This window comes from Hymenobacter sp. UYP22 (assembly GCF_040547285.1).
Taxonomy (GTDB): Bacteria; Bacteroidota; Bacteroidia; order Cytophagales; family Hymenobacteraceae; genus Hymenobacter.
In genome coordinates this window covers 1-105555 of record NZ_JBEPPK010000020.1, presented here as the reverse complement: position 1 = coordinate 105555, position 105555 = coordinate 1, and the positions used below count along the sequence as shown (strand labels likewise).

Below are 105555 nucleotides of genomic sequence, written 5' to 3'. Positions count from 1 at the left end.
CGAAAAAACGCCCGTTTTCTGAGACACCCCGCCTGCCCAAAATCCGACCCGGCGGCCCTAACGGGAATTTCTGTTCTTACTCTTGCGCTACCCCTGGTAGCCGGTCTTGCGCCGCTCCCGCCCGAAGCGGAGCGGTACGCCCTGCGCGGTGATGAAAGCAGCCGTGTAGGTGCGTGCGGGGTCCAGCGGCTGGCCCTGCACGTACACGGTCTGCAGGCGGCTGCCTGGCGGGTTCTCGATCTTAAAGTAGGCTTTCAGGCCCAGAGCCCGCTTCACGTAGCCCCCCATCTGGTGCAGGGGCTGCCCGCTGTAAGTGCTTTCCAGATTGGCTTCCAGCAGTTGCCGGACTTCGGCCCCGGTCAGCTGCACGGTTTCAACCTCGGGGTCCATGGGCACCATGTTGTAGAGGTCTTCCAGGCGCACCGGACCGGGCGGCACGGGGGCCCCGTAGCGCCAGCCGTTGGAAAAGTACAGGTCGGCCGGCACCCGGGCCCGCAGGCTTTCCAGCAGGAAATCATCCATGGGGCATTCCACTGCGGTACCCCGGTGCAGGCCCGTAGTCGTGACGCCCACCGTTTCCCGCAGGTAGGCATAGGGCAGCAGCGCCGCGTCAATGCGGGCCTGCAGGCCCGGGTCAGGCACCAGGTCGGCCGTGACTTCGCGCAGTTCGTGCTCGTGGGCCGTGACGCGGCCCCCTTCTAGGGTCAGCGTGAGGCGGCCTACAAAGGAGCCGTGGGCGCCGGACTGGATAACCAGGCAGTCGCCGGCACGGAAGGGCTCATAGAGGCGGTTGTGGGTGTGGCTGCTCAGGCATACGTCCACGCCGGGGTGCGCCTGCAGCAAGGCTACATCCTGCGGAAAGCCGCAGTGGGAAAGCAGTACTACCAAGTCCACGCGTTCAGCCTGGCGTAGCTGGGCCACGTGGCGCGGCAGTTCCAGCGTACCATCGGTGAAGCGCAAGCCCTCGCCGAAATGGGCAGGCATCGTTTTGTCGACGATAGGACACGCAAGCCCGATAACCCCGACGCGCAGCCCGGCCGCCTCGTAGACCTGGTACGGAGCGTATACCAAGTCCCCCGAGGTCTGGTCATACACGTTGGCCGCCAGCAACGGGTAGTTCAACTGGTCAACCAGCTGGCGTAGCTGGGCGGGGCCGTAGGCAAAATCCCAGTGGGCCGTCATGCCTGCCACCCCCAGCTCGTTGAGGATGGGCACTAGGATTTCGCCCTGGGTGTCTACCACCGGCCGGGTACCGTGGAAGGTGTCGCCCCCATCGAATAGCAGACTCTCCGGGTACTGCTGGCGCCACTGCTGCAACAGCGTGGCAATGCGGGCGTAGCCCCCACAGGGCCGGTACGTGGGGCCGGCGGGGCCGTAAAACAGCTCCTGGTGCAGGTTCAGGTAGCCATGCACGTCGTTAAGCTGGAACAGGGAGAGGGTGGTGGGCATAGGGGCAAGGAAAACCAGGTTCATGAGCCGGGCCGTAGCCCGCGTGACTTCTTGCTAACGTACTACGACTGCGCGTCCGGAGTTTTACGGGCAAAGGTTGCCGTGAGGAATGGAATCCTGTGCCGTGGTTATCCCACGCCGCTCGGCAAGGGCGGGGAATACTAGTGGCTAAGGCAACGATATAGCAGCGTGCTGTTAACCCGGGAGGTGGAGGAGGAGCGGATGCAAATAACCCCGGGCGTATCCAGCCCATCCGGCACGGGCAGGCAGTACATGCGCCGCCGGATGACCAGAGCGGAAAGCACCGTCAGGCCCCCGATGGCAGCCAGCGCAACCGGCAGCCCGAAGGCATCGGCCAGCAGACCCGTCAGCAGGGCCCCGATGGCGTAGCCCGCATCGCGCCAGAAGCGGAAGATACCCACGCTGTGTGCCCGTTGCGGGAGGGGCGAGTACTCGGCCACGGCGGCCAGAAACGTGGGATACACCAGCGCCGTGCCCGCCCCCAGCAGCGCCGCCAACAGCAGAAACACGGGGTAGGTATCGGTGAAGAGCATAGCCAGCAGCACCGCGCCTTGCAAGAGCATGCCCCAGAACAGCAGGTCTTTCTTACACAGCCGGTCAGCCAGCGGGCCAGTGATGAGCTGGCCCAAGCCCCACACGGCCGGGTATACAGCCGCCACGGTGCCAATCTGCGTCAGGGTGAAGCCCTTACTGGCCAGCAGCAGCGGCAACAGGCCCCACACCATGCCGTCGTTGAGGTTATTTACCAGGCCGGCCTGCGTCACCGAACCCAGGTTGGGGTGCCGCCAGCTCACGTCCCAGAACGAAAGCGGCGGGCCGGCGGGGGTGGCCGGGGCCTGCGCGGCTTCCAGGGCCACGTGGTGGCGGGTGTCGCGCACCAGCAGCGAGCCCAGCAAACCCAGCACCGCCAGCCCGATGCCGAGGTAGAACGGATAGGGTCGCAGGCCGTACTCGGTGGCCAGCCAGCCCGAGGCGAAGGCCGTGGCCGCCACGGCCAGGTAGCCGGCCGACTCGTTCAGGCCCATAGCCAGGCCGCGCTGCTTCGGCCCCACCAGGTCAATCTTCATCACCACGGTGCTCGACCACGCCAGGCCCTGGTTCAGCCCCAGCAGCACATTAGCCGCGATGACCCAGCCCCACGAGGGCGCCCAGAGTAACAGCAGCGGCACCGGCAGCCCAAACAGCCAGCCGATGAGCAGCAGGTTCTTGCGCCCAATCTTATTGGCCCAGACCCCGGCATAGTAGTTGGCTACGGCCTTGGTGAGGCCAAAGACAACGATAAAGGAAAGAATAGCCGAGCGGGCCACCAGGTGGAACTCCTGCTCAGCCAGGCGGGGCAGGATGCTGCGTTCCAGCCCCACCATCCCGCCCACGAAGGCGTTGATGAGCACCAGCAGCGCAAACTGGTGCCAGTTTTCACGCAGACCGAGTTGGGGCGTTGCCATTGAGTTGATAGGGCAAGGAAGCAGGAAGTTAGGGATGCACCAACGCCCAGCCCTGCTGCTGCCGGATAATTAATTCGCCGTTGCCGGTGGGCACGTAGGAAATGAAGGCAAACAGCTCGTCCGGGCTGATCTGTCGTTCCTTCATCGTGTTCTGGCATTGGGCCAGCAGTACGCCCTGCTGCTGCAAGGCCCGCAGCTCGGCCTCGTAGGGCTGGCTTTTGCGAAACACGTCGGTGCCGCCCCCGAACACGACCAGCTCCAGTTGCAGCTTGCCCAGCAGGCGCGGGTCAGCCAGCGCGTTTTTCATATTGCGCAGCGTCTGCCTGATAAGCTTCGGGTCGTCGCTATCGAGCTGGTACACGGCCCGGTACCGGGCTTTTTTTGCCACCGCTCCCACGAAGGCCGGCTTGTCCGGCACGGCCGGGGTTTGGGCGAAAACCGTCAGGCTAAGGCTGGTCAGGAATAGCAATGCCAGCAATGAACGCAGAGAAAGCATAGGGCAAAGGGAAATAAGCAGTGGTTAGAACGCGTAATCCAGCGCCACGGTCAGGTGGTGCAAATCAACTTTGTTGATGGCCCGGGCAGGCAGGTAGGAAGCCCGGTTGGCCCCCCACTTGGCCGCGTACAGCGTGCGCAGCCGCAAACCGTCGGCCGCGCCCGCAAAGGCGTGCGTGGCGGTGAGGTTGAGCTGGTGAAAGTCCGGCAGGCTGTACTTGTTGAGCCGTGCTTCCCGCGACAGGCGGAAGTAGCCGTAGCCCGCTTCCAGCCGGGGCGCGTGCGGCCGCTGCCAGGCCACGGTGGCTCCCAGCGCGTGCACGTCACCGGCTCCTTCGATACGCTCGCGGGGCAAGGTGGTGTAGAACGGCTCCCGGCCCCACTCGCGCGGAAACAAAAACCGCCCGTGCGCCGTGAGCCGGGTATACTGCGCCGCGTACTGCCAGGCCCGGTGCTGATAGGCCAGGCGCCCGCTCAGGGCGCGGGCCTGCTCGCCGGGCTCGTTATACCGTTGATTGGTTGGCCCACCGGCTTGGCCGGTCAGGCTGCGCTGCCACAGCAGTTGGCCGCTGGCCGTCCAGCGGCCGGCGGGGCGCGCAAACGTGCGCGTGCCTTCCAGCCAGCTGGCGGCCAGCAGCCGGGGGGCGAAATACTGCCAGGCCTGCACGGTGGCGTGCGGCCCGAGCGTGCGCCGCACGCCCAGCACGGCCAGCCCGGGCGTGGGCACGCGGCCCAGGTAGGCGGCGCGGCTGCTGTCGGGGGCTACGCCCATCGAGTAGCGGCCCACAGCCTCCCCGAGAGTATACCACCGGTCCAGCGAGCGGGGGGCCACGTGGGTAAGCCAGCCGCCCTGCACCGTGGTGGTAGGGCCGGCTTTGGCCACCGCCCATAGGCCCTGCACGAAGTTGGGACTCAGGCGCGAGTCCTGGGAGTTGAGTAAAGGTGTGTCCAGGTGCTGGCGGCCGTAGGTGAGCTGCAGACCCGCCCGGGGCTGCCAGCTAACCCAGAGCTCCTCCACCTGGTGCAGAATCTCGCGGTGGTGGGGATGCTCCTGGTCGAAAAGGCCCAACTCGTAGCGGCTTTCCGGGCGGCCGGGCTCGGCGGCCAGGGCACTGGAAAACAGGTTTTTGAGAAAAAAGCCTTCCACGCCCACCCGCAGGCCGTGCCAGGCGTGGCTTTCGTAGCGCAGGCCGGCGCCCACGCCCTGGGCGTAATAGTCGGGGGCCGCGCCCCGGTTGCGGGTGGCCATGAAAACGGTGCGGGCGTGGGCGTGGAACTCGCCCCGGCGCAGGGCCTCGCCCAGCGAGCGGGCCGCCACCGAATCGGCTTCTTCAGCTGCTTGCATTTCAGCCATTTGTGCTTGGGCTACTGCCGGAGCGGCCGGAGCCGGGTGAGCCAGCAGCGTATCGGGGGCCAGGGACTGGGCCACACTGAGCCGGGCGCTGGCCAGCAGCACGGCTCCCAGCAGAAACCAACGAGTCATCAGAAACGGGATAAGGAGAGCCGGCGGCGAGGCCGCGGTAACTACATGGGCAGCCGCTCGCGCAGGGCGCTGTAGGTCCAGGTGCCGGCCAGCGCGGCCAGAATCAGCACGGCGGCTGAGGCCACGCCGCTGCCCAGCTGGGCAAACAGGGGGCCGGGGCAGGCGCCGGTCAGGGCCCAGCCCAGCCCGAAGATGGTGCCCCCGATCCAGGTGCCGTGGTTATACTTCTTGTCAGCCAGCTTGATTTCCTCGCCGTTGATGGTCTTGAGGTGGTTGCGCTTGATGAGCTGAATGGACAGCATGCCCACTACAATGGCCGAGCCAATAACGCCGTACATGTGGAAGGCCTGGAAGCGGAACATCTCCTGGATGCGCCACCAGCTGATGACTTCGCTCTTGGTGAGAATAATGCCGAACAACACGCCCAGCACCAGGTATTTAAGATTTTTCATGTCAAGTAACAGAAGAAGAAGTTAAGAGCGTACCGCCAGCAGGCGCACGACAGTGGCCGGACCCGAGTGGAAGCTGCCTTCGTGCAGGACGACGCCCAGCTCGTGGTTTTCCCGCACCGTCAGGTCGGCAAAGTCCGCGGCCAGGGTGTCAGGGGCGTAGAGCAGCTCGGCCGCCGTGGGACCACCGGAGGGCAAGCCCAGCTGCCGGGTACTAAAGGCTTCCAGAATCAGGTGCCCCCCGGGTGCCAGGCTGCGGGCGGCGGCGGCGTGCACGGCCCAGCGGGCCACGGGCGGCAGGTGGGCGTATATCAGGCCGATGGCATCATAGGCGCCGGGCTGCTGCCAGCCCAGGCTGGTGATATCGGCCACCTGGTAGTCCAGGTGTACGCCCTGGGCTACGGCCAGGCGCTGGGCTTTGGCGCGGGCCTCGTCGCTGAAGTCCATGGCCGTTACCTGCCAGCCGCGCCGGGCGGCGTACACCGCGTTGCGGCCCTCGCCCTCGGCCAGCAGCAGCAGGCGGCCGGGCGGCAGCTTATCCAGCTGCTGACGGAAGTAGGTGTTGGGCTCGGTGCCGTAGGCGTAGGCCTCGCTTTCGTAGCGGGCATCCCAGAACTCGGCGGCAGCAGGCAGGCTAGTAGGCATGGGGCGGTGGGGAAGGATTAGAACAGCATCGGGTAAAACACCCAGGTCATGAGCAGGCCGCCGACAAAGAAGGCGATAACGGCCACCAGCGACACCCACTGCAGGTTGGAGAGGCCCGAAATGGCGTGGCCCGAGGTGCAGCCGCCGGCGTAGCGCGTGCCGAAGCCGACGAGAAAGCCGCCCAGTACCAAGAACACCCAGCCTTTCCAGTTGGAGAGGTTTTCCAGGGCAAACAGCTCCTTGGGCAGCAGGCCCGAGAAATCGGTCAACCCCATCTGCGCTTTCAAGTCGCGCACGGTTTCGGCCGAAATGGCGATGGTGTCGGGGTGGCCCAGCAGCTGGTAGCCCACGTAGCCGCCCAGGCCGATGCCGAGCACAAACCACAGGTTCCAGATTTCAGCGCGCCAGTTGTAGGTCAGAAACGGGATGCCGGCCGGCACGCAGGCGGCGCACACGTGGCGCAGCGAGGAGCTGATGCCCAGCGCTTTGTTGCCGATGAGCAGCAGGGCCGGCACGGTCAGGCCAATGAGGGGGCCGGCGATATACCAGGGCCAGGGCTGGCGAAGTAATTCAAGCATGAAGTCAGAAAGTCAAAGGGAATAGAGCTCCGGCCCGCCTGCAGCAGCGGCCGGCCGGAGTCCTTGATAAATCAGGAGGGGAAAAGGAAGCGGTCTAGCGGACCAGCTTTTCGGGCCAGTCCAGCACGCCCCCCAGCAGGTTGGCCACGGTAGTGAAGCCGGCCCCGGTGAGCTGGGCTGCGGCCGTTGCCGAGCGGGCCCCGCTACGGCAGTACACGTAGGTGGGCCGGGTTTTATCCAGGGCCGCTACGCGCCGGGCGAAGTCGGGCGCGGTGACGTCGAGGTTGACCGCGCCGGGCAGGTGGCCGCCGGCAAACTCGTCGGGCCGGCGCACGTCCAGCAGCACGATACCGGGCTGACGCACGGCGGCAGAAAAGTCAGCGGGCTTCAAGTCCTGATAGGCTTTGGAAGCGGAATTAAAAAGACCAAACATGGCGGGAACAGAATTAGAGAGTGAAGGCAGGAGCGTAGCTGCCACCCGGCCAGGGCTGGGCGGCGGCACCCTCCGGCGGAATTAGTGTGCGGCCGCAGCCGACTGGAAGGATTTCACGGCTTCGCTCAAATCCAGCACTTTGGTGCCGGGCAGCGCGTCGGCCACGATGCTGGAGCCGGCCGCCGAGCGGTAGCCGCCGGCGCAATGCACCACCACGGGCTTATCGGTCGGAATCTCACCAGCCCGCTCGCGCAGCTCGGGCAGCGCAATGTTGAGGGAGCCAGCAAAAATGGGCTCGTCACGGTGCTCGGTGGCGTTACGAATGTCCACGATGGTGTACTGCTCGGGATGCTGGCGGAACTGCGCCACGTCCAGCACGGGCATGGTGGCCTCGGTAGCGGGCGTGCCCACCAGCGCGCCCTTAATCAGCGGCTCGTACCCGATTTTGGCCGTTTTCTGAATCAGGTCTTCGAGCGTGGCCTCGTCGGCCGCAAGGAGATAGAACGGCTCCTCGGGGCCGACAATCGAGCCCAGCCAGGTTTCAAATTTGCCGCCCTGCTGAATGTTGATAGCGCCTTCAGCGTGCCCTTTTTTAAACTCGGCCTCGGGACGTGAATCGATGATGACCGCACCGGTTTCCAGCTTTGCGCCGGCGGTCAGGCGCGGCACCTGCTGCACGCTCGGCGCGTAGTCGGGCGCGCCGGCTTTGTTGAGGGCCACGTCGTAGCCGAAGTATTTGGGGATGAAGGGCTGGTCGGCCAGCAGCTCTTTCACGAACTCCGCCTCGCTCAGCTCCCGCAGCATGGGGTTACCAAATTTCTCATCGGCAATCGTGCTGCTGTTGGCGCCGCTCAGGGCCTTGCCGCAGAGGCTACCCGCGCCGTGGGCGGGGTATACGAGCACCGTGCCGGCCAGCGGCATGAGCTTGTCGCGCAGCGAGTGGTACATCTGCCGGGCCAGCTCCTCGCGCTTGGCAGTCATGTTGCCGGCACTTTCGCGCAGGTCGGGGCGGCCCACGTCGCCGATAAAGAGCGTGTCGCCGGTGAAGACGGCTTCGTCCTTTCCTTCTCGGCTGAGCACGATACTGATCGAGTCGGGGGAATGGCCGGGCGTGTTCAGGGCCCGGAACGTGAGCTTACCGACGGTGAACTCCTGCCCTTCGTCGAAGGCTTCGTGGGCGTAATCGGCTCCCAGCAGCTTACTCACGCGGATGACGGCGCCGGTGGCCTGGGCAATTTCGAGGTGCGACGACACGAAGTCAGCGTGGGGGTGGGTTTCGATGATGCTGACGATTTTGGCGTTGTTGGCCTTCGCGTAGTCGTAGTAGGGCTGCGGGTTGCGGGCCGGGTCGATGAGCACGATTTCGCGGGCCGACTCGCTGAGGATAGCATAGGAGAAATGGGCCAGGCCCTTGTCTTCAAACTGTTCGATTTTCATGACGTAAAGCGGTTGGGAGGTGAGTGGAAGCGAGAAGAAAGCAACGCAGGAAAAGGAGTAAAACGAGAACTGCCGGGGGGAGGGTCAGCGGCTTAGGAGGTGAAGACCAGCTCGCGCAGCAGAATAAACGTACCCATGGCCAGTGTGAACCAGCCGAAGGCCGGCTTGAGCTTAGCGCCGGGAATGAAGCGGGCCAGGTAAGTACCGAGGACGATGCCCCCGAGGGCGAAGGCCAGGAAGCCCGCCAGAAACGACCAGGCAATGGGCGTGCCCGCGCTGAGGTCGCCGGTGAAACCGATGAGCGAGTTCAGGGCAATGATGGCCAGCGAGGTGCCCACCGCCAGCTTCATAGGCAGGCGCGCGCCCAGCACCAGGGCTGGAATAATTAGAAAGCCGCCGCCGGCGCCCACGAAGCCCGTGAGCGTGCCCACCACCAGGCCGATGCCCAGCACCAGCGGGTAATTGAACGCGTGCTTCTGGTGCAACTCCTCGTCGAGCACGACCTCGGCCTGCTTACTGCGAATCATCGACGTGGCGGCTACGACCATCAGCACGGCAAAGGCCACCAACACCAGCAAATCTTTGGTGAACACGATGCTGCCCACGGTGAACAGTTCGTGCGGGATGGCGGGCATCAGCAGCTTGCGCACCGCAAACACGGCCAGCAGCGAGGGCAGCAGAAAGACCACGGCCGTTTTCAGCGACACCAGCCCCTTGCGGAAGTAGCCCCAGGCGCCTACTACGGAGGTAGAGCCCACCACGAACAGCGAGTAAGCCGTGCTCAGCACCGGGCTCACGCCCATCAGGTACACCAGCACCGGCACCGTGAGAATGGAGCCCCCGCCGCCCATGATGCCGAGCGAAAGGCCGATGAAAATAGCCGCGAAGTAGCCGAGGTAATGTAACATGCGTGAACGGGTGAACGTATGTAGTTATGAAAGGTTGTTCATGTATTTTAGCAAAAAAAGCCGGCTTCCCTACAGGAACGTGCAGCCGGCCAGGCACTGAATCACGTCCACCACTTCGCGCATCTTCAGGGCGTAGAAGATATTCTTGCCGTCGCGGTGGCTGCTCAGGATGCCCTTAAGCTTCATGCCGGTCAAGTGGTGGGACACTAAGCTCTGCTCGATATTCAATTCTTCGCTGAGTTCGGTCACGGACAGGCGCTCCTGGTTGGCGAGCAGCTGCACAATGGCGATGCGCGTCGGATGGGCCGTGGTCTTGAGAATGAACGCCACCTTCTCCATCTTCTCAGTGGTCAGATTCAAGTCGGCAGGAGCGGTGGCAGTGGTCGTTTTCATAAGGTGCTACAAATGTATGTTCATTTGTTCATGTATACAAGCTTGCCTTCCTCTTTGGTTCCAAAAAAATTCTTTTCACATGTCAGTTTTCTCGCATAACCGGCCTGGCGCCTCTTTCTCGCGGTTTTTAGGCGCGTGGCGCGGAGTGGCGCTGGGCAGTCTGGTACTAGCGACGGCCTGGGGCATGAGCAGTTGCCAGGGCTCCACTTCCCGGCCGCCTGTTCAGTCAGCCAGTGGCTCATTCACTATTCTGCACACCAACGATATCCACGGCCGGCACCGACCCTTCGCCGTGAGCCCCGGCAATGCTACCGCGCAGACCGGCGACGCGGGCCGCAGCCCGTCCTCGTTTGAGCGCGCCGGCCAGGTGGGCGGCTTTGCCCACCTGGCCACGGCCGTGCAGCGGGTCCGGCAGGAGCGGGGTGCCGGCAACGTGCTGCTGCTGGATGGGGGCGACACGTTCAGCGACGACCTGCTGGCCAACCTGACCAAGGGCGCGGCCAACATCCGGCTGATGAACGCGCTGGGCTACCAGTTCATGGCCCTGGGCAACCACGACTTCGACTACGGCACGGCCCGCACCCGCGAACTGCAAGAGTTGGCCCGCTTTCCCATGCGCGGGGCCAACGTCACGGAAAAAGCGACGGGCCAGACGTTTCTGGGCGAACCGGCCCAGGTGTTTACCGTGGGCGGCCTGCGCGTGGGCGTGCTGGCGCTGGCCTACCACAACACGGCCCAGACCGGCAACCCCGATAACACCCAGGAGCTGACCTTCGGCAGCGGCCTGGAGGCGGCCCGGCGCTACGTGCCCGGCCTGCGCGCCCGCGCCGATGTGGTGGTGATTCTCTCCCACCAGGGCACCAAGGTGGATGAGTTGCTGGCGCGGGAGGTGCCGGGCATCGACCTGATCGTAGGGGCGCACTCCCACGACCGGATTGCCCCGCCCCGCCACATTGGGAATGTGTGGGTAGTGCAGGCGCTGTCGGACGCGGCCGTGCTGGGCCAGCTTACCGTGCAGGTGCAGGAAGGCAAGGTGACCAGCGTGGAGGGCATCGCGCCCACGCTCTGGACCACGGAATACCCCGCCGAGTCGAAGATAGCGCAGCTGGTGGACTCGCTGCGGGCCCCGCACAAAGCGCAGCTGGAAGCGGTGCTGGCCACGGCTACCGGCCGCATCGGGCGGCAGTACAAGTCGGCCAGCCCGTTCGACCAACTGGCCGGCGAGCTGCTGCGCGAAGCCACCGGCGCCGAGCTGGCTTTCCTGCCGGGTGTAGGCTACGGCGTGTCGCTGGAACCCGGCCCCATCACCCGCGAAATGCTCTATACCCTGCTGCCCCACCCCTCCAAAGTGGTGACGCTGGAGCTGACCGGCGCGCAGGTGCTGGAGCTGCTGGAGCAGACGGCCACCAACCAGAACCCCGGCAACGACCTGGCCCGCGTGGGCGGCCTGCTGCAGTCCAGCGGGCTGGACTGGACGGGCGACCTGAACCAACCCACCGGCCAGCGCGTGCGCGGGGTGCAGGTAAACGGGCAGCCGCTCAACCCGCAGCGCCGCTACCGGGTGGTCACCCACAACGGCATGCTCAGCGGCATCCACCGCTACACCACCTTCGCGAAGGGCCAGAATATCCAGAAGCTGGACAAGGGTGTGACGGAGGTAGTGGAGGCGGGGATGCGTAGACGCGGCACCGTGGCGCCGCCCACGCTGGCACGGGTGCAGGTGATGGCGGCGAAGTGAGCGGCTGGTTCCTACAAAATCAGCGTTAGACGATTCGGCCGGAGGGTCATGATGTCCTTCATTCGTGCTCGTTCGTACAGAAGGCCTCACCCCGTTTCCCTTTCCCTATGAGACACCTGGAGCAGCATCGCACGCATCGGATTGGTTGGTTACGGGCTGCCGTGCTCGGGGCCAACGACGGCATTATCTCCACGGCCAGCCTGGTGGTGGGCGTGGCTGCCGCCAGCGCCACGCGGGAGAGTGTGCTGGTAGCCGGCGTGGCCGGGCTGGTGGCCGGGGCCATGTCCATGGCGACGGGCGAATACGTCTCCGTCAGCTCGCAGGCCGATACGGAAGCGGCGGACCTGGCCCGGGAGCAGGCCGAGTTAATCAACGATGCCGACGCGGAGCACCAGGAACTCACCGCCATCTACGTGGAGCGCGGGGTGGAACCGGACCTGGCCGCGCAGGTGGCCGAGCAACTGATGGCCCGGGACGCGCTGGGTACCCACGCCCGGGAGGAGCTGGGCATTTCCGAAACCATGAGCGCCAACCCCATTCAGGCGGCGCTGGCGTCGGCGGCTACGTTTACCGTGGGCGCGGCGCTGCCGCTGCTGGTCATTCTGGTGGCCCCGGCGACTTATCTGAGCTGGACGGTTTCCATTACCTCCCTGTTGTTTCTGGCTGCGCTGGGCGGGCTGGCCGCCTACGTAGGTGGGTCCAGCGTGCTGAAAGCGGCCGCCCGGGTAACCTTCTGGGGGGTGCTGGCTATGGCATTGTCGGCCGTGGTGGGCAATTTTTTCAACGTAACGCCCCAGGGCTAACGGGGACTGTCGGCAGGGTACAGTACCCAACAGTTTAGGTGGCCGGTAGCAGCCGACCGGACCGCTATTGACGAGGGCAGATAGTATGAAACCGGGGGCATATCCGGGGGCGGGCTGCAACCCTTCAGCGGGTCGCTGTGCCTTTGCCCCGGTTGCGTTCCGGCAAAAGTGTGCACCTTTGCACCTGGTCCCGTTGGTCTATGTCTCGTCTGCTGACTCATCTGCTGTTGCTGCTCTATGCGGGTATTTACCTGCATTGCCAGCCACTGCCTGCCCGGGTCCTGGCACCGCCTACGGACTATAGCAGCCAGCAGGCACCACCTCAGACCGGCCTCTGCAAGAAGAAGCTGCAGACCGTACAGGCGGACCCGCAGGCCGACCACGCGCCGGTAGCGAAAGCCAAGCTGCTGCCGCTCGACCTCGCGCTGGGCGATGACTTTCCGGCCCTGTATTTCGGCTTCCTGATTCCGGCCGACGAGCCCACGCTCAACCCTGCCCGCGGCCCGAATGCCGGCCCCGAGCAGTCGTTTGCCAACCACCCCAACAAGGCTCCGCCCGTTCGCTTTTCTTAGGAAAATGCGCAGTGGAGCCGGGTTTGTACCCGGTTAATTGCCCCTGCCAGTAGGGGCGATGACCGGTTTTTTTATGCCCTGACCGGCCTGCCACCTTGTGTGGCACCTTTCTGCTGCCCCGGCCACCGGCCACCGAACAGCCCCGCTTTTTCCTGAGAGCCCCAGCAAATCTGCCTGTCAACTGGCCGGCTACGCCTCTGCGCGCCCGGCCCGGATTTCTGTCCTGACTTCTCTCAGCCATGTTTTCTTTTTGTCATTTATCCCAGGGGCTGGTGCCGCCGGGCCGCTGGCTGCTGGCCGCCACGCTGCTGCTGGCGACAACGGCCAGCCACGCCCAGGTACCGGGCCGGCCGTTATCCTTAAAAGAAGCCCTGGAGCTGGCCCGCACCCAGGCCCCGCACCTGCAAGCCAAAGCCTACCAGGTGCAAGCCGCCGAGGCCGACCTCACCCAAACCAAAACCCAGCGCCTGCCCTCCGTACGGCTCAGCGGGCAGGTGAGCTACGGCTCCACGAACGCCGTGGCGGGCACCATGCTGCCCATCGGCACCATCATCCCCAGCAGCGGCTCGCTGAGCGGGGTCAACTCCTACAACGCCGTGTTCGGCAGTATGGGCACGGCCCTCGTGGAGTGGAGCCCGGTCACCTTCGGGCAGTACCCGGCCCAGCGGGCCCGCGCCGAAGCGGCCCGCGGCTACGCCCAGGCTGATGCCGACAACGAGCTGTTCACCCAGCAGCTGCGGGTGGCCCAGACCTACCTCGACCTGCTGGCTACCCAGAGTTTGCGCCAAGTGCGTGAGCAGGACGTGCGCCGGGTAGCCGTACTCAAAAAGACCATCACCCGGCTGGCCCTGAACGGCCTGCGCCCGGGCGTAGACAGCACGCAAGCCCGTGCCACTGAGGCCCAGTCGAAGCTGGCATTGCTCAGCGCCCAGGAGCAGGAAGCCGACCGCCAGGCCCGCCTCTCTACCCTGCTGGGCCAGCCCGGCACCACCTGGCAGCCGGACACGCTCTACAACCACACGCTACCGCCCGCGCTGGTGCCGCCGGTCGCCCCCCACCCCACGCTCGGGCTGCAGCAGCGGGCCGTGGACCTGGGGCAGGCCCGCGAGACGGTAATCCGCCGCCAGTACCGGCCCCGGCTTTCCCTGCTGGGTGCTACCTGGGGCCGGGGCTCCGGCCTGGGCTACGATGGCCAGACCGACTACGGGCTGGGCGGGGCCGCACCCACGCGCTTCAACTACGCCGTGGGCGTGGGCGTGGTATTCGACCTGCTCGACTGGCCCCGCGTGCAGGCCCAGGCCAAGGCCGAAAACCTGCGCACCCAGGGCCTGCAGGCCGAGCACCGCCAGCAGCAGCTGGAGCTCAGCAACCAGGCCACGCTGGCAGAGGAGCGCCGGCAGCTGGCCGCCGAGCGCGCCCGCCAGGCCCCGCTGCAGCTCGCGGCCGCCCGCCAGGCTTACCACCAGAAGCTGGCCCTTTACAACTCGGGCCTCGCCACCGTGGTCGACCTGACGCAGGCCCTGTACGGGCTGCAGCAGGCCGAGCAGGACCAGGTGCTCACGGCCAACGCCGCCTGGCAGGCCGTGCTGTTGCAAAGCGCGGCCGCCGGCGACTTCTCCTTCTTTTTCACCCACGTAACCCCCTAGCCGCATGTACGAACTTATCCGGTCGGCCCTGCAGCGGCCCCTTACCGTGGTGGTGGCCATGCTGGCCATCCTCTTTTTCGCCTTCGCCGCCGTGCGCGACATTGCCGTGGACATTTTCCCGAGCATGGACGTGCCGGCCATCTACGTGGCCGAGCCCTACGGCGGGCTCTCCCCCGAGCAGCTCGATGGCTTCATGGCCAACCAGTTCCAGAACAACTTCCTCTTCGTATCCGGGGTCAAGAAGATTGAAACCAAGAGCATCCAGGGCCTGACGCTGATCAAGCTCTCCTTTTATCCCGGCACTGACATGGCCCAGGCCGCGGCCGAGGTGGCTACCCAGGTGTCGCGGGCCACGGCGTTTATGCCGCTCGGTACCTTGCCCCCGCAGGTGGTGCGATTCGACGCCAGCTCCCTGCCCGTGGGCCAGTTGGTGCTGGAAAGCGAGAAAAGCTCCCTGACCCAGCTGCAGGATTTGGCCGCCAGCCGCATCCGGCCCATGTTCACCACCATTCCGGGCGTCACGTCCACGGCCCCGTTCGGCGGTAACATTCGCACCATCGTGGTCAAGGCCGACCCGGCCAAGCTGCGGGGCTACCAGCTCACGCCCGACGACGTGGTCAAGGCCATCGTCAGCAGCAACCAGCCCTCGGCGGCTGGCAACGTGAAGATGGGCGACGTGGCCTACATGGCCCCGGTGAACTCGCTGATTGAAAACCCGGCCGATTTTCTGGACGCGCCCCTGCGCACGGGTTCTGGGCCGGGTGTGTATTTGCGCGACGTGGCCACGGTGGAAGATGCCGCCGACGTCACGACGGGCTACGCCGTCATCAACGGCAAGCGGGCTATTTACATGCCCGTCATCAAAAAGGCCGACGCCTCCACTCTCAAAGTAGTGCAGCAGGTCAAGGATAAGCTGCCCACCCTGCGGGCCCTGCTGCCCGAGGACGTGAAGCTCAGCTACGCCTTCGACCAGTCTACTTACGTGGCCAACTCACTCAAGAGCCTGGTTACGGAGGGCATCCTGGGCGCGGTGCTCACCGGGCTGATGGTGCTCTTGTTTTTGCGCGACTGGCGCAGCGTGCTCATCGTCATTACCACCATTCCGCTCTCGGTGCTCTCGGCCGTGATTCTGCTCAAGCTCTTCGGGCAGACTCTCAACATCATGACCCTGTCGGGGCTGGCGCTGGCCATCGGCGTGCTCGTGGACGAGGCCACGGTGACCATCGAGAACATTCACCAGCACCTGGAGCGGGGCAAACCCAAGGCCCACGCCATCTGGGACGCGGCCCGGGAAATTGCCCTGCCCAAGCTGCTGATTCTGCTCTGCATCCTGGCCGTATTCGCGCCCGCCCTGATTATGGAAGGCGTGCCGCGGGCGATGTTTCTGCCCCTGTCGCTGGCCGTGGGCTTTGCCATGGTGGCCTCGTTTCTGCTCTCGCAGACGCTGGTGCCGGTCATGGCCAACTGGCTGATGAAAGACCACGCACCGGCCGCCGGCCACGGGGCGCACAGCCATGAAGAGCCGGAGGGAAAACCCGGCTTTTTCGCTCGCTTCCAGGCCGGCTACCAGCGCCTGCTCGCCCGAGCCCAAGGCCGACAGCGCGGCGTGGTGCTGGGCTACCTGGCCTTGTCGGTAGTGGTAGTGGGAGCGGGGTTTGCCGTCATCGGCACCGACATCTTCCCCCAGGCCAACAGCGGGCAGTTTCAGCTGCGGCTGCGCGAGAAGGTGGGCACCCGCCTGGAGAAAACCGAGCAGACGGTGGCGGCCGTGCAGGCCATCATCAACCAGGAGGTTGGCCCCGACAACGTGGAAATCTCCTCCACCTTCGTGGGCACTCAGCCGGCCAGCTTCGCGGTTAACTCCGTGTTCGTCTTCACGGCCGGCCCCCATGAAGCCCTAATGCAGGTGGCCTTGAAAGAGGGCGTGCACGTGAACCTGGGCCAGCTCAAGGAGCGCCTGCGGAAGCGCATCCAAGAGGCCCGGCCCGGCCTGCAACTAAGCTTTGAGCCCATCGAGCTGGTGGAAAAAGTGATGAGCGACGGGGCGCCCACGCCCATCCAGGTGAACGTGGGGGGCAAAAACCTGAAGGAAGCCGCCGGCCACGCCCGCAAGGTGCTGGCCGAGCTAAAGCGAATTCCCTACCTGCGCGATGTGCAGATTGCCCAGCCCCTGCAGTACCCGGCTTTGCGCATCGACGTGGACCGGGAGCGGGCCGCCCAGTTCGGGCTCACCAGCCAGGAAATCACCCAGTCGGTGGTGGCGGCCACCTCTTCCTCGCGGTTCACCAGCAAAAACCTCTGGCTCGACCCCAAGTCCGGCCTGGGCTACCAGGTGCAGGTGCAGCTGCCCGAAGACCAGCTCACCCAGCTCCAGGATTTGGAGGCGCTGCCCGTCAAGGCCGGGCAGGCCCGCCCTACCATTGGGGAGGTGGCCACCGTCTCGGCCCGCATGATGCCCGGCCAGATTGACCGCCAGGGACCTTACCGGCTGGTGAGCATCACGGCCAACGTGCAGGACCGGGACCTGGGCACCGCCGCAAAGGCCGTGCGTAAGGCCCTGCAACAAGCCGGCGAGCCCCCCCGCGGGGTAGTGGCCAACCTGGTGGGCCAGCCCCAGCTGCTCGAGGACACCATGAGCAGCCTGCAGACCGGGCTGGGCATGGCCATCGTGGTCATTTTCCTGCTGCTGGCCGCCAACTTCCAGTCGTTCCGCCTCTCCTTGGTGGTGCTCTCGGTGGTGCCAGCCGTGGTGGCCGGCTCCCTGCTGCTGCTGCTGGCCACCGGGGCCACGCTCAACCTGCAGTCCTACATGGGCATGATTATGTCGGTGGGCGTGTCCGTGGCCAATGCCATTCTGCTCATCACCAGCGCCGAGCACCTGCGCCACGAGCACCGCGACGTGGGGCTGGCCGCCCGCCTGGCCGCCGACACCCGCATCCGGCCCATTTTGATGACCAGCATCGCCATGATTGCCGGCATGCTGCCCATGGCCTCGGGCCTGGGCGAGGGCGGCGACCAGATTGCCCCGCTGGGCCAGGCCGTCATCGGCGGGCTCATCGCCTCCACGCTGGCCTCGCTGCTGGTCCTGCCCCACGTGTTTGGCTGGGCCATGCGCCGGGTGGGCTACGAGTCCCTATCCATGCTGCCCGCCCGCACCCGGCAGGCTGCTTAACCTTCTCTTTTTCCAGACTGACTACTTATGAATGCCTTCCTGAAATTGATTGCCCAATCGCCCCGCTACACGTTCCTGCTAGCGGCGGGCCTGCTGCTGAGCGGCGCGCTCAGTAGCTGCTCGTCTGGTGCTTCGGAACCTGCGGCCGAGAAGCCCACGCCGGCCGCGCCGGCCGCCGTCACCACCTTCCGGCTGAGCGCCGCCCCGGCCGTGCGCCGGCTGCGGTTGCCTGCCGAGCTCAAGCCCTACGAGCAAGTGGACCTGTTTCCCCGCGTGGGCGCTTTTGTGAAGCAGGTGCTGGTGGACCGCGGCTCGCGCGTGAGCAAAGGCCAGACCCTAGCCGTGCTCGAAGCCCCCGAGCTGGCCGCCCAGCTGGCCCGCGCCCGCTCGCGCTGGCAGGCCGCACAGGCCAAGCTCTCCGGCACCCGGGCCAGCTACGAACGGCTATTGCGCACCAGCCAGGAGCCGGGCACCATCTCGCCCAATGACCTGGAGCGGGCCCGCGCCGAAATGCAGGCCGACCAGGCCAACGTGCAGGCCGCCTATTCCGAGCTGCAGGCCAGCCGGGAGCTGAGCAATTACCTGGTAGTACGGGCTCCGTTCAGCGGCACCATTACGGCCCGCAACGTGTCGGCCGGGGCCCTGGTGGGGCCGGGCGGGGGCCAGCCGGGCGCGCCCCTTTTCTCGCTGGAAAACAGCCGCACCCTGCGCCTGGAGGTGGCCGTGCCCGAAGCTGCGGCCGGCCAGTGGCTGCAGCCCGGCGCTTCGGTGCCGTTCACCGTGCCGGCCTTTCCCGGCCAGACCTTCACCGGCGTGTTCCGCCGCAATGCCAGCCGCCTGAGCCAATCGGTGCGCTCGGAGTTGGTGGAGATGGATGTGCCTAATGCCGACGGCCGCCTGAAAGCGGGCATGTACGCCCAGGTGCTGGTGGCCCTGCCCACCGAAGCAAAAGCCGTCGCCGTGCCCACCTCGGCCGTGTTTGCCACCCCAGACGCGCCCAAGCAGGCTCAGGTAGTGCGCGTGCAGCAGGGGCGGGCCCAGTGGGTGCCCGTGCGCAAAGGTCAGCTGCTCAGCCGCGACACCGTGGTGGTGTTTGGGCCGCTGCAGCCCGGCGATGAGCTAGTCCGGGAAGCCGGTGAGCAGGTGCCCGACGGCCAGCCCCTCACGGTCGCGAAGGGCAAGCCCGCTGGGGTTTGATATATGAACGTTTTGTCATTTGTTTAGTGTTGCGCTCTTAAATCCTTTGACCATGAATCGTAAGAATCTTCTCCAGTGGCTGCCGCTGGCTTTGTTTGCCCTCGTTTTGTTCACCCCGCTGCGCACTCCGGTTCTGGGTGGTATTCAGCGCGGCCTGCTGGCCACCGGCCTGTGGAAGGCCGAAGTGCCGGTAGCCACGGGGGCTTCGGCAGCCGCGCCCATCACGCCGACGGGCGGGACGGCCACCTATCCGCATAGCCTGCCGTTGACCACGCTAGATGGAAAATCCGTCAACCTGAGTGACCTCAAAGGCAAGGTGGTGTTCGTCAACCTGTGGGCTAGCTGGTGCCCGCCCTGCGTGGCCGAGATGCCCGGCATTCACGCATTGTACAAGAAAATGGACCCGAAAAAGGTAGCCTTCGTGATGCTCTCGCTGGATGAGAACCCCGCCAAGGCCCAGGCGATGCTCAAGCGCCAGGGCTATACCTTCCCGGTATATTTCCCCGCCGGCCCCCTGGCCCCGCCATTCGACTCCAACTCCATTCCTTCTACGGTCATTCTGGGCCCGGATGGGCAAGTGGCCGCCCGCCACGACGGTATGGCCGAGTACGACACGCCCGAATTTAAGGCGGCCCTTGATGACCTGGCCAAGCAAGTGAAAAACTAGCTCACTCAGGTATATTATGTAATTCGACCGGGCAGCTTCCGATGGGAGGTTGCCCGGTTTGCGTTACCTGCCGCACTATCCCCTGCGAATTCCGCGGGCTTTTTGACCTTCTTATGCCGTTGGGTAGTACCATCACGCTAATCTGACTCGGCATCCTGCTGTTGCAGGAAAGCCCAATCCTCTGCCGAAAGCTGCTGCTGCATAAAGGCCGTGTACCCAAGGTCGCGGCGTTCCAGCACGTGTCGTCGAAAAGCCCAACTGCTATTTGCCGCCGCGAAACCGGCGACAGTCATCGCCTGATGCATCCGGGGCGGCAGCCCGGCCAGCCAGTGCTGAAAGTCGGCCTCCGTGAGGTGGCCATCTGCTAGCTGGTGGTAGCGGTACGCCGCATTGCCCACGCGCAGCAGCTGCGCCTGCTCGGCGCGTTCTGTTTCCGGCAGTTGCTGCAACGCCTGCACCTGCTGTTCGTGCAGACGCGGGAGAGGGTGCCGGGGAACTAGCAGGTCGTCAAGGCTCATCGCAGCACAAGATGTTACTCGGCCTTGTTGAGTGGCGTTTTACGAGCGTTGGGGTCGGCTGCACACTCCTGATACACTAGCTTGGCAATATCTAAGTACGGCACTTTCAGGGCTGCAGCAAGCTTGTGTAGCTCATCCTGGGTCATGCCGCCCGGCTGGTCGTGGCGCTTATCGTAAGTGCGCGGATTGATGTTCCACAGGGCGACAATATCCTTTTTCAGCATCCGGGTTCCGTCCAGCAGTTCCGCCAGCGTCGAGGCTTTGATGGTCAGGTCGGTATTGTCTAACGTGACCTTAAAGGAAATGGGCGCGGGCGCGGAAGTGGATGCCATAAGGAGGATGAAGGGTAATACCAGCCGGAAAGTTACCTCTTTGCTTGATGCGCTGGTAAATTCGTCATTGGGGAGTACGGCAAAATATGGCCCGTTGGCGCAGTTGCCCTAACAAATTATCTCACTCGTTGCTATCGGACCTCAACTGCTGTCTGTTTCCGGCCGGCACTGTATAAATAAGTAATCGCCCCACCATTCCTTGGCGAACAAAATAGGGGCAGTGGGGAAGAAAAAACTGGCCCAACTCCCAGTGTGCGGGGGATGGGCCAGTTTGGCTAGACTGTCGGCGGGGAATGGGGCGTGAACCGGAAATCATACCAGCTGCGCACCTCTGCTAGTGTATGCGCTACGAGATAGGGAAAGGCGTGGCCCTCAATGGGCGCTATTTCGACGTAGTACCGCTGCGCCCCGTCTGGCTGCTGCCACAGGGTCACGGTGCCGTAGCCCTGGCCCTGCTCCGGGGTGGCCCGCTTGCCGGAATGGTAGGCGTATGAATCGTGCGGGTAGGTGCCCAAGTTCAACTCTACCGGCTCCCACGGGCATTCCCCGCTGCCGCCCATCTCTTCCTCAAACGCAAACCACCGGAGTAGCCCGCCCTGCGCCACGATGCGCCCCCGGTATTGCGCGGGCTGGGGCTTTATTTCAGCAGCCAGGTCGCTCAGCGTCGCGTACTCGTCGGCCTGGTCAGTGGCCGTGAAGGGCACCCGCCCCGGAATGCGAAACGGGCCGGGGTGCTGGGCGGTCACGTCCTGCACCTGGTCAACGGTGCCGGCGACGAGTTCAAGAATCCGCGGTGCCCCTTCGGCGGGCACTTCCAAGTACAAGAAGTCAGTAAGGTCTTTCCAGTTGCCAGCATCGGCCCGCTGCGCGGCATCCTGTTGGTCGGTGCCGGCAAACTCTTCTATATCATAGAAGCCATAGAAATCGGACAACTCGCCCCGGACTACAATAAGGCTACCGTTCTCGCGGTGCTGAAAATGGTAAACTGGCTGGTTGGAAGCGGGCATTTCTGGGCTGGTCTTTTTCATCGGAGTAAGGACTTGGGTAGGGACTAATAGAGGTAGTTGGGGTGAGCGGCTGGGCCTAACTCACGGGCTTCTTTCTCAAGCTGAGCGTCTTCCCATTTCTCGCTCTCGGCAATGGCCCGGGCCTTCCACTTCATCAGTTGGGCCGCGTCAGTGGATTTGCTAATCAGGTCCTCGGCCTTCTGGCGGCGCTCCGGCGTGAAAGCCGGGTGGTTCAGCACGCGCCGTAGGTTGCTGCGGGCTGACTGTACCATCAGCATCAGGCCAGCATTGGAAAGCGTGGCAACGGGGGCGGGAGTGGGGGCGGTCAGCATAGAAAGAGGGCTAAAGGGTGAGCAGCTTTGCTATACTTGTTAAACGTAAATTATACCTAAATATATGCACTTCGTACATTTATTTATGCGTTTTTTATCAGTGAGTTTCTGCGGAACGGGCACGAAAAAGCCGCCCGGTCGGGGGCGGCTTTCTTACCGGGAGCAACTAGCGCAGCTGCTCGGATTTCATTAGAACAACGGTGCCGACTACTACATCAATCGGGCTGTACTGCTCGGGCGGGTAGGTATCAAACCAAGCGGCCGTAGCCAACAAATTGAGCGCGGCCCCGCTGTATTTGCCGTTGTCGTCGATTACCAGAATATAGCCGGCAAGCGGGCCGTGCTGGAAATAGTGAATGTCCAGCGTATCAGCGCCGATAAGGGGCCGTAGCTGGTCGAATTTGAAGGTTTTGCCTTTGCTCGGGCGTATCTCGGTCAGGCTCCCATCCAGCCCCAGCACCGTGGCGGTGTCCTCAGTCGGCACCATTGCGGTACGCTGGGCCAACAGGTACTCGCCTAGCTCCCGGACGGTAGAGAATACGCGTTCGGTGCCCTCGATGCGGAACGGGCCTAAGTAGTATGCCGGCGTCGTCACCACCTGGCCGCGGGCGGTTACGCCGACCGTCGTTGCCAACAAGGCATCGCCGCGCTGGGTGACTTGCAGAAACACGGTAGCGGGGAGCTTCTTCCACCATGCGGCCACGGTCAGGTCGGCACCGGCACCGCCGTAGAACATCTGCACATTGGACAGATTGAAAAGGTGCGGGCCAACCAGAACGATAGGGTGCGCGGCGAGCTGGGGAACGGAGGTAATTTCCATATCAGAAAGGGGTTTAGGTGCGTTTCCTACTTACTTATTAAACGCAAATCACACCAAAATAGATGCATTTTATACATTTTTAATTGCGTATTTTATACCTCATTTCCCCCACTGCCCCGCTGGAATGGGCAAAAAAAGAGCGCAACAACCGGGAAGGCTGCTGCGCTCGGCAGTTTGCTGCAAGCAACTACTTACACACTATGGCCCTTTCCTTCCTAACAGACTTAGGTGTAGAGCTATTAAACAATCTATATCGGACTAGAAGCCAAACCTATCGCCATCGCCGCTATCAAAAGAGCGCATGATTTTGTCTTCATCATCCTCATCATCGTCATAATCCTTCTTTTTAGCCCGTGGTAAGTCTTCAAAGGCTTGTCTTCTATTTTTTTCATGCTTAGGCTTCATTTTAAAGAATCCTCCTGGCATGAATAGACTACCGCCTGTGTAAACCATGATTTCGCCTGTCAAAAGCCCTGAGCCCTTTAGAAGCACCCACTCGCCAGATATTATGTCCTTATATGGTATCGGAAACAATTTGGAGCCATCACTAAATTTAATCTTCCAATCACCGCCATTCGGTAGTTCAATCTCACTCTCTGCATCCACTAACTTCCACCCTCCATTGGGGTGAGGGATTAACTCGTCACCGCTTGCAAAAACATACTTGTATTTTTTAGAATCCAAGAGAACCAGTTTTCCTTGCGAATCACCTTCAATCTCAATTATCCGTCTTCCCTTTTCATCCTTGACGATGCTGTTTGCGTTTCTCATAAATGCTATTATTCTTGGATGAATTGTGGTTAAAGAGAAAAGTCGCTTTTTCTCAACAACAAATGCCTGTAATGTTTATGTGACAATCTAGTGCTAAAGCTGGAACATAAGCTACCGTCAGCACACTCTATGCTCATCGCGTAGGGATGCTGGTAGTGATTGGAACACCGGCAACGGGCAAGCCCTGCTCGGTGCGGATGCTGCGGCGGGGGCCGCTGGGCACCCTGGGCTCGAACCAATCCCGGTAGGCCGTAGTCAGCCGGTCAGCGACAACGGCCAGCCGTTCCGGGCCGCGCTGCCCGGCGTCGGCAGGGGTACGCTTAATCCAGATGTGGCAACTGCCGCACCCTACCTGGTAAGCGTCACCCATCAGTTCCCGGATTGCGCCGGCCAGGTCGCGCAAATCATTCTGGTGGCTGTGGGCCTGCACATAGCGGCGCGCCTGCTCCAGCAGCTGCTTTTCGGCCTTATTGCGGGGTTGCTGCTCAATGGCTAAATATGCCTGCTGCGCAGCGTAGGTAAGGGCGATGGGGGCGAATTTCTCGGCTTGGCTCATCGGGGTACTGGTTAGGGATGAAGAAGCGGCCGGGCTAGTCAGGCCCGGCCGGCGGCCTAGCGCTGCGGGGCGATGGCCAACGTGCGCGAGAGGTGCAGGACGTGGGCGTTGTGGAAGGCCTCGGCAAACACGCCGCGCCGGAAGTCGCCGGCCAGTTGGCCGACGTCAGCAAATTCGTAGCGCAGACCCGTATCACCCAGCGGCACCAGGTACTGGTCAGCCTCCTCGGCATTGAAGCCGCCCACGTTGCGCCCGTCGCTCAGCAGCAGCGAAACGCCGGGCCGGTGGTCGGGTCCGTCAACGAACGTATAGGTTTCATAAATCAGCCCTACCGCCTTCTCAAAGGGGTAATACACGGCCTCGCCGACGGCTAAATCCTTATATTCTGGCATGGGTAGGTAGCATAAGATGGACAGGAGAAGGGAATCATACGAGAAGCAAGGCGTATTGGCCTCCCTGCTCCTCGCGGGTCATGCGCAGGCCCTCGCGGGCTATGTCTCGGGTCGCCCGAACCAGCTTTAGCAGAGTCTCATACGCCTCGGGCGTGTCTATTTCCATCATCAGGCGCTCGGCTACCTCCTCGGTCAGCACCTCGCTGTTAATGCCTTTACCAAGCTGCTGCATCATCACCTCCACGTCGGCGATGGCGGCTATTATCCGGTTGCGGTACTGGTTCCAGCTGGGGTGCTGAATGGTGGGGGCTTCGCTGGCTTTCATCAGGAAAGAGACTAGAATTAGAGCTAGGGCTAGAATTATGGCTAGGGCTAGGAGCTTTGGGGTAGCAGCGGCTTTGCTGCTACCCCGGCCCTGAGAGCTAAGCGGCGGCCAGCCAGCTCAACTCTGCGGCAGCGTACTCGCGGCCGATGGCGTCAAGCTCGGGTGCTGCCTCGCTCGTGGCGGCCACCATCACCGCGCCGCGCTCCGGCTGCTGCAGCTGCTCGGCGGGCTGCTCCTGAGCCTGCGGCTCGTCCGGCTCGGTGGTGTGACCCAGAATCAGCTCGGCGGCTTTCTGGGCCTTGCTGGCGGCTTTGATGACTAGCTGCTTATCATTTCTCAGCCGCTCCAACCAGCTTTGGATATAGGCCACGGCGTTTTCCTCGGTCTGCTCGGTCGCAATGCCGGCGGCGGCACTCAGGAACGAAGCGCCCATTTCGGCGGTCAGCTCCTCGCGGGCATAGCTCAGGCTCTGCTTGCCTTCGCCGGCGGTCAGGTCGGCGCGGTCAAGGCGGGCCTTGTGGCCGGTGCTGTGGGTCAGTTCGTGGAAAAGGGTTTGGTAGTAGCCTTCCGACGCGGTGAACGTCTCCGGCTTGGGCATATTCACAAAGTCCAGCGAAGGGGAGTAGTAGGCGCGCTGGTGCAGGTGCTGAATAGCGGGCTTACCGTCCCACGCCTCCACAATACCTTCGGCTACCTCGCTGGGGGTGAATTCGCGCTTCTCCACTTTGGGCAAATCAAACGCAATGCCTTCGATATCCTCCACCGAAAACACAGTGTAATACTTCAGAAAGGGCATTTTCTCCTCTTTGCCGGTTTGCTTGTTCTCGCGGGTGGAAACGTTGTAGTACACCACCTGATGGCCTTTGGCACCCTTACGGACATTACCGCCCATTTCGAGGGCCTGCTTGAACGTCATGAAAAACGGCAGGGCACCGCTGAAATGCAGCAAAAACAGGTTGACACCACTGTAAACGCGGCCGGTGGCGTAGTTACGGGGCAAGCCGTAAACCGCGTTCCACGGCTTGCGCCACGGAATGATGCCGCCTTCGAGGGCCGAAATGATGCGGTCGGTTACAATCTGGTACACGTCGGGGCGGGCGGTGGTGGCCTTGCTGGTGGCTTTCTTGGCGGCGGCTTTCGTGGTCTTTTTCATGATAATCGGTTGCTGCTGTGTGTGTTGTTATATACTTATTAAACGCAAATCATGCCTTTACTGTTGCATTATATACATTTATTAACGCGCTTTTTACATAGATTTATGCCGCCTTTTTCCCCCACTGCCCCAATCGTTTCCCGATTTCGTTTGGCAGCATTGGGGCACTAATTCTGGTATTTGGGCGGGAGGGAAAAAGCGGGCCTGCAGTCGTAATGACTAACGGGAGTGAAGACAGCAGACTTGCTTTCCGGCGTGGCCCGTTGCGTGAGGGATAGGAAGGGTTTAGTCCGAAGGACCGAAGGCGTAGCCGCAGCCCTGGATAGCCCGGCCCGAAGGGACACGCCCAACTGCTGAATCCTTGGCTTATAAAAGCTATTAGTTAGCTGCTTCTAGCACCGCTGCTACTATTGAAAAACTACTCTCACGTCTCAGAAACGGGAAATTAGTGGCAACAATAAAAAATAAACCCTCCCTACAGCCGACACAAAAAAGCCGCCCTGAGAACCAGGACGGCTTTTCTTAACCGGCATTAAAACGGCGAACTCGGCGCGGTAGCCGGGCGCTTCGCGCCCGGCTACCGCGTGATTTCCTGGGTACGCTGCGGCTGGGCCATTTCGTAGCCCTTGCTGATTTCCCGGCGCTCAGCCCGGTCGCTGCTGTGCTCAATCACGCTGCTGCCTTTCTGGCTGGCCACTGCATCGAGCGTTTGGCTGACGCGGGCAATTTCAGGCTGGTCTGTTCGGTACGAAACCGTCATCTCAGAGTGGCGGATGCCCTGCGCATCAGTGGTGCTCTGAATGTCGCCGGTCTTCGCTCCGCTGCCGGCCACGGCTTCTTTCACGGCTTCAGCCTGGCCGCGGGCACCCGGCGCGGGCGCAACCTCGTCCACTTTAATAACTACCTGCTTCTCGTCGCCCTGCGGCGCGGGTACTGCTTCGGCGGCCCGGGGCTCCGGCGACCCCTCGGCTGCCGGCGTGGCCGATGCCTGGTCCATGCTCCGGTCGCGGTTGTGGGGCTGAATGGCGGCGGCCTCGGCGACTACCTGGCGCGCTGCACGGTCGGCCTCGCTCTCGCTGACGCTAACGCCGGCATATACTTCCTGGCCGGCCTCGGCCCGGGCGTTGGTGTTCGTAATGATGGCGTGGATGATGGCAATATCGGGCTGGTCGTTACGATAGGTCATATCGAACTCCGCGCGGCGGATGCCCTGCTCGTCAATCGTACTGCGGATTTCGCTCGTCTTGTAGCTGTACGAGCTGTTATCCAGCACCTCCTTCCAAGCCTCGGCGCGGCCGGTGGTGTTGGGGGCAACTTCGTCAATCTTCCACGTCGCGGTTTTCTCCTCAGCTGCCGGCACGGTGGCCAGCGCCGGGGCTGGGTTTCGTTCGGCGTAGCGCGCCCGGTCACGGTTCTCCTGCTGCTCGGTTTCATCCACCTTGCGGCCGGTGGGGGCGGGGTTATCGTTGATGTACTCTTTCAGCAAAACCAACCCCGCATCTCGGGCGTGCACAAACTGCGCGGTGTGCGCGGCGGCTTCCTGCTCGGACTGGTAGGAGCGGAACGGGCGCGGGTCCGGCGCTGTGTCGGCACTGGCGACGGCCGCACCCAGCACGACCTGATTGAATCGGCGGTCGTCCGCCTCGCGCTGCTCTTGCGCTTCCGGGGTGTTCTCGCGGCGCTGCTGCTCCTGCTGGCGCGCCAACTGGCGCTGCTCCTGCTCCTGGCGGTGCTGCTCGGCGAGGCGCTGCTGCCGCTCCGCTTCGCGCTGCTGCTCGTCGCGCTGGGCCTGGGAGCGGATTTGCTCGGCATTCAGGCCCTGCCGGGTTAACTCCAGGTCGCGGTTCCAGTCCTTTGCCACCGGGTAATCTACCCGCAGAAATGTCTCCTGCTGGCGCTCCGGCTCCGGGCGTAGCTGTTCGCGCTGCCGGTATAGCTCGTGGGTCAGCACCTCCAACTGCGCGGTGTCGGCTTTGGCCACCGACAACCGTAGCACCGTCTCACGGTCGGAACTGCGCTGCACCTCCAGGGCAATGGTGGGGCCGGCTTCCTGGGTGCCGTTCATCTGGCCTACCCGGTCGCTGAGTTGCTGCACCTGCTGCGCGCCGGCTTCAGCCGAGTCGTGGTGATAGGTCACTTTCAAGCCCGTGTGGTACTTGTCGCTGGTGGCGTGCCACTGCACCGGCCGCGTCGGCTCTTTGTAGGCTTCCTGCTCGGCCACGGGCACCAGCGGCCGGGCCGGGTGCAGCTCGTTCAGGTAGTTCATGTTGAACTGCCGCCCCCCGGCGTCGCGGTCGTTGGCCAATACGACCTCCCGGGGCTCCTGCTTGTCAATCACCCGCTGAATCAGGGCTACCTGGGCCTCGGTCGGTGTGCCGCTGGTGGCAATGTAGATGGTGTTTTTCTGGTCCTGGCCGCTTTTCAGCTGGTGGTGGGACAACGAATCAATGGCCGACTCGCTGACGATGATGCGCTCTACCTGAGTGCCTTTCCCCTCGGTGGGGTGGGATACCCAAATACCGTTTTTAGGCAATGGAAGCAGGTTTTTGTAGTGCTCGTTCTTCTGCTCGACGCTGACCAGCCCTTCGGCGTTGTATAAGGGAAAGGCCGTGTTCTTATGCTCGTTCTGCTGCGCGGTGAAGATGCGGCCCTGAAAAGCCGGGCTGTCGATAGTCTGGTCCTCGATGCCCCGGCCGTGCAGGTACGTGCGGTCGGTCAGTTCCCGCTTCACGCCCAGCACCTCGGAAATCAGCCGCGTCCGGCGGTCTTCCTCGGCCTGGCGCTCGTGGTCAGGGTTGCCAACGGGCAACGCGTTCAGCCGGGTCACGTCGGCGGCCGGGGCGTAGGCACGAGTTGGGGCAGGCCCGTCATTCAGATACTCGCGTAGCTGCTGGCGGACCTGCCCCAAATTAAGCCCGTGGCCATCACCGCCCCGGGTTTTCGCAAAATCAATGACGCTGCCCTTGTCCCGGTCGTCGCCGGTATTGAGGTACACCTGATGGTCGTCTTTGCGCGTGACGATGAGCACCTCCCCGTCTTTTTCGAGCTGGTGCCAGTCGCCGCGCTTGCCTTCCTTTTTTATCTGGTAGCCCTGCCGCTCGGCGTAGTCTACGAGGTCAATATCACGCTTGAACCGGTCAAGCTCGTTGGGGTCGTTCTCACGGTGTGCATTCATCGCGGGTAGCTTACTGGTGGTCTTAAATGACCAGTAGCTCCGGGCGGGGAAAGAAAAGCGGTGAGAAGTACCGCTCGGCTACCAGGAAGGCTATCCGGTCGTGGTTACGGGGTAGGGGATTCCGCGCCGCCCGTGGGGGCTTCGGATTCGGGAAGGGGAGGGTTGCCACTGTCAAAGCATTTGAGCTGCTGCTGAAAAGTGGTCAGGGCTTCTACCGTAGGAAACAGGAAGCGGGGACTCTGGCTGTTGGGGGGGATGCGGATTACCTCCGTATCGACGGCCAGGCTGCGGAGCAGGCGCTGTAGTAAGCGCGGCTCTTCGCGTTTGAGGGAGTTGTTTTTCAGGCCAACAATGCTGGTGTAAGGAAGCTCGTGCTGTTCGCAGAACGACTTCAACTCCCCCTTAGCCAGCATCAACAGGCGGAATTGGGCGTAGCGGATGGCGTCGGCATAGGGGACGGAAAGCTTTAGGTCGGGGAAGCCCAGCGGGGCCGAAATGTGTGGAGATGGTACCATGTAAACAGTTGGTGTTATAGTGCAAAAGGTGTGAGTGGACAGATGCTTACGCAAAGAATCCACAAAGACACAAATTGCAGCTAAACGCTGCAAACAGGTAACTCAAAAAGCCAAAATAGTACGATTAGCCGCCGGTCAGCTTGATGGGTGCTGAGGCTGCGGAAACGAACTAGTGCGGCTAACGCAGAAACTTTTAAGAAGTTTAAAAGAATTACTTTAGAAATCTTTCAGAACTTTATCAGAACACAGGGCGTAAAGCATCGCCAGTATGCAAGCTGCCCTGTTCTTCCTGCTGGTACTTCTACCCCTCGCGGCCCTGTTGGGGCTGGTGTGGTGGCGCTTCACCGGCAGCGGGAAGGGCAAGCCGGAGGTGCTGGTAGCCACCAGCAATCACCGGTCGGTGCGCTCCTTTCACTATGGGCCAAAGCCAACGCCCACGCCGGCCGAAGCCGCGCCGCCCGTGTCAGCCGACAACCCCATCTCGCGCTTGATGCCCGAAGAGGATTTCCGGGCCAAGGAGGAGCAGGAGCTACAGGCGGAAGCGGACCGCATGGAAGCCGACCAAATCACGGCGCGGGAACTGGCGACTACGGAATCTGCGGCGGATGCTGCAGCTGAGAATGAGGCCGCTATGACGACAGCAGAGGTGCCGGCCACTGAGGAGGCAGAGGCCACGCCGACCGATGGTGCGCCACCGGTAGTCTCTTCGGTTCACGCGCTAGGTACGGCGGCAGTGTCGGTTTTTGATAGGCTTGGTATCGACGAGCCGGAAAGCCCGACCACTACGGGCATGGAAGAAGCGGCAGTTCCAACTATTGAAACGGCCTCTACGGCTGACACTGCGCATTCAGCCCCGGTAGCTGCGGCAGATGATGCCGTGCCGGAATCCCTCTATGACAACCCGATTACGACGGCTGCCCCGACCAAAAATGACCAAGCCAATCAGCTGAAGCAGGTAGAGCTACGCCAGCGCAAGCGGGCAGCCCTCGCGGCCAAGAATGCCAGCCAGAAAGCGGCGCTGACGGGGCTGTATCCCGGAAAGTAAGCCGGCCCGGCGGCCGGCACCCGGCCTACTTACGAGCAACTACTCATTCTCATTTCTACCCTCCCGCTATGCTACCTCACTCATCCCCGCTACCCGCCGCTCCGGCCTTCCCACTTCTTCCAGTGCCCGCCCCATCCGCCCCCAACTGCTTTTAAGCACCGGGCCAGACCTGTCTGGCCCGGGCGATGCCGCGTGCCAGCCCTACGCCAGCCAGCCAACTGCTGCGCTGCGCCTAATCCGTTTTCCACCGCTTCCGGGGAGATAAGCGCCCTCACACTCCATTTCCAACACCCTTTCTCCCATGTTCACCAAACCCCTTTCCCTGGCCAAGAAATTGGCTGTTGCCGGACACGCCTACCAACCATCCAATGCAGAAAAACGCGCCTACGCCGTGCTGACGGCCCTGGCGTTGTCCAACCGGGCGGCTTTTGCCCAAAGCGGTAGTGCCCAAGGTGCCCTCGAAGGAGTGCAGGAAACCGTCGTGGGCATTGTGCAGGTCATCTTCGCCATCGTGCTGGTTATCGGCCTGATTCGCGTGGTCATGAAGTTCGTGCAGGGTGCCCCGGATGCACTCGGCTCTTTGGGCTGGCTCGTCGGCGGGGTAATCCTGTGGTTCGGTTTCCAGCTGTTCAAGGACGATTTGGTAGGGGCCGTAGGCGGCGGCGAAGGTGGCGTACGCTAAGCCCTGATTTTCCGCTCTCATGCGCTCCTACAAGTCTATTGAGCGACCAGCCCAGGTCCTGGGCATGAATATTCAGGACCTGGGCATCATGGTTGGCCTGTTCATCGGTTCCGTGCTGCTGCTCGGATTTCTGGGGATGGCGGTCAAAATCCCCCGCATTATCTACCTGCTCGTCATCATCGTGGAACTGGGCCTCATTATGGGCCTGCGCTACCTGAGCCGCAAGCAAGCGCCCGGCTTTTTGATGGGGTGGCTCTCCTTCACCTTCATTCAGCCCCGCCGCCTGGCCGTGGGGCCTTTACCAACTCCCGCTCATGACAAAAAAGCCAAAAACCACCGCGTTTAGCGCGGTGATGCCGGTGCATAGCTTCGAGGGCGACAAGGTCGTGTTCAAGGATGGGCGCGTCGGCGTGGGCTTCCTGGTCGAGCCGGCCGAAATGGAAAGCTGGACCATTGAAGACTATGAGGCCTTCCAAGCCGCCCTCGTCGGGGTGCTGCGGGCACTGCCGGTGGGCAGCATCGTGCAGAAAACGGACATCTATTACGACCGGCCTTATCGGGAAGACAAAACCCAGCAGACCTACTTTGAAAACAAAATGAACAAGCACTTTTTCGAGCGGCTGGTGCTGTTCCAGAAGTCTTACCTGTTCATCTCGTTTGCGCCGGCGGCGGTAAAGTCGCCCAAAACCAATGCGGTGAATGCCCTGGTGGCCCGCGCCGGCGAGGCCGTGCTCAAGAATCCGTTTGCGCAGCTGGTGCAAACCCTGGAGGTGGCCGAAAGCGGTGCGGTCGAATTCATTCAGGGCATCAAGAACCTGGGCGGCGTCACCTTCGAGCGGCTCAGCAGCCAGGAAATCCACCAGCTGTACCTGCAGTACTTCAACCTCAATTTCGACGGCCAGCCCACCCGGCAGGAGCGCGAGATGGGCAACGATATGGGCACGTTCAGCGTGGGCGAGCAGAAGGTCAATGTCCTGTCGATGGTGGGGCAGGGCTCGGACGCTTACCCGGCCGTGAAAAACAGCTACGGCGTCACCGCGCCGATGCTCTACCCGCTCACGCATATTCTCCAGTGCCCGCACGTCCTCACGCAGGCCCTGATGATTCAGGATACCCGCGCTGAGCTGAGCAGCCTGGATACCGACCGCAAGCTAAATGCCTCGCTCTCCTTCCTGGCCACTCAGGATAACCACCTGCGGGCGGCGGAAGTCGAGGAGTTTACCGCCGAAGTCCGGGCCGAAAACAAGCAGATTGTGGGCCTGCATCTCTCGGTTATGCTGTGGGATACCAACGATACCAGCCGGCGGGAAAACGTCGAGCGGGCCACGGCCGCCTTCCGCTATATGTTCGGCACGGAAAGCGTCGTGGAAAGCTACCTGGCCCTGCCGGTATTCTTCGGCCTGCTGCCGGGCAACGCTAACCAGGTACCCGACCGCTGGCTGACCACCACCGCCGACCGGGGGGCCTGCTACATGCACTGGACCGCTACCTACAAAACCGACCCGGTAGGAGAATACCTCACAGACCGCTTCCGCAATCTGGTGCAGGTGAACCTGTTCAACACGGCGCTGGACAATCAGAATGCCATGGTTATCGGGCCTTCCGGCTCGGGCAAGTCCTACACTTTCGGCAACCTGATTGTGCAGCGCTACGAGAAGGGGGCGCGGCAGATTATCATGGACGTGGGCGGCACCTACCGCAACGTGCTGCAGTCCCTGAACGGGGAGGATTTCGACAACACCTACTTCGAGTACGACCCGCAGCGCCCGATTGAGTTCAACCCCTTCATCGTGCCCCGCGACAAAGCCAACGGCAACAAGTGGCTCTACAACGATGAGAAAACCAACTTCCACCTGGCCCTGATTGCCGCCCTCTGGAAAGGGGGCAAGGACACGGGCCTGGATAAGTCGGAACGCACCATCCTCAGCCGGTTTCTGATTGAATACTACGGGTATCTCAACGAGCACGACAAGCTGGGGCAGAAGGATGAGGAGTTTCCCGGCATGGAGAGCTTCTACCGCTTCGTGGAGCGCTACGACGCCGATATGCAAAAGCCGGTATCGGTGCCCGGCGAAGGACAGGAAGCGGACCCGCTGGACGGGGCGCGCCGGCAGTACCAGAAAAACATGAAGTACATCGACATGCACCAGTTTTTCCTGGTGCTGGGTCAGTACATCAGTGGCGGGCGCTACGAGCGGGTGCTCAACGCCAAGCGCGACGTGGATTTGAGCGAGTACCGGCTCATCTGCTTCGACCTGGCCAAAGTGCAGGCCGACCCCGACCTATACCCCGTGGTGGCCATGCTCATCACCGAGCTGAGCCTGGATTTGTTTCGCAAGTTCCCGGATGACGTGAAGTACATCGCCCTGGATGAAGCCTGGACGATGCTCAGCGGGGTACTCTCAGAGTTCATCGAATCCATGTACCGCACGATTCGAAAAACCAACGGCTCGGTGACCATCATCACCCAGGGCATCACCGAGATTACCAGCAGCAAGATTGGGCCGGCCATTATCAACAACTCGGCTACCAAAATCATCCTGCGGCACATCAACCCGGACTCGCTGGCCCAGCTGCAGGCCCCACTCGGCCTCACCGGCCACGAGATGGATTTGATTAAGTCGGTGCGCTCGACTGATGCCCTGCGCGAGTTCTTCATCAAGCAGGGAGCCAAAGGGAAGGTATTTGCCCTGGAGGCCTCACCCCAGCTCGATGCCATCCTGACGTCCAAGCCGGTGGAGCGCAACCACCTCAACAAGCTGGTAAAGTTCTACCAGCAGACCAACCGCCGCCCCAAAGTGGACAAGGCCGGCCAGCTCGTGGTCGGCACCGATGGGGAGATACAGTACGAGGACGTGAAAGTGCAGCGCCTCGACTACGCCGTGGACCAGTTTGTCGAAGATAAGCAGAGCCGCAAGCTCGGGGGGAAATGATGAGCAACTTTCTAATGGTGGCCTACGGCATCGACCCGGGGTTTCTGCGCGCCTGTGACCAGACCTTAGCCATTGTACTCACGGCCTGCCGGTTTCTGACGCCCTCGCTGATGGGCATCGCCCTGCTCTACACCATCGGGCGCGGCTTTATCAGCGGTAGCGGCCTGGCAATGGACTGGGGGCCAATTATCAAGGCTACCTGGATATTCTTCCTGCTCTTTTTCTACCAGAGCCTGATTGATACCCTGGGTACCGGCATTGCGGCCTTTACGGCCCTGTTCTCCACCGACCAGTCCGCGGCCGAAGCCCTCAGCGCCCTGACTACGCCGCCGGCGGTGGCGGCAGCGGCCAGCAATGACAATATCGGGATGGGCGACATTGTATCGGGGGCGGCCGCCATGATTAGCAGCATCTCCGACACGCTCAGCTCCTTCACCTTCTCGGGCATTATGACGCGACTTTTCACGGCTACCACCGTGCTTATCGTCCGGGAAATAATGACGTTCCTGCAACAGTTCATCCTCGGCTTCCTCTACGTTTCCGGGCCTATCGCCATGACGCTTTCCGTCATTCCGGCCTTCGGTCAGCTGGCCATGAAGTGGCTGCAGAACTTCATCGCCGTGCAGATGTGGGGGCTCACGTTCGTGCTCCTGGATACCATGTACGGCTTTTTTGCCGATACCCAGCGGGTCGCGGGCGGCATACTGGCCAGCGGCGGGCCGGCCCAATCGGTGGATGACACCAAGTTCATGCTCATGTCGGTGGCCTTCGTGATGCTCTACATCATCGTGCCCTACCTCACGTCCCTGTTCATCGGCTCCTCGGCCGTGCAGGGATTCGCCGGCCAGATGGCCGGGATGGCAATGGGCGCGGCGACGACGGTGGCCGGAGTGGCGGCTCCCGGTGGGGGCGGTCTGGCCTCGGCCGTGGGTCGGGCAATGGGCAATGCTGGCGGCGGCGGTAGCAGTAGCGGCAGTGCTGGCAGCGGCGGCGGCACAGGTAGCCCTAGTGGCGGCGGCAGCGGAGGTGGCGGCGAAGCAAGTAGCTCCGCCTCCTCGGGACTGCCCTCCATCACCATGTCGGATGCCCTGAATCCTTCCTACCGGCAGCGGGCCTCGGGCCTCTGGACTACCTAAATCCCCTCTTCTGAAAGGGTCTTTTCTGCTGCTCACATGATGGAGCGGTAGGGAAGAAAATGCCCAAACGACCTGATTTCACCCTTCCAGCCTGACCTTCTAACCAGTTATAAGATGGATTCCGCCAAAGATTTGAGTACCTCCTTCTCCACCATGCGCAACCTGGCGCTGGGGAGTGTTTTAGCCCTGCTGCTGGTCGCCCTGGCCTCGGGCTTCCTGGTGTACCGGGCCTACGAGAACAGCGGTAAGCGCGTGTACGTCGTCTCGCAAACCGGCTCGGTAGCGGCCCTTTCGGCCGGAACGGATGCCCACACCGCCTACGAGGCTCGCAACCTGGTGCGCCAGTTCATGCAAACCATGTTCGGCCACGACCAATACACTTACAAGGCCAACCTGGATGCGGCCCTGCCGCTGATTGAGGGCCGTGGGGGCCGACGGATTTACGAGGGCTTCACGCGGGGCCAGGTGCTGCAGAACTACGAGCGGTACGCGGCCCGCAACGTCGTGACGGTGGATAGTGTGCTCGTGGACATGAGCAAGCGCCCCTGGGCCGGTCAAGTCTACATCAAGCAGCGCATTTTCATCGGCGGCCAACAGAAAGAGCCGCTGCCGCTGGCTGCCAAGTTCAACCTGGAAGAAACCAACCGCTCGGATGCCAACCCCTACGGGCTGCTGATTACCAACTTCGACTACATCCCCTACACGCCCACGCTGACGCGGGAAGAAACGGAGTTGCTGCAGTCGCAGGAAGCCGACCGCCAACGTCGCCTGCAGGAAGCGCAAAGTGGCCTGGCCCCGGCCCCCGATGAGGCCCCGGCTCCGGCGGCTACCACTCCCGCGCCGGCTGGCCCGGCTCCTCGCTAACCCCTAAACCTGATGTCAATCATGCCTACCTATATCCTGCCGGCCCTGCTGGGCCTGCTTTTTTCCGCTGCCGGGGCCTCGGCCCAAACCGCCCGCACCCAGCGCCCGCCCTCCTCGGTGGTGGTGGCCAATGAAACTCTGCTGGACGTGGCCGTTTCGGACAGCTCCACTACCTACCTCGTGTTCGGTGGCCCGGTGTCGCTCGTCGATGTGGGCATGGCCAATAACTACCTGGTCAAAATCGAAGCAAATGCCGTGTTCGTGCGTGCCAAACGCAAGAATGCGCCCCCTACGCCCATGCTCATTCGCTACGGCTCGAAGTATTGGATGGGGCGTCTCGTGTTTGTCAACCGGCCGGTTCTGCAGCTCTACGACTTTCAGAAGGACGGGGCCCTGGGCATGAGCGGCACCGGCACGGCGGCCGGCTCGGCCCCGGAAAACGAGCTGGCGCTGGACAAGGAGCTGGCGAAGAAAAACGAGGTCGAGGGCAAGCTCAGCAAGCTGCGCAAAGCCAAGGAAGAGCATCAGGCGGTAGCCGTGGTGGATAATGACCTGGTGCTATCGCTGGCCAACGTGCGCAACGACAAGGATTTCACCTACCTGCGCTTCAAGGTCATCAACAAGACCAACATCGACTACAACGTCGATTTCACCGATTTCCAGTTGGTGGAAAATGCTCAGAAGAAGTTTCTGGCCCGCAAAAAGAACGAAGCGCGCCGGCCGCTGGCTCCCTCGGGCGGGCTGGCCAATCAGATTATCACCGGCCGCACCACCGGCTACCTGACCTACGCCATTCCCCTGTACGCGGCCACGGAACGCGGCTACCTGGAAGTAACCCTGCGCGAACTCAACGGGGCACGGGTGCTGGTGCTGCCGGTGCCCTCGCGGGTGATTAACCGCGCCTCCACCATTTAAGGCCGCCGGCCCCTATCCCTATGGAACCCATCACCTCCCAAAATCAGCCGGCCGTTCGACCGCCGAGCCCCGAAAATGAGCAGGAGCAGCGGCCAGCGGCCGTGGTTGAGAAACGTACGCCCACCGAAATCCTGCGTACCAACTGGATGGCCTTTGCCGGCCTGCTGCTGGTGCTCGTGGTCGGTGGCCTGTTCTTATGGCTTAAGTCCGCAAAGGAAGCCGCCCAACAGGAAAAGGAGCCGGTAGCGGCTGCCTCGGCGAACATTGAGCCGGAAATTGCTTCGCCCGAAACCTCGCCGGTTTCGCCCGTCGCCTCGCCTTCAGCCCAAATCGAGGCCCAGCGCCGCGCCGAAATGGACGCCAAATCGGCCCCGGCGACCCCGACCGATGAAGATGTGGTCGATGTGTTTGCCGTCGATACGACCGGGCAGGCGCTGCGGCGGCGGCGGCGCGCTCAGGCTTTCGCTCAGGCTGCGGCCCGTCGGGCCGAGGCCGCCCGCGTGGCCGCGGCCGACGTGGATACCATCGAGACGACTATTCAGGACCCAAGCACCGGCTCTTACCGCTCAGAAACGCTGGTGGTGCCCCGTCGCCGTATCACGGCCAGCGGCGGCGGCGGCCGGCGGCGCACCTCTTCGGCTGCCCGTAGCCTGGTGCCGGCGCGGGACGCGGACGGTACCCCGTTTGAAACCGACCCGGACGTGTTGGCGATGCTGGCCAGCTCCCCGCCCGAAACCCGCGCTGCCTACGAGCGCATGACGGGCAAACGCTACCGCGACCCCAACCAGACCGCGCAGCTGCTGGCCACCCGGATGAATGCCCCCGGCATGGATGGCTTCAATACCGTCAAAGTGGGCAACTCCTCGCGCCTGATGGCGCAGGGCAACTACCAGCAGCAGCAACAACTTACCCCCGACGTGTTTTTTAAGTGCGTCATCAACGGGGAGCAGAAGGTCCGCACCGGCTCGGTGGTCATTCTGCGCCTGCTGGAAGATGCCGTGGTCAGCGGCGTGACCTTTCCCAAGAACATGGTCTTCGCGGCCGTGGCCACGGTGGGCAATAACAACGTGACGCTGGAAGTCAACCGCCTCGGCCCAACGCGGGTCGATGCCGACATCTACGACTTCAATTACATGCCCGGCATCATGATTGACCCGGTGAAGCGCATTGCCAAAGATGCCTCCATGGCCGGCAGCGACCTGCAGCAGCAGACCACGCAGGAACTCAGTACCGCCATCGACCGCTCAGCGTCGGCCGCTAACTCGGTGGTGGGCGTCGGGGGCCGCGTCGCGGCGACGGTGCTCTCCCGGCCCAAAACGCGCACCAAGCTGCGCGACGTGCTGCTCCCCGATGGCTACCCCATCCTGATTACCACGGCGGCGGCCGGCCAGCTGGGGCCGGAAGCCGCGAGTGGCCGCTGATTCCTTTCCGTTCACTTAAAAGCTTACGACTATGAAAAAGCTCCTTTTGCCCGCTTTGCTGGCCGTTACGCTGGTTTTCTCCACTAAGGAGGCCTCCGCGCAAGCCGTAGTAAATGACCCGCTGCACATGGGCATTCACATTGGCGACTTCGCCAAACGGCTGGCCCAGTGGACCGAAACCGTCAAAAACTACCAGGTAGTAAAAGATGCCCGGCAGATTGCCGGTGTCACCAAGGATATTACCGGTCAGGTAAAGGACATTACCGACCAGACGCTGCAGCTACAGCGGCAGGTGCAGGCCGACTTACGGAAGGTGCAAAGCATTCAGGATTTGCGCCTCTCCAATCCGCAGGAGCTGTTTGCGCGGGCGCTGTCCATGTCTGGCCGGGGCCAGAGCAACCAGTACATGCCGGTGTTTCAGAAAGCCGAACGCCTGCGGCAGGCCCTGCAGCTCAACAACCCGCAGCAGGACCTGAACACCGTGTACGACGTGTTTTCCCGCTTTGGCGCGGGGGCCACGGCCGCAGGCGGCCGCATGAGTTCTTCCCAGTATCAGGCCAAGCGCGAAGAAGCCGCCGTTTCGACATTCGCCTACGAAGAAATGATGCAGAAGAAGAAGATTGCTACCGCCTTCGGCTACTACAAGATTGCCGACGAAATGACGCAGCAGAGCATTGAAATGAATGCCACGCTCAAGAATCCGGGCCGCTACGCCATGACGGAAGGCGAGCGGATGGCCGCCCTCAACTCCTCAAACGACAACATGATAAAGGCGATGCAGCTGCGCCAGGAAGCCGACCGGCTGTTGGCCGAATCCTCGCAGCCCGGTCCCTCGCGCCAGGCGGCGGAGCTGGTGTACGCCGACGTGTTGGTTCAACAGTCACTCATTAAAATGGACCGCGCCCGTCCCCGTCGCTAAACCCGCATGAAAAAGCTCCTGCTTGTGGCGCTTGTACTGGCTGGGGCCGGCATATCGCCGGCCCTGGCTCAACGCCACGTTAAACACATTTCCAGCTGGGGTGCCCACCTCGGGCGCTCCGAAAAGGGCGACTACTACGAGCTGAGCTACAATTCCATGCTCACCAATAAGCTGGCCCTGCGGGCCAGTGGTCTGCGGGATGCTGGCAACCTCGGCGCTCGGGGTGAATACTCGACCTATCAGGGCCGGCTGTTTATCGCCCCGCAACTGTTCCGTATTGGGGAGTTTGCCTACGTGCATCTGCTCATCGGGGCGGGGGCCGGCTACGAGCGCACCAACGAGAATCGTACGGGCGACGTGGCTGCCGATGCCAGCGAGCCGCAACGCTTCACCTACGGCCCGCAAGCCGGGGCCGAAGTTGATTTCTTCCTCGGCAACCGTCTTTCCCTCGTGGCCACCGGCACGAAAGGCTACCTGTTCAACAACCCTTTAATCGACCAATGGCCCGGTAACGCGAGTGCCGGCCTGCGGTATCACTTCCGCTAACCACCCTTTCTGACCTATGAAACGACTTGCCTATCTACTGCTGAGCTGCGCGGCCCTGGCCACCAGCTGCTCGAAAGACAACGATGCTACGCCCTCGGGGCCGAAAGAGTATCAGGTAGAATACAAGGTTACTTCCAATGCCCCGGTATCGGACTACCTGAGCTACACCAACGAAAGCGGCGGCAATACGACGCTCAGCAACACGCCGCTGCCAGTGAGCTATAAGTTTAAGCGCACCATGAAACAGGGCGACAACCTGACCATTCTGGCCAGCATCGACGGCGGCACGGCGGCCTCGGAAATCACCTGCTCAATCCTGCTGGATGGCAAAGAGGTCAAGAAGGAAACCGGCCGGGGCATCGACGCGCAGGCCGTGCCGGTGTACGTCATCGGGGAATAGCTCTTCCTACTTATGCTGACCAACCTCAATTCATGCCTGCTCCCGTTCATCGGGCTGTCGGCCGGTTCTGTCGGCATGGTCACGGTTGTAACTGCTCGGCCGCGTGGCCCCCAACCGGCTCTGCCCGCGCCGCGTCCTTATTGGTACCAACTGCGCGGTACCTCACGCTCAGCCTACCCAATTGCTTTCAACTCTATTTTGTCGCCACAAATAGTGCGGAGAAATATTGTCAGTAGCTAATGGATACCCGGCCGATTTCTGGCTGGGTATTTTTTTTGCCGTACGTTTGAAAACAAGTTATGATAAGACTCAATTATCATAACTTGTTTTTTTATCTCAACTAAAGGCAAATACTACTGGTAAAAGCTTCTATCACTATGCGACTCTCACCCGCAATTTATAACAGCATGTCTGACTACGAAGATGGCTACGAGGCTGGCCGCAACGCGCCCAACATTCGACAGTCCTATCAAAACGGTAAGGCTATTGGCAACGGACTAGCCGTGGTGCTGGGCCTGGGCTTTCGCTTGGTAGTCGAAACGCTGGTGCTGGCTCCATTCCTAGTGCTGGGCCTAGTGCTGACAACCAACCTGGATTTTCTCGGGCCGGGTTTCGGGTATGCCCGGCTGCTGAGCATCGGGGCGCTGGCCTACGGCTTCTACGCGCTGCTCTACTTACTTAAAGGAGTGGCTATCGGCCTGCGCCTGCGCGGTACCCGGCACTGGCTGCTGCCGTTCACGTTGTGTTTGCTGGTGGCCTGCGTTGTCCCGTCACTGCTGCTGCACCTATTCATCATACATACCGTCAAAACCGCTCACCCGGTTTTGGTGTGGGTGGTGCCGGGGCTGTTCGCCCTGTACACGTACTCCCGTTACCGCTTCACGCAAGATATTGCCCCCAACCTGGTGCTCTGGGCTTACCGGCGCGGCTACCACTGGACTGTTAAGTAATATGAGTCAGATAGATTTCATTGAACTGGTAACTACTCAAGCGCTGGCTTACCTGCAGCAAGCCCGTGCTTATCAACCCACGCCGGAAGAATATATCAAATGGGTGGATAGTCACCCCTCGGCTATCCGGGTACTGCTATTGCGGCGGGGCATGGCCGCCTGCTGGGCGGGCGGTTCGCCCTCGTTTCAGGATTTCATTCTCACCCAACGGGGCCACTCGGTGCATGACTACATGGCCCACCAGCTCAGCGAAGCGGATTACCTGCGCTGGGTGAACTTCATGGACGACACCACCTTCTGAGTATAGCCTCATCCATCCGCTGCTCAACTTAGCCCTTCACCCCGGACCATGAGTAAATCCCTACGCAACGTACCCGCTGTAACGACGGGTTCAGCAGTCGCTGCCAACCTGGCGCGGGCTTCGTCTAAAGTAGCCGGTTTCCTGGAAACGGGCCTGCAGGGTGCCGCCAACACGGAGCGGGCTTATAAGTCGGACCTGAATAGCTATGCTGAGTTTTGCGCGCTGCACGGCTTTACGGCAGTGCCGGCCGACGTCACCACCCTGACGGAATACGTGGCCTACCTGGCTTCTGAAAAGCCGACTCCAGATACTGGGGGCGGTAGGGAGAAAAAGAAGGGGCAACAACCCCTCACTGGGCCGCACGCGTTGGCCACCATCCGGCGGCACCTGGCCGCCATCCGCAAGGCGCACCAACTCAGCGGCCACCCGATGCCGGCGACGGTGGATGCGCTCAACATTGTCATGGAAGGCATTGCCCGCACCCTGGGCAAGCGGCAGGACCAGGCGCTGGCTTTTACCGTCGAGGAGTTGAAACAGGCCATTCGGAGCATCGACCTGGAAACGACGGCGGGCGTGCGGGACCGGGCGCTGCTGCTAGTCGGCTTCGCGGGGGCTTTCCGGCGCTCCGAGTTGGTGGACCTCAACATCGAGCAGCTGGAATTTACGGAGCGGGCCTTGCTGGTGCATCTGGCCAAAAGCAAGACCAATCAGTATGGCGCGGTGGAAGACAAAGCCATTTTCTATGCCCCAAATGCAGATTTCTGCCCCGTGCGCTGCCTCCGGGCTTGGCTTAATCTGCTGGGCCGGACCACGGGACCGCTGTTTGTGAAGATTCCGCGGGCATCTCTTGGACAGATGGCCGCGCCCTCGGACAAGCGGCTTTCAGATATTTCCATCAACAAGCTGGTGCAAAAGCGCCTCGGACCGGCTTACTCAGCCCACTCACTGCGCGTGTCTTTTGTGACCGTAGCCGTGCTCAATGGCCAGTCTCACAAGGCTATTAAGAACCAGACCAAGCAGAAAACTGATGCCATGATTGAGCGCTACACGCAGCTTAACAACGTGATTTCATATAATGCAGCTCAAGCCCTCGGGCTGTAGCGGCAGAGCACCGCCTCTTCAATTCACAGCCTCGTTACTGTGCAAATACGCCAGTGAGGCTCCCTAATTTATAAACGAACGCTCTTGATAAGTAAGGGCGCTATTGACATCGTGCGAATGTTCGTTTACTTGTGCAGAATAGCACATAGATTTGGGCGCCGATTCTCTACCCACATATAAACAAACTTATGCGAGTCCTCCTCGACACTAACATCGTTATCCACCGGGAAACAAGCGCTATCGTAAAAGATGATATTGGCCACTTGTTCAAATGGCTTGACGACTTGAAATATGTCAAGTGTATTCACCCTGACACACTAGAGGAAATACGGCGACACAAAGACCCTAGGGTAGTTAGAACTATGGCTGTCAAGCTGTCAAGCTACCACGTGTTGAAGACAATAGCACCTGTTGGGCCAGAAGTAACCGCGCTGAGCGCCAAATACGATAAAACTGCCAATGATTTTACGGATACCGCCATTCTGAATGAGGTCTTCATTGGCCGGGTCGATTCGTTGATTACGGAAGACCGCAACATCCATAGGAAAGCAAAAGCGCTGGGATGTAGTGAAAGAGTATTTACCATTGATTCTTTCCTGGAGAAAGTAACTGCAGAGAACCCGGGGCTGACTGATTATAAAGTGCTGTCGGTTAAGAAAGAACTCTTTGGCAATATTAAGCTGGCTGACCCATTCTTTGATAGCTTTCGGGAAGACTATCCCGGTTTCGACAAGTGGTTCAATAAGAAGGCCGATGAACTGGCCTACATTTGCTCGGTAGGCACCGACATTGTAGCCTTCCTTTACCTAAAGCAGGAAGGGCAGGACGAATATTACGGCGACATCACACCGCCAATGGGTCGAACCAAACGGTTGAAAATCGGCACCTTTAAAGTGGTGCAAAATGGCTTTAAGATTGGAGAGCGTTTTCTAAAAATCATATTCGACAACGCCTTGCGGTTTGGCGTAGGAGAGATTTACGTTACCATCTTTGACAAAACGCTGGAGCAGAAGCGCCTGATAGGTCTATTGCAGGAGTGGGGATTCAATTATCACGGCAAGAAGGCAACGGCCACCGGCGACGAGCTGGTGTACATTCGAGACTTTCACCCGGCAGTAGATCGGACTAACCCCAAGCTCACCTACCCTTATGTATCCGCCGATGCCAACGTGTTTCTCGTACCCATCTATCCGGCCTATCACACCGAATTGCTGCCGGATTCTATCCTCAATAACGAATCCAAGGCAGACTTTGTAGATCCTGAGCCGCATCGAAATGCCATTAGTAAGGTTTATATCTCGCGTTCGTTTGAGCGCAGCATGAAGCCCGGCGACCTTATCGTATTCTACCGCACTGGTGGATACTACGCTGGCGTAGTTACAACTATTGGGGTAGTAGAAAACGTTGAATTGGGCATCGCCGACGAGAGGAAATTTATAGACTTGTGCCGTAAGCGCAGTGTATTCGACGATACTGAATTAGCAACGCATTGGAATTACAAGCGCAACCGGCCATTCATCGTCAATTTCCTATCGGCTTACTCTCTCCCGAAGCGGCCCAACTTGGCTAAACTGATTGAGTTGGGCGTAATTGCGGACACCCGTTCAGTGCCCCAAGGCTTTGCTCGCCTGAGCAAAGATGACTTGGACAAAATTTTAACGGCTAGCGAGTCAGACCGGAGATTTATGGTAACTAAATCGGTGGAGGCTATATGAGCACCACCCCAAATCCGGCTAAGACTATAGCTGTCTGGTATGAGTCGAATCAGGGAGGCGCTCAGAAGAGCACCATAGAGCTTCATTTTAACCTCTGGAAGCTGCCCAACGGCAATAACTACCTGCGTTTTCTGGATATCGGTATCATGATACCCCACCCAGCCGAGGTACGTCAGCTTTGTATCTACTTTCCCTTTGAGGTATCACCTAGCTGCTTCGAGGATATTGTCGGGAAGTTTATCACCGACTCAAACCTAGTCAGCGCTATTTTCAATGAAAACTATACTGTAGCCTCGGAACCCAGCTCCAAGTCCCGTCTTATTAAAAAGGGTGACCAAGAGATATGCGACATCTATGAAACCGGCCCGCAGAACGTGCAACGGCAAAGCCTATTCGGTGGTACTGTATTTAAACTAAATTTTCAGCAGCGCGGTCGGCCTGTTTATCTGCGTTTCCGAGTGAGTGGCGGCTACCCAGCTTCGCTCAGTATTACCCAGAAGGCTGCTAATGCCGTCGTGCAGAGCGCCTTCTCTCAAACAGAAATGATTGATTTTAGGGTAAATGAGGCTCGCGACCTGAATCAGGATTTGCGAGAGGAGATGCTCCGACAATCCAGCTTTACGCTGGCAAAAGTGCATTTCTTCTTCGTCTGCTCATATGGGGAGGATATTGTGGGGGCACATGAGCAATACGCTAAGTGCCGCAATCTGGAGAACTACCGATGGAAAAGCTATGTGGGCAACGATAAGCTGAATCATCATATTTACCTCGCCTATCAATGGACGAAAGAGAAGCGTGACGACTTCGGCGTCCTAATAAGAACTAAGTTTGAGCGAAACAACCGCCGCGTTTTAGCAACCTATCTTGGAGTACTGCTCCTTATTACGGTGCTTTTCAGCGTAATAAGCTCCTACGCTTTCGAGTTTATTCCAAGCTCTTTAAAACCTCATTCACAGCCATGCGTGTCCTCCTCTCCATCAAGCCCGAGTTTGCCTCAAAAATTTTCGACGGCACCAAGAGATACGAGTTTAGACGGTCAATCTTCAAAAATGCCAACATCAAGAGCATCGTCGTCTATGCCTCCTCGCCCACCCAGAAGGTCATCGGAGAATTTGAGATAGAGCGTATAATCAACACCGATGTAGCCGCTCTATGGCACGAGACAAAGGAATTTTCTGGTATCACTGAGGATTATTTTATGAAATATTTTATAGGAAAAGAAGAAGGTTTTGCTATCAAAATCAAAAAGGTTAAGAAGTATAAGGAGCCAATGTGCATTAGAGCTGATTTTCAAGCTACTCCCCCTCAGTCTTTTATTTATATTGACTAGAGTCTGACAAAATAAATAAATAAAAGAGGCTCCAGATTAATCTGGAGCCTCTTTTATTTTAACTTCTTCAATCAAAATATGAACTGCTTATTTTGTAAACAGAAAAGTGATATAGCGAATTCAAGAACGGTGTACATGATAGCCGCAGTGGTTGAACCAGGCCTTGGTTTGGAAAACGTGACAAACGCTTAGTAAGTAGGGTTCCTTGTCGTGAATGCTCGCTTACAAGTATAAAGCAGCAGTTGCACTACTGGAATGCTACGTATGCTTCCGGTGGGTATGCGCACCTATCAATCTAGGGTACTACTGCACGCGGCTTGTTAAGGATAAGCAGCTAAAATTTGGATAATGGCGCTTTCAAGACCACTACCAAAGGAGCGCAATCCATTTTTCGCGGCTATGCCTCGCACTTCGACTTGAACTCCATGGATGGTGCAATCGTCCAAAACGATGCGCTCAAATAATGTTCCCTCGCCGAGTACAGGAGTTGTATTTCGCGGTAAGGCGGGGTAAAGTAAAATTACATGTCGGCAAGTAGTGGCCTTAGCGAACGCCAACGCTTCATAAATATCCTGCTCCGATATTCGGACGCTGCCCTTCGAAAAGCTCGTCTTGTATTTTGCGTCAACGACAATCCGCTGACCATGTACTTTAACCAATGCGTCGGGGTATACCGGTACGACTTTACTGCGGGCAGGGAAGATGGCCTCCCGCATTCCCAACTTAAAATCTTTTTGAGATAATACGTTGCTTGCCCCCATCGTGTGTCGAAGGGCCAGCAATACTAGCGCCTCCCAGGTTTGCCATGTAGTAAGCAGGTAGCCCGGAGCATTGGCTGCGCCCGATTTTAACGAGAGGCTCAACCCCTGCAGGATATCCTTCGACAAGTCAATGATGGGCTGCCAGGCGCGAGCCCGATTGGAGACGGTACGGACAGCATACGTATTGGGGACTGTCTGCTTGGGAAGGTCTCCCAGGAGCCTGCGCAGCTTGAAGGCCAACTCGGGGTCAGAAACTTCGGACAGCAATTCGGTGGCAGCTCCCGCGATTAAGGCGTTAAAATCCGTCCGCTTATCGTACTTGGTTACCTGCTGGGCGTAGCCGTCCGGGCCAGGGCTGTACAGGTCGAGAGGGTCTACTTCACCATCCAGAAAGAAGCTGTCTTCCGTTGCGCGTCGGTAAGCCCTGATGGGCCGATGCCGGTTATCGAAATACATACCGACCAAGGAGCGGGCCACCAAGTCGGCAAGGGTCCGGGCACCTCCCCTACTGGCTTTGATTCTGTCGCTGGCCAGCAGGGTGCCGTGCTTGAACAGATTCGCTAAAAAGAAAAAGTCTTCTCGCCAATTTGCCGAAGCACCGTCCTGACTTAGAAACTTGGGGACAATTTCTAGCTCTAGGGTTGTCGACAAGCGAACTAATCCAGCAATATTCTCCGCTCTGGTCCCTTGGGTGGTCGTGAGAAGAGGACTTGATGTTAATCCAAGCAGCTTGCCTGCCCGTTCGCCCGCTTCCTGCAATAAGGCACGGGCACGAATCGCGTCCAACCCCGTGTGAGCTACTACTGTACTAGCTAAATTGACGGGCAGTCCATATTCTGTTATAATAAGCCGTTGAGAAGACCGGTTAGCCATTTCTTTACAGCGAGATTGCTCTCATGGCATCGTAAATTCTCGCCTCATCCAGATGCGTTGGCCCCTGCAGTTGATAGCGAAAATCATCGCCGAATGTTGCCTCCTGCAGCTTTAGGGGGTGGAATACAGGGGGATTAACGGAGTTGAGTACCGCAGCTATGCCTCGGGTATCACCGAAAAAAACTTCCTGTATGTGGGCACGCACTTTTGCCCACCCACTCACGCATACTCGCAAGGCTTGCTCAAGTGGCATAGACGGGGATGCTCCAGCCATGAGGATGCCATGACCAATCTGAAATTCGGCTCCCCTTCCCAAGCTCACGCGTTTATTGACTTTTTCCCAAGCTCTTACGGATGCTTCAAATACCTCCTTCGTTTCCGTTGGTACCGCTGGTAGGTCTTCGACTACCGCCTTTGCGCCCTCAATCCCTAGGTGGGTTCGCAAAGTAGTGATATCGGGGTCCAGAATGTATGGTTCCCAACGGCGAAGAAAGGCTACGTCAAGCGGCTCGACTGAGGCGTCGGCTTGATTCAAAGCAGCTATTATATACAAGTCATCGGGCAGGGCATACGGCTCAAAAAGATTTTTAGTGGGATGAAGCAAGTCAAAATACTGGGTGTCGCGTTGGTGCCTCCCGTCAGGCGCCAATCGTTTGTCCGCTTCCATAGCGACAATAGCACCGCCAAAAATTTGCACGGCTGGCCCGCGATTGATTTCATCAATTATTAGCAGCGAGGCTGCGTCGGCCCCTTTCGCATACTCACTCGCTTTTATTAGCGTTCCGACTGTAATAATAAAGTCGGGGTCACCAGGTGTGCGGCTAACATTGGGCATTAACCCCGTCGCAAAGTCGCGATGACGCGTATTTTGATGAAATACGGTTCGAAAGACCTGCCGGGAGCTTTTTCTAAGCGCTGGTAGAAGATGAGCCAATCCGGGCACTGCAGCTACCGGTAAAGGTGCAGGTATAGCCACACGTGCGCCGGGCGCGTGCAGAGGTGGAGACATGGGCGTAACCGGGGCAACTAGCATTTCGCTGAAAGCCTGCGCTATCTCGCTTAACAAGCGCGTCTTCCCGGTACCGGGAGGGCCTGAGATTAAGACGTTTTTGGAAGTCGCTAACCTCTCCAAAACGTTCTGACAGTCCTTAGAGTAGTTTGCCATTGCAATACCTTTGGTCAGTCATAAAATCTTTGTAGCCAATCACGGAGTGCTTAGCGTTGCGTTTAGCTGCGATACAGGTCAAAATTGTCTGGGCAACACGCGGGTCCCAATTGTCTTGGGTGAGCGACCTGATATCGGTAAAATGAGGCCACACCTTGCCATCGCTCATTTGAATCAACAACAAAACCACGACATTCCCATCGGCTAGCGAAGGGATTTGATCCTGGGAAAAACAAGGCACCTCGTGTACCCTTGCCAGCCTTCCCTCACTTGGCCGAGCATCGGTGGGCGTCTCAAAGTCAACCTCACAGCTCTGCTCGGAGCCATCCTCGCCCGGCCAATAGAACCTGCCCCTGAATACGTCCAACATGACTTGTTCACCATCCCGGGAACGCAGTTCCTGCGCAACGTGCGGAAACATTTGACGGACCGTGCTTTTTATTGATTTGAAGGAGCCATACCTCAAGTCTCGAGCCCCGCCACCAGAATCACTGATATTCGACTGAGCTCGGAATTTTAACAAATCGCCGGGAACAATTTGTTTATAAAGTATTCTAGCAACGGTGGGAGGCGTTGTAAGTATAGGGGTATCAGTGGGCATGAATGGGTTCGGGTTCAGGTGAAACGCTTGCGGTAGAAAATTCGGAGGGAATGTACGCCCTTGCGCCGAGACCAAAGGCAAGCCTGGCTCTTTCGTGCCATGGTCTACTTTCTGCGACTACACTTTCTGCGACCAACCTTTTCATAGCTCGCGTCAAAACCAAGTCGCTCGTAACCGTTGAGCGCTTCTCATTAGGGAGGGCGGGCTGCCCGCGGTCCATCAAAGGAAAGTCGTTGGTGATAGTTAGTAAATCGTCAAAAGACAAACTGTAGGCGGCCGCAATTTCAACGTCAATGATTGCTCGCAATTGAGCTACTCGCTGACTGTTTTCCAGGGTGGGACCACTTGTATCAAGCTCGCGCAATTCACGCGCGGCATCAACAATTGATTTCCATGCAGCACTGCCTTTAGCAATCTTGGGCATGGGCAGGCTCACCAACAAAAAGTAGTTAACCGTGGTGGTCACGATGCGGCGGAGCATCCAATCGAAGGGCAGGCTGTTCATGATTGCGGCCCAGGCAAGCAACCTTTCCTCGGACGGGTCCGCGTCAAAAATGACGGTTGGGACTTTATTGCCACATACCAAGCCAGCAGGAATTAACGCGGCCATCATGGTGCGTTCATTGGTTTGCCCGGTTATATCGCAAAAGCCGCCTCTAAGCTCCGAAATTCTTAATCGTGAAGTTGGAGGAACGTCTTTTGGGTCGATGTAAAATTGTGGCGATATCATTGAGCCCCCCACTGGGAAAAGCTCCCATTGGGCACGTCTGCCTTCTCCGTTAACATACCCTTTGGCTCCAAGGCGGTGTTGCTGCACCATACGACCCTCAATGACAGGAAGATCGTTTTTGCCCTCGGTTGTCTTGAACTTGGGCTTCTCGCGCGTCATGTCAACCTCACGACAGAATTTGGCTTGCCACCCCCACTCCGGGGCAGTCCAGGCAGTGCCCGTGGTGGCCATGCGCTGAAAGACCTTCCATTCCTGTTCGGTCCTGACCTCTGGCAGGCTCAGGTCCGGCCGAACGAGAGCTAACGTATCATGGGGTATTTGGACGGAACCCGTTGTTTCCAAGCCCTGCTCGGTACCCTTTTCATGAAGCAGACTGATTAGCGCGTGCTTCTCACCCCTTGCAGAAGACTTCTCGCAGCAAACTGCGAGGAATTTGAAGCGTGTGTCAATGCCGAAGAAACGGGCTTTGTTATCAATGACCGAAATCTGAACGCGCTTAGAAACCCTGAATAGATGCCGTCTGATGTGCTCCGTCCCCTGCGAGCGAATAAGGCCGGCTGGGACCAGTGCCACCAGCAGCCCGCCGGGCTTGCAGATGCGCTCGAACAGCGCGGTAAAAGCGACATACATGTCGGTTTCGTTTGAAAACAACGAGTCAAACGAATCTTTTAACTTTTTCGAGTAGGTAGTAAGCCCCGCCTTCTTTTCCTTAAAACCTTTAAGGTCTAAGTCATCGAATAGCACTCCTTGCCCATAGTGTCTTTCCTGGCCTTTCTCTTTCAGGTACTCGTGCCGGGTTATTTTAACTTTTTCCCACGGTGGATTGCCAACAACGACATCAAATCCCTTGGGAGCCAGCTTTAGCCAGTAAGCCTGAGGCGCCATCAGGCTATCCTGAACCACCCACTTCGCCCTCATTGATTGGAGCGACTCCACACTGTCCGTAAGTGAGGCAAGGGCAAGCAGCGCCCCCCGCAACGCCAGCACGGACAGGTCGGCGGCATAAACACTTTCTGCGAGCCAGCGCTTCAGGTCTACTTTGTTTACATCCCGTGCCTGTAGTGCGCAGGCCACCAACAGAACGCCGGCGCCGCAGGCAGGGTCAATGATTTTAGCACCCATCTTAAGCCCACCGCTGGCCAATTGGGCCAGCTTGGTTGCCAGTCGGGAATCCGTGTGGTAAGCACCCGTCGTCCGCTGATTGGATTCATCAAGCTGCTCCCGCGACAAGATGCTCAGCACAAAGGCCGGATGGATAGCTATCTGCCTGATCTCGGCGACCAGTTTAAGGGCAGACTCATGAAGCTCTGCCGTCTGTACCAGAGGCTTAACTCCGAAAGCTTTTTGAAAACTAGCTAACTCAAAACCGCCAAGACAGGCGCTAGCTGCTTCGAGTAGTTGATACCTTAATTCAGTCGCGTTATGATTAAACTGATTCACAAAGCTTTCTAATACCCGCTCTGCGTTGGCAAGCCGTTCTAGCTCTACCGGTTTGATTGCGCTCATAACAGAAGAAGAGGCTGGGTATGGTGTGGTTTCGCTACTGGTTGCCGCAGCAACTCAATCAAGTATTCTTTGACTGAAGACCTTGTAGAACTGGCCCGTTGATTTGGACGGTACCTTCCTACGGTCAAGAGCTCATGCATGATTACCTCCCCTTGGCTGTCTAATGCGGCTTTCAGTTCCAGCATTGGAACGTGACCTTCTTCGCTGTAGGATATCAAAATACGATTCGCGGGCAACCCTTCTACCAAGGAGGTAAGGGCCTGCAGCGCCCTGGTTTTATAGCAAAAATCGGATGCAAGGGCTTTCCAGGGCCGCAGTCCTGCGACGCCCTCGACCACTGGCTCGTCGCCGCAAGCGACGGTTTCCAGGATGTGGTAGTAAGACGCATACTGTCTCTTCGTATAGGGTGGGTCCAGATACACCAGGTCTTCGGGATTGACTCGAACCGCTGCTGCATTGAGGTTGCTGGTTGTTATGCTCACCGCTTTCGTTCGGCGGCGGCGGGGACGCAACTCCAGCAACGCGGCAGCCTGGGGTGTCCACTTGGCTAGAAAGCACCCGTAAGTTCCGGCAATATTGGCTACCCGATTTACTGCGCTCAATAAATCAGCCAGCAACAAGACTTCCTCTGGCCTATTGATGAGCTCAAGCCTCCGCCACTTTTGAATCAAACTGCGCATTCCATCAATTTTGGAAGCATTTAACTCCGTGAAGTACCTGCGCTCTGTTGGCCCATACTGCACTGATGCTGGGCTGTACTCTTTCCAAATAAACCCTTGTTTAGGTGGACAGGCATTCAGCTGTTGAACCGCGGCGTCATAGCCCTCTAACCCAGCGAAGGGCGTGTCAGTAGCAGCCAGTAACCTCGCTTCTGCCATTATGGTGGCGGAACTCAGGTGGTCGTTGAGTCGGATTGACCAACCCATCTTATAGGCCACTTCTGAGACTGCACCCGTGCCGCAGAACACGTCCACAAATGTCCCTTCCCGGGTGTAGCCAATATGACCAGCTAACTGCTCTGTCATTCTTGCCTTGGAACCGATATATCTAAAACTCATGGGTTAGTTGACAAAGAGTACCCGATTGGGGACAGCCGTACTTCTCAAAGGTCCGCATAAACTTTTTGAGGTGCTAAGGATAGTAGTTTTAAGAAAAATGCTTACCAGTTCGCGCCATATAGGCTGGAGGCTGATTTTTCGATAGGCTCACTAGAAATTCTTTTAGTAAATAGACATAATCCTACGCTAAGCATTGGGAAACCCGTACTCGTAAGGGTGAACTCATATCAGATGGCTCCATCCTTCTGTTGCTGCCAGAGAGCCCAATCATCAGCCGAGAGCAGTTGCTGCATGAAGGCCGCGTCGCCGAGAAAGCAGCGTTCGAATACGTGGCGTCGAAGGGCCCAGTTGCTGCCGGCAGCCGCCCCGCATGCGGTAGCCATTGCCTGCCGCATGCGGGGCGGCTGCCCTGCCAACCAATGCTGAAAATTGGCTTCCGTGAGGTGGCCATCCGCTACTTGGTGGTACGATACGCCGCATTACCCAGACGTAGCAATTGCACCTAGTTGCAGGTTTTTTTGATTCTCTGGTGTTATGAAACAAATGGGGCAAAACCTCTGACTCGGAGGTTTTGAAACCTACAATCAACATTACAATCCCTTTTCAGCTCTTAACATGCTATATTTTCCGTTTTCTGAGCGGACTCCACTAAGAAATCATGGCTGATATAACTGCTCAACTTCATGACATGGTAACCGAGTTGCGCCAATTGCTGGCGGTGTCGACTACCGAACAAATTGCCGGCATGGTCCACGTCACTCGCATGCGGTTTATCGGCCAGCCCCAACGCAACAACTCAAGTGAACCACGACTCCATTCCCCGGCTAGGCAGCAGGCCTTTTTACTCGGACTGCTCTTGGCCACCGAAGAGCCAATCAAGCCTGTGCCCTTAAACAAAGCGAAATGGGAACGGTGTATCCATCTACTCAATGAAGCGTTTGAAGCCTATGCCGAACTCTTCATGCCTGATCAGCCCGGCCACCAAAGTGACGAATGGTGGAGGACTCGTGAAGTAGCCGGGCCGGCTTTCCTGCATTATTTTAGTACGGGCCTGATTGCTTCAGTTGAGCAAATCTGTGACCGTATTAGGGCTTATTGCGTCCCCTTTGATGCTGAATTGGTGCAGGCTATTGGGCTATCCGCTAGCGATGCCCTGGCCATAATGACCTTCATCATCGACGACATGCAGCAAAGTCTAGATGTGCTGGCGCAACTCGGCCCCAAGCAGGACGAGGAGAAGCTGCGCTTTTTCCGCACTGGTGACTTTCGTCGTCGCCACGACCCAGAGTTCCCCGAATTTTACCGTACGCACTACCCAATTCTCTATAACTATCAACTGACTTTCTTGCGACAAGGATTAGTAGCTCGAGCAAAAGTTGAAGCAGCCTTTCCAGCCCAAGCGGCGGCTTTTTGGGAACGCTATGCGATCAAGCGCGGACAAGGCCCTGCGCTACAATATCCTACAGAAGAATCCGTTTTTGACACCAAGCCCATTCTTATACTCAACGAGGCAGACATAAACTGTCCTTCCACTAATACACTGTTCGAAGCCGTTCTGATGTCCTGTGAGAAGGCTCTGAGCGGGAGTTCGGTGCGAAGACAGTTTTTCAAGCACCGCGACAAGGTATTGGAGCAAGAAGGGGAGAAACTATTTCGACGGCTGGCCGGCCCAGAAGCCCAGTTGGTCAGCTCCGTTTTTGAAACTCCCAAGGCGCACTACGAACACGACTTATTGGTCATTATGGGCTGTACGGTTTTGGTAGTAGAAGCTAAAGCCAGTCCACCCGTCGAGCCATCACGGCTGCCAGAACGAGCGTTTGAGCGGTTGCGGCAAAGCTTCCGCAAGGATACGGGCATTCAAAAAGGTTTTGAGCAGGCTGCCCGGCTTCAACGCCGGCTGGCGGCTGGCGAATCGGTACCTCTCTACTCGCGCACGGGGGAATTAGTTGTGGTCCTCGACCCACAGCAACACACCGAATGTTTTTGCGTCTGCCTTACCCGCGACGACTTCGGCCACCTAGCAACCAACCTGAGCTTGCTATTGGAAAAGGAGCCAACGGAGCCTTTCCCTTGGGCGGTAAACATTTTAGATCTGGAAGCCATGGCCGATGCCTGGGATTTCATGGGTTGGGATTTCCACAGGCTGCTCGAATATCTGCGCCAGCGTCAGCAGGTGCAGGGCCATATGGTAGGTGGCGATGAACTGGAATTTGCCGGAGCCTTTATTCGGCATGGCAACCTAACGTTCAGCCTCGATGCTCACGTCGACTTAATGCCGTTGGACCCGCATTACTCAGACTTCTTTGACGAGCTATACGTTCACTTGCGCTATGGTGGGCCAGCCCCAAGCCGGCAGTTCTCCAAGCCGGTATTAACAGATGTTCGCGAAAGCCTGCGAAAGGGGCAGCCTGTTTTTGGAAAAGCAAAAAACTTAGCTGGCCCTGTCACTCCCCCAAGACGCAATGACCCCTGCCCGTGTAACTCGGGGTTAAAATGGAAAAAGTGCCACGGCCAGTAAGCATTCATTTTACGCTTTAAAACTGACTAATGACAAACATTATGGAGATCTACCGTCCATCCAGTGAAGTACTCACCACTTGCGGTTTCCAACCTTCGTCTGCACCTAGACAATGGTGCCACATGAAAGGGGTCCATATGCACTACATTGACTCTGACCACGCTATTTAAGGTGTATAACGGCTTGCCCTACCCCCTACATCACTTAAGTATGAAGTTGATCCAGTACTATTTGACAATCAAACGGGTCATTAAAGCTTGTTGGTGCTGAGTGCCAAACCTGCGCCTTGGTAATGATGCTAGTTGTATTTTCTATCAGACTTAACGGTTTGGCACTTTCGTAGATAGGGCGGTACTTGTAGAGGTAACGCGGAAATTCGCCCGACTGGATGCGGTCAATAATGCGCTGTTTATATGTCTCTGAAGGCATGAGCGAATAGAATCGAGAGATTCCAAAGTTACTCGGGCTCTAGCTATGGCAGCTATCTTTCGCTTTTGCGACAGATTAGACGACTTTAGGTAAAAAGCTACCTTGGCTTTATGAAAGCAACTCCTATCAAAACACGGTTCATCGTTGACCGGGAAGACCATCAGGGTAAACCCTTCTTTTACACCACCGACCTAGCCGAGATAATGGACCTGGGCCTGCCTCACAATGACAATTGGCATTGTACCAATGTCAAGAAAGGCAGCATTCTCACCATCGAGGGCCGTAAGTATAAAGTCATCGACATGATGCTGGTTATTCTAGACCAGCCAGAACAGGTGGACCCTAATATCGGCATCAATATGTATGGTCACGGGGAAGATTTTGAATTCAACTTTGAAGTGCGTCTCTATGTGCTGAACGCCTAAGCAAAACCAGACTGTCCGATGTTGGATAAGCTAACTTAATTGATAGCTTCTTCTCCCAACGCGTATTATTGTGCCTAACTACAAAGGCCCCGTTGGTAACAACGAGGCCTTTGTAGTTAATTCTGCCTAACCTTGCTGCTGGGCGGTGTCCAATCCGTCCACGTCCGGGTGGTCTGGCAGCAGGTACACTGCATTTTCAACTCCGAGGCAACGGGCGACACGTTCAGTACCTCATCGTGGGCGTGGAGCGTTTCCTCGCCGCAAGTGCTGCACAGCAGTAGCTCGGTGCCAGCTATCATATCCTCCATAAAGCTTAGCTCGTCGTCTTGCATGGTCGGGTTATTAGGTAGGATTAGCGTTCAATTCCGCCGCTGTCGCGGCCGGCGCTGGGGCCGCTACGCTCAATCGTTTTAGGTGGTTTTTCCAGCACACTGACGGAGTTACGCAGTTCGTCGGTGTACTTGTTGCTGCTCAGGCTCGGGATGCTGCCGGCGGCCTGCATGGCCTTATGGGTGTTTTCCTGGTTCATGCCCGCAATTGCCGGGCTGCGCTCCACAAACCTAGCTACCTCCCGCAACCGGGCGGCATCGAGCCCCTTGCCGTTTTCTTCCAAGCCCCTGGCTACCTCGCGGGCGGCTTTGATAAAGAGTGGCTGAGCCTCCTCGTGGTTTTTGGGCACAATGGCAGCCGGGTTGGCCGTGCGCTCAGCGGCGGCCGGTGCTGCGGCTTGCGGCTGCCGCTGGGGGCTCACCAGTTCCTTTCCCTCGGCTAGCTGCGCCACCTGCACCGACGAAGCACGTAGCCGCCTGGCGTCTTCCAAATCCAACGTCATATCCTTCATGCCCGGGTGCTTCAGAATCTTGTCAGAGGCCAGTTGCATTTCAATAATGCCGGGGCCTTTGATGGCGGTGGGGTCCTGGGTAACCGCTGAAACCCGCTGGGCCAGCTTTACGCCCTGGTCGTAATTGCCGGGACCGGGCATATTGGCAATGACGTTCGCGGCCCGGTAGCCGGTCACCTCCAACTCCCGCCGGGCATCCATTGCCTTCATAGCCGGCGACAACTCCGGGGGCGCGGCGGCCAGGCTGGGGTCGCGCAGCTTTTCAGCCGCAACTCCCGGTGCCGGCGTCGTTATCTGCTGCAACATTTCCCGGAGTGGCTTGAGGTTTTTATCGGCCTCGGCCGGGGGGTACAGCCGTACCATTGCCTCGTCGCGGCTGCGGTTCAGCACTTCGGGCGAGATTTTTCCAAAGTCCACTTGGTAGCCAGCTTCCTTGCCCAACTGGGTAACCATGGCCTGCAGGGTGCGGCCGTTGCCCTCGCGGAAAGCATGGGTGTGGTTGTACTGGTCCATGTAGTAGGCAGCCCGCTCGGTGAACTTGTCTTGATCCAAGCCCTTCAAGCCATTCTCCTTACCCAGCTGCTCCCCGATGGCCCCTAGCCGCTGCTCTATCTCCTTATGCGGCGCGTAAGTCATGGTTTCCTTGAAGCCGGTAACGTATGTGGCCTTGTTACCCTGAAATCCCCGGTCGGCCCGCGTCTCGCCGGCCCACTGGTACACGTCCTCAAAGAGCTTTTTGTGTAGCTCCTTCAAGTGAGCATGGTCAAACTGCCCGCCTTGAATGCCGCCCGACTCATTGAGATTAGCCAGTTTGGGCAAGGCGCTGTCATTCTCCACCTGCCGTAGCACTTCGGCATCCTTGATACCAAATTTATTGAGTAGTATCCCGTTTTCGTCGCTGAACTTATCGTTGGCTGCCATTCGCTGGGTGCTTACAGATTACTGTTCAGTTGCTGCCGGCGTGCCGTACTTGGCCTGCAGGCGGGCGCGGTTCAGCTCGTCCACCTGGTCTAAGGTCAGTTCCCCATCGACGTAGCGCTGCATCAGGGCCATTACCTCCTCGCTGGGCGCGGGGCCGTTGCTCATCAGAATAGAAACCGAGTTGGAGGCGTGGCGCTCCCGCTCCTGGCGGGCGCTCAGCTGCACGGGCGTTAAGCCGGCGGCGGCGGGGGCAAACGTAGGTACTTGCATAGAATTCTGGTAAGAGAGAGTGGATATCACTTAAACGAAAAACAGGGCTTGAACGTCGCTTTTTAGCCCTTTTTCGGGTTATTCAGCAGCAATTTTTACACCTCATGCTAAGGTGTTTACGTGCAGGGCCAACGTATCCCGTACCTCCTGGCGCACCCGCATGAAATTTTCCTGCACCGCGTCGGCCAGGGCCTTCTCCGGGTCGTCGTCTGGTCCGCCAAAGCTCACCATCGGGTGCAGGGGAAACTGCTCCCCCGTCCACTCGGGCCGGGTGATAGTACCCTGGAAAAAGGTGCTCTCGGTTTCCACCGTCTGCCCGATGAACTCCCCCTGCTGCAAGCCGATGGTGTCCTGCACCCGAACGAGGTTGCGCTCCTGGTAGCTGGTACTTTGGTTGGTACTGCTGTTGCGGCTGCCGGTACCGCCCTGGCTCGTGCCGGTGCTGGTGCTTATCATTTCCTTGTCTTCGCGGCCTACCAGCTCCGAAATGAACTTGGCCGTTTCCAGCGAGTTGACCTTGCCGAAAAACTGGTTGTTCAGGTTCGACACCATTACCTGCATCTTCTCCTTGCCGTAGGCATCCGTCATCTGGCTCAGGTCCTGCGTCATGTACACCATCGCCACCTTGTTGCTACGGGCCGTGGCCGGAATCACCTCCAGGCCGGGTACGTAGATGGTCGCGGCCTCGTCGAGGAACACGTAGCTGCGGTGCTTGCGCTGCTGGTTCATCAGCTTTAGCGCGACCGTTATCACGCACGACACAACCGGCGAAAATGTCTCCTTCAGGGTTGGGTCGTTGCCGATGCACAGCAGTTTGGGGGCCTTCGGGTCATTCAGATTGAGCGAGAAGCCTTCCCCCTCGGCCTCGTTGGGCGTCAGCACCCACACGATTTGCGGACTGTTAATCCGGGTTAGAATCACCTGCAGCGTGCCCACGACGGCGGCTATCTGCTTCTCCGCTTTTTGCTTCACGGCAGTAATGATGGACCGGGCCAGGTCGCCACTCTCCAGGTCTGTATCGAGCATACTCAAAACGTGCTTGAAGTCGTCGTGCATCGCCGTAGCTACGACGTGGGGAATGGTGCACAGCGCCGGGTAGTGCTTGCGGTAAAACCAGATGATGCTGGTCAGATACGCCACGGCGCTGGTATCGAAGAACTCCATCTTGCGGATGCTGGATGGATTCAGGTTATTGATGATAGCCCGGCTGTACTCCTCGGCAAAGGCCACGACGGGCATATCATCGGGCCGCAGCGGGTTCACCCGCTCACTGCGCGTCAGGTCCCGGAAGTTGATGATGTGCAGCTGTACCGGCGGCTCGTCCAGTTCCTGCTCGGCAGCGGTCAGCTTGGCCGCGGCCTTGCCCACCATGCTGCCGGCGTACTTCGCCGCCTGCTGCTTTTCTTTCTCCCGCTGGCGCTCGGCCAGAACCAACGCTTTCTGCGCGGTTTCCGCCAGCACCGGAAACTTAAAGTCGTAGATGAGGCCGGCGAAGTTCTTGTAGGCAAACTGCTCTACCATCGGCTCCCCTATCGAAAAGGTCTTGCCCGCGCCGGCCCCGCCCAGTACCAGCGTGCCCCGGTACGGGTTGGCAATGGTTATCCAACCACCATCCGCCGTGCGGAAATAGATGCCGTCCGGCGTTTCTATCTTCTTGCGCTCGGTGGTCAGCCCGAAGGCCGGGCGCTTGGTAGTAGCCCACAGCAGCCCTACCAGCCCACCGCTGGCCAGTACGGCAGCAGCGGCACCCGGATACCCGAATGTGATAAAGCCGGGCGTGTAGTGGTGCATATTCAGCAGCACATAGCCAGCAATCAGGAACACGGCCGCGCCTATTCCGGCCACCACGCGGAATGCCTTTTGGTTGATGGGCTTGCGCTTTGGCTTGCCCGGCACCGGGGCCGGGGCCTTCTGCACGAACACCAGCCCGAGGCCTGCCAGCAGCAGCAGTGCCCGCAGCCATACCCCGGACGGGCCGTAGAACTTGGCCGCTTTGACCAGAAGCTTCGACTTGAACCCCTGGCCCGCCTTTGCTACGGCCTTGGAGCGGGCCACGCTTTTACTCAGCGCCTGGTCGGTGGCGTGAGTCGCGGACACGGCAGCCTGTGCGTCCCCCTCCCCTACCACCTGGGCGGCTTCGAGCTGCGCCTTGGCAATCTTGCGCTGCCGCTGACGCTCATTGATGGCGGCAATCCGGGCGGCTAGTTTTTCCTTGGGAGTAAGGGCCTTTATCTCGGGCTGGGTGAGTTGCACGGTGCGGGCCTGGGCTATCTCGTCACGATGCAGCAGCGTGTAATACTCGCCGCCGATGATGGCCAGCAGTAGCAGGGCGAAAATCAGCCCGACGTTCTGGGTGTTGGGTGCAGCCCTGGGTGGTTGGCTAGACATAACTGTGTAGATGGTTATTGGAAAGAATAAGCGTTTTAGGTGGTGGCGCTACATTTCAATATCAAGTTCCCCGGACGTGCGGCCTCGCTTCTCGCCGATGCTCTCGGTCTGCTCGTCGCGGCCCCGGCCGGAACGGACCGCCTGTTGCAAGGCGCGGAGGGCACTGGTGGCTGCTTGCTGCTGCTGGGGCTGCTCCCGGCCAGTGGTCAACAGGTGGTACGCGTTATCAATGGGCTCCCCTGCCTTCGCCCGGCGTTCGACGGTAGCCAGTGAACGGTAAAAGGTCTTATCGTACTCGCGGCCCTGGGCTATCTTCTGTACCCGCGCTGGGTCAAGCTGCTGCGCCTTCGGCACCTGCTTGTTCAGTACCGCAATCCGCTCTCCAATCTTGGCGGCGCGGCTGGCATCGCGGCTGGCATCACGCGGCTTGACCTTTACCTTTTCGTGCTCCTGCGCGGTATAGGTAAACTGCTTCTCGAACTGCTTGCCCGCCTGGGTCTGCCAGTTGATTAAGTCGAACCGCTGCCGGCGGCCGGCGGGGTTGAGGCTTATCTTCTGGCTCCGGTCGCGGGCACTCACGATGACGTGAATATGCGTTTGCAGGCCGGACTTCTTCTCGCCCGTCTGAGCCTGGCCAGCGGCCACCTCGGGGTCAGTGCCCCGGTAGCTTCTGTCTTGGTGGATGGTGGCCCCCCATACCAAATCCTCACTGCGCAGCTGCCGTCCTTCCTTTAGCTTAAAGTTGCCGGCGTACTGCTCCATCACTGCCCGCGTGTAGGCTTTCAGCTTCTGTTCGTCGTTACCGATATGCTCCAACTCGTCGGCGCTGGGGCTAATCACCAACGAGTAAAACTTGGCATCATCCGCCCGCAATCCCTTCACGTTAGTGTCGATTGCCTGCATCAGTTCTGCCGCCTCAATCCCGTCGCGGTCAGCCCCGAAAAACGTTGCTGTCTGCCCATCTTTAGCCGCTTCCTGCTTCAGATAATTGAGCGTCTGCGCACTGCTGCCGCTGTTATTGTAAGCAGCTTTACCATGCGTCGCGGGGTTAATTAGCTTAACGTACATGCTGGCTTAGCTGCTCGGTTCGGTATCATTTTTCCCCGGCTGCCCCTCCCCTACTTTCTTGCCTGAACCAACGGGCTGAGCACCGGTCAGTGCCTCTTTTAGCTGCCGCTCAACGGCCTCGTCATTCTGCTGCCGTAGTTTCTTTAGCGTCTCCCGGTGTGCCGCCAACTGGCCTTCGCTGAGTAGGCTCAACTGGCCATTCAGGTTGTTGACCAGGATTTCATTCATCCGTAGAACCCGCTCCAGCGTGATACGGGACCGTAGCATTTCTTCCAGCATCGGGAGCAGTAAGCTACGCTCCTCCTCCTGCATATAGCTGAAAACCCGGTCGCCCAGCTTCTTCACCTGCTGCATGATTAGCTGGCCCTCGCGAGCCACGTCGTCCGCTGGGTTGAGTTGCCGGCTTGTGAAGTAGTCCAACGCCGCCTCGGTGTATTCACCAAGACTCATTTTCAGCCGGGTGGCGGCTTTGGTAGCGGCCCCGTGGCTGGTTGCATTTACCCGAATCTGTGGCTTCTGCTCTTTGGCCATTTCTACAGATTAAATAGTGGCTAAAACTACGATTCAACGATAAATTGTGAGCAAATATATACTGTAAATCAGTATGTTATATTAGATAATCACATGATTTTAGCTCTGCTAAAATACAAGTAACACAAATACAAAGCTTTAGCTCTGTATTTGTGTTACTCTTCTTGCTAAAAAGAAGTGAACGAATATCATTACGGCTTTACCTGTCCGATGTTGTCTACGGCCGTAAAATTACCAGCTGCCACTATTGCTAAGACTACCACTAAGCTACGAGCTACATTACTACCCCACGGCCTGGACTGATGCCCCCTGATACGCCACCTTCTATTTGATATGTTGCACCAGTTGGGCTATTGGGAGAAGAGTCTGTCTGGCCTTTTACTAACCGCTTTCCACCTTTCTACCAGAAACCCCTTGGTAACGCTGTAACCCCTTTTAATCATTTACTCACTACTTCACCACTTCGCTACTTTAAACAATCCTCTGATTACATCTATTGCATCAGCATTCGCTACCTCGCTACTTAACTACTTCGCTACCTATAAAAGTTAGACACTAAGCTGTCATTTAATTTCTTCGCTACCTCGCTACTTGACTACATCGCTACCTATAAAGCCTAATGACATTGCAACCTACTATCTAATTTTTCACTACCTCACCACCTGGCTACTTCGCTACTTACATTGTTAGTTCATTATCATTTCTTCACTACTTCGCTACCTGACTACTTCGCTACCGATGCTGTATCAACACTCTCATTTTCTCGCTACCTCACCACTTGACTACTTCGCCACCTTTTAACACTATATTTAATTCGCTACTTCACTACATCGCTACTTAACTACTTAAATTTATCACTACATCACTACTTAACTACCTCGCTTCATCGCTACCTCGCTACCTCCCCACATAACTACTTCGCCACTTTATATGTATGTTTGCGCTATCCGCCTGACTGACCACCCGGCGTAAAGTTTATTATCCCTAACCAGTAAACCCATGCCCAAAATTATCAGCTTTGCCACTCAAAAAGGCGGCTCCGGTAAATCAACCCTGCTACTCGTGCTTGCCGCTCCCCTGGCCACTGAGTATGGGCTAAAGATTGCCGTTCTGGATTGCGACTATCAGCAGAGCATCGTCAAAACCCGTGCTCAGCTGGACGCGCACAATTTGGCTAACCTTCAGAAAACCGACCCGGCGGCTAAGTACCCCTACGATGTTTTCCCGCTGGCCCTGGATAAGATTTTCGAGTTCATCGACAGTCCCGATAATCAGGACTACGACCTTATCATCATCGACGTACCCGGCCGGGCCGATGGCGACGATGTTTTCAACGCGCTGACGGCCTGCGACGCTGTAATTGTGCCCTTGGTATCGGACTACCTGGACCGGGCATCTACGGCGGAGTTTATGGGCATCCTGGAAGCTATCAAGCAGTCTGCAGAGGAGGCCCAACTGGATTTCCAATACTTCGGCCTTCCAACCAAGCGCGTTGCCGGCCGGCGGGAAGAAAAGGACATGGATGAGTACATCGACGGGCTGGGCCTCTCGCGCCTCAACTCCTCCCTGGGCCTGCGCACCGCCTACAGCCGGGCCTCGACGCTCTATAGCTTGCTCAACCCTACCTACCGCACCTATGCGGGCGGCAACAAGGACACGGATGCCGAAATACGCCGCGTATGTGAGGAACTGATAGAACGCCTGGGCTTGCCCCAGCGCAAAGCCGGGAGCCAGCTCAGCGAGTCGGCCGATACGTCAACCACTAAAACCAACTAAGCAATGGGCATCGAGAAACCGAAAATCGAGCCACGGCAGCGTATTCCCGTTTCTGCTGAGCGACGGAATCAGGCCCGGGCGGGCATGGATGGAGAGCTAGTCAAATCAACCAGTGCCACGGCTGCTGACGCTGCGCCGGCGGCTGTAGCCACCCCTGCAGTAGCCCCACTGGCTCCGGTCGATGCTCCGGTGCCTACGGAGCCAACGCCGGCCCCCGTAGCGGCTCCTGAACCTGTAGCGGCATCGACCAGCCAGCCAGCACCGCCTGTTCAGGCGATGGCCACGGTGGCCCCCACGCTGCCGGCAGCCGCTCCAATGGCTAGCCCCGCTGCGCGGCCCCGGCGTGGGCGCAAGCCGGCTGCCCCGGATGCCGTGCTGATGGAAACCGAACGCTCGGTGAAAATCCCGGAAAGCGTGTGGAATGAGATTCGGCTGGCGCTGGTGCTGCTACCTAAAGGGGAGGATAGTCCGGTCAGCATAAAGGCGTACCTGGTCGCCGCCCATCGGCACTATGAGGCGCAACTGCGCAAGCAAGGCAAGCTACCGGCTAAGCCAGCGGAAAGTAAATAGCTTAATTTGCAGCACTGGTTAGGGGTAAGTCGTCGGTTTGGTCGCCGGCACTTGGCTTCTCCTTTCTGGCGCTGTAGCGCCAACCAAGGGCAGTTCCTACCAGGGCTGCCCTTGTTGTTGGAACAGCAGTAAAAACCTGCTTTCTGAGGTCAATGCACCTGTTGACATAGAAAAGTCTCGGCTTAGACAAGCCGGGACTTTTTGTTGATGCACTTGAGTAGGGGAGGGGAGGGGGTCAGCGCTCCTGCTGGTCCTGGCCACGCTCTGCGGCTCGGCTCTGCCCGGCCTCCCGCACCTGGCTTGGGGCCTGGCGGCGCTGCTGGTCTTTAACGCTTTCCATCACTTCACTACCCGACTGCCGGTGCACCGCGTCAAGCGTGGTGCTGATGCGCTCTAGCGCCGGGCTTTTCAAGCTGTACTGCACGTTCAGATAGCTAACCCGCTGGCCCTGCTCTGACGCTGCAGCGGGCTGCACGTCGCTTACCTGTGCCCCGCTCATGCGAACGGCCGCTTGTACCGCCTCGGCCTGGCCGCGGGCACCCGGTGCCCGCGCTGCTTCCGTAACCCGGATAGTTGCCTGCTGCATGTCCGCTGCCGGTTGGGCTATCAACTGGTTAACCCGCTCCATCCGTTGGACGTGGGTCACGACACCCTTCACCCACTCCGGCGGCGGTGACTGCAAAGGAGCTATCAGCCCCTTTTCGATGAGCGCACCCGGCTGAAATGGCCGGCTGGTATTGTCTATCAGCTCGATGCGGTCAAATTCCTTATAGTTCTGCTTTAGCAGGGAAAGGGACTGGTGGTACCGCTGCTCAATGATGGCCGGGGGCACGTCGTGCCCGCCCTTGGCTACGCGGCTCAGTACCCGGTCCTGGCACTCACGCACCGACTCCAGGCTGACGTACACCAACTCAACGCGGTAACCGGCGGCTTTCGCGCCATGAATCAGCTTGTAGTCGTTGGTCTGGGCCAAGTTGCTCTCGACCGAGAAAGAAACCCTGCTGTCACGTAGCTCTTTGATGCGCTGGGCGGTCATCGCCTCCACGTCAAAGCCGCTGAGTTGGGGGTTCTGCTGTTTCAGCACGTCGCCGTTCACCTGTTCCACCGATGGACTATGAGCCGCCATTGCGTTGAACAAGGTGCTTTTCCCAGCGCCGTTTGGGCCGGCGAACACATAGAGTACTGGTTGCTGCTCCACCGGCCGCGCTTCGCTCACTAGGCTCCTACAACGTCAAGCAGTAGCCGGCGCGTCTGTGGCTGGGTCAGCGAAACCTCGTACACCTCACCGGTGGCAGGGTATTCGTGCACGTAGCGGCCTTGCTCGTCCCGGTAGGAGAGGAAGGTATTCGCGGCAGCTGCCTCAGCGCGCAGCTGCTCCCCAATGGATTTCTGAAACTCCGGCGTCGTCAGCTGGGCGAGAAAGTTGGTTACTGGGGAGTTCATGGCAGAAAGCAAAGGGTACACGAATATAACGCAAGTGCCGGTAAAGTAGTGGCATTGTGCCCAAGAAAATGAGCGCAGCAACCGGCCAGCAGGTGCTGAAAGAGGGGAGGGGCAGTTGGGGAAAAAGAAAGGGATGCCCCCGCGACTTACCTACTGGTCCTGTTGCTCGTCGCCGGGATGCTCGGTGTGCTCCCCGCTGTCTTGGTTGTCGTCCGGCTCCTCCTGGGGAGGGTACTCCGGTATCCAATCCTGCGCGGTGCCGGTGACGACTTCCTCGGCCTGGCAGTTGGGCACGGGTTGCGCAAGCTGCTGCGGGGACTGGGGCCGGCGTGGCTCCAACTCGCGGCCAAAGAAATGGCCTAGCGTTACGCCAGGTGCCTGCTTTTGGTACCAGTCAGGCATTTCGTCCGGCTGGCAGATTACGCCCAAGTACCCGTCAGCGTGGAAATAGGCCCGCACGACGGCTGCACCAAAGCCGTTCATGTGAATATGAACGCGGGAGCCGATTTCAGGCACGGCCGAATCTCCCGACCAATCGAGGTTGATTGGCAGGCTCAGGCGGGTTGGATAGCCCAGCCACTGCGGGCAAGGGGTCACGGAATTCAGCCACTGGCAGGGGCTAATCTGGGGCTGCTTCGGCGCGGGGGTGGTATTCATAGCGGTATATTTCCTATTGAGAAAATCAGATTGGGAGCTATCCGGCTGCTGGTGCTAGGCTGCCTGGGCAAGCTGGCTGCCGAAAACGCAGTGGGCGCGGGGGTGCATCTTGTGGGCACGTCGGCTGCCGGGGTGGAAGGGCTGGGTCACGAGGCCGATAAAGCCGGCGGCGTGACAGTAGCCCAACACCTTCACCGTTTCGACCTTCCCGCCTTGGTTGGCACTTACCAGTTTGCCCACTGCGGGCACCGGCTGCTGGGCCGACCAATGCAGCCCGCCCGGCAAGGCTTTCAGGCTGGGCACTGCGGTAAACTCGGGCGTGGCCAGGCGCATTTGGGCCGCTTCCTGGCGGGCCTTCTCAGTTGCGGCTTTCTTGGCGGCGTGGGTGGCGCGCATTTTAGCCAGACGAGCGGCGGGAATGCGGCGGGCGGGGCGGTACAGATTGGTACTTTTCATGGCTAGAAGGGAGTTTTTTACGTTGTTGCTTATACTTGTTAAACGTAATAGGCGCACTCCCAGTTGCAAATCATACATTTATAAATGCATGATTTGCTGGTATTGTTCAGCCTTTTTTCCCCACTGCCCCCAAGTAGGCTAGTGCATGGTGGTATTGGTTTAATTGTGGCTTGGACCAAGAGTTGACGGACCGCGGCCAAGTGAAAGATTTTGCCCAATCCTCCATCCTGGTTGGCTGGCAACATTTCCCCCGTTCTGGGGGTCTTGGTAGCTATGAATTACATCGTGAGAGACCAAGAGTTGGTGCTTCAGCACTGGCCGGGCAAAGGAGCCTGGACTTATCACCTTATCATCCCGAACTCGCGTGATATTCCTGGTGTGTGGGGTCAAATCAAGGTGTCGGGCACAATAGATGACTACACGGTTGAATCACGGAATTTGGCCCCGCGCAAAAATCAAGACAAAATGCTCTCCGTGAATGCTGCCATCCGCCAGCATTTGGGCAAGCAAGCTGGCGACACGGTGCGTGTCACGCTCTATCGTGAGCCTAACCCAGTATTGGTCCGCGAAGCCGAGGTACTAGCTTGTTTAGACGACGCTGGCGTGTTGACGTCGTTTAACGCCTGCAAAGTAGAAGACCGACGAGCTTTACTGCATGAGGTGTTGTCTCAGCCTGATGCCACGCGACAGGAAAAGAAAATCCTGGCCCTGATTGCTATGTTTGACTTGCAGAGTACCACTGGGTGAGTTCACGAGAAGTGTAGCTTCAGCAGGCAGTGTGGCCGCTCATTCAACTTTTGGACTAAAGTTTTAATTTGGACTAAAGTTTTAACTAAAGTCCATGGGGTAGTGAATGCCGCACCCATTCTTGGCATCATCGGAGAATAGCTAAAACTTGCTCTGTGCGCGACTTGGCCGCTGAATGGTAGCAGCGCTACTTGAACGGCTGCGGGTTGACTCTGCAGCCTCTTGAGGCACTAATTCAGCCCTTCCCGGCTCGGCTGGCCTCGATTGGCAGTGGGGTAGTAATTGGAGAAGTAATCATGGAGTTGCTAATAGTAGAAAAAGGTAATTAAATCTTGAAAAAGTACAAATCGTTTTTATTCGCTTATATGCTCTTTTGGACTGTCTTGTTTTGTTGATTCTCGACTTGTCCACACAGTTTTATACCCTAAATGCTTCTCGTTCTCGCGTAACAAAGTTGTAGGTTATTTTAAGAAGATGGTAAGGTAAACCCTAATAGTAACTAATAAGGAGTAAATCGAATAAACCTGCTTCTTTAAGGTAATAAACCTGCTTCTTTAAGGTGAGTCTGAGTGAATAAACCTGCTTCTTTAAGGTAATAAACCTGCTTCTTTAAGGTAATAAACCTGCGCACTTTTACACAAGCTGGTTTTTTCGCCGTATGTTTCGGCCTGATATCACTGAATGAGGCAAAAGTGTCTCTGGTGGCTGCAACCGTAACTTATCGGCTAGATGTTAGGAAACCGACTACCCCGCGTTACCCTGCCTGTTCCCATGCTGGAACTAGACCTGCAGTATGAGCCCGAAGCGCTGGCGCGGGTCAAGCAGCATTGGGCAGCCACCTTCGCCCACCAGCGCAGAATTTCCGTGTACGGCAAGCGCATTATGGCGCGGGTGATGGAGCAAATCAAGGAAGATGACTTGCAGCTGCGCGACTACTATCAACTGCGGGTTTCCTCCGTAGTCGAGGGCACCGACATTGATACGGACACGGCGTATTCCTTCCTGAAAAAAGCTATCTATGAGTTGGCCCACGTCACCTGGGAGTTCGAGAGCCTGGACGGGAGCGAGTGGTACATCCGCCACCTGCTGGATACGACCAAGGAACGGCGCGTAGGCTTCAAGGATGGCATCATTACCATCATTCTCAACCCGCAGCTCGCGCCTTACTTCGTTCAGATTGCCGGTCAGTACTCAACCTACAAGTTAGATGGCTACATGGGCCTGCATAGCTGGTACAGCATGCGGTTCTTTGAGATACTATCCGCGTTTCGGGATACCGGCTGGTGGGAAGTGTCGCTGGAGGAATACCGCCTGCTCATGGACTGCGGCCAGGAACTGGACAAGTATGGCTCCCCCAAAAAGGACCGGAAAGGCAACCCGGTCATGAAGCACGCCGACACCAACGAGTTGATTAAGAAAACGGTGCTGGGGGCACAAAAGGAGCTGGAAAGAACGCCCTGCGCCTTCGTGTACAATCCTATCCTGGAAGCCAACCGGGCGGGCCGGGGTCGAAAGAAGATAGTGGGCCTGCGCTTCGAGCTGCTGCACAAGCAGTCTACCGTTATCCCGGCCTCGTGGCTGGCCGACGAAATCTTACGCCCGGTTATCGACCGGCTGCGGGAATTCAAAGTTACCGACCGCAACATCGCGCTTTACCTCAAGGTGATGGAAGTAGTCGAAGCCCGCAAGCTGCTGCGGGAGTGGCAACTCAAGGAGAACAGCCAGAAGAAGATTGACGACAAGCAGAAGTATTGCAACGCCGTTTTCGTCCGGGTCGGCAAGCAAATCAGTGAGGAAAAGAAGAAGGATGCCCTACTGGCCCGGCAGGTGGTACAAGCTGCCCTGGGGTTTGATAAAAAGTAGCTAACTCATTCAGTTGCTTCTCCCATCTTTTGCATCATTTGGTTTCTCCGACGCTTTCGAACTGCTTTGCCATTTATGGGTGTTGTTAAACAAATAGGGTAAAACCTCCGACTCGGCCCTACGCCGGTTTGCTTGGCGGCTGCCAGGTAGCAATCAGGTCCATGTCAAACGGGGCTTCGGCCAGCAGGGGGTGGTCGGAGAAGTCGTACTCACCGCCGCCGGCCACCTGATGGTGAGCAGCGCCAGCAACGACATCGGCACCGGCACCTACACCATCATGACTCAGATTGCGGCCCAAACCCTGGGCTTGCCGCTGGAAGCCGTCACCTTCCGCCTCGGCGACACCGAACTGCCCGAAGCGCCCGTGCAGGGCGGCTCCTGGACGGCCGCCTCCGTGGGCACCGCCGTGCAGGCCGCCTGCCAGGCGCTGGGCAACAAGCTGCTCAAGCTGGCGCAGCAACTGGCCGATTCGCCGCTGCAAGGCGCCGCTTTTGAGGACGTGCAGTTTGTGGACGGGGTAATCCGGCTCAATGAGGACATCAGCCGCCGCGTTGGCATTGCCGAACTTCTCGATGCCAGCGGCGAGGAAAAAGTGGAAGCCGAAGCCACCACGGGGCCCAATATGCTCAAGCAGCAGCCCTACTCCATGCACTCACACAACGCCGTGTTCGTGGAGGTAAGAGTGGACGAGGACCTGGGCACGGTGCACGTAGCGCGCGTGGTAAACGCCGTGGCCGCCGGCCGCATCCTCAACCCCAAAACCGCCCGCAGTCAGGTGCTGGGCTCGGTGGTCTGGGGCATTGGCATGGCCCTGATGGAAGAATCCATCATGGACCACGGCTTCGGCCGCTATATGAACCACAACCTCGCCGAGTACCACATTCCCGTCATGGCCGACATTGACACCATCGATGTGGTGCTGGTCGAGGAAGAGGACGACATCGTGAATCCGCTGGGTGTCAAAGGCATCGGGGAGATTGGCTTCCTCGGCGTGGCCGCCGCCGTCGCCAACGCCGTGTTTCACGCCACCGGCAAGCGCGTGCGCGACCTGCCGGTGAGCTTGGATAAATTACTGTAACCTCTCCTCCTCAGCTGGCGTCCGCTGAGGAGGAGAGGGGATGAAGATATATTTCTGCCTCCTGCCTTCGTCATGACCGAACTCCAACGCCTGCTACTACTGGCGGCCGGCGCGGTGCATGAGTTCTTCCTAACGGCAGGAAGCTGAGATTACTTGGAGCCTTCCGCCGGCGGCCAGGCTGCGTTGCGACTCGTAGTGCAGCACCAACAGAGGGGGCCTCAGCGAGGTGCAGTGGCTGTTACAGAATTCTCAAGGCAGCTCAGCAACTACGTATAATAGTTACTGAGCATAGATGAACGGCCTGCTCATGTTCTTTTCTAGCCTGGCTCGAAGCCTCAAGCCCTTCACGTTTTGCATCGTGCCGAGTTCTGCAACAGCCACTGCACCATTCGGGGCCAGTTAAACCATGATACACGAGCTCACATACTGGTTTGAAGCGGCCATGGTCTTTTTGTCCAGCCACTAGTTGCGTCCGTCCATGTTAATCCTTTCGGAGAGGCAGCACCTTTGTTATATCAATTCACCTAACCCCCACTTCCATGAAGAATGTAGGATTGCTGGTCCGGCTCGAAGCGAAGCCCGGTAAAGAGCAGGCAGTACTCGAATTTTTGACGGGCGCTCTGCCCCTGGCTCAGCAAGAGCCGGCTACCATAACCTGGTATGCTATTCAGCTGGCGCCGGCCACCTTCGGTATCTTTGATACCTTTCCGGATGAAGCGGGCCGGCAGGCGCATCTGAACGGCCCTATTGCCGCTGCGTTGATGGCCCATGCAGCCGACTTGCTGGCCGTGCCGCCTGTCATTGAACAAGTAGCTATCTTGGCTGCCAAATAATTACCAGCCCCTAAAGCGACCTATGCCCAGGCATAGGTCGCTTTAGGGGCTGGCGGGCAGTTAGTCCGGTTGGCTAGCTGCTATTCTTCTCACGCAATGGCGATTGACTGTCTCCTGCTAACTCATCCGCACACGGGTGAATTAGCGTTTCGAAGCTACTCCTTTAGCGACGACACCCCTTTTAACTACTTGCAACGCAATAATTATTACTCCCTCATTCTGCTTACGCAGGGCAGCGGCGAGCTACGCGCCAACTTTGCCACCTACCTGTTTGCTGGCAGTACGCTGTGTTGTTTTGGCCCTTACCAACCCTACACTATCCAAGCCAGCACCGCTGTAGCGGGCCTGGTCCTGGATTTTCATGCCGACTTTTTCTGCATCTACCGGCATCAGCAGGAGGTAGCTAGCAATGGCATCTTGTTCAACACCATTTTTGAGCCGCCCTTCTTCCCGGTTACAGCAGAGGCGGTGCGTGAATTTGCGGCCCTGGCAGCTGTGATGCAAGAGGAAGTACGGCGCCAAGAGGTAGCACAACAAGAGTCCATCGTATTATATCTGAAGCTCTTTTTGCTGAAAGCTATCCGTATTCGTACTGCACAGCCCGCGTTAGGCACCGAGCAGAACCCGTCTGGCCGGGAGCCCTGGCTCCTGCAGCAACTTCAAGAGGCCATTAATACGCACTACCGCCACCTGCACACGGCCGGGGAGTATGCCGACCTGTTACGAGTTCCCGCCCGAAGCCTAACGCGCCTAGTCAAGTCCCATTATCAGAAGACGCTCAGCCAACTCATCACGGAGCGAATCATTATGGAGGCCAAACGCGAACTGTACCTAACCAGTCAATCCGTCAAGGCTATCGCCTTCGCGCTGGGCTTCGGGGATGAATACTATTTCAGCCGCTTCTTCAAGAAAAATACGGCCGTATCGCCGCAGTTTTTTCGTGAATCAGTTGGGTTCGCAAAAGCAGAAGAAAGCTAGCGCTGTTGAGCTGCCAGCGGTTGGCTGGAGAAATCGTTTTTCTCAACCAGACCGCAGGCTTTCTTCTATAGGCTGCTGGCTCCCAAAGAGACCCCATACGGCGCATAGTATATAAAAAATATAATTATATAGGTAATTTAGGTGTTTTTGAACAAATAGGGTAAAACCTCCGAGTCGTCCGGTTAGGGGGCGGCATTTTGGCTCGGTTACCGCTGCAGTTTGGCTAGGTAGTTTTTCAGGGAGAGGTACTTGCCGTACTTCAGGTGCACGTCCACGATGGTGGTGAGCGGTACGCCCAGCGCGTGCAGGTGCAGAATCCGCTCGCGGTCGGCGTCGTACATGGAGGGCTGCACCACCCCCTTGGGCTTGCCCAGCACGATGCCCTGCTCGCGCCGCGCCCGCAAGCCTTCCTTCGTGCGCTCGGAAACGAAGTCCCGCTCCAGCTCGGCCAGCATGGCGAAAATGGTGAGCAGGATTTTGTGGGTCATGTCGCGGTGATTCTGCGGGTCCAGGTCCAGGCCCTGCTTGACCAGAATCAGCCGGCACCGCTTCTGGTGAATCAACTCTTCAATCAGGCCCAGCACTTCGCGCAGCGAGCGGCCCAGCCGGGAGAGCTCGGAGACGATGACCGTATCGCCGGCAGCAACCTTGGCCTTGGTTAAAAGTTTGGTACAAAGGTTAAACAGGCTAGTGAGAATTGTCTGACTCTCGGTGGGAGGCCCGCGCCTGCTACGGCTAACCTTTTTCACAAACTTCCCGTGCGCTTAGCCCCGGCGGGGTAATCGAGCTCGCCCAATACCGGCCCGAAGGCCCATTGGCCCGCCAAAAAGGCCATTCTGAATGCCAGGACGGCGCGGTGGCGGTGGGTTTCGCTACCTTTAAAGCGCATGAGCACGACCGCAGGGCCCTTGAAAACGCCGCAGAAGACCCCGCCCCTGGTGAGCGGCGCCACCATTGCCCTGGCGTGGCTGCTGTTCAGCGGGTTCATGGTGCTGCTGATTTTCGTGCAGAACCTCTCGGCCGGTACGCCCACCGACTGGCGCGAGGCCCTGGGCGGGCGCCTGCTGCACGGCCTGATTTGGGGGCTGCTCACGCCGGTGGTGTTTGCCCTGGCGGCCCGCTTCAACCTCCTCGAGAGCCGCCACCGGCTGCGGCACCTGCTGGCCCACGCGGCGGCCAGCTACGTCCTCACGCTTGCTTACCGCCTCGTGTACGCCGCCGTGATGCACGGCAGCGGGGCCGTGCCGGGCCGGGTTTCCCTCGCCGAGGTCGTGGCCAACGCCAACAGCTGGGTGCCCATTTACTGGATGCTGCTCTGCATCGCCTACGCCGTGCAGTACCGCGAGCGGTACCGCGAAGGCCGGGTGCGGGCCGCCCAGCTCGAAACCCAGCTGGTGCAGGCCCAGCTGCAGGCCCTGAAAATGCAGCTCCAGCCGCACTTTCTCTTCAATTCCATGAACGCCGTCTCGGCCCTGATGAGCCAGGACGTGAAGGCCGCCCGGCGCATGCTGGCCCAGCTCAGCCAGTTTCTGCGGCTGGTGCTGGAAGGTACCGACGAGCAGGAAGTGACCCTGGAACAGGAGCTGCGCCTCACCCGGCTCTACTTGGAAATCGAGCAAACCCGCTTCCCTGACCGGCTGGCCGTGCGCTACAATATTGCCCCCGATACCGAAGGGGCGCTGCTGCCCGCCCTGCTACTGCAGCCAGTGGTGGAAAACGCCGTGCGCCACGGCCTGGCGCCCCGCGCCGGGGCCGGCGAGCTGGCCGTGCGGGCCGAAAAACAGGGCGACCGGCTGCTGCTGCAAGTGCAGGACAACGGCCGGGGCGCGGCCGACACCGCCGCGCGGGGCATCGGCCTGCGCAACCTGGAAAGCCGGCTGGCCACGCTCTACGGCCCGGACTATGCCCTGGCGGTGGAGTCGGCCCCGGCGTGCGGCTACTGCCTGCGCTTGTCCATCCCGTTCCGGCGGGCGGTGGCCGGCGTTACCCCAGAGCCCGCATGAGCCCCATCCGCACGCTGCTGGTCGACGACGAGCCCCTGGCGCGCAGCCTGCTGCGCGAACTGTTGGCCGATTTTCCGGCGCTGGCCGTAACGGGCGAAGCCGCCAACGGCACCGAGGCCCTCACCGCCCTGCACACCGGCGCATACGACGTCGTTTTCCTTGATGTGCAGCTGCCTGACCTTGATGGCGTGCAGGTGCTGCGGCGGCTGCAGGCGGCCGGCCAGCCGCTCCCGCTGGTGGTGTTCGTGACGGCCTACGACCAGTACGCGGTGCAGGCCTTCGCCCTGCACGCCGTCGATTACCTGCTCAAACCGCTGGACCCCGACCGGTTTGCCGACTGCGTGGGCCGGCTGCCGCCGCAGTTGCTGCTGCGCCAAAGCCCGGCCCCCGGCCCCGCGCTGGCGGCCCTGCTGCACAGCTGGACCGCCCCGCCTGTGCCCGACTATCAGGACCAGTTTCTGGTGAAGCTGCCCGAGCGCAGCTTCTTCGTGCCGGCCGCCGAGGTGTGCTACTTCGAAGCCACCGGCAACGGCGTGCTGCTGCACGCGGCCGGCAGGCACTACCCGCTGCGCACGGCCCTGGGCCAGCTGGCCGAGCGGCTCGACCCGGCCGTGTTCCTGCGCATTCACCGCTCGTGCATCGTCAACCCGGCCCACATCGTGGATTTTAAGCATTGGTCGCACGGCGAGTACCTGTTTCGCATGGCCAACGGGCAGCACGTCACCTCCTCGCGCAGCTACAGCGCCGGGGTGCAGCAGCTGCTCAAGCGCTTCGCCTGAGCCGGGCCGGGCCGCAAAAGGCCGGTTCACCCCGGAATAGGTCCAGTTGGCCCGTGTCGGGCGTTCATCTTCTGGAGTTGCCCGTTAGCGCACCAGCCCCCCGCTCATGAGGTGGCAACGGCGCACGACATGACCAAACCCTTCCTCTTTTTACTAGCACTCACCTTCATCGGAGCCCTGACAGCCCACGCCCAACATAACCCGGCGGGCACGAAACCGATGCCGGGCATGGCCGGGATGGCCGGCATGCACATGAACCACGGCATGGCCGCCCCGGGCACCCCGGTCGCCGCCTTCCAGCACGGCATGGATTCGGTGATGGTGGTGATGGACGAGGGCATGCGCCGCATGACCGGCGCCAACCCCAACGACATCGACGCCAGCTTCGCGGCCATGATGCTGCCCCACCACCAGGGTGCCGTGGACATGGCCCGCCTGCAACTGCTATACGGCAAAGACCCGGCCCTGCGCCGCCTCGCCCAAAGCATCATCGCCGAGCAGCAGGTCGAGATTCAGCAGATGGCCGCCTGGCTGAAGCAGCATCCGGTGGCGAGCCAGAGTTCTGGCAAATAGCGCCCAATCAATCAGAACCGTCATGCTTCGACTACGGCTGCGCTCCTGGCTTGATGCGCCACATGCTCAGCATGACGTTCTTTTCCCCAATCCCAAATGAAATTTCCCCTTCTCCCCGGCCTGCTGCTTATTACCAGCGCCGCTGCGGCCCAGGCCGTGAGCCACCGCGACCGGGTGTACACCGCCGACCAGATTTCCAACACCGTTTCGGTCATCGACCCCGCCGACAACCAGCTGCTGGGCCAGATTGTGCTGGGCAAGCCGCAGCCCGATTTGCTGTCGGCGCTCTACAAAGGGCAGGCGCTGGTGCACGGCCTGGGCGCTTCGCCCGACCACAAATTGCTGGCCGTGGTGTCGGTGGGCTCCAATAACGTCACTTTCATCGAGACGGCTACGAATGCCATCCGGGGCAGCGTGTACGTGGGCCGCGCCCCGCACGAAGCTACGTTCCGGCCCGACGGCAAGGAGGCCTGGATAACGGTGCGCGGCGAGGACTACCTCTCCGTCATCGACGTGGCCACGCTGCGCGAAACCCGCCGCGTGCCCGTGCCCAACGGCCCCGGCCAGATTGCCTTCAGCCCCGACGGCCAGCGCGCCTTCGTGTGTTCCAGCTTTTCGCCCGAGCTGGCGGTGGTGGACGTGGCCACCTACAAAGTCATCAAAAAGGTCCCCGTGGTGAGCCCCTTCTCGCCCAATATCTTCCCTACCCGGGACGGCCAGCAAATCTGGTTCACGCACAAGGACGTGGGCAAGGTGTCGGTGCTGGATACCAAGACGCTCACCATCAGCGGCGTGCTGACGACCGGCCCCATCTCCAACCACGTGGCCACGGTGGACGTGGCCGCCGGCAAGCTGGCCTACGTGACGGTGGGCGGCGAGGACGTGGTGAAGGTGTACAGCCGCGCCCCCGGCTTCCGGCAGCTGGCCACCATTCCGGTGGGGGCGCTGCCGCACGGCATCTGGCCCTCGGGCGATGGCAGCCGGGTGTACGTGGGCCTGGAAAACGGCGACTCGGCCGTGGCCATCAGCACCGCGAGCAATAAAGTGCTGGCCAAAATAAAAGTCGGGCAGGCCCCGATGGCCCTGATGTACGTGCCCAACGCCGTGCCGGCCGGCGCGGCCGGCGCCACCGGCCTGGGCCGGCAGCTGGTGGACCAGCCCGCCATCGTCCGCACCCTGAAGCCGCCCACGCCCGGCCCCGCCACCGGCACCATGACGCTGCGCTCGGAAGGGCTGGTGGATTTGGCCACTTTCGCCCTGCGCGGCCTGACGCCCAACACCGACTACGACATCTTCCTGACCAGCGGCACCAAGGCACCCTACCCCCGTGACTACGCCCTGACCACCGTGCGCACCGACGCCAAAGGCGGGGCCATGGGCCAGGCGCTAGGGCCGGTGCAGCGCATCGCGGGCGGGGATTTGAATACATCCGGCAAAACGTTTTCGCGGGTAATCGTGGCGCCCAAAGCCGCTGACAGCGAACCCGTTTTGGTGGCCGAATAGTCCGCCTTTGGACGCCCACCCAAAGGCCATTCATGGCCGCCGGGACAACCATTCCTGCTGCAATGCCGAGCTAATCTAAACTGAATTCACTTGTAACCACAACCCTACAACATGCAATCCATTTTCAATCAACACACTGGCATCAGCTCGCGGGCGCAGTCGCTCAAGCGGTTTCTGCTGCCGGTGGCGGCGTGTGCGCTGCTGCTCGGCGGCTGCAAGAAGGACAACGAAGCCATCGGCGACACCAGCGCGCCACCGGTGCTCAACATCGTCTCGCCGGTGGAGGGCGCGACCATCATGCTCGGCGGGCGGCAGGGCAACGCCACCACGGCCGACTACAACGGCACGGGCTTCGCCATCAACCTGGAAATCGTGACCAAGGACACGGTCACCATCCCCACCAAGGAAAGCCTCAACATCCGCAACACTGCCGCCCTAGGCCAGCCCAACGTGAACCTGCCCGGCTTCGCGGCCAGCCTCGACGTGGACCTGATTAAGCCCGACGGCGGCACCATCCCGAAGGGTACCAACCTGGCCTCGCTCTTCAACATCGCCGGCACCGACGACACGCCCGGCCCCGGCGTGACTACCTGGGTGAGCTGGCACGTGCTGGAGTCGGTGGCGGCCGGTACTACCAGCTGCACGCTGACTACTTCGGTAACGGACCGCGCTGGCCGCAAGGTCACCGCCACCCGCTTGCTGAAAGTAGGCCCCGGACCCAACGGGGCCTTCAGCGGTGAGGCCCTGACGCCCGCCCCCAAACTCATCACCTACGGCACGGTGGACAACCCCGACGGCCCCACGGTGACCATGATTGCCCCGCGCACGCCCAGCAGCGTCAGCCCCGGCATCCAGACGGCGGGCGTGCTGCCGGCCCCGCCCACCAGCGGCGCGCTGTTTTTCATCCAGGTGTCGGCGCTCGATAAGTCGCGCAACGGCATCAACGTGGCCGAAAACGGGGACGGTGCCTTTGGCAAGCCCGCCGCTGACCGCGGCACGATTGAAGACAAGACGCAATCCAACGCCGGCGTGAACCGCTACGTGCCGGGCCTGAAAGTCACCTTCGACGTGCCCCTGCTCCAGCCCAACGGCAACGTGATTCCGGCCGGCGGCAACCTAGCCCCGGTCTTCAACACGGCCGGCAGCGAGCTGGACCCGAGCGGCTTCGTGCGCACCACCTTCGGCTGGAGCGTGGGAGGCACCCTGCAGCTGGGCGGCAAAACCAGCGTCACCATCAAAGCCGCCGTAACCGACGCGGCGGGCAAAACCGGCAGCACCACGCAAGTCGTGCAAATCAGCCCCGTGGCCAACGGCCAGCTGCTGACCCCGGCCCCGCGCTAAGGCACTGAATTTTAGGCCGTAGCCCCGCAACGGTCCGAAGGCTGGCTCGTTTCACGACGAGCCAGCCTTCGTTTTTTAGCGTCCCTTCCACTCCATTTTATTCTTCCATGCGCATTACTAACTTCTCCACTTTGGTCCTTGCGGCCACCCTGCTGCTCGGGGCTTGCTCGAAAAATAACGATGAGGACGCCCAGCCCGACATGGTAGTGCCGGCCGACCCCGGCCCTCAAGCGCCCAGCGCCAGCGACCGGGTGTACACGTCCGACCAGTCGTCGAACACGGTGTCGGTGCATGACCCGAACACCAACCGGCTGCTGGGCGTGATTCGCCTGGGTAAAGGGCGGCCCCAGTTCCTGAGCCCGCTCTACGACCGGGAAACCAACGTGCACGGCATGGGCGTCTCGCCCGACGGCAAGACGCTGGGCGTCATTGCTACCCTTACCAACGCGGTGGTGTTCATCGACCTGGCCACCAACGCCATTAAGAACACCGTGTATGTGGACCGTAATCCCCACGAGGGCTTTTTCACGCCCGACGGCAAGCAGTTTTGGGTGACGGTACGCGGGGCCGACTACGTAACGGTGATTGACGTGGAGAAAATGCAGGCCGTGAAAAACATCAAGACTGCGCCGGGCCCCGGCATGGTGGTGTTCCGGCCTGACGGCAAGGTGGCCTTCGTGGACCACTCCTTCACGGCCGAGCTGGATGTGGTGGATGTGAAAACCCGCGAAGTAATAGCGCGCGTACCGGTGGTGAGCAAGTTTTCCCCTAACCTGGCCGTAACGGCCGACGGCCAGCAGGTATGGCTTACGCACAAGGACGTGGGCAAGGTGACGGTGGTGAATGCCCAGACCTACGCCGTGGAGGGCGTGATTGACACCGGCCCTGGCACCAACCACGTGAACCTGGCCGGCCCCGGCGGTGGCACCCGCTTCAGCGGCGCGGCGGCCGGCGACTTCGCCTACGTAACCGTGGGCGGCGAAAACGCGGTGAAGGTATACACCCGCCAACGCCAGTTGGTGGCCACCATTCCGGTGGGCCCCAATCCGCACGGCGTGTGGCCCAATGGCGACGGCAGCAAGGTGTACGTAGGCCTGGAATACGGTGACGCGCTGGTGAGCATCGATACCAAAACCAATACCAAGCTGAGCGAAACTCCCAGTGGCCAAGACCCGAACGCCATCATTTACGTGGTGAAGGCCGGCGGTGGCAGTCCCGGCACCGGCAACCTGGAAGCCTTTGTGCCAGTCGCGCCCGTTAACCTGCGCCTGGTACCCGTCGGTACGCAGCCGGTACCCGGGGTAGGCGGCGTGGCCGTTATCCGGCCGGTAGAAGACGTGGACGAGTTGATTCTGGCTCTCAAGCGGCTGGCCCCGAACACGAACTACACCTTATACTTATCGGACAATAAAACCGCGCTGGTGGCCCCGGAGCCGGTTATCGCCTTCAAAACCGATGCCGAGGGCGCGGTCGAAGTCAACGCCTACTACCAGATTCGGCTGCGGCTGGCGGGGCGCTTTGCCGTGGTGGTGCTCGGCGACAAGAACCCGGCCGGCGCGGTCACGCTCACGCAGCCGTAAGCCGGCTGCTGACCAAAAAGGCCCCTGGTGCATGACGCATCAGGGGCCTTTTTTATGGGTGCAAACGCTTTTGCCTCGGGTAGCACCGGGGGTGTTTGTTGCTCAACTACCGCCGCCAGCCGGGAGCTGGCAGGTCGCCAGCTCCCGGCGGTGCGCCCGAAAGCGCAGCAGCCCTACCGCCAGCACCAATCCCGCCACGGCCAGCGCGGAGTACCCCAACCGGCCGCCCCGCTCGGGGTGAAATTGAAGGAGCGCCAACCCGAAGCCCACCAGTGCCAGGCTGGTGCGCACGTAGGTGAGCAAGGTCCGCTCATTGGCCAGCCGGGTCCGTTGCAGGGCCAGCCGGTCCGACAGGGTGAGGGGGTTGGTGGGGGTAAGCGGCATGGGGGTGGGCTACGTGAGGGTAATGGCCGCGCCCGGTTCGGCCAGCCGGTGAAACGTGATGCCGTGCTTCTCAAAGTACGGCCCGTAGTTCTCGTAGCGCTGCTGCACGAAGAAGGGCTTGATGTAGCCGTCGTGCACTGGCAGAATCTGCTGCGGTCGCATTTTCAGGGCGAAATCGGCCACCACGAGCTCCGTGAGAAAAGGCGCGGTGATGGGCAGAATGAGCAGCTCCACGCCCGCGAAGGGGAGCAGATTATGGGCAAAAGAGTCGGCCGGGTTCAGCACCTTGCCATTCACCAGCCAGGCTGTCATCTGTGGCAAGGGGCTGTCGAGAATGGCCTCGTGCTGCACCGGCAGGGCGTGCAGCTGAAACGCGCCCAACTCCAGGGGGCCTTCCTCGTGGATTTGCACGGCCAGGCCGTGCTTTTTCAATTCGGCCGCCACTTCACGATTGGAAATGATGACGGCCTGGTGCAGGGCCACGATTTTCTTTAGCGCCACCACATCAAGGTGGTCGGGGTGGTCGTGGGTAATGAGGACGACCGAGACGTCCTTAAAAACCTCCGGTTGCACCAGGCCTTCGTTGAAGGAAAACTTGCCGGGGTCGAAGAGAATTTGTTGGCCATCCAGCTCAAACAGCAGGCAGGAATGGATGTACTTGGTGATTTTCATGACCAGACTTAAATAGTGGGGCAGGACGGAAATGCGCGCCGAGAAGAGCGGAAATTTAACTAGCAAACGCTTACGGAAACCAGCGCTGCTAGACCCCTGCCGCCTCCTGCTGCTGGCGCAGGTACGCATACAGCCCGCCCAGCACCAGCCCGAACACCGCGTTGGCAACAAAAAAGTACGCCATGCCGCCGGCCGTCAGCACGTGCCCGCCCGCCAAGCCCTGCCCCAGCAGCGGCAGCACCACGAAGCCGTTGAGGACCCAGGGCAGCAGCGAAAACAGGCCGCCTTTTACCCAGCCATTGTCCGGCAGCCGGGGTTCGAACACCAGCACGTACAGCCCCACCATGCCCAGCCCCGTGAGGTAATGAAACAGCAGCTTGAAGCCCTCGGGCAGCCCCCCGGCCGGCAACACCGGCGTGGTATGCAGCAGTACAAGCTTGAGCAGGCCACCGCTTTCGGCGTTGACGGCCATCAGCGGGGCCGCTTTCAGCCCCAGAGTATTGGCGGTGATGGCGACCACGCCGGCCAGCAGGCCCAGGTACAGGCGGGGGTGTTTTTTCATGGGAGGGAGCAGAAAGGAAATAGGACAGGCAATGGGGGAGTATACGGCCACCCACGCGGCACCATTTGGCCCCGATGGGTTCTTCAGTCGCCCAGCCAGCGGTCGGCCACCAGGCCCAACGCGTAGTTAAGCTGCACCAGCAGCAGCAGCCCCGCCCCGGCCGGCACGCTGAGCAAGCACAGGCCCGCCGCTGCCGCGTACTGCACCTGCATCAGGCCCAGGCGGCGCACCAGGGCCCGGCCCACGGCCGCGTGCTCGGGCCGCAGCAGTCCGTGGCGCTGGGCGTAGCGGTAGCTGCCCAGCAACGCCCCGCCCAGCAGCAGCAGGTTGGCCCAGTACACCAGCACGGCCCCGCGCAGGGGAAAATGGGTGGTGAGAAACGCCGTGGAAAAGGGCAGCAGCCCCACCACCAGCAGAAAGGCAATGTGCCACCAGGCCAGCCGGCGGTCGCTGCGCGCCAGGTAGGTGAACTGCGTGCTCTGGCACACCCAGAAAATGCCCAGCGAGAGAAACCCCAGCACGTAGCCCCCGATGCTGGGCAGCAGCGCCCGCAGGGCCGGTCCCACGTCGGCCTCGGTGCGCACGAGGGCGGCGGCCGGCACCCGCAGGTTGAGCACGAGCAGGGTCATGGCGATGGAAAACACGCCGTCGCTGAGTGACTCGATGCGGCGCAGGCTCTGGCCCGCTACTTCAGTGTAGGCCAGGGGCGGTGCGTGGGACGAAGACTGGGCCATCGGCTAGCGCGGCGAACCGCCCGCCCGCCGGGTTTTGCGCGGGGCGGGGGCCTGGCGATGGTCCAGCCGGTCTTCCTCCCGAACGAGCTTGGGCTCTTTGCTCAGGCTTTGGCCGTGGTTCACGCGGCCGTCGCGCATCATGCGGCGGTTTTCGCGCAGCAACTTGTCGTCGGTTTTGCCTTCTTTTTTGAGCATTTTGCCGCCTTCCTGGCCGTGACCCGGTGGGTTGATGGCGGTGAGCAGCAGGCCGGTCAGGGCGAGCAGGCCGGGGAGTTGAGCGAGACGGGTCATGGGGTTTGGATGATGGAGAAGCGGTTGCCGCAGGTACGGCGGCCCGTATTTTCAAACTTGCTTTGTTAGCCCAGCTGCAAGCGAAACAGCGTGGAAAGCGTGCCCGCCACCAGAGCCCAGGCCATGCCCGTAAGCAGGTACTGTTTGGCAATGGTCTTGGGGTCCTGGCTGAATACGTAGCGAAACAGCCAGTGCGGCGTTTCGTGGTCGGCCGGGGGGGCGGCGGGCAACGGGGTGCTAGGCACCGGCATCGGAAGCGAAGGAATAGCCATGCGAATGCGGGAAAGCAAGGTGGAATAGTGAAAACCAAGAGCCATTTGCCCGTCCTGCTGAGCGCAGCCGAAGCAGGACGTTCTTCGTGTTTGCTTTCCGGCCGCCAACGCCCGGCCTATTCCCAGCCGTTGCGGCGGAAAATGGCGTGCCCGTCGGCCGACTGCAGAAAGGCCACGAACTGCCGGGCCGCGGCGGCCTGCGTGGTGCGCTGGGTGAGGGCAATGGGCGTGCCCCGACTCACGCGCTGGTCGCGGGGCAGGCGCACGAGGGCCGAGCCGGGCAGGCGCGGCTGCCAGGAGGCATAGGTTATCCAGGCGTCGTAGTCCTGGGGCTTTTGCTGCCAGAGGTCCACGGCCTCGGCGCTGGTTTTGACCGACGTTTTGGTGTTGTGCTGCAGGTTGCTGATGAGGGCGCTGCTGCGGGCCATGTCCTCGGTCATGCCCATCTGGCCGGCCCCGTTCACGTCGAGCAGGCGCACGCCGGGCCGGGCCAGGTCTTCGAGCCGCTTGATGTGCAGCGGGTTGCCGGGGCGCACCAGCACCGCCGACTCCCGGGCGTAGAGGCTGGTGCGGCTGGCTTCGTCGATAAAGCCGGGGTGGGCCAGCGCCGTTTGGGTGAGCATGTACTCGGCCCCGCCGTACACCAGGTCGGCGTCCTGCTGCGCCTGGGCCAGCCACTTGGGCTCGGGGCCGGCCGTGACGGCCACGTCCAGGCCGGTTTGTTTGGTGAAGGCGGCGGCGCATTCCTTCATGGCCGTGGCCGGGCCGCCGGGGCCGTACACGTGCAGGGTTTGGGCGGCGGCCGGCGCGGCCGCGAGCAGAGCAGGAGACATGAGCAATAGAGCGAAGCGGCGGAGCCGGGTAAGCGGGGATGTTTTCATGGGTATTAGCGCGTTACTTAACGGGCGGCAAAAAGCCGTATTTCTGGTACACGGCCTGCCCGTCTGGGCTGTTAAGGAAGGCCACAAAGTCTTCGGCGGCCTTGGCGTGGGGCGCGGCTTTCATCACCCCGGCCACGTAGTTGGCCATGATGTTTTCCTTGGCCGGGATGGCCACGCTTTCCACCGGGTGGCCCAGCATTTTCTGATAAAAGGCCTCCGTGTACCACACCGGGGCCGCGTCGGACTGGTCGTAGAGCACCCGCAGGGGCGACTGGCGGTGGTGAATCTGGGTCAGGTAAGTGCTGCCGGCTTTCACTTTGGTCGTCATCACGGCCGTTTTCAAGGCCGCGCCCCCGGCCTTCTCGTACGATTCCTCGATGCGCTTGCCGATGCCTTCCCATTCGGGGTTAGGCATGCTCACGCGCACCTCGGGCCGGCCCAAATCGCGCAGGCTGGTCACCTTCTTGGGGTTGCCCTGGCGCACGAGGATGGCCAGCCGGTTCTGGGCGTAGCTGGTGGTGCGGGCAAACCACTCCGGCGTCATATCCATGCGGTTTTTGCCGGCCGCGTACACGTCGGGCTTCAGCTCGATGCGCAGGTTGCCTACTACCAGGCTGCCCTGCGTAATCTGCTTAGCCAGGATGCCGGGCGGCAGCGTTTCCACGAAAATGCGCACGTACTCGGGGTGGGCCTTGCGGAACTCCTTCAGCAAATCATCGAGCACCATGAACTGGTTGCCCCCGAAAAACACCACCAACTGCGGGTCCACCACGTCGCCGTAGAGGTCGGGCGCGTTGTCGATGCCCGGCACCGTGAAGGGCACTCCAGCCTGAAACGGCGCGTTCCAGGGCGGGTCAAAGCGGTGGGCCGGCTCGGGCGGCGTGGGCTTTTGGATAGGCATGGTCTGGGCGAAAAGGGCGGCCGGGGCGGCCAGTGCCAGCGCCAGCAGCAGGTGCGGAAGGGGTTTCATGGGGTTGGGTAAGGAAAGCGGAGAAAAGCACAAAAGCAGCGGAGAGCCCGGCGCTACGGATGCACCAGCGACCAGCCCTGGGCCTGCCGGATAATAAGCTCGCCGTTGCCGCTGGGCACGTAGGAAATCAGCGGCAGCAGCTCGTCCTTGCTCATTTTCCTTTCCTTCAGCGTGTTCAGGCACTGGGCCAGAATCACGCCTTTCTGCTTGAGGGCCGTGAGCTGGGCCTCGTAGGGCTGGTCCTTGCGGTAGAGCGTGGTGCCCCCGCCGAAGGCAATCAGCTCCACGGTGAGCTTGCCTTTAAGCCGGCTGTCCTCCAGCGCGTTGCCGATGTTACGCAGCGTCTGCTGGATGAGCTTGGGGTCGTCGCTGTCGAGCTGGTAGATGACATGGTACTGGGCCTGGTCGGCCGTGGCCCCTTGGAAGGCACCTTTTTGAAAAGCTTCGCGGTCATGCATGGCGGTGGCGTTGCGGGTGGCGGGCGTCTGGGCGCGGGCCGAGAGGGTGAGGCCGGCGAGCAGCGCGGCGGTCAGCAGCAGGTGTTTCATGGCAACTGGGGAAAGGGCACCACCGAAGCAGCGCGGTGAAAACGAAAGGGGTGAAACTGGAAATCGGTGCGGGGCTACTCGCCGCCCTTTTTGCCCGCTTCCATCGCCGCGTAGGGACCAAACTGGTGCTGGTGCTGCGTAAACCGGTCGGCGTAAGGCGGGTAAGGGCAGTCGGCGGGCTTCTTTTTCAGGTTGGGGTAGTCCTTTTCCAGGTGGGCCATGCGCGGGCGGGGCAGCGAGTTGATGTAGGCCGCCACGTCGTAGGCGGCGTCATCGGTGAGGATGCTGTGCTCGGCCGTGGCGCCGAAAGGCATGTTGGCCTTGATAAAGCGGGCCGCCGTTTGCAGGCGGTGCATGCCGGCCCCGTCGTTGTAGCTGTCGGGCCCCCACAGCGGCGGGTACTGGTAGCCATCGGCGGCCAGCGTGCCGTTGAGGCGGCCCTGGCCATTGGCTCCGTGGCAGCTGGTGCACTGCTGGGCGAAGACGATTTTGCCCTGCCCGAGATTCGCCTCGCGGTTGGGCATGGTGAACTTAACAAAACCCTGGCCCTTCACCTTCTCCCCCACTGGCACCTGGCGGCCCAGCCATTTCATGTAGGTGATGATGGCCTTCATCTCCTTGCCGTCCACCGGCAGGGGCCGGCCGTTGAGGCTGCGCGTCATGCACCCATTGATGCGGTCCTCCAGGGTGCTGATGGCATCCTCGCGCCCTTTGTAGGTGGGGTAAATGCCCCAGATGCCCACGTAGGGGGCCGAAAACGCCTTCTGGCCGGCCTGCAGGTGGCAGTTCTGGCAGGCCAGGTTGCTGCCGGCCAGCCGCAGGGCCGGGTTGGCCACTTGCGGGCCGAGGTAGTGGGCGGTGTGGGCAATCAGCTCGTGGCCGTAGCGGATGAGCTGGCCCTCCGGGTCGGGCTTCACGCTGTCGAGCACGAAGCGGGCGGGCTGGAAGAAGTTGGTTTTGCTCCCCACAGCCCCCCCGGCAACGTCAGGCAAGCCCGCCGCAGGCCCACTCGCAGCGGCGGCCGTCGTGGCCGGGGCATCGGCCAGCAGGTCGGGCGTTTTGGGGTTGAAGACGACGATGTAGGCCGTCACGGCTACTACCAGCACCATCAGGGCAATCACCCAGGTCAGCAGGCCAGCGATTTTGATGAAGGCCTGCTTGTCTTCCGGCTGCAGCCGAGGCGAGGGGTCGGGAGTGGTTTCCATGAGGCCAAGGAGAGAGGTGAAACAGGCGGCAATGGCCAGCCAGCGCGCAAAACAACTTGTTTTGCGGAATGCAGACAGTCAATTAGTTAAATCGGGCAAAGCAAGCGCTACCATTCGGCCGCTCTGCCCCGTTCAGGCGGCTAGACCGTGTGCAGAATCACGTAGAGCGAGCCGGTCGAAATCACTACCCAGAGCAGAATGCCCAGCACGTAGGGCTTTATTCCCACCGAGCGCACCACCTTGGCCGAGAGGCCCGCGCCGATAAAGAACAGCGTCACCGTGAGGCCGATTTTGGCCAGGTTCACCATCACCGGGCCCAGGGGCTTGGCGGCGGGAATAAAGGTGTTGACCAGCATGGCGGCGATGAAACCAAAGATGAAGTAGGGAATTTTCACCTTCACGCCCTTCTGCTTGAATAGCATGGCCGTGCCGATGGAAATTGGGATAATCCAGAGGGCGCGGGCCAGCTTCACGGTGGTGGCCACTTCCAGGGCCTGGTTGCCGTAGGCCGCCGCCGCCCCCACCACCGAAGAGGTGTCGTGGATGGCAATGGCGCACCACAGGCCGAACTGGTTCTGCGTCATGGCCAGGGCGTGGCCGATGGGCGGGAAGGCGAATAGGGCCACGGCATTGAGCACGAACACCGTGCCCAGCGCCACCGACATTTCCTCGTCCTTGGCCCGCAGCACCGGTCCGATGGCCGCGATGGCCGAGCCGCCGCAAATAGCGGTGCCGCACGAAATCAAATGCACCACGTGCTTGCCCAGCCCCAGCCACCGGCCCACCACCAGGCCCAGCAGCAGCGTGCCGAAGATGGACACCACCGTGAAAATGATGCCCTCCTTGCCGGCCTGCACCGCCGCGTGGGCATTCATGCCAAAGCCCAGCCCGATAACCGAGAACTGGAGCAGCTTGGCCGTGGCCTGCTTGGTTTGCGTGGTGAAGGGGTTGCCGATGGTTTGGGCCAGCAGCAGGCCCAGCGCCAGGGCAATGGGCGGCGAGGCCCAGGGCGTGAGGCAGAACACGAAGAACAGCACGAACACCACCTGCTTCAAGGTGAAGTCCTGCCCGAACACCACCCGGGGCGTGTGCAGGTGGCGGAAGAAGCCGGTGGTTTCGTTGAATTCGGGGGCGGCGGTTTCCCCGGCCGGGGCAGGGGCGGGCAGCGGGGTGGAAGCTTGAAGCGGCGTGGGCTGAACTGGGAGGGCCATGAGCGGGAGGGGTTTGTTTCTGAGGCAAATATACGGCGTTGCCCACCGATTGGATTATCCAATAGTATTATCCTGCATAACCAAAGGTTATTGATTGCCCGGGCCGAGCCAGGGTGGCGCGTCCGTTTTGCGTGGCCAAGCCGGCCGCCGCGAGGGCTGGAAACGCCAGCGGCCGGCTCGTGGTGTACGAGCCGGCCGCTGGACGGATGAACTACTGGCCTGAGGGCTTAGAAGCCGGTTTGCTCGTCCTTCAAATCGAATACGTCGCCGCCAGCGTAGCGCGGGTCGTCGAGGGCGTAGGCGGCGCGCTCTTCGGCGTCGCTGCCCCCCTCGGCTGCGGCAATGGCTTCGGGGTGCTGGTTTTGCTCGACGTGCCCGCGCTGCAAATTTGGGTCAGCAATAGCACCGGGTAGGCAGTATTGCTCGGTGGCTGAGGCATTTTTGCCGCGAAATTCGCTGAACTCGTCGGGGTTGTCGTTCGAGCCGTCGTTGGTCGGGGCCTGGTAGTGGCGGGGCGCGGTGGGGTCGGCGGGGTGGCCGAAGTCGCCGTAGTGCGGGGTGCCATCGTGGGCGGCCGGTTCGGCGGCGGGTTGCGCATCGGTTGGGGCGGGCTGCGGAGTGTTTTCCATGAGTATAAGTAAGTCGGGTGAAGATGGGCGAACCACCCGGTCCGCACTACGCTGCAATGGTACGTAAGCTGCTCATAAAGTGGTGCTTTCAGCGGATACCGAATAGTTATCCAGCATCACCATTTTTTATTTGCCCCCCTTCAGCTGCCCCTGCACGAAGCTCAGGAAGCGCTGCGCCGGCCGGGCCAGCACCTGTCCCTGCACCGATACCGCCTCGAACTGCCGGGCCAAGTGCAGCCCGGCAATGGGCACGATTTCGAGCAGCCCGGCCGCCAGCTCGCGGTCCAGGGCCCGGCGCGACACGAAGCCCAGGGCGGTGGGCGCGGCTTCGAGGTAGCGCTTGATGGCCTCCGTATTGTCCAGGTAAATGGCCACGGGCAGGGCGCTGAGCTTGATGTGCTGCGCCCGCAGGGCAAATTCGAGGATTTCCAGCGTGCCCGAGCCCCGCTCGCGCAGCACCAGCGGGTGGGCCAGCGCCTCGGCCAGGGGCAGCGGGGCGGCGGGCGGGCCGCCGGGTGTGGCGCGGCGCACGGCCACCAGCTCGTCGGGCAGCAGCAGCTCGTAGTGCAGGTCGTGGCTCTTGGTGCGGCCCTCCACGAAGCCTAGGTCCAGCTCGCCGCGCAGCAGGGCCTCGGCAATGCGCTCGGAGTTGGCGTTCAGAAACGAGAGCTGCACCTGCGGGTAGCGGGCCTGGAAGGCGGGCAGCAGGCCCGGCAGCACGTACTGGGCCAGCGTGGTGCTGGCCCCCAGGCGCAGGCGGCCGGCGGCCTCGTCGGGGTCGCGCAGGGCCAGCAGCTGGTCCTCCAGCTGCTGCTGAGCGGCGGCGGCGGCATCGGCGTGGGCGTGCAGCAGGCGGCCGGCCTCGGTGAGGGTCACGCGGTTGCCGCGCCGCTCCAGCAGGCGCTGGCCGTACTGTGCTTCCAGCTCCCGGATGTGCTTGGTAACGGCCGGCTGGCTCACAAACAGCTCCTGGCCGGCCTTGGTCAGGCTCAGGTGCCGGGCCACAGCGGCAAATACGCGCAGACGGAAATCGGACATGGCGGCAAAGTACGCAGATGTGACATTTTGATATGGACAACTAAAGGTCGCGGGCGTAGACCGCCTGATTTGGGAAAAAATCAGCGGCACGCTCACAGCGCCCGGTGCTCACCGAGCGGCTGGCCACGTTGCGTGCCGGGGACACGGTGACTTTAGCCCGCCTGAACCGGCTGGGCCGCAACAGCACCCACATCATGTAGGTGGTGGCCGCTCTGCACGCCCGGCAGGTCCGCTTCGTCGCTCTGGACCTAGGCATCGATACGGCCACCCCGGCCGGGCGGGCGGTCTTGGGCCTCTTCGCCGCGCTGGCTGGGTATGGCCGCGAGAGTATCCATGAGCGGGCGACGGCGGGCATGCGACCACCCACGCAAGCAGGCCCTTGCAAACGGCTGGTGCAGAACGTAATCGTCTGTTGGAATTGCCTTTGTCCCAACCAGTAGCTGCTTCATGCCCCGGCGGCCGAGCGCTAGTCCGTGGCAGATTGATGTACTGCCAGCTCACGGGCGAGCTGGCAGCACATCAATCTGAACGGCGAGTTCGATTTCTCGGACGACGCCCTAAAAGATTCACTCCCCTTCGATTTGGAGGCCCTTTTTGCCTTCGACTGGGAGTCTCCTGCGGCCCCGCCCGTTTAACCTTTGTACCAAACTTTTAACCAAGGCCAACCTTGGCCAGCAGCTCGGGCAGGCGGCGCTGCCCGGCGGTGCGGCGGGAAGACATTTCTACTTCAATCCACTCGTCGAGGGTCCAGCGGTGCTCGACCAGATAGCGGGCGATGAGGCTCTTCTGGCTCTCGGCCGATTGGGCGCTCGTGGAGACGCGGACGTAGCCAAATAGCATGGGCAAAACGGGCAGGTTAGCGATAAGGTAAATGCGCTTCGTAAAGGTACCGGTTTTCGATGCCTTTACATGGACGTTAACGCTATCATTGGTGGGTAGAAATAACGGTCATTAACACTATCGTTTTGGTCACATACCGGGTAACACACTGTCAAACAGAATACTAATCATGAAAACCAGATAGCTGTGCGCCTGGGTCGGAGGTTTTCCCCTATTTGTTTAACAACACCCCACCCACGCCGGGCTGCAAGCGGCCCGGGCCCGCGGGCGGCAGGGCGGCCGCCCGCCGGGCCTGGCCCCGCGCTACCAGAAAATTGCACCCGCCGTCAAGGAACTCTACGAAGCCGGCCAGCAATCCACGCGCCAGCTCATGGCCTACTTTCAGATTGGCTCCCGCCGCACCCTCTACAAAATCTTGCGCTTCGCCGGCTGCCAGATTAACGAAAAGCCCACACCCCTCAAAGCCAAGTAGCATGGCCATCCCTTCTCAGCCAGACCTGACTGCGGCGCTGCACCGCTACAACGACACGCCGCAGCCGGATTTCTGCGGCTTGAGTCCGGTGCAGATGCACGCGCTGCTTTACCAGCCGCTGGGGCCGGCCAGCGTGGTGCAATTGCGCACCAACGTGCCGAACGACGTGCTGGACCAGGTCCCGTTTCTGCGGCTGACGGAGGCCTTTTTGCGCCTGTTGCAGCGCGAAACCCCGCTGCGGCTGACGCCCTTAGGGTACCTGCCGCGCAAGTACCTGCGCGAACTCTACGCCCACGGCTTCCTCCTCGAAGAAGGACTGGAAACGGGCCTGTTCACCCTGAGCCGGGAAATTGATTCGCTGGCCATCACCACGCTGCACCAAACGACTCGGCTGGCGGGCCTGGCCCGCCTGGTACGGGGGCAATTGCTGCTGACCAAAAAAGGCACCCAGTTGCTCGACCCAGCCCAACGCCCGGCCCTTTGGGCGCTTGTGTTGGACACCTTTACCAACCGCTTCCTGTGGGCCGCGCACGACGGCTACCCCTCGCAGACGGTGGGGCAAACCGGCTGGGCGTATTCGGTCTACCTGCTCGCCCGCTTCGGCGAGCAGCCGCACCCCGTCTCCTTTTACGCCGAGCTTTATCAGCGGGCGTTTCCGTTCGTGCTGGCCGAGTTCACCGACCCGGCGTACCGGACGCCACTGGAACAACTCACCCACTGCTATGGGGTGCGCACGTTTGAGCGGGGGCTCAACTGGTTTGGCTTGCTTGGTCCCGAACCCCAGTCGGCGGTACTGCACCGACCGGACCAGCAACTGCGGGCATCTCCGCAGCTGGCCCAGCTCTTTGACGTGCTGCAAGGGCCTGCGTAGGTCTTGCTCGCCAGATGCGACTTTCGGACCACCCTTTTAACCAAGGTCAGCACTGGTAGCCATGTAACATTTGGACCAAACTTTTAACCAAGGCCGGCGGTGAAGGATAGACGGGTGGTAAAGAATTGCTGGTCACGCATCGGTGCTACGACTTCGGTTTAAGGGTTTTTGTGGTTTGTCAACTTACCCATTCACCGTTGGATTACGGGGGGGCAAGGTAGGTAAATCCGGTGTCTGCCGCGCGCTATGCACCGGATTAAATGGACTCTATCAAGCGCCCTGCGAGGGGTGGTAGCGGGAGCCAACGTTCAGCAAAAGGGCCCTCCGGCAAAGTGGTTAGTAGTCCAGCCGTCACGCGCGATATTTTCCACGGATTTGGGCGGTGGAGGCAACTTTAAGAACGCGATGGGAGTACTACTGACCAGTCATTCTTTCCACTTTTTAAAGCGTCTTCCCATGTTAGCAATGGATTTCCGGGGCCCCAGAAGGGTCCGCGCCGTTCAAAAACCCATGCCCGAAATTTTGCATCCCGAGGATGCGATTGTGAAGGTTTTGCGCACGTGCATTTGCGGGTCCGACCTGCACTTGTACAACGGCAATGTGCCGGACACCCGCGTCGGCATGACGTTTGGCCATGAATTCATTGGGGAAATCGTGGAGATTGGCTCCGAGGTGACCGAGGTGAAAGTGGGCGACCGGGTGATGGTGCCGTTCAACATTGCCTGCGGGCGGTGTATCTGCTGCAAGCAGGGCATGTACGGCAACTGCTACGAATCTAATTCCGAGTCTACGGCCGGTGGCGGCTTTTTGGGGTATTCGCATACCGGGGGCGGCCACAACGGCGGCCAGGCCGAATACGCCCGGGTACCCTACGCCAATTTCGGCCCCACGGTGATTCCGGCGGGCATGGACCTCGACGACGCCGTGCTGCTCACCGACATCACGCCAACCGGCTACCAGGCCGCCGAAATGGCCGGCATTCAGCCCGGCGATACGGTGGTGGTGTTTGGCGCGGGGCCGGTGGGCATTATGGCGGCGCGGTGCTGCTGGCTGTTCGGCGCAGGCCGCGTCATCATCATCGACCAGTACGACTACCGGCTGGAATTTGCCAAGAATTTCGCCAAGTGCGAAGCCTACAACTTCCGGACCGACATGGACGACCCGGTCATGTTCCTGAAGAAAATCACCGATTGGATTGGCCCCGATGCCTGCATCGATGCCGTGGGGGCCGAGGCCGAAGGCAACGTCATGCAAACCATCACCGGGCGCAAGTTGCTGCTCCAGGGCGGCTCGGCTACGGCGCTGCACTGGGCCATCAACGCGGTGCGGAAAGGCGGCGTAATTTCCATTGTGGGCGTGTACGGCCCGACCGACAACCTCATCCCCATCGGCAACGTGCTCAACAAGGGCCTGACCATTCGGGCTAACCAGGCCTCGGTGAAGCGCCACCTGCCCCGCATGATTGACCACGTGATGAACGGCATCCTCAAGCCCAGCTTGTTAATAACCCACCGCATTCCCTTGGAGGAAGTCGCCGAAGGCTACCACATTTTTTCGGCTAGGCTTGACAATTGCATCAAGACGGTCCTCATCCCCCCCACTGCTAATCGCTAAGCCGCGCCTCATGAAAAAGACCGCACAAGATTTTGCCCACATCCCCGGCTGGGGCATCGATGCCGACCCCAAAAACGACCCCACGTATCCAAACCGGCATCGCACCGGCGAGGAACACGACGGCCGCTCCTGGGAGCGGCCCACCCAACAGGTCCTCGACCGGGAAGTGCTGCACTCCATCGAGCGGCCCGATTACACGGCCGTGGTCGGCAACTCAGTGCCCCCTTCGGGCCTGAGCGGCATGATTCGGCGCTTCGCCTTCAAATACAGCGAAAACAGCTACCTCCACTGGCTGCCCCTGGTAATGGCCGACAAGGTGAATGTGGTGGAAGGCCTGCTGGATGACCTGGCGCATGGCACGGTGCCCAACATCTGGGCCGAGAAGGGGTACAACTCCGAATGGAAACACGACAAGAAGAGTCTTTTCATTAAGCTCGGTACCGTGGCCGCCCTGACGGCCGGCGTGGTGTACTTAATGACCTCAAATAACAAGGGTTCAAAGCCAAAGCGGGGCTAGCGCGTGGTCCGCTCGGGCGACCACCACAACCGAAACCGTGGATAGTAATCCTTGCGATTGGTGAGAAAACAGAAGCGCCGGCCCCAAAGGACCGGCGCTTCTGTTTTCATGAAGTCAGGTTTATCCGTTTAGTAAAACGAGGGTGGCTGTTGCAGAACTCTTGGCAATGACCTAAAAAGCCGACTAAGGGGGCGGCAAGCGAATGGAAAGGCCCAGGCAGGGCTCTTTTTGGCCTTCTTATAGCAGCGGGGGGATAAAATTACTCTAAGCCTACTGCCTGTTGAAATAGGTGTCCATCAATCTTGGTCGTCACGCTACTGAGTAACAGTCGCCAGGTTCAGAAACTGCGTTCATAGCTGAGGGCTGGCAGAATGGGAAACAAACTCAGCTGATAAAGCCGCCGCTGCCCCTTTGTGAAATAGCTGTCGTTCTCGCCTGAGCTGTAGTAGATGTAGTACGAATTGTGCCGGCTGTAGGCATTATAGGCCCCCACCCGCCAGATTCGTTCCCCGTACTTGACGGACTTGGTAAAGGTGGCGCCCAGGTCCAGGCGGTGGTAGGCCCGCAGCCGGTAGCTGTTTTTGTCGCCGTACACCTCGGCTTCGGGGTAGAGGTAACGGTCCGATGGGGCCCCGGCGATGAGGCCGTAGCTCTGGTCGATGACCTGGTAGTTGCCCTGGGCCAGCGTTAAGGCATTGCCAGTCCCATAGGTCCACGTTGCCGAGAGGGTGCTATGGGGCCGCACCTGGTAAATGAGCACCACGGACGCGTCGTGGCGGCGGTCGTACTTGTAAGGGTACCACCGGCTCTGGTTGAGCTGGTCGAATTGCCGCTCATTACGGGCCAGCGTGTAGCCCACCCAGCCCGTGAGGCGGCCGGTTTTGCGCCGCACCAGCACCTCCAGCCCCTGCACCCGGCCCTGGCCTCCGGTCACGACCTTGTCCTGCTAGTTCTGGGAGCTGTTGTAGAAGGTTGCGCCCTCCCGAAACTCAATCAGGTCTCGCATCGACTTCTGGAAGGCTTCCACGCTGACTTCCAGCCCCCACTCGGGGAGCGTGTGGGCCACGCCCAGCGCCAGCTGCTGCGCCCGCTGCGGCGCCACGCGCCGGGTGGCGGGCACCCACAAGTCCGTCGGCAGGCCGGCCCCGTTGTTGGAGAGCAGGTGCAGATACTGCTGCATGCTCGCGTAGGAGGCCTTCACGGCGGTGTGCTCGCCCACCAGGTACGTGGCCAGCACCCGGGGCTGCAGCCCACCGAACCCCTGCCCCTCCACCCAGTAGCGGACGACCCGCAACCCCAGGTTGGCCGACAGGCGGGCGGTCAGCCGGATTTCATCCTCGCCGTAGAGGGCCACTTCCCGGGCTCCCACCCGCTGGGAGCCCAACGTCGTATCGAGCGCCGCCACCGGGGTGCGGCTCGTGAAGAAGTTGCTGCCGGGGGTGAAGGCGTGCTGCACGGCAGTTGCCCCGAATCGTATCTGATGGGCGGGGCTGGGGTAGTACTCGAAGTCCGCCTTCACCAGCACGTCCTGCACGCCGGAGGTAAAGCTGGCGCGGCTGTCCTCACTCAGCTTACCGGCCGGCGAGCGGTCCTCCAGTTCGAAGGTCTGCTCATTGGCGTAACGAAAACGAGTAGCGGCCAGCGTCGCGTTGCCGAACAGCTGAGGGGTCAGGGTTCGGTTCCAGCGCAGCGAGGCCAGGGCGTTGCCGTAGCGCAGGTTGCTGGCGTTCTGGTAGCGCAGCTCGCCCTGCGGGCCGGCAATGGTTTGGGGCTTCTGCGTCACAAACAGCCGGTCGCCGCCCAGGTAAACGGCGGCAAAGAGCTGGTCGCGGGGCGTGAGCTGGTGGCTGACCTTGGCGCTGGCATCGTAGAAAGGGTGTTGTTAAACAACACCCATAAATCAAGTAGCTATCTGCCTGACTCGGAGGTTTTCCCCTATTTGTTTAGCAACACCCTAAAAACTGTTCACACGCCCTAGCCACTTTTGCGCGGCCATCATGCCGCTGGCCGTTACTTCGTGCCCGCCTTCGAAGGCTTCGTAGTGCGGGGTGATGTTCAGGGTCTGGAGAAACGTCACGGCCTCATCGGCATAGAAAGCGGGCAGCTTGTCGTCGTGGCGGCCGTGGCTGAGGAAGAAGTGCACCTTCCGGATATCGGCCGCTGGGGCGTGGTGCTGGCGCGACTCAATCAGCATGCGGCCGCTGAAGGCCAGCACGCCGCGCACCTGGGCCGGGTGGGTCAGGGCCACGTCGTAGGCCATGATGGCGCCCTGGCTGAAGCCCAGCAGGTACACCTGGCCGGCCGGGATGCCGTACCGCGCCGAAGCCTCGCGGATAAAGGTGAGCAGCAGGCGTTGCCCATCGAGCTGCTGGGCTTGGTTGAAGACGGGCTTGCCCGACGAGAAATCAACTTGGTAGAACCCGAAGCCCATCGGCCCGAACACCAGCGGGGCGCGCACCGTGAGCACCAGCGTGTGGCCGTCGGCCAGCTGCTCGCCCACGGGCAGCAGGTTCAGCTCGTTGCCGCCCACGCCGTGCAGCAGGAGCAAAAGTCGTTTGGCGCCGGTGGCCTGGGCCGGGTTCACCAGGCGGTAGCCCAGGGATAAATCGGTGAGCAGCGCGGGCTGCGTAGCGGATGCAACGGTCATGGAAGTAATTAGATAAAACGGGAGAAAAAAGGCCAGCCACGCCCAGCGTGGGCGTTTCCGGTGGCAGTTCATACTGCTGGCTGCGTCTCAGCCCCCAGCAGCACCCGGATGCCCCACGGGTCGGTGGCAATGGGGCCTTCAGGCGTTGGCTCCACGGCGTAGCCGGCCGCTTGCAGGCGGGCGGCGGCCGCGTCGCGGGAGCCGGCATCGGGCAGCCACAATTCCCAGCGCAGCAGGCGGGCATCGGCCGCCGTGGCCACGGGCGAGCCGGCGGCCCACACGTTTAGACCCAGGTGGTGGTGGTAGCCCCCGGCGCCCACGAACAGGGCCCCCGACAAGCTCCAGGTTTCAATGTCGAAGCCCAGCGCCTGGTGGTAGAAAGCCGCCGCTGCGGTCAAACTGCCGGTATAAAAGTGCAGGTGACCGATGGTCGTGCCCGCGGGCAGACCCTCCCAGTGGGCTTTGCCGGCCGCCTGCAGCACCCCGGTCTCGTCGAGCGGGTCGAGGGCCGACTGGATTTCGCCTTCTGAGCTCACCTGCCACTCCGAGCGGGGCCGGTCGCGGTATACCTCGATGGTAAAGCCGTCGGGGTCGGTCAGGTAAGTGGCTTCGCTGTAATTGTGGTCGGAGGAGCCCAGGTAGCCCCCCAGGGAATGCACGTGCTTGATAAAGCAGCCCAAGTCGGCGCGGGTGGGCAGTAGCACCGCCAGGTGATAGATGCCCAACCGGCCGCGCCGGGGGATGGGATTCGCCCCCGGCTGCTCCTGCAGGCGCACCAGCACCTGGGGGCTGCCGGCTACGCCCAACTCCGCCCCAGCGGACTGGCCTTCGGTGGCCAATGTTTGACTAAGCAGCGCAAACCCAAGCACGCGCTGATAGAAGTCCAGCGAGCGAACCAGGCTGGCTACCGCCAGGTGCACCGTGCCCAGGCGAATGGTCGTTGGCAATTCTGTCGGCGGGTGCACGCCGATGCGTTCGGCGGGCAGCGAAGAATAAGGAAGCAGGGCAGTAGTCATCAGAAGCGGGGAGGTAGCGGTTGAGAGCAATTGAAGCGGCGGCAGCGGGATTCCTTACTTGGCCAGCCCGAGTTGCGTCATGAAGGATTGGTTGTCCCAATAGAGGTATTCTTCCACCATTACACCATTTTTCCACACGCCGACGGTGGACATGGGCAGGCTGAATTTCTTGCCTGTGGGCTGAATGAACTTGCCATCGCCGGTGGGCATGGGCTTGGTGAAGGTGCCGGTCATGATGCCCGATACCGACGTCAAATTGCCCTGGCCCAGCTTGAAGGGGTGCTGCTTAATTTGGGTATCGGGGGCGTACACGAACATGGCTTTCAGGTCCGAAATGTGGCGAGCGATGCCGGTGGTGGTGTGGCCATCGGGCCAATGCACCAGGATGTTCTGGGCGTGGCTTTCGTGCAGGCGGTCCCACTTCGCGTTGCTGAACACGTCGTAATCCAGCTCATCGAAGGTTTTCAGGTGCTGGGCCACGAGGTCGCCGGATTTGGCGGCGGGCTTGGCGGCGGGTTTCTGGGCGGCAGCAGTCAGCGAGGCGGCGAACAGGGCGAGGGGAAGCAGGATTTTTTTCATCGGGAAGACAACTACTTGTCAGGATTCTCTCCCAGCGAGAGAACATGACAAAGGTCCCCCAGGGCCTACCCCCGGCACATTATCCTAGGATAAGAAACGCGGGCGATGAGCCTAAAAACAAAGTGCCGGCCCAGGGGCTGGCGCTTCACAGTAAGCACGTAGAATTAGCCCCCGAAGCATTTAGTTGAGTGCCAGAAAGGCGTCGGACTAAGATTTCGTTACAGTTGCCGCCGCACCCGGCGGTATAAGCTTTCGGGAACGGCCAGCCCCAAACCAGGGGGCACTAGCACTATCCTCGCAAAGTGCTGCAGTATCCTAGCAATCACGGGATTTCGCGTAACCAGCTAGCGGGAAGCGCGGTTCACACAGCGGCCTGCTACTCCGGCTGGTCAGTTTTCATACCTTCCTTACCCCTCCAAACCCATGGGCATTTCCCTCGAACAGGCGCAAGCTGCGGTGCAAGCAGCCCACCAAAAATCGCTCGAAATCGGCGTCAAGATGAACATTGCCATCGTCGATGCCGGCGCCAACCTTGTGGCGTTTGCGCGCATGGACGACGCGTGGCTTGGCTCGCTCGACATTTCGATTAAAAAGGCCAAGACGGCCCGCTACTTCGACATGCCCACCGGCGCCATCGGCGGCTTGTCGCAGCCCGGCGGCCCGCTCTTCAACATTGAGGTGTCGAACGGCGGCCTCATCACCTTCCCCGGCGGCCTACCCATTAAGGACGGCAGCGGCAAAGTCATCGGCGCCATCGGCGTATCGGGTGACACGGTCGAGAACGACCACACCGTGGCTGAAGCGGGCTTGAACGCCGTGGCTGGCAAATAAGCAGTGTTCTACATTTTCAGGACAAAGCGTCGGGCCCGGCTGGCTGGGCCCGACGCTTTATTCTTTCATTCTCTAAAACCATTCCCATTATGGCTAGCAACAGAGGCGTTGTGTACCTGGGCCCCGGCAAAGTCGAGGTGCAGAGCATTGATTTTCCCGAACTGAAAAACCCCAAGGGCAAGAAGATTGTCCACGGCGTGATTCTGAAGGTCGTATCCACCAACATCTGTGGCTCCGACCAGCACATGGTGCGCGGGCGCACCACCGCCCCCGCTGGCCTGGTGCTGGGCCACGAAATCACGGGCGAAGTCATCGAAGTAGGGGCCGACGTGGAGTTCCTCAAGGTGGGCGACCTCGTGTCGGTGCCCTTCAACGTGGCTTGCGGCCGTTGCCGCACCTGCAAGGAACAGCAAACCGGCATCTGCCTGACCGTAAACGAAGGCCGCGCCGGTGGCGCCTACGGCTACGTAGACATGGGCGGCTGGGTCGGTGGTCAGGCCGAGTACGTCATGGTACCCTACGCCGATTTCAACCTGCTCAAATTCCCGAACAAGGACCAGGCGATGGAGAAAATCCGCGACCTGACGATGCTGAGCGACATTTTTCCGACCGGTTTCCACGGGGCCGTGAAGGCGGGCGTGGGCCCGGGCACGACGGTGTACGTGGCCGGCGCTGGCCCCGTGGGCCTAGCCGCCGCTGCTTCGGCGCAGTTGCTAGGGGCCGCCGTGGTGATAGTAGGCGACATGAACAAGGCGCGCCTGGCGCACGCCCGCTCGTTCGGCTGCGAAACGGTGGACCTAAACGAGGACGCCAGCTTGGCCGACCAGATTACCCAGATTTTGGGCGTACCTGAAATCGACTGCTCCATCGACTGCGTGGGCTTTGAGGCCAGCGGCCACGGCTCGCAAGCCAAAGTAGAGGTACCCGCTGCCGTGCTCAACTCGCTCATGGAAATCACCCGCGCGGGCGGCTCCATCGGTATCCCCGGCCTGTACGTGACCGACGACCCCGGCGCCACGGACGCCGCGGCCAAATCCGGCAACCTGAGCATCCGCTTCGGCCTGGGCTGGGCCAAGAGCCACTCTTTCCACACCGGCCAAACGCCCGTGATGAGCTACAACCGCCAGCTCATGCAGGCCATTCTCTACGACAAAATTCAGATTGCCAAGGCCGTCAACGTGGAAATTATTAGCCTTGACGACGCCCCGAAAGGCTACGCGGAGTTTGACAAAGGCGTGGCGCGCAAGTTTGTGATTAACCCCCACAACCTGATTCCAAGCGCTAAACCAAAAGCCAAAACTGAAACAGCTACTGCCTAGGTAGCCTCGCCTCCTCAGCTTTCAGCCGGACTACCCGCAGGGGTGGTCCGGCTGTTTTGGTGATGCGAAAGCGGGGGGGTGCACAATGCTAGCAATCGGTGGCAGTATCCTAGCAAAGAACATTTTTAGCCTGCTGACAGGTTGTTAGGGCATCTGCCGTTGAGTTAGCTTCGCCTTGGTCGCTGCTACCCGCCCTCTTTTCCCGCCTGTTTTTCGCCCCGCTCCCTTGCTGCCTTCCATTCCGCTCACCGACCCTCACGAGCTGACCACGCTCATCGACCACCGCCGGGTGCAGACGCTGGAGAAGTACGAGTTGAGCATTCTCGAAACGCTGGCGCCCGGCGACCAGGTGGCGCAGTCCTACAGCGACCTGGTGCTCACCAACATGCTGCGCGGCAAGAAGGTGATGCACCTGCGCGACCAGCAGGCGTTCGCCTACCTGCCCGGCCACACCATGGTGGTGCCCCCGAACCTGAAGATGCTGATTGACTTTCCTGAGGCCTCGGACGAAACCCCAACCCAGTGCGTGGCCCTGGCCATCGACCAGCTTCAAGTCATCGACACGGTCAACTACCTCAACGAGTTCTACCCGCGCACCGAGGGCGAAAAGTGGCACCTTGGCCTCAGCCAGCACGCTTTTTATAACAACGAGGATATTACGGCCCTCATCTACAAGCTGGTCCGCATTGGCTTCGACGACTCGCAGAACAAGGACATGCTGGCCGACTTCGCGGTGAAGGAGCTATTGCTGCGCCTCATGCAGCTGCAGCGGCTGCATACCATCGAGCACAACACGGCCGTGTTGGCCACCTCCAACCGCTTTGCCCATACGCTGCACTACATCAAGGAGCATATGGCCGAGAAAATCAGCGTTGAGAAGCTGAGCGCGCAGGCCTGCATGAGCCAGGCCAATTTCTTCCGCGCCTTCAAACAGGAGTTTGGCCTCTCGCCCATCGACTACATCATCAAGGCCCGGATGCGGCTGGCCAAGCGCTGCCTGCAAAACCCCGCGCTCAGCATCACCGAGATTTGCTTCAAGTCCGGCTTCAGTAACCTGGCGTATTTCACCCGCATGTTCCGGCAGCTGGAGCACATGACGCCCACCGAGTATCGGGCGCTCTGTCAGGGGCAAGCGTGATATTGCCCCATCTTACGTTAAGCCGCGAGCTGATTGCCAGCTAGTGACGTTGCTAAAGCTGCCGACGCACCCGGCTCAACGACTCAGGCGTCAGGCCCAGGTAGGAGGCAATAACGTGCTGGGGCACCCGCTGCACGATGGTGGGATACTTACGGAGAAAGTGCTGGTACTTTTCCGCTGCCGTCTGGCTCAGGGCAGCATTCACTCGCTCCTGCAGCACCACGTAGCGGCTCTGCATCAACAGCCGGAAGTAGCGCTCGAACACGGGGCACTGGGCGTATATGGTTTCCAGGTCGGCCTGGTCGAGTAGCAGCAACTGCGAATCTTCCAGCGCGTCGATGCTCATGGTGCTGGGCTGCTGCGTAAGCAGGCTGTAGAGGTCCGATATCCACCAGTCTTCGGGCGCAAATTGCAGCGTGTGCTCGTGCCCTTCCGCCGTGAGCGAGTAGCTGCGCAGGCAGCCCTGGGTTACGAAAGCGTAGTAGTTACACACCTCGCCGGACTGGAACAGGTGCTGGCGCTTGCGTAAAGCCAGCGGGCGCAGGTAGCCCCAGAACGTGGTAAAGTCGGCGTCGGTCAGCGGCACGCGCACTTGCAAGTGGGCCCGGAGCAGTTCGTAAGGGGGGCTATGGTCGTGTGGGGGAGGGCTGACAGTCACGGTTCGTGAATCTTGGCTGAACTGGTGGCCTTGGTTAAAAGTTTGGTACAAAAGTTAATCGGTGGCCGTGCCGGCGGCCTTTCGGTGGGCGTGGATGACCACCTTTCGGTGGCGTAAGTACTTATAAAGGGTAACCTTGGAGATGTGCAGGCGCTGGGCAATCTCGTTGACGCCGAGTTGCTGCTCGCGGTAGAGCGTCTCGGCGATGATGGCCGTGCGTTCGGCCTGCTCTGAGAGGCCCCGCTGACGGCCGCCCACCCGGCCCCGGGCGCGGGCTGCGGCCAGCCCGGCGTGGGTACGCTCGCGAATCAGCTCCCGCTCAAACTCGGCCAGGGAGGCAAAGAGGTTGAACACAAGCCAGCCCTGGGCGGAGGTCGTGTTGATGGCATCGGTGAGGGAAACCAGGCCCACGCCCAGCTGCTGGAAGTCACCCACCACCTGCAGCAGATGCTTGAGCGAGCGCCCCAAGCGGTCGAGCTTGTAGATGTAGACCGTGTCGCCGGTGCGCAGCTGTGTCAGCAGCCGCTCCAGCTCCGAGCGGCTGGTGCTGGCCCCGGACACCTTTTCCTGGTAGATGGTTTCGCAGCCCGCTTTGGTGAGGGCATCGAGTTGCAGTTCCAGGTTCTGGTCGCGGGTCGAGACGCGGGCGTAGCCGATTTTCATGGGGTAAAGTACAGTTTATCCGTTGCGAAGGCACCCTTATTTGTACTTTGATTGCTGAACAAGTTTTCTGTACCAAATCAGCTGGTTTCGGCTTTGCTTTACCCCAGCGGGTCTCTCAGGTTAACTTGTACAGAAATACGTTCGTTTCACTGTACAAGCCAACGGGCTACTTTTAGGATTTACTTCCTTCAAATGGCCCGTCACCTTCCCTTACTTGACGCCACTCAGCGTCGCGCCTTCGACCAGCCGCCTGTTTTCAATCAGCCGCAACGGCAACTCTTCTTCGCGTTGCCCGATTGGGCTACCCGGTTTCTGGATACGCTGCTGGCGCCGCACAGCCGGGGCGGCTTCGTGTTGCAGGTCGGCTACTTCAAGGCGACCGGGCGCTTCTTTCCCATTGACCGGTTCCTGGCGGCTGACCAGGCGTACGTGCAGCAGCATTACCGCTTGGGAGCGGTGGAGTGGGCGCGCTATGATAAGGTCACCCGTTTCTACCACCGGGAGCAGATTCTGCAGCAATTCGGGGTGCCGCCCTTTGAGCAGGTCGAAGCGGCCGTGCGGCAGCAAGTGACGCATTTTGCCCGCCAGCAGATGAACCCGGTGGCCGTGTTTCACTCCGCCGCCGATTACATCCGCACCCATCGCTGGGAAGTGCCGACCTACGCCGCGCTGGCCGGCCTCGTCACCGAGGCTTTCCGCACGGTGGAACAACAGCTCATCACGCAGCTCGCACACCACCTGACGCCGGCCGTGCGCCAGCAATTAGATGCCTTGTTCACCACGCCCGAAGAAGCCCCGGCCCATTCGCACCGGCCCTACCGGCTGACCACACTCAAGCGCAGCCTGGAGCTGATGCGCCCGATGGCTATCCGCGCCAACGTGCAGGACTACGCCGTGCTCCAGACGCTGTTCACCCAGGTGTACCCCGTGGTGCAGGCCCTGGACTTATCGGAGGAAGTGGTGCGCTTCTACGCCCGCTACGTCGAGCGGACGCAGGTGTTTCAGGTGCAGCAGCAGGCCGACAAGAAGTACCTGATGGTGCTCTGCTTCGTGGTCTACCAGTACTACCAGGTCGGCGACCTGCTCACCGAAACGCTCCTGCAAGCCGTGCAAACTCACCGCAACGCCGCCCAGCGGGAAACGCAAGAGCGCGTCTACCGCCAGCAGCAGGACTCGGCTAGCCAACTGCGCCAGGTACTGGAAGGGGTGGTCAGCCACGGCGCGGCCCTGGCGCAGCTGGAAGAAGTCGCCTTTTCGTTTGCCCGCACCAACGCGGAGAAGGTGACAGCCTTGCTGGCCTGGCTGCAAACCCCGGCCGTGGCGGATTTTGCGCAACTGGGCCACACGGCGCAACAGTTGCGCCAAGGGGGCGGGGGTAGTCGCATCGGCCCGTATTATCAGGTCGTGGAGGAGCGCTCGCGCGCCCTCCAGCGCCGGCTGGGCGAGATTTTGCGCACCGTGGCCTACGAAGGCGCGGCCGACAGCCCGCTGGCCCAAGCCCTTGCCCAGTACCGAGCGCGGGACGGCCAGGTTAGCGCTCATCCCCCGACTACCTTTTTGAAAGCCGCGGAACGGGCCGCCCTGGCGCAAGCCGAAAGCCCTGTTTCCCTGTACAAGGCCCTGCTGGCGGGCCACGTGGCCGACCACCTGAAAGCCGGCAAGCTGAACCTGGCCCACTCGCTGCGCTACCGCCCCTTCGACACCTACCTGCTGGAGGCCACCACCTGGGAGCGGCAGCGGGACGCGTTACTGGCGCAGACGGACCTCGTGCACCTGCGCCAGCCGGGTCCTTGGCTGGCCGGGTTGCAAGCCAAACTGGCCACCGCTTTCGCCCGCACCTGTGAGCGACTGGACGCCGGCACCAACCCCGGCGTGCGGGCGCGCGCCAACGGGCGGCCCCGCTTCCTGACGCCGGCCCGGCCCCTGGACGAGGACGCCCCGGTAGCGCGGCCACTGTTTCCCGGGCCGGGCCTGATTTCCTTGCACGAGGTGCTGCACACCGTTAACCAGCAGTGCCACTTCACCAGCTGCCTCACCCACTGGAGTCCACGTAATCGGCCGCCCCGGCCCGCGGAGCGGGTATTCTTCGCGGGCCTCATGGCGTACGGCTGCAACCTGGGGCTGACGCGCATGGCCCATGCCACCAAGCACGTGGCGCTGGCCACCCTGGAGAACGCGGTCAATTGGTACTTCTCGCTCGAGAACCTGCGCCGGGCCAACGACGCCGTGGTGGCCCTGACCGGCAAGCTGCCCGTTAGCCGCCTCTTCCAACGCCACCCCGAGGCGGTGCACACCTCCTCCGATGGCCAGAAGTACTACGTGGCCGTTGATTCGATTCACGCCACGCATTCGTACAAGTATTTTGGTCAGGAAAAGGGCATCGTCTCCTACGGCTTCCTCGACGACCGCCATCGGCTCTTTTACTCGACCACGTTCAGCTCGTCCGAGCGCGAGGCCGCCTATTTGGTGGATGGCCTGCTGCACAACGACGTGGTCGAGGCCACCATCCACAGCACCGACACCCACGGCTTCACGGAAGTCAACTTCGCGCTCACTGCCTTTTTGGGCATCGAATTCGCCCCCCGCATCCAGTCCTTTCAGGACCAGCAGTTCTACGCCTTCGCCGGCATGGACGTGCCCGACCTGACGGCCTACGGCCTGGCGCCGGTCAAGTACATCGACCAGGGCCTTATCGAGGCGCAGTGGGATACGCTGCTGCGGCTGGTGGTGAGCCTCAAGCAAAAGCACGTGACGGCCTCCACCGTGCTGCGCCGACTCAATTCCTACTCGCAGCAGCACCCCGTCTACCTAGCCCTGCGCGAGCTGGGCCGGGTGGTGCGCACCGAGTTTCTGCTCCGTTATATGGACGACCAAAGCCTGCGCAAGCGCATCGACGACCAGCTGGACAAGCTCGAAAGCACGCATACCTTCGCCCGGGCCGTGTTCTAGGGGTAGCACAAGAGTAAGAACAGAAATTCCCGTTAGGGCAATTGAGCGAGCTGTTCCTCCAGGCTCGTCGGGTCGCGTAGCGGGCGCAGTTGCC

105 protein-coding genes and 1 pseudogene are annotated in these 105555 nt (G+C 60.4%); 46 read left to right on the top strand and 60 right to left on the bottom strand.

Features of this window, described 5'->3' with window-relative positions; genetic code table 11:
* Window positions 1-87: 87 nt before the first annotated feature.
* The 11 genes from ABIB60_RS21800 to ABIB60_RS21750 all read right to left on the bottom strand — a co-directional run bounded on the left by ABIB60_RS21800 (window position 88) and on the right by ABIB60_RS21750 (window position 9736).
* Window positions 88-1449: a bifunctional metallophosphatase/5'-nucleotidase gene (locus ABIB60_RS21800; protein WP_354582449.1), complete on the bottom strand. Its 1362-nt coding sequence runs from the start codon at window positions 1447-1449 to the stop codon at window positions 88-90.
* Window positions 1450-1610: 161 nt separating this feature from the next.
* A complete protein-coding gene (locus tag ABIB60_RS21795; RefSeq protein ID WP_354582448.1) occupies window positions 1611-2915 on the bottom strand; it encodes an MFS transporter in 1305 nt (434 codons plus the stop codon).
* A gap of 28 nt (window positions 2916-2943) precedes the next feature.
* Window positions 2944-3411, bottom strand: a complete 468-nt coding sequence (locus tag ABIB60_RS21790; RefSeq protein WP_354582447.1) for a DsrE family protein — start codon at window positions 3409-3411, stop codon at window positions 2944-2946.
* Between the two features lie 24 nt (window positions 3412-3435).
* A complete protein-coding gene (locus ABIB60_RS21785) occupies window positions 3436-4893 on the bottom strand; it encodes a hypothetical protein (RefSeq protein ID WP_354582446.1) in 1458 nt (485 codons plus the stop codon).
* Between the two features lie 41 nt (window positions 4894-4934).
* A complete protein-coding gene (locus tag ABIB60_RS21780) occupies window positions 4935-5345 on the bottom strand; it encodes a DUF6691 family protein (protein WP_354582445.1) in 411 nt (136 codons plus the stop codon).
* Between the two features lie 21 nt (window positions 5346-5366).
* Window positions 5367-5987 carry a class I SAM-dependent methyltransferase gene (locus ABIB60_RS21775; protein ID WP_354582444.1) on the bottom strand — a complete coding sequence of 207 codons (621 nt, stop codon included), beginning with the start codon at window positions 5985-5987 and terminating at the stop codon, window positions 5367-5369.
* A gap of 17 nt (window positions 5988-6004) precedes the next feature.
* Window positions 6005-6565, bottom strand: a complete 561-nt coding sequence (locus tag ABIB60_RS21770; protein ID WP_354582443.1) for a YeeE/YedE family protein — start codon at window positions 6563-6565, stop codon at window positions 6005-6007.
* 94 nt (window positions 6566-6659) lie between these two features.
* Window positions 6660-6998 carry a rhodanese-like domain-containing protein gene (locus ABIB60_RS21765; RefSeq protein WP_354582442.1) on the bottom strand — a complete coding sequence of 113 codons (339 nt, stop codon included), beginning with the start codon at window positions 6996-6998 and terminating at the stop codon, window positions 6660-6662.
* Window positions 6999-7079: 81 nt separating this feature from the next.
* Window positions 7080-8435: an MBL fold metallo-hydrolase gene (locus ABIB60_RS21760; protein ID WP_354582441.1), complete on the bottom strand. Its 1356-nt coding sequence runs from the start codon at window positions 8433-8435 to the stop codon at window positions 7080-7082.
* Window positions 8436-8527: 92 nt separating this feature from the next.
* Complete coding sequence (locus ABIB60_RS21755; RefSeq protein ID WP_354582440.1) at window positions 8528-9343, bottom strand: sulfite exporter TauE/SafE family protein; 816 nt, start codon at window positions 9341-9343, stop codon at window positions 8528-8530.
* Window positions 9344-9412: 69 nt separating this feature from the next.
* Complete coding sequence (locus ABIB60_RS21750; RefSeq protein WP_240737424.1) at window positions 9413-9736, bottom strand: ArsR/SmtB family transcription factor; 324 nt, start codon at window positions 9734-9736, stop codon at window positions 9413-9415.
* A 79-nt stretch (window positions 9737-9815) separates the two neighbouring features.
* On the opposite strand from ABIB60_RS21750, the gene ABIB60_RS21745 reads away from it, so the two are divergent.
* The 7 genes from ABIB60_RS21745 (at window position 9816) to ABIB60_RS21715 (ending at window position 19531) form a co-directional block, all read left to right on the top strand.
* Window positions 9816-11474, top strand: a complete 1659-nt coding sequence (locus ABIB60_RS21745) for a bifunctional metallophosphatase/5'-nucleotidase (RefSeq protein WP_354582439.1) — start codon at window positions 9816-9818, stop codon at window positions 11472-11474.
* Between the two features lie 107 nt (window positions 11475-11581).
* Window positions 11582-12277, top strand: coding sequence for a VIT1/CCC1 transporter family protein (locus tag ABIB60_RS21740; RefSeq protein ID WP_354582438.1), 696 nt, complete (start codon window positions 11582-11584; stop codon window positions 12275-12277).
* Between the two features lie 200 nt (window positions 12278-12477).
* Window positions 12478-12849: a hypothetical protein gene (locus tag ABIB60_RS21735; RefSeq protein WP_354582437.1), complete on the top strand. Its 372-nt coding sequence runs from the start codon at window positions 12478-12480 to the stop codon at window positions 12847-12849.
* Between the two features lie 239 nt (window positions 12850-13088).
* Window positions 13089-14495 carry a TolC family protein gene (locus tag ABIB60_RS21730; protein ID WP_354582436.1) on the top strand — a complete coding sequence of 469 codons (1407 nt, stop codon included), beginning with the start codon at window positions 13089-13091 and terminating at the stop codon, window positions 14493-14495.
* 4 nt (window positions 14496-14499) lie between these two features.
* Entirely contained in the window at window positions 14500-17667 is a 3168-nt protein-coding gene (locus tag ABIB60_RS21725) for an efflux RND transporter permease subunit (protein WP_354582435.1), read from the top strand.
* Window positions 17668-17694: 27 nt separating this feature from the next.
* Entirely contained in the window at window positions 17695-18864 is a 1170-nt protein-coding gene (locus tag ABIB60_RS21720; RefSeq protein WP_354582434.1) for an efflux RND transporter periplasmic adaptor subunit, read from the top strand.
* Between the two features lie 52 nt (window positions 18865-18916).
* Entirely contained in the window at window positions 18917-19531 is a 615-nt protein-coding gene (locus ABIB60_RS21715) for a TlpA family protein disulfide reductase (RefSeq protein ID WP_354582433.1), read from the top strand.
* A 137-nt stretch (window positions 19532-19668) separates the two neighbouring features.
* Here ABIB60_RS21715 and ABIB60_RS21710 read toward each other — a convergent pair whose 3' ends face one another.
* From ABIB60_RS21710 to ABIB60_RS21655, 12 genes are all read right to left on the bottom strand, one after another.
* Entirely contained in the window at window positions 19669-20049 is a 381-nt protein-coding gene (locus ABIB60_RS21710; protein WP_354582432.1) for a hypothetical protein, read from the bottom strand.
* A gap of 14 nt (window positions 20050-20063) precedes the next feature.
* The gene (locus tag ABIB60_RS21705; protein WP_092743615.1) at window positions 20064-20381 is read right to left on the bottom strand and encodes a hypothetical protein; all 318 of its coding nucleotides are present in this window, start codon (window positions 20379-20381) and stop codon (window positions 20064-20066) included.
* Window positions 20382-20656: 275 nt separating this feature from the next.
* Window positions 20657-21409, bottom strand: coding sequence for a hypothetical protein (locus ABIB60_RS21700; protein WP_354582431.1), 753 nt, complete (start codon window positions 21407-21409; stop codon window positions 20657-20659).
* 23 nt (window positions 21410-21432) lie between these two features.
* Window positions 21433-21720 (bottom strand): hypothetical protein, encoded by a 288-nt coding sequence (locus ABIB60_RS21695; protein WP_354582430.1) that lies wholly within the window; start codon window positions 21718-21720, stop codon window positions 21433-21435.
* Window positions 21721-21886: 166 nt separating this feature from the next.
* Window positions 21887-22540 (bottom strand): hypothetical protein, encoded by a 654-nt coding sequence (locus tag ABIB60_RS21690; RefSeq protein WP_354582429.1) that lies wholly within the window; start codon window positions 22538-22540, stop codon window positions 21887-21889.
* A 258-nt stretch (window positions 22541-22798) separates the two neighbouring features.
* Window positions 22799-23311: a hypothetical protein gene (locus ABIB60_RS21685; protein WP_354582428.1), complete on the bottom strand. Its 513-nt coding sequence runs from the start codon at window positions 23309-23311 to the stop codon at window positions 22799-22801.
* Window positions 23312-23444: 133 nt separating this feature from the next.
* Window positions 23445-23867 carry a hypothetical protein gene (locus tag ABIB60_RS21680; protein WP_354582427.1) on the bottom strand — a complete coding sequence of 141 codons (423 nt, stop codon included), beginning with the start codon at window positions 23865-23867 and terminating at the stop codon, window positions 23445-23447.
* A gap of 56 nt (window positions 23868-23923) precedes the next feature.
* Window positions 23924-24259: a hypothetical protein gene (locus ABIB60_RS21675; protein ID WP_354582426.1), complete on the bottom strand. Its 336-nt coding sequence runs from the start codon at window positions 24257-24259 to the stop codon at window positions 23924-23926.
* A gap of 34 nt (window positions 24260-24293) precedes the next feature.
* Entirely contained in the window at window positions 24294-24584 is a 291-nt protein-coding gene (locus ABIB60_RS21670) for a hypothetical protein (RefSeq protein WP_354582425.1), read from the bottom strand.
* Between the two features lie 97 nt (window positions 24585-24681).
* On the bottom strand, window positions 24682-25737 hold the full coding sequence (locus ABIB60_RS21665; RefSeq protein WP_354582424.1) for an ArdC family protein: 1056 nt from the start codon (window positions 25735-25737) through the stop codon (window positions 24682-24684).
* Between the two features lie 577 nt (window positions 25738-26314).
* Window positions 26315-28912, bottom strand: coding sequence for a toprim domain-containing protein (locus ABIB60_RS21660; RefSeq protein ID WP_354582423.1), 2598 nt, complete (start codon window positions 28910-28912; stop codon window positions 26315-26317).
* A 104-nt stretch (window positions 28913-29016) separates the two neighbouring features.
* Window positions 29017-29427 carry a hypothetical protein gene (locus ABIB60_RS21655; protein WP_135533111.1) on the bottom strand — a complete coding sequence of 137 codons (411 nt, stop codon included), beginning with the start codon at window positions 29425-29427 and terminating at the stop codon, window positions 29017-29019.
* A 268-nt stretch (window positions 29428-29695) separates the two neighbouring features.
* Between ABIB60_RS21655 and ABIB60_RS21650 the strand changes: the two genes are divergently transcribed.
* The 16 genes from ABIB60_RS21650 to ABIB60_RS21575 all read left to right on the top strand — a co-directional run bounded on the left by ABIB60_RS21650 (window position 29696) and on the right by ABIB60_RS21575 (window position 45685).
* Window positions 29696-30472, top strand: a complete 777-nt coding sequence (locus ABIB60_RS21650) for a hypothetical protein (protein ID WP_354582422.1) — start codon at window positions 29696-29698, stop codon at window positions 30470-30472.
* Between the two features lie 301 nt (window positions 30473-30773).
* The gene (locus ABIB60_RS21645) at window positions 30774-31154 is read left to right on the top strand and encodes a hypothetical protein (protein ID WP_354582421.1); all 381 of its coding nucleotides are present in this window, start codon (window positions 30774-30776) and stop codon (window positions 31152-31154) included.
* Window positions 31155-31173: 19 nt separating this feature from the next.
* Window positions 31174-31500 (top strand): hypothetical protein, encoded by a 327-nt coding sequence (locus ABIB60_RS21640; protein WP_135398388.1) that lies wholly within the window; start codon window positions 31174-31176, stop codon window positions 31498-31500.
* The gene (locus ABIB60_RS21635; RefSeq protein ID WP_354582420.1) at window positions 31469-34087 is read left to right on the top strand and encodes a VirB4 family type IV secretion system protein; all 2619 of its coding nucleotides are present in this window, start codon (window positions 31469-31471) and stop codon (window positions 34085-34087) included. The genes ABIB60_RS21640 and ABIB60_RS21635 overlap by 32 nt, the downstream gene beginning before the upstream one ends.
* The gene (locus ABIB60_RS21630) at window positions 34084-35223 is read left to right on the top strand and encodes a hypothetical protein (protein WP_354582419.1); all 1140 of its coding nucleotides are present in this window, start codon (window positions 34084-34086) and stop codon (window positions 35221-35223) included. Before ABIB60_RS21635 ends, ABIB60_RS21630 begins: the two co-directional genes overlap by 4 nt.
* Window positions 35224-35337: 114 nt before the next feature.
* On the top strand, window positions 35338-36087 hold the full coding sequence (locus ABIB60_RS21625; RefSeq protein ID WP_354582418.1) for a conjugal transfer protein TraK: 750 nt from the start codon (window positions 35338-35340) through the stop codon (window positions 36085-36087).
* Window positions 36088-36108: 21 nt separating this feature from the next.
* Entirely contained in the window at window positions 36109-37002 is an 894-nt protein-coding gene (locus ABIB60_RS21620) for a DUF4138 domain-containing protein (protein ID WP_354582417.1), read from the top strand.
* Between the two features lie 20 nt (window positions 37003-37022).
* On the top strand, window positions 37023-38423 hold the full coding sequence (traM, locus tag ABIB60_RS21615) for a conjugative transposon protein TraM (protein ID WP_354582416.1): 1401 nt from the start codon (window positions 37023-37025) through the stop codon (window positions 38421-38423).
* A gap of 31 nt (window positions 38424-38454) precedes the next feature.
* A complete protein-coding gene (locus ABIB60_RS21610; protein ID WP_354582415.1) occupies window positions 38455-39342 on the top strand; it encodes a hypothetical protein in 888 nt (295 codons plus the stop codon).
* 6 nt (window positions 39343-39348) lie between these two features.
* Window positions 39349-39888, top strand: a complete 540-nt coding sequence (locus tag ABIB60_RS21605; RefSeq protein WP_354582414.1) for a hypothetical protein — start codon at window positions 39349-39351, stop codon at window positions 39886-39888.
* Between the two features lie 16 nt (window positions 39889-39904).
* Window positions 39905-40288 (top strand): hypothetical protein, encoded by a 384-nt coding sequence (locus tag ABIB60_RS21600; RefSeq protein ID WP_354582413.1) that lies wholly within the window; start codon window positions 39905-39907, stop codon window positions 40286-40288.
* A gap of 407 nt (window positions 40289-40695) precedes the next feature.
* The gene (locus ABIB60_RS21595; protein ID WP_354582412.1) at window positions 40696-41238 is read left to right on the top strand and encodes a hypothetical protein; all 543 of its coding nucleotides are present in this window, start codon (window positions 40696-40698) and stop codon (window positions 41236-41238) included.
* Between the two features lies 1 nt (window position 41239).
* Window positions 41240-41539, top strand: a complete 300-nt coding sequence (locus tag ABIB60_RS21590) for a hypothetical protein (protein WP_354582411.1) — start codon at window positions 41240-41242, stop codon at window positions 41537-41539.
* A gap of 48 nt (window positions 41540-41587) precedes the next feature.
* Complete coding sequence (locus tag ABIB60_RS21585; protein WP_354582410.1) at window positions 41588-42640, top strand: tyrosine-type recombinase/integrase; 1053 nt, start codon at window positions 41588-41590, stop codon at window positions 42638-42640.
* A gap of 362 nt (window positions 42641-43002) precedes the next feature.
* Window positions 43003-44355, top strand: coding sequence for a hypothetical protein (locus ABIB60_RS21580; RefSeq protein ID WP_354582409.1), 1353 nt, complete (start codon window positions 43003-43005; stop codon window positions 44353-44355).
* Between the two features lie 958 nt (window positions 44356-45313).
* Entirely contained in the window at window positions 45314-45685 is a 372-nt protein-coding gene (locus ABIB60_RS21575) for an ASCH domain-containing protein (protein ID WP_354582408.1), read from the top strand.
* A gap of 320 nt (window positions 45686-46005) precedes the next feature.
* Here ABIB60_RS21575 and ABIB60_RS21570 read toward each other — a convergent pair whose 3' ends face one another.
* From ABIB60_RS21570 to ABIB60_RS21550, 5 genes are all read right to left on the bottom strand, one after another.
* Window positions 46006-47232: a 5-methylcytosine restriction system specificity protein McrC gene (locus tag ABIB60_RS21570; protein ID WP_354582407.1), complete on the bottom strand. Its 1227-nt coding sequence runs from the start codon at window positions 47230-47232 to the stop codon at window positions 46006-46008.
* Between the two features lie 91 nt (window positions 47233-47323).
* Window positions 47324-48328 (bottom strand): AAA family ATPase, encoded by a 1005-nt coding sequence (locus ABIB60_RS21565; RefSeq protein WP_354582406.1) that lies wholly within the window; start codon window positions 48326-48328, stop codon window positions 47324-47326.
* 139 nt (window positions 48329-48467) lie between these two features.
* The gene (locus ABIB60_RS21560; RefSeq protein ID WP_354582405.1) at window positions 48468-49085 is read right to left on the bottom strand and encodes a hypothetical protein; all 618 of its coding nucleotides are present in this window, start codon (window positions 49083-49085) and stop codon (window positions 48468-48470) included.
* Complete coding sequence (locus ABIB60_RS21555; protein WP_354582404.1) at window positions 49075-51321, bottom strand: Eco57I restriction-modification methylase domain-containing protein; 2247 nt, start codon at window positions 51319-51321, stop codon at window positions 49075-49077. The genes ABIB60_RS21560 and ABIB60_RS21555 overlap by 11 nt, the downstream gene beginning before the upstream one ends.
* Complete coding sequence (locus tag ABIB60_RS21550; protein WP_354582403.1) at window positions 51318-52379, bottom strand: DNA adenine methylase; 1062 nt, start codon at window positions 52377-52379, stop codon at window positions 51318-51320. Before ABIB60_RS21550 ends, ABIB60_RS21555 begins: the two co-directional genes overlap by 4 nt.
* A gap of 658 nt (window positions 52380-53037) precedes the next feature.
* Between ABIB60_RS21550 and ABIB60_RS21545 the strand changes: the two genes are divergently transcribed.
* Window positions 53038-54897, top strand: a complete 1860-nt coding sequence (locus ABIB60_RS21545) for an SEC-C domain-containing protein (RefSeq protein WP_354582402.1) — start codon at window positions 53038-53040, stop codon at window positions 54895-54897.
* Between the two features lie 539 nt (window positions 54898-55436).
* Window positions 55437-55751 (top strand): hypothetical protein, encoded by a 315-nt coding sequence (locus tag ABIB60_RS21540; RefSeq protein WP_135533131.1) that lies wholly within the window; start codon window positions 55437-55439, stop codon window positions 55749-55751.
* A 116-nt stretch (window positions 55752-55867) separates the two neighbouring features.
* Here ABIB60_RS21540 and ABIB60_RS21535 read toward each other — a convergent pair whose 3' ends face one another.
* The 6 genes from ABIB60_RS21535 to ABIB60_RS21510 all read right to left on the bottom strand — a co-directional run bounded on the left by ABIB60_RS21535 (window position 55868) and on the right by ABIB60_RS21510 (window position 61770).
* Entirely contained in the window at window positions 55868-56083 is a 216-nt protein-coding gene (locus ABIB60_RS21535) for a hypothetical protein (protein ID WP_354582401.1), read from the bottom strand.
* A 20-nt stretch (window positions 56084-56103) separates the two neighbouring features.
* On the bottom strand, window positions 56104-57513 hold the full coding sequence (locus ABIB60_RS21530; RefSeq protein WP_354582400.1) for a Fic/DOC family protein: 1410 nt from the start codon (window positions 57511-57513) through the stop codon (window positions 56104-56106).
* Between the two features lie 18 nt (window positions 57514-57531).
* Window positions 57532-57783: an antitoxin VbhA family protein gene (locus ABIB60_RS21525; protein ID WP_354582399.1), complete on the bottom strand. Its 252-nt coding sequence runs from the start codon at window positions 57781-57783 to the stop codon at window positions 57532-57534.
* A 102-nt stretch (window positions 57784-57885) separates the two neighbouring features.
* On the bottom strand, window positions 57886-60171 hold the full coding sequence (locus tag ABIB60_RS21520) for a type IV secretory system conjugative DNA transfer family protein (protein ID WP_354582398.1): 2286 nt from the start codon (window positions 60169-60171) through the stop codon (window positions 57886-57888).
* Between the two features lie 48 nt (window positions 60172-60219).
* On the bottom strand, window positions 60220-61239 hold the full coding sequence (locus ABIB60_RS21515) for a DUF5712 family protein (protein WP_354582397.1): 1020 nt from the start codon (window positions 61237-61239) through the stop codon (window positions 60220-60222).
* 6 nt (window positions 61240-61245) lie between these two features.
* On the bottom strand, window positions 61246-61770 hold the full coding sequence (locus ABIB60_RS21510) for a BfmA/BtgA family mobilization protein (RefSeq protein ID WP_354582396.1): 525 nt from the start codon (window positions 61768-61770) through the stop codon (window positions 61246-61248).
* Between the two features lie 999 nt (window positions 61771-62769).
* Here ABIB60_RS21510 and ABIB60_RS21505 point away from each other — a divergent pair.
* Together ABIB60_RS21505 and ABIB60_RS21500 are read left to right on the top strand one after the other, a co-directional pair.
* Window positions 62770-63546, top strand: a complete 777-nt coding sequence (locus ABIB60_RS21505; RefSeq protein ID WP_354582395.1) for a ParA family protein — start codon at window positions 62770-62772, stop codon at window positions 63544-63546.
* 3 nt (window positions 63547-63549) lie between these two features.
* Window positions 63550-64116, top strand: coding sequence for a hypothetical protein (locus ABIB60_RS21500; RefSeq protein WP_354582394.1), 567 nt, complete (start codon window positions 63550-63552; stop codon window positions 64114-64116).
* A gap of 235 nt (window positions 64117-64351) precedes the next feature.
* Here ABIB60_RS21500 and ABIB60_RS21495 read toward each other — a convergent pair whose 3' ends face one another.
* From ABIB60_RS21495 to ABIB60_RS21480, 4 genes are all read right to left on the bottom strand, one after another.
* On the bottom strand, window positions 64352-65314 hold the full coding sequence (locus tag ABIB60_RS21495) for an ATPase (RefSeq protein WP_354582450.1): 963 nt from the start codon (window positions 65312-65314) through the stop codon (window positions 64352-64354).
* A 17-nt stretch (window positions 65315-65331) separates the two neighbouring features.
* The gene (locus ABIB60_RS21490; RefSeq protein WP_354582393.1) at window positions 65332-65559 is read right to left on the bottom strand and encodes a hypothetical protein; all 228 of its coding nucleotides are present in this window, start codon (window positions 65557-65559) and stop codon (window positions 65332-65334) included.
* Between the two features lie 150 nt (window positions 65560-65709).
* The gene (locus tag ABIB60_RS21485) at window positions 65710-66216 is read right to left on the bottom strand and encodes a hypothetical protein (protein ID WP_354582392.1); all 507 of its coding nucleotides are present in this window, start codon (window positions 66214-66216) and stop codon (window positions 65710-65712) included.
* A gap of 54 nt (window positions 66217-66270) precedes the next feature.
* On the bottom strand, window positions 66271-66672 hold the full coding sequence (locus ABIB60_RS21480) for a hypothetical protein (protein ID WP_354582391.1): 402 nt from the start codon (window positions 66670-66672) through the stop codon (window positions 66271-66273).
* Window positions 66673-66945: 273 nt separating this feature from the next.
* Here ABIB60_RS21480 and ABIB60_RS21475 point away from each other — a divergent pair, with 273 nt between their 5' ends.
* The 5 genes from ABIB60_RS21475 to ABIB60_RS21455 all read left to right on the top strand — a co-directional run bounded on the left by ABIB60_RS21475 (window position 66946) and on the right by ABIB60_RS21455 (window position 72171).
* Window positions 66946-67419, top strand: coding sequence for a DUF1905 domain-containing protein (locus tag ABIB60_RS21475; protein ID WP_354582390.1), 474 nt, complete (start codon window positions 66946-66948; stop codon window positions 67417-67419).
* A 771-nt stretch (window positions 67420-68190) separates the two neighbouring features.
* Window positions 68191-69282: a replication initiation protein gene (locus ABIB60_RS21470; protein WP_354582389.1), complete on the top strand. Its 1092-nt coding sequence runs from the start codon at window positions 68191-68193 to the stop codon at window positions 69280-69282.
* A 190-nt stretch (window positions 69283-69472) separates the two neighbouring features.
* Window positions 69473-70360, top strand: coding sequence for a xanthine dehydrogenase family protein molybdopterin-binding subunit (locus ABIB60_RS21465; RefSeq protein ID WP_354582388.1), 888 nt, complete (start codon window positions 69473-69475; stop codon window positions 70358-70360).
* A gap of 539 nt (window positions 70361-70899) precedes the next feature.
* A complete protein-coding gene (locus tag ABIB60_RS21460) occupies window positions 70900-71193 on the top strand; it encodes a putative quinol monooxygenase (RefSeq protein ID WP_183405511.1) in 294 nt (97 codons plus the stop codon).
* Window positions 71194-71262: 69 nt separating this feature from the next.
* Window positions 71263-72171, top strand: coding sequence for a helix-turn-helix domain-containing protein (locus ABIB60_RS21455; protein ID WP_242583128.1), 909 nt, complete (start codon window positions 71263-71265; stop codon window positions 72169-72171).
* 206 nt (window positions 72172-72377) lie between these two features.
* On the opposite strand, the gene ABIB60_RS21450 is transcribed toward ABIB60_RS21455, so the two are convergent.
* Complete coding sequence (locus ABIB60_RS21450) at window positions 72378-72920, bottom strand: recombinase family protein (protein ID WP_198978999.1); 543 nt, start codon at window positions 72918-72920, stop codon at window positions 72378-72380.
* 138 nt (window positions 72921-73058) lie between these two features.
* On the opposite strand from ABIB60_RS21450, the gene ABIB60_RS21445 reads away from it, so the two are divergent.
* The 6 genes from ABIB60_RS21445 to ABIB60_RS21420 all read left to right on the top strand — a co-directional run bounded on the left by ABIB60_RS21445 (window position 73059) and on the right by ABIB60_RS21420 (window position 79950).
* Window positions 73059-74174 (top strand): sensor histidine kinase, encoded by a 1116-nt coding sequence (locus tag ABIB60_RS21445; protein ID WP_022821627.1) that lies wholly within the window; start codon window positions 73059-73061, stop codon window positions 74172-74174.
* The gene (locus tag ABIB60_RS21440) at window positions 74171-74953 is read left to right on the top strand and encodes a LytR/AlgR family response regulator transcription factor (RefSeq protein ID WP_022821626.1); all 783 of its coding nucleotides are present in this window, start codon (window positions 74171-74173) and stop codon (window positions 74951-74953) included. Before ABIB60_RS21445 ends, ABIB60_RS21440 begins: the two co-directional genes overlap by 4 nt.
* A gap of 252 nt (window positions 74954-75205) precedes the next feature.
* On the top strand, window positions 75206-75526 hold the full coding sequence (gene copM, locus ABIB60_RS21435; RefSeq protein WP_354582387.1) for a CopM family metallochaperone: 321 nt from the start codon (window positions 75206-75208) through the stop codon (window positions 75524-75526).
* Between the two features lie 96 nt (window positions 75527-75622).
* Window positions 75623-77029 carry a YncE family protein gene (locus ABIB60_RS21430; protein ID WP_022821624.1) on the top strand — a complete coding sequence of 469 codons (1407 nt, stop codon included), beginning with the start codon at window positions 75623-75625 and terminating at the stop codon, window positions 77027-77029.
* A 111-nt stretch (window positions 77030-77140) separates the two neighbouring features.
* Window positions 77141-78370 (top strand): hypothetical protein, encoded by a 1230-nt coding sequence (locus tag ABIB60_RS21425; RefSeq protein ID WP_022821623.1) that lies wholly within the window; start codon window positions 77141-77143, stop codon window positions 78368-78370.
* A 107-nt stretch (window positions 78371-78477) separates the two neighbouring features.
* Window positions 78478-79950 (top strand): YncE family protein, encoded by a 1473-nt coding sequence (locus ABIB60_RS21420; protein WP_022821622.1) that lies wholly within the window; start codon window positions 78478-78480, stop codon window positions 79948-79950.
* Window positions 79951-80052: 102 nt separating this feature from the next.
* Here the strand turns inward: ABIB60_RS21420 and ABIB60_RS21415 are convergent, their stop codons facing one another.
* From ABIB60_RS21415 to ABIB60_RS21355, 13 genes are all read right to left on the bottom strand, one after another.
* The gene (locus tag ABIB60_RS21415) at window positions 80053-80334 is read right to left on the bottom strand and encodes a YidH family protein (RefSeq protein WP_022821621.1); all 282 of its coding nucleotides are present in this window, start codon (window positions 80332-80334) and stop codon (window positions 80053-80055) included.
* 9 nt (window positions 80335-80343) lie between these two features.
* Window positions 80344-81006 carry an MBL fold metallo-hydrolase gene (locus tag ABIB60_RS21410; protein WP_022821620.1) on the bottom strand — a complete coding sequence of 221 codons (663 nt, stop codon included), beginning with the start codon at window positions 81004-81006 and terminating at the stop codon, window positions 80344-80346.
* 88 nt (window positions 81007-81094) lie between these two features.
* On the bottom strand, window positions 81095-81568 hold the full coding sequence (locus tag ABIB60_RS21405; protein ID WP_022821619.1) for a hypothetical protein: 474 nt from the start codon (window positions 81566-81568) through the stop codon (window positions 81095-81097).
* 83 nt (window positions 81569-81651) lie between these two features.
* Complete coding sequence (locus ABIB60_RS21400) at window positions 81652-82302, bottom strand: TMEM175 family protein (RefSeq protein ID WP_019949216.1); 651 nt, start codon at window positions 82300-82302, stop codon at window positions 81652-81654.
* A 3-nt stretch (window positions 82303-82305) separates the two neighbouring features.
* The gene (locus tag ABIB60_RS21395) at window positions 82306-82593 is read right to left on the bottom strand and encodes a hypothetical protein (protein WP_019949217.1); all 288 of its coding nucleotides are present in this window, start codon (window positions 82591-82593) and stop codon (window positions 82306-82308) included.
* A 65-nt stretch (window positions 82594-82658) separates the two neighbouring features.
* Window positions 82659-82865 (bottom strand): hypothetical protein, encoded by a 207-nt coding sequence (locus tag ABIB60_RS21390; RefSeq protein WP_073112413.1) that lies wholly within the window; start codon window positions 82863-82865, stop codon window positions 82659-82661.
* Window positions 82866-82981: 116 nt separating this feature from the next.
* Window positions 82982-83746 (bottom strand): substrate-binding domain-containing protein, encoded by a 765-nt coding sequence (locus ABIB60_RS21385; protein ID WP_022821617.1) that lies wholly within the window; start codon window positions 83744-83746, stop codon window positions 82982-82984.
* A gap of 13 nt (window positions 83747-83759) precedes the next feature.
* A complete protein-coding gene (locus ABIB60_RS21380; RefSeq protein ID WP_019949220.1) occupies window positions 83760-84716 on the bottom strand; it encodes a molybdate ABC transporter substrate-binding protein in 957 nt (318 codons plus the stop codon).
* A gap of 53 nt (window positions 84717-84769) precedes the next feature.
* On the bottom strand, window positions 84770-85264 hold the full coding sequence (locus ABIB60_RS21375; protein WP_019949221.1) for a DsrE family protein: 495 nt from the start codon (window positions 85262-85264) through the stop codon (window positions 84770-84772).
* Window positions 85265-85338: 74 nt separating this feature from the next.
* Window positions 85339-86469: a c-type cytochrome gene (locus ABIB60_RS21370; protein ID WP_019949222.1), complete on the bottom strand. Its 1131-nt coding sequence runs from the start codon at window positions 86467-86469 to the stop codon at window positions 85339-85341.
* A 140-nt stretch (window positions 86470-86609) separates the two neighbouring features.
* Window positions 86610-87680, bottom strand: a complete 1071-nt coding sequence (locus ABIB60_RS21365; protein ID WP_019949223.1) for a YeiH family protein — start codon at window positions 87678-87680, stop codon at window positions 86610-86612.
* Window positions 87681-87907: 227 nt separating this feature from the next.
* The gene (locus ABIB60_RS21360; RefSeq protein ID WP_019949224.1) at window positions 87908-88309 is read right to left on the bottom strand and encodes a hypothetical protein; all 402 of its coding nucleotides are present in this window, start codon (window positions 88307-88309) and stop codon (window positions 87908-87910) included.
* Window positions 88310-88435: 126 nt separating this feature from the next.
* On the bottom strand, window positions 88436-89347 hold the full coding sequence (locus ABIB60_RS21355) for a LysR substrate-binding domain-containing protein (protein WP_022821614.1): 912 nt from the start codon (window positions 89345-89347) through the stop codon (window positions 88436-88438).
* Between the two features lie 104 nt (window positions 89348-89451).
* Between ABIB60_RS21355 and ABIB60_RS21350 the strand changes: the two are divergent.
* Window positions 89452-89787: pseudogene (locus ABIB60_RS21350) on the top strand (recombinase family protein).
* A gap of 211 nt (window positions 89788-89998) precedes the next feature.
* On the opposite strand, the gene ABIB60_RS21345 reads toward ABIB60_RS21350, so the two are convergent.
* Window positions 89999-90187: a recombinase family protein gene (locus ABIB60_RS21345; RefSeq protein ID WP_206986350.1), complete on the bottom strand. Its 189-nt coding sequence runs from the start codon at window positions 90185-90187 to the stop codon at window positions 89999-90001.
* Between the two features lie 473 nt (window positions 90188-90660).
* Here ABIB60_RS21345 and ABIB60_RS21340 point away from each other — a divergent pair, with 473 nt between their 5' ends.
* The 3 genes from ABIB60_RS21340 to ABIB60_RS21330 all read left to right on the top strand — a co-directional run bounded on the left by ABIB60_RS21340 (window position 90661) and on the right by ABIB60_RS21330 (window position 93661).
* Complete coding sequence (locus ABIB60_RS21340; RefSeq protein WP_247977188.1) at window positions 90661-91530, top strand: hypothetical protein; 870 nt, start codon at window positions 90661-90663, stop codon at window positions 91528-91530.
* Between the two features lie 456 nt (window positions 91531-91986).
* Window positions 91987-93144 (top strand): zinc-dependent alcohol dehydrogenase, encoded by a 1158-nt coding sequence (locus ABIB60_RS21335; RefSeq protein ID WP_089334159.1) that lies wholly within the window; start codon window positions 91987-91989, stop codon window positions 93142-93144.
* Window positions 93145-93154: 10 nt separating this feature from the next.
* Window positions 93155-93661: a hypothetical protein gene (locus ABIB60_RS21330; protein ID WP_089334160.1), complete on the top strand. Its 507-nt coding sequence runs from the start codon at window positions 93155-93157 to the stop codon at window positions 93659-93661.
* Window positions 93662-93998: 337 nt separating this feature from the next.
* On the opposite strand, the gene ABIB60_RS21325 is transcribed toward ABIB60_RS21330, so the two are convergent.
* The 5 genes from ABIB60_RS21325 to ABIB60_RS21305 form a co-directional block, all read right to left on the bottom strand.
* Window positions 93999-94595 (bottom strand): hypothetical protein, encoded by a 597-nt coding sequence (locus ABIB60_RS21325; protein ID WP_247977189.1) that lies wholly within the window; start codon window positions 94593-94595, stop codon window positions 93999-94001.
* 12 nt (window positions 94596-94607) lie between these two features.
* Window positions 94608-95444 carry a TonB-dependent receptor plug domain-containing protein gene (locus ABIB60_RS21320; protein WP_247977190.1) on the bottom strand — a complete coding sequence of 279 codons (837 nt, stop codon included), beginning with the start codon at window positions 95442-95444 and terminating at the stop codon, window positions 94608-94610.
* A gap of 171 nt (window positions 95445-95615) precedes the next feature.
* A complete protein-coding gene (locus ABIB60_RS21315) occupies window positions 95616-96308 on the bottom strand; it encodes an alpha/beta hydrolase (RefSeq protein WP_247977191.1) in 693 nt (230 codons plus the stop codon).
* A 68-nt stretch (window positions 96309-96376) separates the two neighbouring features.
* Window positions 96377-97324 (bottom strand): VOC family protein, encoded by a 948-nt coding sequence (locus ABIB60_RS21310; protein WP_354582386.1) that lies wholly within the window; start codon window positions 97322-97324, stop codon window positions 96377-96379.
* 54 nt (window positions 97325-97378) lie between these two features.
* Window positions 97379-97903 carry an ester cyclase gene (locus tag ABIB60_RS21305; RefSeq protein ID WP_247977193.1) on the bottom strand — a complete coding sequence of 175 codons (525 nt, stop codon included), beginning with the start codon at window positions 97901-97903 and terminating at the stop codon, window positions 97379-97381.
* 423 nt (window positions 97904-98326) lie between these two features.
* On the opposite strand from ABIB60_RS21305, the gene ABIB60_RS21300 reads away from it, so the two are divergent.
* The 3 genes from ABIB60_RS21300 (at window position 98327) to ABIB60_RS21290 (ending at window position 101191) form a co-directional block, all read left to right on the top strand.
* Window positions 98327-98734, top strand: coding sequence for a GlcG/HbpS family heme-binding protein (locus tag ABIB60_RS21300; RefSeq protein WP_247977194.1), 408 nt, complete (start codon window positions 98327-98329; stop codon window positions 98732-98734).
* 89 nt (window positions 98735-98823) lie between these two features.
* Window positions 98824-100053, top strand: coding sequence for a formaldehyde dehydrogenase, glutathione-independent (gene fdhA / locus ABIB60_RS21295; RefSeq protein WP_247977195.1), 1230 nt, complete (start codon window positions 98824-98826; stop codon window positions 100051-100053).
* 226 nt (window positions 100054-100279) lie between these two features.
* Entirely contained in the window at window positions 100280-101191 is a 912-nt protein-coding gene (locus tag ABIB60_RS21290; RefSeq protein WP_247977196.1) for an AraC family transcriptional regulator, read from the top strand.
* Window positions 101192-101243: 52 nt separating this feature from the next.
* Here ABIB60_RS21290 and ABIB60_RS21285 read toward each other — a convergent pair whose 3' ends face one another.
* Both ABIB60_RS21285 and ABIB60_RS21280 read right to left on the bottom strand, forming a co-directional pair.
* Window positions 101244-101849 carry a Crp/Fnr family transcriptional regulator gene (locus tag ABIB60_RS21285; protein WP_247977197.1) on the bottom strand — a complete coding sequence of 202 codons (606 nt, stop codon included), beginning with the start codon at window positions 101847-101849 and terminating at the stop codon, window positions 101244-101246.
* 54 nt (window positions 101850-101903) lie between these two features.
* Window positions 101904-102512 (bottom strand): recombinase family protein, encoded by a 609-nt coding sequence (locus ABIB60_RS21280; RefSeq protein ID WP_502915149.1) that lies wholly within the window; start codon window positions 102510-102512, stop codon window positions 101904-101906.
* 192 nt (window positions 102513-102704) lie between these two features.
* Here ABIB60_RS21280 and ABIB60_RS21275 point away from each other — a divergent pair, with 192 nt between their 5' ends.
* The gene (locus ABIB60_RS21275) at window positions 102705-105461 is read left to right on the top strand and encodes a Tn3 family transposase (protein ID WP_354582385.1); all 2757 of its coding nucleotides are present in this window, start codon (window positions 102705-102707) and stop codon (window positions 105459-105461) included.
* Window positions 105462-105555 lie beyond the last annotated feature (94 nt).

What these genes read in the sequence shown, in the direction of transcription:
- ABIB60_RS21800 (WP_354582449.1), bottom strand. Translation starts at nt 1,449, where the DNA reads ATGCCCACCACCCTCTCCCTGTTCCAGCTTAACGACGTGCATGGCTAC.
- ABIB60_RS21795 (WP_354582448.1), bottom strand. Translation starts at nt 2,915, where the DNA reads ATGGCAACGCCCCAACTCGGTCTGCGTGAAAACTGGCACCAGTTTGCG.
- ABIB60_RS21790 (WP_354582447.1), bottom strand. Translation starts at nt 3,411, where the DNA reads ATGCTTTCTCTGCGTTCATTGCTGGCATTGCTATTCCTGACCAGCCTT.
- ABIB60_RS21785 (WP_354582446.1), bottom strand. Translation starts at nt 4,893, where the DNA reads ATGACTCGTTGGTTTCTGCTGGGAGCCGTGCTGCTGGCCAGCGCCCGG.
- ABIB60_RS21780 (WP_354582445.1), bottom strand. Translation starts at nt 5,345, where the DNA reads ATGAAAAATCTTAAATACCTGGTGCTGGGCGTGTTGTTCGGCATTATT.
- ABIB60_RS21775 (WP_354582444.1), bottom strand. Translation starts at nt 5,987, where the DNA reads ATGCCTACTAGCCTGCCTGCTGCCGCCGAGTTCTGGGATGCCCGCTAC.
- ABIB60_RS21770 (WP_354582443.1), bottom strand. Translation starts at nt 6,565, where the DNA reads ATGCTTGAATTACTTCGCCAGCCCTGGCCCTGGTATATCGCCGGCCCC.
- ABIB60_RS21765 (WP_354582442.1), bottom strand. Translation starts at nt 6,998, where the DNA reads ATGTTTGGTCTTTTTAATTCCGCTTCCAAAGCCTATCAGGACTTGAAG.
- ABIB60_RS21760 (WP_354582441.1), bottom strand. Translation starts at nt 8,435, where the DNA reads ATGAAAATCGAACAGTTTGAAGACAAGGGCCTGGCCCATTTCTCCTAT.
- ABIB60_RS21755 (WP_354582440.1), bottom strand. Translation starts at nt 9,343, where the DNA reads ATGTTACATTACCTCGGCTACTTCGCGGCTATTTTCATCGGCCTTTCG.
- ABIB60_RS21750 (WP_240737424.1), bottom strand. Translation starts at nt 9,736, where the DNA reads ATGAAAACGACCACTGCCACCGCTCCTGCCGACTTGAATCTGACCACT.
- ABIB60_RS21745 (WP_354582439.1), top strand. Translation starts at nt 9,816, where the DNA reads ATGTCAGTTTTCTCGCATAACCGGCCTGGCGCCTCTTTCTCGCGGTTT.
- ABIB60_RS21740 (WP_354582438.1), top strand. Translation starts at nt 11,582, where the DNA reads ATGAGACACCTGGAGCAGCATCGCACGCATCGGATTGGTTGGTTACGG.
- ABIB60_RS21735 (WP_354582437.1), top strand. Translation starts at nt 12,478, where the DNA reads ATGTCTCGTCTGCTGACTCATCTGCTGTTGCTGCTCTATGCGGGTATT.
- ABIB60_RS21730 (WP_354582436.1), top strand. Translation starts at nt 13,089, where the DNA reads ATGTTTTCTTTTTGTCATTTATCCCAGGGGCTGGTGCCGCCGGGCCGC.
- ABIB60_RS21725 (WP_354582435.1), top strand. Translation starts at nt 14,500, where the DNA reads ATGTACGAACTTATCCGGTCGGCCCTGCAGCGGCCCCTTACCGTGGTG.
- ABIB60_RS21720 (WP_354582434.1), top strand. Translation starts at nt 17,695, where the DNA reads ATGAATGCCTTCCTGAAATTGATTGCCCAATCGCCCCGCTACACGTTC.
- ABIB60_RS21715 (WP_354582433.1), top strand. Translation starts at nt 18,917, where the DNA reads ATGAATCGTAAGAATCTTCTCCAGTGGCTGCCGCTGGCTTTGTTTGCC.
- ABIB60_RS21710 (WP_354582432.1), bottom strand. Translation starts at nt 20,049, where the DNA reads ATGAGCCTTGACGACCTGCTAGTTCCCCGGCACCCTCTCCCGCGTCTG.
- ABIB60_RS21705 (WP_092743615.1), bottom strand. Translation starts at nt 20,381, where the DNA reads ATGGCATCCACTTCCGCGCCCGCGCCCATTTCCTTTAAGGTCACGTTA.
- ABIB60_RS21700 (WP_354582431.1), bottom strand. Translation starts at nt 21,409, where the DNA reads ATGAAAAAGACCAGCCCAGAAATGCCCGCTTCCAACCAGCCAGTTTAC.
- ABIB60_RS21695 (WP_354582430.1), bottom strand. Translation starts at nt 21,720, where the DNA reads ATGCTGACCGCCCCCACTCCCGCCCCCGTTGCCACGCTTTCCAATGCT.
- ABIB60_RS21690 (WP_354582429.1), bottom strand. Translation starts at nt 22,540, where the DNA reads ATGGAAATTACCTCCGTTCCCCAGCTCGCCGCGCACCCTATCGTTCTG.
- ABIB60_RS21685 (WP_354582428.1), bottom strand. Translation starts at nt 23,311, where the DNA reads ATGAGAAACGCAAACAGCATCGTCAAGGATGAAAAGGGAAGACGGATA.
- ABIB60_RS21680 (WP_354582427.1), bottom strand. Translation starts at nt 23,867, where the DNA reads ATGAGCCAAGCCGAGAAATTCGCCCCCATCGCCCTTACCTACGCTGCG.
- ABIB60_RS21675 (WP_354582426.1), bottom strand. Translation starts at nt 24,259, where the DNA reads ATGCCAGAATATAAGGATTTAGCCGTCGGCGAGGCCGTGTATTACCCC.
- ABIB60_RS21670 (WP_354582425.1), bottom strand. Translation starts at nt 24,584, where the DNA reads ATGAAAGCCAGCGAAGCCCCCACCATTCAGCACCCCAGCTGGAACCAG.
- ABIB60_RS21665 (WP_354582424.1), bottom strand. Translation starts at nt 25,737, where the DNA reads ATGAAAAAGACCACGAAAGCCGCCGCCAAGAAAGCCACCAGCAAGGCC.
- ABIB60_RS21660 (WP_354582423.1), bottom strand. Translation starts at nt 28,912, where the DNA reads ATGAATGCACACCGTGAGAACGACCCCAACGAGCTTGACCGGTTCAAG.
- ABIB60_RS21655 (WP_135533111.1), bottom strand. Translation starts at nt 29,427, where the DNA reads ATGGTACCATCTCCACACATTTCGGCCCCGCTGGGCTTCCCCGACCTA.
- ABIB60_RS21650 (WP_354582422.1), top strand. Translation starts at nt 29,696, where the DNA reads ATGCAAGCTGCCCTGTTCTTCCTGCTGGTACTTCTACCCCTCGCGGCC.
- ABIB60_RS21645 (WP_354582421.1), top strand. Translation starts at nt 30,774, where the DNA reads ATGTTCACCAAACCCCTTTCCCTGGCCAAGAAATTGGCTGTTGCCGGA.
- ABIB60_RS21640 (WP_135398388.1), top strand. Translation starts at nt 31,174, where the DNA reads ATGCGCTCCTACAAGTCTATTGAGCGACCAGCCCAGGTCCTGGGCATG.
- ABIB60_RS21635 (WP_354582420.1), top strand. Translation starts at nt 31,469, where the DNA reads ATGACAAAAAAGCCAAAAACCACCGCGTTTAGCGCGGTGATGCCGGTG.
- ABIB60_RS21630 (WP_354582419.1), top strand. Translation starts at nt 34,084, where the DNA reads ATGATGAGCAACTTTCTAATGGTGGCCTACGGCATCGACCCGGGGTTT.
- ABIB60_RS21625 (WP_354582418.1), top strand. Translation starts at nt 35,338, where the DNA reads ATGGATTCCGCCAAAGATTTGAGTACCTCCTTCTCCACCATGCGCAAC.
- ABIB60_RS21620 (WP_354582417.1), top strand. Translation starts at nt 36,109, where the DNA reads ATGCCTACCTATATCCTGCCGGCCCTGCTGGGCCTGCTTTTTTCCGCT.
- traM (WP_354582416.1), top strand. Translation starts at nt 37,023, where the DNA reads ATGGAACCCATCACCTCCCAAAATCAGCCGGCCGTTCGACCGCCGAGC.
- ABIB60_RS21610 (WP_354582415.1), top strand. Translation starts at nt 38,455, where the DNA reads ATGAAAAAGCTCCTTTTGCCCGCTTTGCTGGCCGTTACGCTGGTTTTC.
- ABIB60_RS21605 (WP_354582414.1), top strand. Translation starts at nt 39,349, where the DNA reads ATGAAAAAGCTCCTGCTTGTGGCGCTTGTACTGGCTGGGGCCGGCATA.
- ABIB60_RS21600 (WP_354582413.1), top strand. Translation starts at nt 39,905, where the DNA reads ATGAAACGACTTGCCTATCTACTGCTGAGCTGCGCGGCCCTGGCCACC.
- ABIB60_RS21595 (WP_354582412.1), top strand. Translation starts at nt 40,696, where the DNA reads ATGTCTGACTACGAAGATGGCTACGAGGCTGGCCGCAACGCGCCCAAC.
- ABIB60_RS21590 (WP_354582411.1), top strand. Translation starts at nt 41,240, where the DNA reads ATGAGTCAGATAGATTTCATTGAACTGGTAACTACTCAAGCGCTGGCT.
- ABIB60_RS21585 (WP_354582410.1), top strand. Translation starts at nt 41,588, where the DNA reads ATGAGTAAATCCCTACGCAACGTACCCGCTGTAACGACGGGTTCAGCA.
- ABIB60_RS21580 (WP_354582409.1), top strand. Translation starts at nt 43,003, where the DNA reads ATGGCTGTCAAGCTGTCAAGCTACCACGTGTTGAAGACAATAGCACCT.
- ABIB60_RS21575 (WP_354582408.1), top strand. Translation starts at nt 45,314, where the DNA reads ATGCGTGTCCTCCTCTCCATCAAGCCCGAGTTTGCCTCAAAAATTTTC.
- ABIB60_RS21565 (WP_354582406.1), bottom strand. Translation starts at nt 48,328, where the DNA reads ATGTCTCCACCTCTGCACGCGCCCGGCGCACGTGTGGCTATACCTGCA.
- ABIB60_RS21560 (WP_354582405.1), bottom strand. Translation starts at nt 49,085, where the DNA reads ATGCCCACTGATACCCCTATACTTACAACGCCTCCCACCGTTGCTAGA.
- ABIB60_RS21555 (WP_354582404.1), bottom strand. Translation starts at nt 51,321, where the DNA reads ATGAGCGCAATCAAACCGGTAGAGCTAGAACGGCTTGCCAACGCAGAG.
- ABIB60_RS21550 (WP_354582403.1), bottom strand. Translation starts at nt 52,379, where the DNA reads ATGAGTTTTAGATATATCGGTTCCAAGGCAAGAATGACAGAGCAGTTA.
- ABIB60_RS21545 (WP_354582402.1), top strand. Translation starts at nt 53,038, where the DNA reads ATGGCTGATATAACTGCTCAACTTCATGACATGGTAACCGAGTTGCGC.
- ABIB60_RS21540 (WP_135533131.1), top strand. Translation starts at nt 55,437, where the DNA reads ATGAAAGCAACTCCTATCAAAACACGGTTCATCGTTGACCGGGAAGAC.
- ABIB60_RS21535 (WP_354582401.1), bottom strand. Translation starts at nt 56,083, where the DNA reads ATGCAAGACGACGAGCTAAGCTTTATGGAGGATATGATAGCTGGCACC.
- ABIB60_RS21530 (WP_354582400.1), bottom strand. Translation starts at nt 57,513, where the DNA reads ATGGCAGCCAACGATAAGTTCAGCGACGAAAACGGGATACTACTCAAT.
- ABIB60_RS21525 (WP_354582399.1), bottom strand. Translation starts at nt 57,783, where the DNA reads ATGCAAGTACCTACGTTTGCCCCCGCCGCCGCCGGCTTAACGCCCGTG.
- ABIB60_RS21520 (WP_354582398.1), bottom strand. Translation starts at nt 60,171, where the DNA reads ATGTCTAGCCAACCACCCAGGGCTGCACCCAACACCCAGAACGTCGGG.
- ABIB60_RS21515 (WP_354582397.1), bottom strand. Translation starts at nt 61,239, where the DNA reads ATGTACGTTAAGCTAATTAACCCCGCGACGCATGGTAAAGCTGCTTAC.
- ABIB60_RS21510 (WP_354582396.1), bottom strand. Translation starts at nt 61,770, where the DNA reads ATGGCCAAAGAGCAGAAGCCACAGATTCGGGTAAATGCAACCAGCCAC.
- ABIB60_RS21505 (WP_354582395.1), top strand. Translation starts at nt 62,770, where the DNA reads ATGCCCAAAATTATCAGCTTTGCCACTCAAAAAGGCGGCTCCGGTAAA.
- ABIB60_RS21500 (WP_354582394.1), top strand. Translation starts at nt 63,550, where the DNA reads ATGGGCATCGAGAAACCGAAAATCGAGCCACGGCAGCGTATTCCCGTT.
- ABIB60_RS21490 (WP_354582393.1), bottom strand. Translation starts at nt 65,559, where the DNA reads ATGAACTCCCCAGTAACCAACTTTCTCGCCCAGCTGACGACGCCGGAG.
- ABIB60_RS21485 (WP_354582392.1), bottom strand. Translation starts at nt 66,216, where the DNA reads ATGAATACCACCCCCGCGCCGAAGCAGCCCCAGATTAGCCCCTGCCAG.
- ABIB60_RS21480 (WP_354582391.1), bottom strand. Translation starts at nt 66,672, where the DNA reads ATGAAAAGTACCAATCTGTACCGCCCCGCCCGCCGCATTCCCGCCGCT.
- ABIB60_RS21475 (WP_354582390.1), top strand. Translation starts at nt 66,946, where the DNA reads ATGAATTACATCGTGAGAGACCAAGAGTTGGTGCTTCAGCACTGGCCG.
- ABIB60_RS21470 (WP_354582389.1), top strand. Translation starts at nt 68,191, where the DNA reads ATGCTGGAACTAGACCTGCAGTATGAGCCCGAAGCGCTGGCGCGGGTC.
- ABIB60_RS21460 (WP_183405511.1), top strand. Translation starts at nt 70,900, where the DNA reads ATGAAGAATGTAGGATTGCTGGTCCGGCTCGAAGCGAAGCCCGGTAAA.
- ABIB60_RS21445 (WP_022821627.1), top strand. Translation starts at nt 73,059, where the DNA reads ATGAGCACGACCGCAGGGCCCTTGAAAACGCCGCAGAAGACCCCGCCC.
- ABIB60_RS21440 (WP_022821626.1), top strand. Translation starts at nt 74,171, where the DNA reads ATGAGCCCCATCCGCACGCTGCTGGTCGACGACGAGCCCCTGGCGCGC.
- copM (WP_354582387.1), top strand. Translation starts at nt 75,206, where the DNA reads ATGAACCACGGCATGGCCGCCCCGGGCACCCCGGTCGCCGCCTTCCAG.
- ABIB60_RS21430 (WP_022821624.1), top strand. Translation starts at nt 75,623, where the DNA reads ATGAAATTTCCCCTTCTCCCCGGCCTGCTGCTTATTACCAGCGCCGCT.
- ABIB60_RS21425 (WP_022821623.1), top strand. Translation starts at nt 77,141, where the DNA reads ATGCAATCCATTTTCAATCAACACACTGGCATCAGCTCGCGGGCGCAG.
- ABIB60_RS21420 (WP_022821622.1), top strand. Translation starts at nt 78,478, where the DNA reads ATGCGCATTACTAACTTCTCCACTTTGGTCCTTGCGGCCACCCTGCTG.
- ABIB60_RS21415 (WP_022821621.1), bottom strand. Translation starts at nt 80,334, where the DNA reads ATGCCGCTTACCCCCACCAACCCCCTCACCCTGTCGGACCGGCTGGCC.
- ABIB60_RS21410 (WP_022821620.1), bottom strand. Translation starts at nt 81,006, where the DNA reads ATGAAAATCACCAAGTACATCCATTCCTGCCTGCTGTTTGAGCTGGAT.
- ABIB60_RS21405 (WP_022821619.1), bottom strand. Translation starts at nt 81,568, where the DNA reads ATGAAAAAACACCCCCGCCTGTACCTGGGCCTGCTGGCCGGCGTGGTC.
- ABIB60_RS21400 (WP_019949216.1), bottom strand. Translation starts at nt 82,302, where the DNA reads ATGGCCCAGTCTTCGTCCCACGCACCGCCCCTGGCCTACACTGAAGTA.
- ABIB60_RS21395 (WP_019949217.1), bottom strand. Translation starts at nt 82,593, where the DNA reads ATGACCCGTCTCGCTCAACTCCCCGGCCTGCTCGCCCTGACCGGCCTG.
- ABIB60_RS21390 (WP_073112413.1), bottom strand. Translation starts at nt 82,865, where the DNA reads ATGGCTATTCCTTCGCTTCCGATGCCGGTGCCTAGCACCCCGTTGCCC.
- ABIB60_RS21385 (WP_022821617.1), bottom strand. Translation starts at nt 83,746, where the DNA reads ATGAAAACATCCCCGCTTACCCGGCTCCGCCGCTTCGCTCTATTGCTC.
- ABIB60_RS21380 (WP_019949220.1), bottom strand. Translation starts at nt 84,716, where the DNA reads ATGAAACCCCTTCCGCACCTGCTGCTGGCGCTGGCACTGGCCGCCCCG.
- ABIB60_RS21375 (WP_019949221.1), bottom strand. Translation starts at nt 85,264, where the DNA reads ATGAAACACCTGCTGCTGACCGCCGCGCTGCTCGCCGGCCTCACCCTC.
- ABIB60_RS21370 (WP_019949222.1), bottom strand. Translation starts at nt 86,469, where the DNA reads ATGGAAACCACTCCCGACCCCTCGCCTCGGCTGCAGCCGGAAGACAAG.
- ABIB60_RS21365 (WP_019949223.1), bottom strand. Translation starts at nt 87,680, where the DNA reads ATGGCCCTCCCAGTTCAGCCCACGCCGCTTCAAGCTTCCACCCCGCTG.
- ABIB60_RS21360 (WP_019949224.1), bottom strand. Translation starts at nt 88,309, where the DNA reads ATGGAAAACACTCCGCAGCCCGCCCCAACCGATGCGCAACCCGCCGCC.
- ABIB60_RS21355 (WP_022821614.1), bottom strand. Translation starts at nt 89,347, where the DNA reads ATGTCCGATTTCCGTCTGCGCGTATTTGCCGCTGTGGCCCGGCACCTG.
- ABIB60_RS21345 (WP_206986350.1), bottom strand. Translation starts at nt 90,187, where the DNA reads ATGCTATTTGGCTACGTCCGCGTCTCCACGAGCGCCCAATCGGCCGAG.
- ABIB60_RS21340 (WP_247977188.1), top strand. Translation starts at nt 90,661, where the DNA reads ATGGCCATCCCTTCTCAGCCAGACCTGACTGCGGCGCTGCACCGCTAC.
- ABIB60_RS21335 (WP_089334159.1), top strand. Translation starts at nt 91,987, where the DNA reads ATGTTAGCAATGGATTTCCGGGGCCCCAGAAGGGTCCGCGCCGTTCAA.
- ABIB60_RS21330 (WP_089334160.1), top strand. Translation starts at nt 93,155, where the DNA reads ATGAAAAAGACCGCACAAGATTTTGCCCACATCCCCGGCTGGGGCATC.
- ABIB60_RS21315 (WP_247977191.1), bottom strand. Translation starts at nt 96,308, where the DNA reads ATGACCGTTGCATCCGCTACGCAGCCCGCGCTGCTCACCGATTTATCC.
- ABIB60_RS21310 (WP_354582386.1), bottom strand. Translation starts at nt 97,324, where the DNA reads ATGACTACTGCCCTGCTTCCTTATTCTTCGCTGCCCGCCGAACGCATC.
- ABIB60_RS21305 (WP_247977193.1), bottom strand. Translation starts at nt 97,903, where the DNA reads ATGAAAAAAATCCTGCTTCCCCTCGCCCTGTTCGCCGCCTCGCTGACT.
- ABIB60_RS21300 (WP_247977194.1), top strand. Translation starts at nt 98,327, where the DNA reads ATGGGCATTTCCCTCGAACAGGCGCAAGCTGCGGTGCAAGCAGCCCAC.
- fdhA (WP_247977195.1), top strand. Translation starts at nt 98,824, where the DNA reads ATGGCTAGCAACAGAGGCGTTGTGTACCTGGGCCCCGGCAAAGTCGAG.
- ABIB60_RS21280 (WP_502915149.1), bottom strand. Translation starts at nt 102,512, where the DNA reads ATGAAAATCGGCTACGCCCGCGTCTCGACCCGCGACCAGAACCTGGAA.
- ABIB60_RS21275 (WP_354582385.1), top strand. Translation starts at nt 102,705, where the DNA reads ATGGCCCGTCACCTTCCCTTACTTGACGCCACTCAGCGTCGCGCCTTC.